This window comes from Micromonospora sp. NBS 11-29 (assembly GCF_002140155.1).
GTDB lineage: Bacteria > Actinomycetota > Actinomycetes > Mycobacteriales > Micromonosporaceae > Micromonospora.
This window is the reverse complement of record NZ_NAPR01000012.1, coordinates 29,625-144,967: the sequence shown is the minus strand read 5'-3', so window position 1 is coordinate 144,967 and position 115,343 is coordinate 29,625. Positions and strand designations below refer to the sequence as shown.

Annotated in this window: 77 protein-coding genes and 3 pseudogenes (1 of these 80 only partly in view); 59 read left to right on the top strand and 21 right to left on the bottom strand. The window is 73.5% G+C overall.

The window, feature by feature from the left end; all coding sequences use genetic code 11:
• The 9 genes from B1205_RS15350 to B1205_RS15310 all read left to right on the top strand — a co-directional run.
• A protein-coding gene (locus tag B1205_RS15350; protein ID WP_140158059.1) for a non-ribosomal peptide synthetase crosses the window boundary here: on the top strand, window positions 1–7,172 show its 3' portion. The gene continues 163 nt to the left of window position 1, outside the view; only the last 7,172 of its 7,335 coding nucleotides appear in the window; the start codon falls outside the window, past its left edge; it ends in the stop codon at window positions 7,170–7,172.
• On the top strand, window positions 7,154–14,437 hold the full coding sequence (locus B1205_RS15345; protein WP_089156238.1) for an amino acid adenylation domain-containing protein: 7,284 nt from the start codon (window positions 7,154–7,156) through the stop codon (window positions 14,435–14,437). The genes B1205_RS15350 and B1205_RS15345 overlap by 19 nt, the downstream gene beginning before the upstream one ends.
• A gap of 27 nt (window positions 14,438–14,464) precedes the next feature.
• Window positions 14,465–15,856 (top strand): enoyl-CoA hydratase/isomerase family protein, encoded by a 1,392-nt coding sequence (locus B1205_RS15340; RefSeq protein ID WP_217809803.1) that lies wholly within the window; start codon window positions 14,465–14,467, stop codon window positions 15,854–15,856.
• Window positions 15,857–15,887: 31 nt separating this feature from the next.
• Window positions 15,888–16,673, top strand: a complete 786-nt coding sequence (locus B1205_RS15335) for a thioesterase II family protein (protein ID WP_089156237.1) — start codon at window positions 15,888–15,890, stop codon at window positions 16,671–16,673.
• 63 nt (window positions 16,674–16,736) lie between these two features.
• Window positions 16,737–16,955: an MbtH family protein gene (locus B1205_RS15330; protein ID WP_089156236.1), complete on the top strand. Its 219-nt coding sequence runs from the start codon at window positions 16,737–16,739 to the stop codon at window positions 16,953–16,955.
• The gene (locus B1205_RS15325; RefSeq protein WP_089156235.1) at window positions 16,952–18,292 is read left to right on the top strand and encodes an aminotransferase-like domain-containing protein; all 1,341 of its coding nucleotides are present in this window, start codon (window positions 16,952–16,954) and stop codon (window positions 18,290–18,292) included. The genes B1205_RS15330 and B1205_RS15325 overlap by 4 nt, the downstream gene beginning before the upstream one ends.
• 45 nt (window positions 18,293–18,337) lie before the next feature.
• The gene (locus B1205_RS15320; RefSeq protein ID WP_089156234.1) at window positions 18,338–25,459 is read left to right on the top strand and encodes a non-ribosomal peptide synthetase; all 7,122 of its coding nucleotides are present in this window, start codon (window positions 18,338–18,340) and stop codon (window positions 25,457–25,459) included.
• 21 nt (window positions 25,460–25,480) lie between these two features.
• A complete protein-coding gene (locus B1205_RS15315) occupies window positions 25,481–26,776 on the top strand; it encodes an LLM class flavin-dependent oxidoreductase (protein WP_089156233.1) in 1,296 nt (431 codons plus the stop codon).
• Window positions 26,773–27,687, top strand: coding sequence for an LLM class flavin-dependent oxidoreductase (locus tag B1205_RS15310; RefSeq protein WP_089156232.1), 915 nt, complete (start codon window positions 26,773–26,775; stop codon window positions 27,685–27,687). The genes B1205_RS15315 and B1205_RS15310 overlap by 4 nt, the downstream gene beginning before the upstream one ends.
• Window positions 27,688–27,702: 15 nt before the next feature.
• Here B1205_RS15310 and B1205_RS15305 read toward each other — a convergent pair whose 3' ends face one another.
• Window positions 27,703–28,677 (bottom strand): ornithine cyclodeaminase family protein, encoded by a 975-nt coding sequence (locus B1205_RS15305; protein WP_089156231.1) that lies wholly within the window; start codon window positions 28,675–28,677, stop codon window positions 27,703–27,705.
• Between the two features lie 299 nt (window positions 28,678–28,976).
• On the opposite strand from B1205_RS15305, the gene B1205_RS32975 reads away from it, so the two are divergent.
• The 4 genes from B1205_RS32975 (at window position 28,977) to B1205_RS15290 (ending at window position 34,014) form a co-directional block, all read left to right on the top strand.
• On the top strand, window positions 28,977–29,987 hold the full coding sequence (locus B1205_RS32975; RefSeq protein ID WP_441338501.1) for an ATP-binding cassette domain-containing protein: 1,011 nt from the start codon (window positions 28,977–28,979) through the stop codon (window positions 29,985–29,987).
• Entirely contained in the window at window positions 29,930–30,628 is a 699-nt protein-coding gene (locus B1205_RS32970) for an ATP-binding cassette domain-containing protein (RefSeq protein ID WP_369597290.1), read from the top strand. Before B1205_RS32975 ends, B1205_RS32970 begins: the two co-directional genes overlap by 58 nt.
• Before the next feature lie 89 nt (window positions 30,629–30,717).
• Window positions 30,718–32,379: an ABC-F family ATP-binding cassette domain-containing protein gene (locus B1205_RS15295; protein WP_089156230.1), complete on the top strand. Its 1,662-nt coding sequence runs from the start codon at window positions 30,718–30,720 to the stop codon at window positions 32,377–32,379.
• Between the two features lie 84 nt (window positions 32,380–32,463).
• Window positions 32,464–34,014: an MFS transporter gene (locus tag B1205_RS15290; RefSeq protein WP_089156229.1), complete on the top strand. Its 1,551-nt coding sequence runs from the start codon at window positions 32,464–32,466 to the stop codon at window positions 34,012–34,014.
• Window positions 34,015–34,078: 64 nt separating this feature from the next.
• Here the strand turns inward: B1205_RS15290 and B1205_RS15285 are convergent, their stop codons facing one another.
• From B1205_RS15285 to B1205_RS15275, 3 genes are read right to left on the bottom strand one after another with little or no spacing between them, the layout of a single operon-like run.
• Complete coding sequence (locus tag B1205_RS15285; protein ID WP_089156228.1) at window positions 34,079–34,261, bottom strand: tautomerase family protein; 183 nt, start codon at window positions 34,259–34,261, stop codon at window positions 34,079–34,081.
• Between the two features lie 42 nt (window positions 34,262–34,303).
• The gene (locus B1205_RS15280) at window positions 34,304–35,566 is read right to left on the bottom strand and encodes a DegT/DnrJ/EryC1/StrS family aminotransferase (protein WP_089156227.1); all 1,263 of its coding nucleotides are present in this window, start codon (window positions 35,564–35,566) and stop codon (window positions 34,304–34,306) included.
• 13 nt (window positions 35,567–35,579) lie between these two features.
• Window positions 35,580–37,238 carry a (2,3-dihydroxybenzoyl)adenylate synthase gene (locus tag B1205_RS15275; protein ID WP_089156226.1) on the bottom strand — a complete coding sequence of 553 codons (1,659 nt, stop codon included), beginning with the start codon at window positions 37,236–37,238 and terminating at the stop codon, window positions 35,580–35,582.
• A 582-nt stretch (window positions 37,239–37,820) separates the two neighbouring features.
• Between B1205_RS15275 and B1205_RS15270 the strand changes: the two genes are divergently transcribed.
• From B1205_RS15270 to B1205_RS15245, 6 genes are all read left to right on the top strand, one after another.
• Entirely contained in the window at window positions 37,821–38,546 is a 726-nt protein-coding gene (locus B1205_RS15270; protein ID WP_089156225.1) for a hypothetical protein, read from the top strand.
• 271 nt (window positions 38,547–38,817) lie between these two features.
• Window positions 38,818–39,888 carry a cysteine synthase family protein gene (locus B1205_RS15265; protein ID WP_089156224.1) on the top strand — a complete coding sequence of 357 codons (1,071 nt, stop codon included), beginning with the start codon at window positions 38,818–38,820 and terminating at the stop codon, window positions 39,886–39,888.
• The gene (argH, locus tag B1205_RS15260) at window positions 39,885–41,339 is read left to right on the top strand and encodes an argininosuccinate lyase (RefSeq protein ID WP_089156223.1); all 1,455 of its coding nucleotides are present in this window, start codon (window positions 39,885–39,887) and stop codon (window positions 41,337–41,339) included. The genes B1205_RS15265 and argH overlap by 4 nt, the downstream gene beginning before the upstream one ends.
• Window positions 41,336–42,574 carry an ATP-grasp domain-containing protein gene (locus B1205_RS15255; protein WP_089156222.1) on the top strand — a complete coding sequence of 413 codons (1,239 nt, stop codon included), beginning with the start codon at window positions 41,336–41,338 and terminating at the stop codon, window positions 42,572–42,574. Before argH ends, B1205_RS15255 begins: the two co-directional genes overlap by 4 nt.
• Window positions 42,571–45,765: a non-ribosomal peptide synthetase gene (locus B1205_RS15250; RefSeq protein ID WP_089156221.1), complete on the top strand. Its 3,195-nt coding sequence runs from the start codon at window positions 42,571–42,573 to the stop codon at window positions 45,763–45,765. Before B1205_RS15255 ends, B1205_RS15250 begins: the two co-directional genes overlap by 4 nt.
• Complete coding sequence (locus tag B1205_RS15245; protein WP_254909969.1) at window positions 45,762–46,664, top strand: GHMP family kinase ATP-binding protein; 903 nt, start codon at window positions 45,762–45,764, stop codon at window positions 46,662–46,664. Before B1205_RS15250 ends, B1205_RS15245 begins: the two co-directional genes overlap by 4 nt.
• A gap of 22 nt (window positions 46,665–46,686) precedes the next feature.
• Here B1205_RS15245 and B1205_RS15240 read toward each other — a convergent pair whose 3' ends face one another.
• Window positions 46,687–47,601, bottom strand: coding sequence for a TauD/TfdA family dioxygenase (locus tag B1205_RS15240; protein ID WP_089156220.1), 915 nt, complete (start codon window positions 47,599–47,601; stop codon window positions 46,687–46,689).
• A 212-nt stretch (window positions 47,602–47,813) separates the two neighbouring features.
• Window positions 47,814–48,398: a TetR/AcrR family transcriptional regulator gene (locus tag B1205_RS15235; protein ID WP_217809802.1), complete on the bottom strand. Its 585-nt coding sequence runs from the start codon at window positions 48,396–48,398 to the stop codon at window positions 47,814–47,816.
• A 63-nt stretch (window positions 48,399–48,461) separates the two neighbouring features.
• On the opposite strand from B1205_RS15235, the gene B1205_RS15230 reads away from it, so the two are divergent.
• Window positions 48,462–49,370: an oxidoreductase gene (locus B1205_RS15230; RefSeq protein WP_089156218.1), complete on the top strand. Its 909-nt coding sequence runs from the start codon at window positions 48,462–48,464 to the stop codon at window positions 49,368–49,370.
• A gap of 15 nt (window positions 49,371–49,385) precedes the next feature.
• Here the strand turns inward: B1205_RS15230 and B1205_RS15225 are convergent, their stop codons facing one another.
• The 4 genes from B1205_RS15225 to B1205_RS15210 form a co-directional block, all read right to left on the bottom strand.
• Window positions 49,386–50,417, bottom strand: a complete 1,032-nt coding sequence (locus tag B1205_RS15225) for a methyltransferase (RefSeq protein WP_089156217.1) — start codon at window positions 50,415–50,417, stop codon at window positions 49,386–49,388.
• Window positions 50,414–51,583: an aminotransferase class V-fold PLP-dependent enzyme gene (locus B1205_RS15220; RefSeq protein ID WP_089156216.1), complete on the bottom strand. Its 1,170-nt coding sequence runs from the start codon at window positions 51,581–51,583 to the stop codon at window positions 50,414–50,416. The genes B1205_RS15225 and B1205_RS15220 overlap by 4 nt, the downstream gene beginning before the upstream one ends.
• Window positions 51,580–52,845, bottom strand: coding sequence for a hypothetical protein (locus B1205_RS15215; protein WP_089156395.1), 1,266 nt, complete (start codon window positions 52,843–52,845; stop codon window positions 51,580–51,582). Before B1205_RS15215 ends, B1205_RS15220 begins: the two co-directional genes overlap by 4 nt.
• A 73-nt stretch (window positions 52,846–52,918) precedes the next feature.
• Window positions 52,919–53,623 carry a tryptophan 2,3-dioxygenase family protein gene (locus tag B1205_RS15210; protein WP_089156215.1) on the bottom strand — a complete coding sequence of 235 codons (705 nt, stop codon included), beginning with the start codon at window positions 53,621–53,623 and terminating at the stop codon, window positions 52,919–52,921.
• Window positions 53,624–53,864: 241 nt separating this feature from the next.
• Here B1205_RS15210 and B1205_RS15205 point away from each other — a divergent pair, with 241 nt between their 5' ends.
• Window positions 53,865–55,055, top strand: coding sequence for a cellulose binding domain-containing protein (locus tag B1205_RS15205; protein WP_089156214.1), 1,191 nt, complete (start codon window positions 53,865–53,867; stop codon window positions 55,053–55,055).
• Between the two features lie 47 nt (window positions 55,056–55,102).
• The gene (locus B1205_RS15200) at window positions 55,103–56,239 is read left to right on the top strand and encodes a glycoside hydrolase family 53 protein (RefSeq protein ID WP_254909968.1); all 1,137 of its coding nucleotides are present in this window, start codon (window positions 55,103–55,105) and stop codon (window positions 56,237–56,239) included.
• Window positions 56,240–56,264: 25 nt separating this feature from the next.
• On the opposite strand, the gene B1205_RS15195 is transcribed toward B1205_RS15200, so the two are convergent.
• The gene (locus tag B1205_RS15195; RefSeq protein WP_089156213.1) at window positions 56,265–57,782 is read right to left on the bottom strand and encodes a ricin-type beta-trefoil lectin domain protein; all 1,518 of its coding nucleotides are present in this window, start codon (window positions 57,780–57,782) and stop codon (window positions 56,265–56,267) included.
• On the opposite strand from B1205_RS15195, the gene B1205_RS15190 reads away from it, so the two are divergent.
• Complete coding sequence (locus B1205_RS15190) at window positions 57,771–59,414, top strand: cytochrome P450 (protein WP_441338500.1); 1,644 nt, start codon at window positions 57,771–57,773, stop codon at window positions 59,412–59,414. The genes B1205_RS15195 and B1205_RS15190 overlap by 12 nt on opposite strands.
• Window positions 59,415–59,442: 28 nt before the next feature.
• Here B1205_RS15190 and B1205_RS15180 read toward each other — a convergent pair whose 3' ends face one another.
• Complete coding sequence (locus B1205_RS15180) at window positions 59,443–60,123, bottom strand: DUF7019 family protein (RefSeq protein WP_089156212.1); 681 nt, start codon at window positions 60,121–60,123, stop codon at window positions 59,443–59,445.
• A gap of 116 nt (window positions 60,124–60,239) precedes the next feature.
• Here B1205_RS15180 and B1205_RS15175 point away from each other — a divergent pair, with 116 nt between their 5' ends.
• The 12 genes from B1205_RS15175 to B1205_RS15120 all read left to right on the top strand — a co-directional run bounded on the left by B1205_RS15175 (window position 60,240) and on the right by B1205_RS15120 (window position 73,399).
• Window positions 60,240–60,908, top strand: a complete 669-nt coding sequence (locus B1205_RS15175; RefSeq protein WP_089156211.1) for a hypothetical protein — start codon at window positions 60,240–60,242, stop codon at window positions 60,906–60,908.
• A gap of 98 nt (window positions 60,909–61,006) precedes the next feature.
• A complete protein-coding gene (locus B1205_RS15170) occupies window positions 61,007–61,972 on the top strand; it encodes an RNA polymerase subunit sigma-70 (RefSeq protein ID WP_089156210.1) in 966 nt (321 codons plus the stop codon).
• A gap of 65 nt (window positions 61,973–62,037) precedes the next feature.
• The gene (locus B1205_RS15165; protein WP_089156209.1) at window positions 62,038–62,460 is read left to right on the top strand and encodes a DUF6069 family protein; all 423 of its coding nucleotides are present in this window, start codon (window positions 62,038–62,040) and stop codon (window positions 62,458–62,460) included.
• A gap of 142 nt (window positions 62,461–62,602) precedes the next feature.
• Window positions 62,603–62,980 carry a UBP-type zinc finger domain-containing protein gene (locus B1205_RS15160; protein WP_254909967.1) on the top strand — a complete coding sequence of 126 codons (378 nt, stop codon included), beginning with the start codon at window positions 62,603–62,605 and terminating at the stop codon, window positions 62,978–62,980.
• Window positions 62,981–63,406: 426 nt separating this feature from the next.
• A complete protein-coding gene (locus tag B1205_RS15155; RefSeq protein ID WP_089156208.1) occupies window positions 63,407–64,366 on the top strand; it encodes an ABC transporter substrate-binding protein in 960 nt (319 codons plus the stop codon).
• Window positions 64,363–65,259: an ABC transporter ATP-binding protein gene (locus B1205_RS15150; RefSeq protein ID WP_254909966.1), complete on the top strand. Its 897-nt coding sequence runs from the start codon at window positions 64,363–64,365 to the stop codon at window positions 65,257–65,259. The genes B1205_RS15155 and B1205_RS15150 overlap by 4 nt, the downstream gene beginning before the upstream one ends.
• The gene (locus tag B1205_RS33425; protein ID WP_441338499.1) at window positions 65,234–66,031 is read left to right on the top strand and encodes an ABC transporter permease; all 798 of its coding nucleotides are present in this window, start codon (window positions 65,234–65,236) and stop codon (window positions 66,029–66,031) included. The genes B1205_RS15150 and B1205_RS33425 overlap by 26 nt, the downstream gene beginning before the upstream one ends.
• 71 nt (window positions 66,032–66,102) lie before the next feature.
• Window positions 66,103–68,112 (top strand): hydantoinase/oxoprolinase family protein, encoded by a 2,010-nt coding sequence (locus B1205_RS15140; RefSeq protein WP_089156207.1) that lies wholly within the window; start codon window positions 66,103–66,105, stop codon window positions 68,110–68,112.
• Between the two features lie 4 nt (window positions 68,113–68,116).
• Complete coding sequence (locus B1205_RS15135) at window positions 68,117–69,679, top strand: class I adenylate-forming enzyme family protein (RefSeq protein ID WP_089156206.1); 1,563 nt, start codon at window positions 68,117–68,119, stop codon at window positions 69,677–69,679.
• Window positions 69,679–71,037: an adenylosuccinate lyase gene (gene purB, locus B1205_RS15130; protein WP_089156205.1), complete on the top strand. Its 1,359-nt coding sequence runs from the start codon at window positions 69,679–69,681 to the stop codon at window positions 71,035–71,037. Before B1205_RS15135 ends, purB begins: the two co-directional genes overlap by 1 nt.
• Complete coding sequence (locus tag B1205_RS15125; protein WP_254909964.1) at window positions 71,034–71,783, top strand: enoyl-CoA hydratase/isomerase family protein; 750 nt, start codon at window positions 71,034–71,036, stop codon at window positions 71,781–71,783. Before purB ends, B1205_RS15125 begins: the two co-directional genes overlap by 4 nt.
• A complete protein-coding gene (locus tag B1205_RS15120) occupies window positions 71,780–73,399 on the top strand; it encodes a thiamine pyrophosphate-binding protein (protein ID WP_089156203.1) in 1,620 nt (539 codons plus the stop codon). Before B1205_RS15125 ends, B1205_RS15120 begins: the two co-directional genes overlap by 4 nt.
• 5 nt (window positions 73,400–73,404) lie before the next feature.
• Here B1205_RS15120 and B1205_RS15115 read toward each other — a convergent pair whose 3' ends face one another.
• The gene (locus B1205_RS15115; protein WP_254909963.1) at window positions 73,405–74,229 is read right to left on the bottom strand and encodes an IclR family transcriptional regulator; all 825 of its coding nucleotides are present in this window, start codon (window positions 74,227–74,229) and stop codon (window positions 73,405–73,407) included.
• Window positions 74,230–74,350: 121 nt separating this feature from the next.
• Between B1205_RS15115 and B1205_RS15110 the strand changes: the two genes are divergently transcribed.
• The 13 genes and pseudogenes from B1205_RS15110 (at window position 74,351) to B1205_RS15050 (ending at window position 85,762) form a co-directional block, all read left to right on the top strand.
• Window positions 74,351–76,369: a hydantoinase B/oxoprolinase family protein gene (locus B1205_RS15110; protein ID WP_089156201.1), complete on the top strand. Its 2,019-nt coding sequence runs from the start codon at window positions 74,351–74,353 to the stop codon at window positions 76,367–76,369.
• Window positions 76,366–77,295: a tRNA U-34 5-methylaminomethyl-2-thiouridine biosynthesis protein gene (locus B1205_RS15105; RefSeq protein WP_089156200.1), complete on the top strand. Its 930-nt coding sequence runs from the start codon at window positions 76,366–76,368 to the stop codon at window positions 77,293–77,295. Before B1205_RS15110 ends, B1205_RS15105 begins: the two co-directional genes overlap by 4 nt.
• Window positions 77,288–78,127: a 2-amino-5-chlorophenol 1,6-dioxygenase subunit alpha gene (locus B1205_RS15100; RefSeq protein WP_089156199.1), complete on the top strand. Its 840-nt coding sequence runs from the start codon at window positions 77,288–77,290 to the stop codon at window positions 78,125–78,127. The genes B1205_RS15105 and B1205_RS15100 overlap by 8 nt, the downstream gene beginning before the upstream one ends.
• 10 nt (window positions 78,128–78,137) lie before the next feature.
• Entirely contained in the window at window positions 78,138–78,428 is a 291-nt protein-coding gene (locus B1205_RS15095; RefSeq protein ID WP_018783793.1) for a BMC domain-containing protein, read from the top strand.
• A gap of 22 nt (window positions 78,429–78,450) precedes the next feature.
• Window positions 78,451–78,777, top strand: a complete 327-nt coding sequence (locus tag B1205_RS15090; protein WP_089156198.1) for a BMC domain-containing protein — start codon at window positions 78,451–78,453, stop codon at window positions 78,775–78,777.
• Window positions 78,777–79,046 (top strand): EutN/CcmL family microcompartment protein, encoded by a 270-nt coding sequence (locus B1205_RS15085; protein ID WP_089156197.1) that lies wholly within the window; start codon window positions 78,777–78,779, stop codon window positions 79,044–79,046. The genes B1205_RS15090 and B1205_RS15085 overlap by 1 nt, the downstream gene beginning before the upstream one ends.
• A 16-nt stretch (window positions 79,047–79,062) precedes the next feature.
• Window positions 79,063–80,464: pseudogene (locus B1205_RS15080) on the top strand (aldehyde dehydrogenase family protein).
• The gene (locus B1205_RS15075; protein WP_089156196.1) at window positions 80,461–81,255 is read left to right on the top strand and encodes a 2-keto-4-pentenoate hydratase; all 795 of its coding nucleotides are present in this window, start codon (window positions 80,461–80,463) and stop codon (window positions 81,253–81,255) included. The pseudogene B1205_RS15080 and the gene B1205_RS15075 overlap by 4 nt, the downstream one beginning before the upstream one ends.
• Window positions 81,252–82,187, top strand: a complete 936-nt coding sequence (locus B1205_RS15070; protein WP_089156195.1) for an acetaldehyde dehydrogenase (acetylating) — start codon at window positions 81,252–81,254, stop codon at window positions 82,185–82,187. Before B1205_RS15075 ends, B1205_RS15070 begins: the two co-directional genes overlap by 4 nt.
• A pseudogene (gene dmpG, locus B1205_RS15065) lies at window positions 82,184–83,175 on the top strand (4-hydroxy-2-oxovalerate aldolase). The gene B1205_RS15070 and the pseudogene dmpG overlap by 4 nt, the downstream one beginning before the upstream one ends.
• The gene (locus B1205_RS15060; protein ID WP_089156194.1) at window positions 83,172–83,897 is read left to right on the top strand and encodes a 2-keto-4-pentenoate hydratase; all 726 of its coding nucleotides are present in this window, start codon (window positions 83,172–83,174) and stop codon (window positions 83,895–83,897) included. Before dmpG ends, B1205_RS15060 begins: the two are co-directional and overlap by 4 nt.
• Window positions 83,894–84,331 (top strand): RidA family protein, encoded by a 438-nt coding sequence (locus tag B1205_RS15055; protein ID WP_089156193.1) that lies wholly within the window; start codon window positions 83,894–83,896, stop codon window positions 84,329–84,331. The genes B1205_RS15060 and B1205_RS15055 overlap by 4 nt, the downstream gene beginning before the upstream one ends.
• 138 nt (window positions 84,332–84,469) lie before the next feature.
• Window positions 84,470–85,762 (top strand): GAF domain-containing protein, encoded by a 1,293-nt coding sequence (locus tag B1205_RS15050; protein ID WP_089156192.1) that lies wholly within the window; start codon window positions 84,470–84,472, stop codon window positions 85,760–85,762.
• A 28-nt stretch (window positions 85,763–85,790) separates the two neighbouring features.
• On the opposite strand, the gene B1205_RS15045 is transcribed toward B1205_RS15050, so the two are convergent.
• Entirely contained in the window at window positions 85,791–87,899 is a 2,109-nt protein-coding gene (locus B1205_RS15045; RefSeq protein WP_089156191.1) for a cellulase family glycosylhydrolase, read from the bottom strand.
• Between the two features lie 477 nt (window positions 87,900–88,376).
• Here B1205_RS15045 and B1205_RS15040 point away from each other — a divergent pair, with 477 nt between their 5' ends.
• Both B1205_RS15040 and B1205_RS15035 read left to right on the top strand, forming a co-directional pair.
• A complete protein-coding gene (locus tag B1205_RS15040) occupies window positions 88,377–89,429 on the top strand; it encodes a LacI family DNA-binding transcriptional regulator (protein WP_254909962.1) in 1,053 nt (350 codons plus the stop codon).
• 427 nt (window positions 89,430–89,856) lie between these two features.
• On the top strand, window positions 89,857–90,756 hold the full coding sequence (locus B1205_RS15035) for an AfsR/SARP family transcriptional regulator (protein ID WP_176308619.1): 900 nt from the start codon (window positions 89,857–89,859) through the stop codon (window positions 90,754–90,756).
• A gap of 38 nt (window positions 90,757–90,794) precedes the next feature.
• Here B1205_RS15035 and B1205_RS15030 read toward each other — a convergent pair whose 3' ends face one another.
• From B1205_RS15030 to B1205_RS15015, 4 genes are all read right to left on the bottom strand, one after another.
• Window positions 90,795–92,381, bottom strand: coding sequence for an amino acid adenylation domain-containing protein (locus B1205_RS15030; RefSeq protein WP_176308618.1), 1,587 nt, complete (start codon window positions 92,379–92,381; stop codon window positions 90,795–90,797).
• Between the two features lie 62 nt (window positions 92,382–92,443).
• A complete protein-coding gene (locus tag B1205_RS15025; protein WP_176308617.1) occupies window positions 92,444–93,241 on the bottom strand; it encodes a phytanoyl-CoA dioxygenase family protein in 798 nt (265 codons plus the stop codon).
• Window positions 93,228–93,416 (bottom strand): hypothetical protein, encoded by a 189-nt coding sequence (locus B1205_RS15020; RefSeq protein ID WP_140158058.1) that lies wholly within the window; start codon window positions 93,414–93,416, stop codon window positions 93,228–93,230. The genes B1205_RS15025 and B1205_RS15020 overlap by 14 nt, the downstream gene beginning before the upstream one ends.
• Before the next feature lie 61 nt (window positions 93,417–93,477).
• Window positions 93,478–94,737, bottom strand: coding sequence for a condensation domain-containing protein (locus B1205_RS15015; protein WP_176308616.1), 1,260 nt, complete (start codon window positions 94,735–94,737; stop codon window positions 93,478–93,480).
• A gap of 206 nt (window positions 94,738–94,943) precedes the next feature.
• On the opposite strand from B1205_RS15015, the gene B1205_RS15010 reads away from it, so the two are divergent.
• Genes B1205_RS15010 through B1205_RS14985 form a run of 6 tightly spaced genes read left to right on the top strand, consistent with a single transcriptional unit; the run spans window position 94,944 to window position 104,964 of the window.
• On the top strand, window positions 94,944–95,897 hold the full coding sequence (locus B1205_RS15010) for a phytanoyl-CoA dioxygenase family protein (protein ID WP_089156184.1): 954 nt from the start codon (window positions 94,944–94,946) through the stop codon (window positions 95,895–95,897).
• Window positions 95,894–97,540, top strand: coding sequence for a condensation domain-containing protein (locus B1205_RS15005; RefSeq protein ID WP_176308615.1), 1,647 nt, complete (start codon window positions 95,894–95,896; stop codon window positions 97,538–97,540). The genes B1205_RS15010 and B1205_RS15005 overlap by 4 nt, the downstream gene beginning before the upstream one ends.
• Entirely contained in the window at window positions 97,537–99,369 is a 1,833-nt protein-coding gene (locus tag B1205_RS15000) for an ABC transporter ATP-binding protein (RefSeq protein ID WP_140158057.1), read from the top strand. The genes B1205_RS15005 and B1205_RS15000 overlap by 4 nt, the downstream gene beginning before the upstream one ends.
• On the top strand, window positions 99,366–101,168 hold the full coding sequence (locus B1205_RS14995; RefSeq protein ID WP_089156181.1) for an ABC transporter ATP-binding protein: 1,803 nt from the start codon (window positions 99,366–99,368) through the stop codon (window positions 101,166–101,168). Before B1205_RS15000 ends, B1205_RS14995 begins: the two co-directional genes overlap by 4 nt.
• A gap of 56 nt (window positions 101,169–101,224) precedes the next feature.
• Window positions 101,225–102,829 (top strand): condensation domain-containing protein, encoded by a 1,605-nt coding sequence (locus tag B1205_RS14990; RefSeq protein WP_176308614.1) that lies wholly within the window; start codon window positions 101,225–101,227, stop codon window positions 102,827–102,829.
• Complete coding sequence (locus B1205_RS14985) at window positions 102,826–104,964, top strand: penicillin acylase family protein (protein WP_140158056.1); 2,139 nt, start codon at window positions 102,826–102,828, stop codon at window positions 104,962–104,964. Before B1205_RS14990 ends, B1205_RS14985 begins: the two co-directional genes overlap by 4 nt.
• 42 nt (window positions 104,965–105,006) lie before the next feature.
• Here B1205_RS14985 and B1205_RS14980 read toward each other — a convergent pair whose 3' ends face one another.
• Window positions 105,007–105,768 carry an SDR family NAD(P)-dependent oxidoreductase gene (locus B1205_RS14980; RefSeq protein ID WP_089156391.1) on the bottom strand — a complete coding sequence of 254 codons (762 nt, stop codon included), beginning with the start codon at window positions 105,766–105,768 and terminating at the stop codon, window positions 105,007–105,009.
• Window positions 105,769–105,870: 102 nt separating this feature from the next.
• Here B1205_RS14980 and B1205_RS14975 point away from each other — a divergent pair, with 102 nt between their 5' ends.
• Window positions 105,871–106,728, top strand: a complete 858-nt coding sequence (locus B1205_RS14975) for a helix-turn-helix transcriptional regulator (RefSeq protein ID WP_089156178.1) — start codon at window positions 105,871–105,873, stop codon at window positions 106,726–106,728.
• Window positions 106,729–106,821: 93 nt separating this feature from the next.
• Here the strand turns inward: B1205_RS14975 and B1205_RS14970 are convergent, their stop codons facing one another.
• Complete coding sequence (locus B1205_RS14970) at window positions 106,822–107,361, bottom strand: dihydrofolate reductase family protein (RefSeq protein ID WP_089156177.1); 540 nt, start codon at window positions 107,359–107,361, stop codon at window positions 106,822–106,824.
• Window positions 107,362–107,387: 26 nt separating this feature from the next.
• Window positions 107,388–108,935, bottom strand: a complete 1,548-nt coding sequence (locus tag B1205_RS14965) for an amino acid adenylation domain-containing protein (protein WP_176308613.1) — start codon at window positions 108,933–108,935, stop codon at window positions 107,388–107,390.
• Window positions 108,936–109,215: 280 nt separating this feature from the next.
• Between B1205_RS14965 and B1205_RS14960 the strand changes: the two are divergent.
• Together B1205_RS14960 and B1205_RS31575 are read left to right on the top strand one after the other, a co-directional pair.
• Window positions 109,216–114,096, top strand: a pseudogene (locus tag B1205_RS14960) (amino acid adenylation domain-containing protein); the annotation flags it as partial.
• Between the two features lie 137 nt (window positions 114,097–114,233).
• The coding region (locus tag B1205_RS31575; RefSeq protein ID WP_254909961.1) for a condensation domain-containing protein at window positions 114,234–115,343 on the top strand (1,110 nt) is incomplete at its 3' end.

Genomic DNA, 115,343 nt, shown 5'->3' with positions numbered 1-115,343 from the left:
GCGCGCTCCTGCGCCGACACCCCAACCTGCGGGTCGGCTTCTGGCAGCAGGACCTCGACCAACCGGTGCAGTTCGTGCCGAGGGAGGTCGAGCTGCCGTACCGCGAGGTGGACCTCACCGGGCTGCCGCCCACCGAGCGGGCCGAGCGACTGCGCGGGTTCGTCGCGGCGGACCGCGCGCTGAGGTTCGACCCCGGCGTCCCGCCGCTGCTGCGCATGGCGCTGGTCGCGCTCGACGCCGACCACCACACGCTGGTGCTGACCACCCACCACCTGTTGCTCGACGGCTGGTCGATGCCGTTGCTGATCGGTGAGCTGTTCACCCTCTACAAGCAGCGCGGTGACGACGCCGGGCTGCCGGTCGCCCCGTCCTACCGTAGCTACCTGGTGTGGCTGGCCGGCCGCGACCAGGCGGCCGCCCGCGGCGCGTGGTCCGACCACCTGAGCGGCCTGGACGGGCCGAGTCTGGTCGCCCCGGTACGCCGGGGCGGCGAGGACGCCGGCCAGCTCCCCGCGCAGCGCTGGTACGAGCTGACGGAGGACCTGTCGACGGCGGTGACCGCCACGGCCCGCGCCCGTGGCCTCACGCTGAACACGGTCGTGCAGGGGGCCTGGGCCCTGCTGCTCGGCCACACGCTGGGCCGGGACGACGTGGTGTTCGGTGCGACCGCGGCGAACCGGCCGCCGGAGATCCCCGGCATCGAGTCCAGCATCGGCATGTTCATCAACACGCTGCCGGTCCGCGTCCGGATGCGCCCGGCGGAGTCCCTGACCGACCTGCTGCACCGGATCCAGCGGCAGCAGTCCGGCCTCATCGAGCACCGGCACCTGTCGTTGGCCGAGGTCCAGCGCATCGCCGGCCACGGGGACCTCTTCGACACCACCGTGGTCTTCGAGAACTATCCGCTCGATCCCGCGGTGCTGGAGGCCGAGGCCCGCGGGCTGCGACTGGAGCGGTTGGACGTCGGCGACGCCATGCACTACCCGCTGGGGCTGCTGGCCATCCCCGGACGGCGGATCCAGTTCCGCCTCGACCACCGCGTCGACGTGCTCACCGACGAGGCCGCCGCCGCCCTGCTCGACCGCCTGCGCGGGGTGCTGGAAACCTTCGCCGAGGACCCGGACCGGCCGGTGGCCCGCACCCCGGTCACGCTGGCGGCGCATCGGCACCGGGTCCTGACCCAGTGGAACGGCACGGACCGGGAACTGCCCGACCGGACGCTCCCGGAGCTGTTCGAGGCGCAGGTCGAGCGCACCCCGGACGCCACCGCGCTCGTCCTCGGGCCGGACCGCCTCTCCTACGCCGAGCTGAACGCCCGCGCGAACCGTCTGGCCCGGCTGCTCATCGCGCGCGGTGCCGGGCCTGAGCGGGTTGTGGCGCTGCGGCTGCCCCGCTCGCTCGACCTGTACGCCGCCGTGCTGGCGGTGCTGAAGTCCGGGGCCGCCTACCTCCCGATCGACCCGGACTACCCGGCCGAGCGGATCACCCACATGCTCGACGACGCCGGGCCCACCCTCGTGCTCACCGAGCGGGAACTGGCCGAGGACCTGTCGGGCCACTCCGACCGCGACGTCACCGACGACGAGCGGTGTGCGCCGCTCACCTCGCGCCACCCGGCCTACGTGATCTACACCTCGGGCTCCACCGGTCGGCCGAAGGCCATCGCCATGCCCGGGGCGGCGCTGGTCAACCTGCTGGCCTGGCACCAGCGTGAGATCCCTGGGGGAACCGGCACCACGGTGGCGCAGTTCGCCGCGCTCAGCTTCGACGTGGCGACCCAGGAGATCCTGTCCGCGTTCCTGCACGGACGGACCCTGGCGGTGCCCACCGACGAGGTGCGGCGCAGCGCAGCCGACCTGGCCGCCTGGCTGGCCGAGCACCGGGTCAACGAGCTGTACGCGCCGAACCTGGTCATCGAGGCGCTGGCGGAGACCGCCGTCGAGCGGGGGATGACCCTGCCCGACCTGCGGCACCTCGTGCAGGCCGGTGAGGCGCTGGCGCTCGGCCGGCGGGTACGCGACTTCTGCGCGGCTGTTCCCGGCCGCCTGCTGCACAACCACTACGGTCCGGCCGAGACCCATGTGGTGACCGGCACGGTGCTGCCCACGGACCCGGCCGACTGGCCGGCGTCCGCGCCGATCGGCCGGCCGATCGACAACGTCCGCGCCTACGTGCTGGACGGCTTCCTGCGGCCGGCCGCGCCCGGCGTGACCGGGGAGTTGTACCTGGCCGGCGCGGGACTCGCCCGGGGCTATCCGCGCCGTCCCGCGCTGACCGCCGAGCGGTTCGTCGCCGACCCGTACGGCGGTCCCGGCGCCCGGATGTACCGCACCGGGGACCTCGCCCGGTGGACAACGGACGGGGAACTCGAGTTCGCCGGCCGCGCCGACCGCCAGGTCAAGATACGCGGCATCCGGGTCGAACCGGCCGAGATCGAACAGGCCATCGCGGACCGGCCGGAGGTCGCCCAGGTCGCGGTGGTCCCCCGCGAGGAACGGCCGGGCGCCCCGCGCCTGGTCGCCTACCTGGTGGCGGACGCCGGCCGGACGGTGGACACCGAGGCGGTGCGCGGCGGACTGACCCGTACCCTCCCCGCCCACCTGGTGCCGTCGGCCTTCGTGGTTCTGGACACGCTGCCGCTTACGCCCAACGGCAAGCTGGACCACGCCGCGTTGCCGGACCCGGTCACCGCCACCGGACCGTCCGGCACCCCCCGGTCACCGCAGGAGGAGATCCTGTGTTCCCTCTTCGCCGAGGTGCTCGGCGTCACCCGGGTCGGCGTCCACGACAGCTTCTTCGACCTCGGCGGCCACTCGCTGCTCGCCACCCGGCTGATCAGCCGGATCCGTACCGTGCTCGGCACCGAGGTGGCCATCCGCGACCTGTTCGAGTCGCCGACGGTCGCCGGTCTGGCGCGGCTGCCCCTGCGCACCGAGGGGGCCCGTCCCGCGCTCGGTCCGCAGCCGCGTCCGGACCGCGTTCCCCTCTCCTTCGCCCAACGTCGACTGTGGTTCCTGAACCGGCTCGCCGGGCCGAACCACGTCTACAACATCCCGACCGCCATCCGCCTGGTCGGTGAGCTGGACGTGGAGGCGTTGCGGGCCGCCGTCGCCGACCTGGTGCGGCGGCACGACGTGCTGCGCACGGTCTATCCGGGGCTGGACGGCGAAGCCTGTCAGCAGGTCGTCGCCCCCGAGACGGCGACGTGCGTGTTCACGGTGGTGTCCTCGTCGGAGGAGCGGATCTCCGCGGAGTTGACCGACGCCGCCCGCTACGAGTTCGACGTCACCCGTGACCTTCCGCTGCGCACCACCCTGTTCCGGCTCGGACCCGACACCCATGTGCTGCTCCTGCTGCTGCACCACATCGCCGGTGACGGCTGGTCGCTCGCGCCCCTGACCCGTGACCTGGCCACGGCCTACGCGGCGCGGCGGGCGGGGCGCCGCCCCGACTGGGCCCCACTGCCGGTCCAGTACGCCGACTACACGCTGTGGCAGCGCGACCTGCTCGGTGCCGAGGAGGACCCGGACAGCCGCTACGGCCGGCAGTTGGCGTACTGGACNCGGCTCGACCTGCCGGTCGACCACGCCCACCCGCCGGTGGCCCGGCACCAGGGACGCACCGTGGCGTTCCAGCTCGCCCCGGAGCTGGTCGAACGTCTGGCCGCGGTGGCCAGGGCCGGCGACAGCAGCCTGTTCATGGTGCTGCACGCCGCCTTCGCGGTGCTGCTGACCCGGATGGGCGCGGGCACCGATCTCCCCATCGGCAGTCCGATCGCGGGCCGCACCGACGAGGCCCTCGACGACGCCATCGGCTTCTTCGTCAACACCCTGGTGCTGCGGGTCGACACCTCCGGCGACCCGACCTTCCGGGACCTCCTCGCGCGCGTGCGCGCCGTCGACCTGGCCGCGTACGCGCACCAGGAGATGCCGTTCGAGAAGTTGGTCGAGACGTTGAACCCGCAGCGGTCGCTGGCCCGCAACCCGCTCTTCCAGGTCCTGCTGGCGTTCCAGAGCATGCCCGAGGCGCAACCCGCTCTCGCCGGTCTGACGGCGTCCGTCGAACCGGTGGCGGTCGGGTTCGCCAAGTTCGACCTGGCGTTGGCCGTCGCGCAACGCCGCGACGCCGACGGGACCCGGTGGATCGACGGCGACTGGGAGTTCAACAGCGACCTGTTCGAGCGGGAGACGGTCGAGGCGCTCGGCGCGCGGCTCACCCGGGTGCTGGAGACGGTCACCGCCGACCCCGACCGGCGGATCAGCGAGGTGCCCGTCCTCACCGGCGCCGAGCACGACCGGTTGGTGCGGCAGTGGAACGACACCCGCCGGGACGTGCCGGACGGGACCTGGCCGGACGTGTTTGAGCAGCGGGTCAGGGCGACGCCGGACGCCACCGCGCTGGTGTACGAGGGCGTGGAGACGAGCTACGCGGCGTTGAACGCCCGGGCCAACCGGCTGGCCCGGGTGCTGATCCGGCGGGGCGTCGGCCCGGAGCAGGTGGTGGCGCTGTTCCTGCCCCGGGGCCCGGACCTGGTCGTCGCGGTGCTGGCCGTGCTCAAGGCCGGCGGCGCGTACCTGCCGGTCGACCCGGACTATCCGGCCGAACGGATCGCCTACCTGCTCGGGGACGCGCATCCCGCGGTGGTGCTGTCCGTCGGTCCGCTGGCCCACCTGCTCCCGCCGTCGCCGGGGCACCTGCTGGTCGACCGGGAGCCGGGCGACGGTCTCCCGGACACGGACGTGACCGACGCCGAACGGACCGCCGCGCTGCATCCGCTGCACCTGGCCTACGTCATCTACACCTCGGGCTCGACCGGCCGGCCCAAGGGCGTGCCGGTGTCGCACCGCAACGTGGTCGCCAACCTCATGCCGTTGACCGTCGAGTTCGGCCTGCGGCCGGGCCGACGGGTGCTCCAGTTCGCCTCGATCAGTTTCGACGCCGCGCTCTGGGAGCTCACGCTCGCCCTGCTCTCCGGGGCGGCCCTGGTGGTGGCGCCCGTCGAGCGGCTCCAGCCGGGCCCCGCGCTCGCCGACCTGCTGTCGCGCGCCGGGGTCACCTTCGTCACCCTGCCGCCGGCCGTGCTCCCGGTCCTGCCCGACGATGCCCTGCCCGCCGGGACGGACCTGGTCGTCGCCGGCGAGGCCACCCCGCCCGACCAGGTCGAACGCTGGTCCCGAGGCAGGCGCATGATCAATGCGTACGGTCCCACCGAGGCGACGGTCTGCGCCACCATGAGCGCGCCGCTGTCGGGTGCGGTCGCCCCGCCGATCGGCCGCCCGATCCCCAACGCCCGGGTCTACGTCCTCGACGCCACGCTGGCCCCGACGCCGCCCGGGGTGGTCGGTGAGCTGTACCTCGCCGGTGACGGTGTCGCCCGCGGCTACCGGGACCGTCCCGCCCTCACCGCCGAGCGGTTCGTCGCCGATCCGTACGGTGCGGCCGGCACCCGGATGTACCGCACGGGCGACCTGGCCCGGTGGCGGACGGACGGCCAGTTGGAGTTCGCCGGCCGCTCCGACCACCAGGTCAAGGTGCGTGGCTTCCGGGTCGAGCCCGGCGAGGTGGAGGCGGCGCTCGCCACCCACCCGTCGGTCGGCCGGGTCGCCGTCGTCGCCGACAGCCGCGACGGGGACAGGCGGTTGGTCGCCTACGTGGTCCCGGTCCGCGCCGACGAGGACCGGGACGCGGAGCGGGAGCAGGCCCAGTTGCACCGGTGGCGGGAGACCTACGACCGCCACTACGAAACCGTCTCCGGTCGGTTCGGCGCCGACTTCACCGGCTGGAACAGCAGCTACACCGGCACGGCCGTGCCGGTCGAGGAGATGGAGGAGTGGCGCCGGGGAACCGTGGAGCGGATCCGGGCGCTGCGCCCGCGGCGGGTGCTGGAGATCGGCTGCGGCACCGGTCTGATCATGGCGGCGCTCGTCGACGACTGCGAGGCCTACTGGGGTACGGACATCTCGCCGGCGGTGATCGACCGGCTGCGGGCCCAACTGGCGGACCGGCCGGAGCTGGCGGACCGGGTCGAGTTGCGGGCGCAGACCGCGGACGTGGTGGAGGGTCTGCCCACCGGCTACTTCGACACCGTCGTGCTGAACTCGGTGGTCCAGTACTTCCCGAGCGCCGACTACCTTGCCGAGGTGCTCGGTAAGGCGGTGGACCTGCTCGCGCCGGGCGGCGTCGTGTTCGTGGGCGACGTCCGCGACCACCGGCTGCTGCGCACCTTCCGCACGGCGGTCGAACTGCGTCGCGGCGGCGGCTTCGGGAACGCGGCGACGGTGCGCCGGGCGGTCGAGCAGAGCCTCACCGCCGAGCCGGAGCTCCTGCTGGAGCCGGACTTCTTCGCCGCCCTCGGCGGCCGGGTGCCGGCCGTCGCCGGGGTCGACGTCGAGGTCCGCCGGGGCCGGCACCACAACGAGATGAGCCGCTACCGGTACGACGTGGTCCTGCGTACCGGCGCCGCCGGGGAGCAACCCCGGGAACCCGCCGAGGAGACGCTGCGGTGGGGCGGCGATGCCGCCGACGTGACGACGCTCGCCGACCTGCTCGCCCGACGCCGGCCGGTGCGCCTACGCGTGGTCGGTGTGCCCAACGCGCGCGTGGCCGCCGAGTCGGCGGCACGCCGGGCGCTGGAGCGCGGTGACGTCGTCGCCGCCGTGGCGCACCTGGAGGCCCCACCCCCCGACCCGGCCGTCGACCCGGAGGAGTTCTGGTCACTCGGCGACCGCCTCGGTTACCGGACGGCCGTGACCTGGGCGGGCGGCCGGGAGGACGGCGGGCTGGAGGTGGTGTTCGTCCTCGGCGGGTCCGGGCCGGTGACCGGGGCGTACCACCCGGCGGGGGACCTGGACGGGCCGTTGGGCCGCTTCGCCAACGACCCCGCCCGCGCCCACGACACGTCCGGGCTGCCGGCGACGTTGCGGGCGCACGCCGGACGCCTGCTCCCGTCGTACCTGGTGCCGGCCGCCGTGGTCGTGCTCGACGACCTGCCGGTGACCGCCAACGGCAAACTCGACCGCGCCGCGCTGCCCGCCCCCGACTGGGACGCCCAGGCCGCCTCGCAGGGGCCGCGCAACCAGCGGGAGGAGATTCTCGGCACGCTGTTCGGAGAGGTCCTCGGCCTGCCGAGGGTGGGCGTNGCCGGATCCGCGCCGTGCTCGGTGTCGAGCTGACCGTCCGCGACCTGTTCGAGGCGCCGTCCGTCGCCGAACTCGCGGTGGCCCTCGACGGCGCCCAGGGCACCCGTCCGGCGCTCACCCCGCAGCCCCGGCCCGACCGGCCACCGCTGTCCTTCGGGCAGTACCGGCTCTGGTTCCTGTACCGCATGGAGGGCCCCCGCCCGACCTACAACATCCCGCTGAGCATCCGGCTGACCGGAGACCTCGACCGGGCCGCGCTGCACGCCGCGCTCCGGGACGTCACCGCGCGGCACGAGGCGCTGCGCACCCGCTTCCCGGAGATCGACGGCGTACCGCACCAGGACATCGTTTCCGCGGCGGCGGCCCGGCCGGTCCTGGACCTGGTGGAGACGACCGCCGCCGAGGTGGACGAACAGGTCGGCGTCGCCGCCCGGCACGGGTTCGACCTGGCCGCCGAACTCCCGCTGCGCGCCACCCTGTTCACCGTGGCGCCGCAGGAGTACGTGCTGCTGCTGCTCCTGCACCACATCGCCGGGGACGGCTGGTCCTGGCAGCCGTTGGCCCGCGACCTGTCCACCGCGTACGCGGCGCGTCGCGCGGGTCGCGCCCCCGACTGGCGACCGCTGCCCGTGCAGTACGCCGACTACGCCATCTGGCAGCGTGACCTGCTCGGCGCCGAGGACGACCCGGACAGTCGCTTCAGCCACCAGCTCAGGCACTGGACCGCGGCCCTGGACGGTATTCCCGAGGTGCTGTCGCTGCCGGTGGACCGGCCGCGTCCCGCCGTCGTCAGCCACCTCGGTGACGCCGTGCCGTGCCGGCTCGACGCCGACCTGCACCGGACGGTCCTGGGCCTGGCGACACAGACCCGGGCCAGCGTCTTCATGGTGTTGCAGGCCGCCTTCGCCGTGCTGCTCACCAAGCACGGGGCGGGCACCGACATCCCCGTCGGCAGCCCGATCGCCGGGCGGGCCGACAACGCCCTCGACGACCTGGTCGGGTTCTTCGTCAACACGCTCGTCCTGCGCACCGACACCTCGGGCGACCCGACCTTCCGGACGCTGGTCGGGCGGGTGCGCGAATCCGACCTGGCCGCGTACGCCCATCAGGACCTGCCGTTCGAGAAGCTCGTCGAACGACTGGCCCCGGAGCGGTCCCTGGCCCGGCATCCGCTCTTCCAGGTCATGCTGTCCTTCCTCAGCGACGGCCAGACCCACCTGGACCTGCCCGGCCTGCGCGCCGCCGCGACCCCGGTCGGGGTCGGTATCGCCAAGTTCGACCTGCACCTGAGCATGGTGGAGCGCCGGGGGGCCGACGGCGCGCCGGCCGGCGTCGACGGTGCGCTGGAGTTCAGCGCCGACCTGTTCGACCGGACGACCGCCGAGGCCCTGGCGTCCCGGTTCGTGCGTCTGCTGGCGGCCGTCACCGCCGACGCGGACGTCCCGCTCGGCGCGATCGAACTCCTCGACCCGGCCGAGCGACGCCGGCTGCTGATCGACTGGAACACCACCGGGCGGCCACCGGGCGCAGACGAGCGCGTGCACCGACTGTTCGAGCGGCAGGCCGCACGGACACCGGACGCGGTGGCGCTGGTGCACGACGCGGCGGAGGTGACCTACGCCGACCTCAACGCCCGCGCCAACCGGCTGGCCCGGCGTCTCGTCGGCCACGGCGCGGGGCCGGAACGGATCGTGGCGCTGGCCCTGCCGCGCTGCGTCGAGCTGGTCGTGGCGCTGCTCGCCATCCTCAAGACGGGCGCCGCCTACCTGCCGGTGGACACCGAGTACCCGGCCGAGCGGATCGGCGGGATGCTCGACGACGCCGAGCCGGTCTGCGTGGTCACCGTGCCGGGGGCGTGCGCGGGCATCCCCGCCCGTCTCGACCGGGTCCGGCCGGAAGCCGACGGGACCGTCGCCGGCACCGACCTCGACGACGCGGAGCGCCGCACCCCGCCGGCGGCGGGCAACCCCGCGTACGTCATCTACACCTCCGGTTCGACCGGTCGGCCCAAGGCGGTCATGATGCCCGGGGCGGGCCTGTCCAACCTGCTGGCCTGGCACGCCCGGCGGTTCCCCGGCGGGCCGGGCGTGCGGACCGCGCAGTTCACCGCGATCGGTTTCGACTTCTCGGTGCAGGAGATCCTCGCGCCGCTGGTCACCGGCCGCACGCTCGTGGTGCCCACCGACGGCGTGCGCAGCGACCCCGACGCCCTGGTCGGCTGGCTGGAGCGGCACCGGGTCAACGAGTTCTTCGCGCCCAACCTCGTCATCGAGGCGCTCGCCGAGGCGGCCGAACGGCGGGGGACCGCGCTGCCCGATCTCACCGACGTGTTCCAGGGCGGCGAGGCGCTCGTGCCGAGCGAGCGGATGCGGACCTTCCACGACCGGCTGCCCGGCCGGCGGCTGCACAACGTCTACGGTCCCGCCGAGACCCACGCGGTCACCACGCACACGCTGCCCGTCGCCTCGGCCACCTGGCCCGCGTCGGCGCCGATCGGCCGCCCGGTCGACCGGGACCGGGTCTACCTGCTGGACGAGACGCTGCGCCCGGTGGTGCCGGGCATGGTCGGCGAGCTGTACCTGGCCGGCGCCGGGGTCGCCCGGGGCTACCTGAACCGGCCGGCGCTGACCGGGCAACGCTTCGTCGCCGACCCGTTCGCGGCGCTGTTCGACGACGCCGGGAGCCGGATGTACCGCACCGGCGACCTGGCGCGGTGGACCACGGCCGGCGAGCTGGAGTTCGTCGGCCGGGCGGACCACCAGCTCAAGATCCGGGGCTTCCGGATCGAAGCGGGCGAGATCGAGGCCGCCCTCACCGCGTGTCCGGGCGTGGGCGCCGCGGCCGTCGTGGCCCGTGAGGACCGCCCGGGGGACCGGCGGCTGGTCGCCTACCTGGTTCCGGCGAAGGACGCGACGGTGGACGTGCAGCGGCTGCGCGAGGAGCTGACCCGCACGCTGCCCGGGTTCATGGTGCCGTCGGCGTTCGTCCGCCTCGACGCGCTGCCGTTGACCCGCAACGGCAAGCTCGACCGGGCGGCCCTGCCCGCGCCGGTGGTCGCCGACGCGGGCCGCGCGCCCCGCTCGCCCCAGGAGGAACTGCTCGTCGCGCTCTTCGCGGAGGTCCTGGGCCTGCCGCGGGTCGGTGTCGAGGACAACTTCTTCAACCTGGGCGGCCACTCCCTGCTCGCCACCCGCCTGGTCAGCCGGATCCGTACCGTGCTGGACGTGGAACTGGCGATCCGCGACCTGTTCGAGGCGCCCACCGTCGCGCGGCTCGCCGAGGTGCTCCAGCGGTCGGTGCGGGACCGGCGTCCCGCGCTGCGGCCGGCCCCCCGCCCGGAACGGGTGCCGCTGTCGTTCGCGCAGAGCCGGTTGTGGTTCCTGGGCCGCCTCGGCGGCCCCGACCCCAGCTACCACCTACCGGTGGCGCTGCGGCTCACCGGGGCGCTCGACCGGCGCGCACTGCGCCTCGCGCTCGGCGACGTGACCGACCGGCACGAGAGCCTGCGGACCGTCTTCCGGGACGTCGACGGCGTCCCTCACCAACACGTCCTGCGTCCCGAGGAGGCCAGGCCGGCGCTGCCGGTCCACCGGACGACGCCGGCCGCGCTGCCCGACGCGCTCGCCGCGGCGGCGCGGGAGGGCTTCGACCTGGCCGCCGACCCGATGGTGCGGGCCACGCTCTTCGAGGTCGCCCCGGAGGAGCACGTGCTCCTGCTGCTGCTGCACCACATCGCCGCCGACGGGTGGTCGCTGGCGCCGCTGACCCGCGACCTGGGCACCGCCTACACGGCGCGCGCCGGGGGAGAGGCCCCCCGCTGGTCCGCGCTGCCGGTGCAGTACGCGGACTACACGCTCTGGCAGCGCACCCTGCTCGGCACCGACGACGCGCCGAGCGACCTGCTGCGCGAGCAGTACGACTTCTGGCGCCGGACCCTGGCCGGGGCGCCGGAGGAACTCGACCTGCCGACCGACCGTCCCCGGCCGGCGGTGGCCGGGCGGCGGGGCGACGCGATCCTGCGCCGGCTCCCCGCCGAGCTGCACCGGGACGTGTCGGTGCTGGCACGGGAGGGCGGCGCGACCCTGTTCATGGTGGTGCAGGCCGCGCTGGCCGCGCTGCTCACCCGGGTGGGGGCCGGCACGGACATCCCCATCGGCACCCCGGTGGCCGGCCGCACCGACGACGCCCTCGACGACCTCGTGGGACTGCTCATCAACACCCTGGTGCTGCGCACCGACACCTCGGGCGACCCGACCTTCCGCGAGTTGGTGGCCCGGGTCCGGGAGACCGACCTGGCCGCCTACGCCCACCAGGACGTGCCGTTCGAGAAGCTGGTGGAGGACCTCCGCCCGGAGCGGTCCCTCGCCCGGCACCCCCTGTTCCAGGTCTTCCTGGCGTTGCAGAACGCGCCCTCGGCCGACCTGCGGCTGCCCGGGGTGGAGGTCCGCCCGGAGATGGTCGGGCTCGGCGTCGCCAAGTTCGACCTCACGGTCAACGCGGTGGAGCGCCGCGACGCCGACGGCGCCCCCGCCGGCCTGGACGTGATGGTGGAGTACCGCACCGACCTGTTCGACCGCCGTACGGTCGACGCCCTGGCCGACCGGTTCGTCCGCGTGCTCGGGCACGCCGTCGCCGACCCCGACCAGCCGATCGGCCGGCTCCCGCTCCTCGACGAGGCGGAGCGTGAACGCATCCTCGTCGAGTGGAACGACACCCGGTACGCGCCGCAGCGTTCCGCGGCGTCGCTGCCCGGGCGGTTCGCCCAGCAGGTCGCCCGTACCCCGGACGCGATCGCGGTGCGCGCGGGCCGCACCCGGCTGACCTACCGGGAGCTGGACGTGCGCGCCAACCGCCTGGCCCACCGGCTGATCGAGGCGGGCGTCCGCGCGGAGGACCGGGTCGCCGTCCTGGCGGAACGCTCGGTGGACCTGGTCGTGGCCACCCTGGCCGTGCTCAAGGCCGGCGGCGTCTACCTGCCCCTGCACACCGGGCACCCGGCGCAGCGGATGCGGCGGGTGATGGTGGACGCCGACGCGCGGCTGCTGCTGGTCGACCCGGCCCTGCGCGACCGGCTGCCCGCGCCCGGCGTGCCGACCCTGGTCGTGGAGGGCGATCCGGACCCGGTCGCCGGGCCGGACCACGACCCGGCGCTGCCGGTCACGCCGGACCGGCTCGCCTACGTGATGTTCACCTCCGGCTCGACCGGGGTGCCCAAGGGCATCGGCATCACCCACCGCGACGCCATCGACCTGGCGCTGGACCGGTGCTGGGAGGGCGGCCCGGACGGGCGGGTCCTGATGCACTCGCCGTACGCGTTCGACATCTCCACCTACGAACTGTGGAGTCCGTTGCTGACCGGCGGCAGCATCGTCGTCGCTCCGCCCGGTGACCTGGACGCCGAGATGCTCCGCCGGGTCGTCGCCACCGAGGGGGTCACCTCGTTGCTGGCCACGGCCGGGCTCTTCGGGGTCATCGCCGACGAGGCGCCGGACGCGTTCGCCGGCATGACGCAGGTCTGGACCGGCGGTGACGTGGTGTCGCCCACGGCGGTCCGTCGGGTGCTCGGCCACTGCCCGGGCATCGTCGTGAAGGTGCTGTACGGGCCGACGGAGACCACCCTCGGCCGCACCTGGCACCGTTTCACCGACCCGGACGAGGTGCCGGCGAGCGTCCCGATCGGCCGTCCGTTGGACAACACCCGCACCTACGTCCTGGACGAGCGGCTGCGGCCGGTGCCGCCCGGCGTGCCGGGGGAGCTGTACCTGGCGGGCGCCGGGCTGGCCCGGGGCTACTGGGACCAGCCCACGCTGACCGCCGAACGGTTCGTGGCGGACCCGTTCGCCGAACTGTTCGACCAGCCCGGCGCCCGGATGTACCGGACCGGTGACCTCACCCGGTGGAGCGCCGACGGGGTGCTGGAGTTCCTCGGCCGCACCGACGACCAGGTCAAGATCCGCGGTTTCCGGATCGAGCCCGGCGAGGTGGAGACGGCACTCGCCGCGTACCCGTCGGTGACCCGGGCGGCGGTGGTGGTGCGCACCCGCGCGTCGGGGGAGAAGGCGTTGGTCGCCTACCTGGTGCCGGCCGACGGCACCCGCCCCGACCCGGCCGAACTCCACTCGGAGCTGGCCCAGCGGTTGCCCGACTACCTGATCCCGGCGGCGTTCGTCGTGGTGGACGCGCTGCCGCTCACCCCCAACGGCAAGCTCGACCGGGACGCCCTGCCCGAACCCGGGTGGGCCGTCACCGGCGCCGGCCGGCTGCCCCGTGACCCGCGCGAGGAGGTGCTGTGCCAGCTCTTCGCCGAGGTGCTCGGGGTGCCCCGGGTCGGCATCGACGACGGCTTCTTCGACGCGGGCGGCCATTCGATGCTGGCGACCCGGCTGGTCGGCCGGATCAGGGCGGTGCTCGGTGTCGAGGTCGCGGTCCGCGACCTGTTCGAGGCGCCCACGGTCGCCGCCCTGACCGCGCGCCTCGACGGAGCCGGCGCCGGGCCGGACTCGTTGGGGGTGGTGCTGCCGCTGCGGACCACGGGCGACCGGCCGCCGCTGTTCTGCCTGCACCCGGCCGGTGGCTTCGGCTGGATCTACACCGGACTGCTGCGCCACCTGCACCGGGACCAGCCCGTGTACGCGCTGCAGGCGCGCGGCCTGCGTCGGGGCGACCCACTCGCCGCCGACGTGGACGAGATGGCGCGGGACTACGCCGACCAGATCCGCGCGGTCGCCCCCGAGGGGCCGTACCAGCTGCTCGGCTGGTCCTTCGGCGGCCTGGTCGCGCACGCGGTCGCCGCCCGGTTGCAGGCCGAGGGGGGTGACGTGCGGCTCCTCGCGGTCCTCGACGCCTATCCCGACGTGGCCGACTCCGACGACCGGGAGGTCGGCGAGCAGGAGGTGCTGGCGATCCTGCTGAACGCGGCCCACGTCGACCGCGCGGAGCTGGCCGAGGGGCCGCTGCGACGGGCCGAGGTGACCGCCCGGCTGCGGGAGTCCGGCAGCGCCGTGGCGAACCTCGACACGGACGACATCGACCGGATGATCGCCGTCTTCGCCAACAACGTCCGTCTCGTGCAGGGGCTCACCCTCGGCCGGTTCCGGGGCGACCTGGAGTTCTTCGGAGCCGCCGCGGGCCGCACCGACCCGCGGCTGACCCCGCAGCGTTGGCGACCGTACGTCGACGGTCGCATCGAAGAGCACTGGGTGGACACCGACCACGTCGGCATGGCCCGGCCGTCAGCACTGGCGGAGGTCGCGCGACTCGTCTCCCAGGCGACCCACCACCCGGCCGGAGCTCACTGAGCGCCCACGACCGATCGGATGACCGTTATGCAATCCACTGAGATACTGACCCCCGCCGCCGCTGGTCGCGGTGCCACCTGGACCGGCGACCCACCCGCGCTCACCGGCGACTTCGCGGTCGACCGGCGGTCGACCACCGACTGGCTGGCGGCGATGGTCAACGACGTGGACGTGCTGCCGCCGCGCGCCGAGCGCGGCGAGGACCAGCAGCGCGCCGTGGACGCCCTCCACCGGCGGGCCCGCCTCCTGCGCCGCCGCTTCCTGGCCCGGCACGTCGAGGCGCTCTACGACGATCTCACCGACGGCCTGACCGGCCATCTGCGCGTCGACCAGCTCACCTACCTGGCCGCCGAGCGGTATCCCGCACTGGTGCCCGACCGTCAGCGGATCGCGGCCGAGGCGCGGCTGGCGCAGCGGCACAAGGAGGGCTGGGAGATCGACCAGGGGCTGTTCCTGCACGCCCTGCTCGACTCCCCCCGGGCCGGGTCGCACCTGCTGCGTTCGATGCTCCTGCCGACCGCGCGGGCGTCGGCGGCGGCACCCGAGTTCCGCCGGACCGGCCGGGCGGACCTGGAGCTGACGACGGTCACCCGGCGGGACGGCATCGCCTACCTGGAACTGTGCAACGACGCCTACCTCAACGCCGAGGACGACGCGGCGGTCGAGGCGCTGGAGACGGCGACCGACCTGGTGCTGCTCGACGACGCCAGCCACGTCGGCGTGCTGCGCGGCGCGGCCATGTCCCATCCGGCGTACCGGGGGCGTCGGGTGTTCAGTGCCGGAATCAACCTGACCCACCTCTACAACGGGTGCATCTCGTTGCTCGGCTTCCTGATCCGTCGCGAGGTCGGCTACATCGCCAAGTTCGCCCGTGGCCTCTACCAGGACGACGGTATGGGCGACCGGTGGTGGCCGACGACGGACAAGCCGTGGGTGGGCGCCGTCGACTCCTTCGCGATCGGCGGTGGCCTGCAGATCCTGCCCGTCCTCGATCGGGTGGTGGCGGCCGAGGACGCCTGGTTCAGTCTGCCGGCGATGACGGAGGGCCTGGTGCCCGGGGTGGCGAACCTGAGGTTGACCGGGCTCATGGGCGGCCGGCTCAGCCGACAGATGATCTTCTGGGGCCGCCGGCTGCACGTCGGCGAACCGGAGGCGGCCCTGCTCTGCGACGAGACGGCACCCGTCGACGCGATGGACGACGCGGTCCGGCGGGCCGCCGAACACCTGGACAATCCGGCGGTCGCCGCCAACCGGCGGGTGCTAACCCTCGGCGTGGAGCCGGTCGAGGTGTTCCGCCAGTACATGGCCAAGTACGCCCTGGAGCAGTCGTACCGCCTCTACAGCCCGGACCTGATCGCCAACCTCGAACGGACCTGGACCGGCCGCAACCGGGAACGGCAGGACGGCCGACGCGACTGAGCCCCGCCCCCGGACCCCGGAGGTCGCCCCCATGACCCACCCGACGGCAGCCCGTCCGGCGGACACCCGGGCCTGGTGGCGGTGCCCGGACCCGCGCCCCACCGCCCGGGTGCGGCTGCTGTGCTTCCCGTACGGCGGCGGGCCGGCCACCGCCTACCGGCCCTGGCACGCCCTCCTGCCACCGGAGGTCGAGCTGTGCACGGCGCAGTATCCCGGCCATGCCGATCGGATGACCGAGCCGCTCGCCGACGACCTGGAACGGTTGGCCGTGGCCGCCGCCCGCGCGGCACTGCCCCTGCTGGACCGGCCGTTCGCGCTCTACGGGCACAGCATGGGGGCGCTGGTGGCCTTCGAGGCCGCGCTGTGGTGGGAGCGGCTCGGGCGTCGGCCGCTACGGCTGACCGCGTCCGGGATGCCGGCACCCCACCTCGTACGGCCGACCGGGTTCCACCGCGGCGACGACGCGGCGCTCCTGGCGGAGATGCGCAGGCTCGGTGGGATACCGCAGCCGGTCCTCGACGACGACAGCCTCCGCGCCCTGCTGCTGCGGGTGGCGCGCGCCGACTACCGCCTCACCGAGACGTACCGGCCGCGGGCCGGGGCGTCCCTGCGCGCCCCGGTGACGGTCCACCGTGGTCACGACGATCCGGAGCTGACGGCCGCCGAAGCCGCCGGTTGGGCTCTCGTCACCACCGGCGCCACGGTCCACCGCGTCTTCCCGGGCGACCACTTCCACCCGGTGTCCGATCCCGCGCCGGTGGTGGCCGAACTCCTGTCCGCGCTCGGCCCGGCCGTCAGCCCGGCGTCAGGACGCTGACAGCACCCGATCCGAGGCTGGTCGTGGGCACTGGCAGTTCCGCCGATGGTGAGGAGCACGAGCATGACGAATCCGTTCGAGGACGCCGACGGCACCTTTCTCGTCCTGGTCAACGACGAGGGCCAGTACTCGCTGTGGCCCTCCTTCGCCGAGGTGCCGGCCGGTTGGACGGTCCGCGTGCCGGCCACCGATCGGCAGAGCGCGCTCGACCGGATCGCCGAGATGTGGACCGACATGCGGCCGCGGAGCCTGGTGGAGGCCATGGACGGTGCCGGGTCATGAGCCTGGTGCCGGACCGGCCCACCCGGCTGCTCGACGCCGCCGCGCCGGCGCCGGCGGCCGGGAACCGCCTGCGCCTGCCGGACCTGCACGCCTCGCTCACCGACCCGGTGCTGATGTCGATGACCCTGCTCAACGAGATCACCGGCCGTTACCCGGACGCGGTCTCGTTCGCCGCCGGGCGGCCGTACGAGGGTCACTACCAGCTCGACCTGCTGCACCACTACCTGGACACCTTCGCCCGGTACCTGGTCGAGCGCCGTCGGTTCACCCCCGAACAGGTCAACCGCACGTTCTTCCAGTACGGCGACACGAACGGCACGATCACCGAGCTGGTGGCGCAGCACCTGCGGGTCGACGAGGGCCTGACCGTGGACCCGGCCACCGTGGTCGTCACCACCGGCTGCCAGGAGGCCATGGTGCTGGTGCTGCGGGCGCTGCGCCGCGACGCCCGCGACGTGGTGTTCGCCGGCCGCCCGACGTACGTCGGCTTCAGCGGGGCGGCCCGTCTGGTGGAGATGGAGGTGCGTCCGGTCCGCGAGGGACCCGACGGCCTCGACGTGGACGACCTGGTGGTCCAGGTGCGGCGGGCCAGGGCGGAGGGACGACGACCGCGGGCCTGCTACGTGGTCCCGGACTTCGCGAACCCGGGTGGGGCCACGATTCCGGTCCCCGCCCGGCGCCGCCTGCTGCGGGTCGCCGAGCGGGAGGGCCTGCTGCTGATCGAGGACAACCCGTACTCGATGTTCCACGACGGTCGTCGCCGCCCGCCGACCCTGCGGTCGTTGGACCGGCACGGCAACGTGGTGTACGTCGGGTCCTTCGCGAAGACCGCGTTCGCCGGCGCCCGGATCGGCTACGTCGTGGCCGACCAGCCGGTCGCCGGCGCGGGCACCCTCGCCGACGAACTGGCCAAGCTCAAGAGCATGTTGACGCTCAACACGTCGTCGATCGCGCAGGCGGTGATCGGCGGGCTGCTCGTGGAGCACGGGTGCAGCATGGAGCGGGCCAGCGCGCGGACCGCCGAGGTCTACCGCACCAATCTCCGTACCCTGCTCGACGGGCTCGCGCACCGATTTCCGGCCGGGTCGACGCCGGTGAGCTGGAACACCCCGGCCGGCGGCATGTTCGCCGTGATCACCGTGCCCTTCCGGGCCGACGAGGCGGCCCTGGAGCACTCGGCCCGCCGCTTCGGCGTGCTCTGGACCCCGATGCACCACTTCTACGCGGGTGCCGGCGGGCTCCACCAGCTTCGCCTCTCCTACAGCCTGCTCACGCCCGACCAGATCGTCCTCGGCCTGGATCGTCTCGCCGCCTTCGTCGCCGACCGGACCGGCTGACCGCCGATCCGCCGCCCCTCCGCCCGGATCGATCCAGGAGACTCGATGAACCGCCACCTCTCCTCGGCGCTGCGCACCGCGGTCGCCGACAGGGCCGAGCCCACCCGCCGGACAGCTCTCACCCCGGAGCAGGTGGGACTGCTGCTCCAGCACCGTGCCGACCCCGGGGCGTCGCCGTACCAGATCCCGCTCGTGCTCGACCTGGACGGCCCGCTGGACCCGGTGGCCCTGCAACGGGCGCTGTTCCTGCTGGTGGCGCGGCATCCGGTGCTCTCCGCCCGGGTCGTGGACGACGGGGACCTGCCGGAGCTGGAGCTGAGGCCGGGCCGGGCGCCGGCGCTGGCGCACCGGACCGCGCCCGCCGCCGACCACGCCGCGCTGCGCGAGGAGGCCCGCCGCGAGCTGGACCTGGAACGGGACGGGGTGCTGCGCGCCGTGCTGTACCGGCACGGTCCCACGCACCACACCCTGCTGGTCGTCGTGCACCATCTCGTGGTGGACGGGGAGTCCACCGCGCTCCTCCTCGCCGACCTGGTCGCCGCCTACCAGCACGGGGACATCCCGGGCGAGGCCCCCGCCGACTTCACCGAGTACGTCGCGGAGCGCGCCGCCACGGACCCGGCCCGGGACGTCGCGGCGCTGGAAGCGTACTGGCGTGAGCGACTCGACGGAGCCGACACCACCATCGACTTCCCACTGGACACGCCCGGTGGCGGCGGGCCCCCCGGTGCCCGGCAGGGCAGCGTCGCGGTGGACCTCGACGCCGGGTTGTCCGAGGAGATCCGCCGCTTCTCCCGTACCCATCGGGTCGGGACCTCCGCGGTCCTGCTCGCCGCCTATCTCAAGGCCCTCGCGACCTACTCGCGGCAGTCCGCGCCCACCGTGGGTGTCCCCGTGGGCCATCGCGGCGACCCACGGTTCGCGGGCACGGTGGGGTACTTCGTCCGTACCCTGCTGGTCCGCTCGCCCGAGCAGGCGGACCGCAGCGCCGCCCAGTTCGCGACCGCCGTGCAGACCGAGCTGGCCCGCGCCGTGGATCACTCGCGGTTGCCGTTTCCGCGCATCGCCCGACTGATGCCCGACGCGGGTCCGGCCGCGGCGGCGCCGTTCACCTGCACCTTCGTCATGCAGAGCTGGGCGGACCGGTCGGCCGCCGCCGACGAGGGGGTGGCGCTGCCCGACGGCCTGCGCGTGCGTTGGCGTCAGGACGTGGTCGCCCCGGGCCTGGGACTGCTGACCCTGGAGCTGCACGAGAGCCGGGGACGGGTGCGGGGATGGCTGAAGTACGACGCCGACCGGATCGAGGCGGCCAGCGCCGAGGCGTTCGGCGAGCATGTGCTCACGCTCGCCGGCCAACTGGTGCGGACCCCGGACCGCCCGGTCGCCGACCTCGACGGGATCGGACCCGGCGCCCGGGCCGCCCTCGACCGGCTCAACGCCACCGACCACACCATCCCCGACACCGACATTGACACCCTGCTGCGGCAGCGGACCGCCGAGCAGCCCGACCGGGTCGCCGTCGAGTTCGGCCGGCGGCGCTGGACCTACCGGCAACTCGGCGAACGCGTCGACGCGCTGGTCGACGGCCTGGCCCGCCACGGCGTGCGCGCGGGGGACCGGGTCGGCATGATGCTGGCGCGCAGCGACGACGCGGTCGCCGCGATCCTCGCGGTGATCCGGGCCGGAGCCGCGTACGTGCCGCTCGACCCCACCCATCCCGAGGCACGCCGTCGGCACATCGTGACCAACAGCGCGATCACGACGGTCCTGGTCGACGACGACGGGGCCGCCGCCGACCTGCCGATGCTCGTGCCGCTGCGCCTCGACGAGCTGTCCGGGTCCGGGTCGTCGACGACCGAGCCGACGGGGCCGGACGCGGACAGCGCGCTGCACGTCCTCTACACCTCGGGCTCCACCGGGCTGCCCAAGGGCACCCAACTGAGCCACCGGGCGCTGGTCGCCGACGTGCTCGCGGCGATCCGTCACTTCGGTGTCGGCCCCGACGACGCGATGCTGCTCAAGGCGCCGTTCACCTTCGACGTCAGCGCGCACGAGATGCTGGTGGCCCTGGTCGCCGGCGCCCGGCTCGTGGTCGCGCCACCGGACGCGGAGCGCGACCCGGACCTGCTCGCCGAGACGCTCGACCGGCACGGGGTGACCCTGCTGCACGTCGTGCCGTCGCAGTTGCGGCTGCTGCTCGAATCGGCGGCCTTTCCCGCGAACCGGACCGTCCACACCGTCGTCAGCACCGGCGAGTCGCTGCCGAACGATCTGCGCCTGGCGTTCGAGGCGACGCACCCGGCGCGCCTGCACAACGCCTACGGCCCCACCGAGACCTCCTACTCGACGGTCTTCTCCTGGGCACGGGGCGACACCACGTTCTGGACCCGGCGGGCCGAGGTGCCGATCGGCGTCCCGTTCGACAACGTCCGCTGCCACGTGCTCGACGACGCGCACCGGCTCCTGCCGCCGGGCGCGCCCGGCGAGTTGTGGATCGGCGGCAGCACCGTCTCCGACGGCTACGTCGGGGATCCCGAGCGCACCGCCGAACGCTACCGGGTGCTCGATCTGGGTGACGGACGGCCGGGCCGGGTGTACCGCACCGGCGACCTGGTGCGGCTGCTGCCCAACGGCGCCCTCACCCACCTCGGCCGCCTCGACGACCAGGTGAAGGTGAACGGGAACCGGGTGGAGCTGGGCGAGGTACGCGCGGCGCTGCTCTCCCTGGACGACGTTCGGGACGCCAGCGTGCAGGTCGTCCGGCACGCCCACGGCAGCGTGCAGATCGTCGCCCATGTCGTGCCGGCGACGCTGGACCCGGTCGAGGTACGACGCCGGGTGGCCGACCTGCTGCCGAGCTACATGGTGCCGGTCCGGATCAGCCCGGCCGCCCGGATCCCGCTGCTGCCCAACGGCAAGACGGACCGCCGGACGTTGGCCCGGCTGGCGGCGGACCCGCCGGGGGAGCCCGAGGAGGTCCACGCGCCCCGACCGCCGTCGGTGCCGCCGGGCCGGGCGGGGGCGGCGCTGCCGGTGCTCCGGGCGATCTGGGTCGACCTGCTCGGCCAGGACGGCCACGACACGCAGTTCTTCGAGAGCGGCGGGGACTCCATCCTGGCGATGCAACTCGTGTCGCGGCTGCGTCGGGCCGGATACACCCTGTCCACCCGGGACCTCTACCGGCATCCGGTGCTCGCCGACCTGGCGGCGCACCTCGACCGGACCGCCGCGCCCCCCGTCGACGAGGGACCGGCCCCGGTGCGCGCCGCCGGGGGGCCGGCCCGGTCCGGTTCTCCGCTGGCCCCGGTCCAGGCCTGGTTCTTCCGCCACATCCGGACCGACCGGCACCAGTGGAACCAGTCCGTGCTGCTGGAGCTGCACCGCCCGGTCGACGCGGCGGTGCTCCGGCTCGCGTTGCAGTCCGTCGTCATGGCCCACCCGGCGATGTCCGCCCGGTTCGAGGACCCCGACGGCCGGGGCCGGATGCTCCCGGGCGCTCCGTTCGCGGCGTACCCGCCCCGGGAGGTGCTCCGGGAGGTGACGTTCGGTAGCGAGGGGGAACTCGACGACGCCCTGGAGTCGGTCGAGGGCAGCCTCGACCCGCTCGCCGGCGTGCATGTGCGGGCGTTGCTGGCGCACGACCGCCACGGCGGCGGTGACCTGCTGCTGATCGCCGTGCACCACCTGGTGGTGGACGGCGTCTCCTGGCGGGTGCTGCTGGAGGACCTGGAACACGCCCTCGACGCGCTGGCCGACGGCGCCCTGCCGAACCTGCCGGGCGAGGTGTGCCCGTACGACGAGTGGGTCGCCGGCCTGCCCGCGGTGGCGGCCCGTCCCGGTGAGGCCGACCACTGGCGGGCGGTGGCCGCGGACCGGACCGCCGCACCGACCCTGCTGCTGACCACCCCGGCCCCGGACGAGCAGCAGATCCGTCGGGTCGAGTTCGTCCTCGACGAGACCGCCACGCACCGGCTGATCGGGCTGCTGCCGCAGCGGCTGGGTCTGCCGGTGCACGCGCTGATGGCCGGCGCGTTCGCGCAGGCCCTGGCGAGATGGCGGGGCACCTCGACGGTCACCTTCGACGTGGAGACACACGGCCGGCACGGCCGCGAGGACCTGTTCCGCACCGTCGGCTGGTTCACCTCGATCCATCCGGTGGTGATCACCGCCGACCGGGCGCAGTCCCCCGAACGCTATCTCGCGCAGGCGGGCCCGGTGATGGCCGCCGTGCCGGACGGCGGCGTCGGCTTCGGCGCCTGCCGGGAGTACGCCGCCGACGACGCGCTGCGCGCCGCCCTGCGCGACCTGCCACCCGCGCTGGCCTGCTTCAACTACTACGGTCAGGCCGACCAGCTCAGCCCCTCGGGCCGCTACCGGATGTCGCGGCGGCCCATCCCGCGCGAGCACTCGGCCCGCTGCGAGCGGGTGTACGGCGTGGAGGCCTACGGCATCATCCACGACGGATGCCTCCGGGCCGGCCTCACCTGGGTGCCGAGCCCGGCCGACGGGTTGGACGCCGACGCCGTTGACGCGCTGGTGACCCAGCTCCGCTGGACGCTGACCACCCTGGCGGGCGTCAGCCCGGACGCGGTCGCCGCCGCCGAGGTGTCCGCACCCGGCCGGACGACCGTCGCGGTACCGGGACCGGACCGGTCGGACGACGGGGGACGGGAGAGCTTCCCGGTCACCCCGCAGCAGCACGGCCTGCTCCTGGACGCGTTGGGGCACCAGGCGGACGGTCGCTACGTCGAACAACTCTTCTGGCGTTGGCACGGCCCGCTGGACACCGACCGCTTCACCGCCGCCTGGCGGTCGGTGTTCCGTCGGGAGGCGGTGCTGCGGGCCGCGTTCGACTGGCGTGACGGTCCCCGACTCGTCCTGCACGACCACGGTCTGCCCGAGATCGTCCGGTTGCCGGCCGGCGCGACCGGCTGGGACGACCTGCTCGACCGCGACCGGCGGCGGGGATTCGACCTCCGCCGGCCCGGTCTGCTGCGGGTCACCCTGCTCGACGACGACCGGGTGGGACCGACCGAGGCCACCGGCTCGACGCGGGTCCTGCTGACGTTCCACCATGCCCTGCTGGACGGCTGGAGTGTCTCCCTGCTCATCCAGGAGTTCTATCGGGCCTACCTCGCCGACGGCGCGTTGCCGGCCGGGGAACGGCGACCGGACCTGCGCGACTACGCCCGCTGGTTGCACGGCCAGGACACCACCGCCGCGCGGGGGTACTGGTCGGGAGCGCTGCCGTCGGCGTCGCTGGCCGTGCGGCCGGCGCTGCCGGGTGACCCCACCGGGCAGCGCGGCTCGGGCCGGGTCCAGACGCGACTAACCCCCACCGAGGCGGACCGGCTGCGCGGCTGGGCGGCGGCCCGGGCCGCCACGGAGAGCAGTGCGGTGCACGCCGCGTGGGCGCTCCTGCTGCGCCGCGCCGCCGGGGGCAGCGCGGCGGTGCCCGTCAGTTTCGGGATCACCGTCTCCGGCCGCGCGATCGCGCTGGACGGTGTCGAGTCGATCCCGGGCCTGCTGATGAACGCGCTCCCGGTGATCCTGGAGGTCGCTCCGACGACCACCCTGCCGCAGCTGCTCGCCGGCGTGCGCGACCGGGTCCTGGACCTGGCGTCGTACGAGTGGGTCTCGACCGCCCAGATCCACGAGTGGAGCGGCCGGCCGGCCGGTGAGCCGCTGATCGAGAGCCTGGTCGTCTTCGAGAACTACCCGCGCTCCCGGGCCGGGCTGGAGGCCGACCTGGCGGCCCGGGACGTACGGGTGGAACTGCCGGACTCGGCGGGTTCGGAGACCGCCTTCCCGATCAGCCTGCTCGCCTACCGCGACGGCGACGGCGGGCTGGTGCTGGCCGTCGTCCACGACCGGGCGCGGTTGGCCGACGCCGAGGCGGTGAAGCTGGTCGAGCAGTGCGCGCGGCTGCTGCGGGACCTCCCGGAGCGCGGCGACGAGCGGACGACGGTGGCCGACGTGCTCGACCCGGTGCCCGACGCGGCGCTGGCCCGGATGGCGCCGCGGCCCCGCCCGCCGGCCGACGAACAGCAGCGCTGGCCCGAGGGCCCCGCGGCCGAGCAGGTGCGGCACGCCTGGCGGGCGGTCCTCGGCCCGGTGGAGGTGGCGCCCGCCGACAACTTCTTCGACGCCGGCGGTCACTCGTTGCTGGCCATGAAGCTGCTGCGTGAACTCGCCGAGCACACCGGCCGTACGCTGCGCCTCGACGACCTGCTGGCCCACCCCACCGCCGGCGGGTTGGCCCAGTTGATCTCCGTCGGTCCGGTCCGGGACACCGAGGACTCCGTGCTGGTCCCACTGCGGCCGGCCGGACATCCCGGCGCGGGGCGAATCTTCCTGGTCCATCCGCCGGGTGGCCAGGTCGCCTGCTACGCCCCACTCGCCCGGCACTACGACGGACCCGAGGAGATCATCGGCATCCGGGATCCGCGCGTCGACGACGCCGAGCCACGCCGGATGTCGACCGAGCAGCTCGCCGAGGTCTACGTGGCGGCGCTGCGCCCGGTCCTCGACGCCGGAGAGCGGCTGGTCCTCGGCGGCTTCTCCGGCGGGGGAGTGATCGCCTACGAGATGGCGCAACGTGTCGCCGCGGCCGGTGCGGTCCCGCCGCTGGTGGTCATGGTGGACGCGGGAGCCCCGACGGGGGAGTTGACGGACGCCGACGCCGAGGGATCGTTCGCCAACCGGCTGCGGGCGGTGTTCGAGGACCGGACCGCCGCGGCGGACCACGCCGGCCGGCCCGGGGGATCGGGTACGCCGGAGCCGGTGCCTCTGCCGGCGCCGACGACCGCCGAACCGGTGGACGCCGACGCGTACCTCGCCGAACTGACGCAGATCGCCGACTGGCTGCGCGGCGACGGCGGGGGCGACCCGGTGGCACTGATGCGCGACTGCGTCGAGGCCGTCCAGCGCTACCGCCCGAGGCCCTACGCCGGCCCGGTCGCCGTGCTCCGGGCCGGGGACGCCGGCTTCGGCCGGGGAACGGCCTACGACGAGTCGGACCGGTTCCACGGTCGGCCGGGGCTCGGCTGGGAGGACCACTGTGCGGATCTGTCCATCCGCCTCGTGCCCGGCAACCACGTCACGATGCTGACCGGCGAGAACGTCCGCAGGCTCGCCCGGATCCTGCGCTCCGCCCTGCGGCACTGATCACGAGAAGGGAGCACCGCGATGCCTCGACCCCGCAGGCGGATCACCCTCGCCGGCATCATCGACGGGCCGGGTGGCCACGTCGCCGCCTGGCGTCATCCCACCACCAAGGCGGACGCCCAGCTCGACCTGGACTTCCACCTGCGCAACGCCCGGACGCTCGAACGCGGGCTGTTCGACGCCCTCTTCATCGCCGACATCGTCGCGGTGTGGGGCACGCACCTCGACTCCCTGTGCCACACCTCCCGCACCGAGCACTTCGAGCCGCTCACGCTGCTGGCCGCGTACGCGGCGGCCACCGAGCACATCGGACTGGCGGCCACCGCGACCACCACGTACAACGAGCCGCAGCAGGTCGCCCGCCGCTTCGCCTCGCTCGACCGCCTCAGCGGCGGACGTGCGGGCTGGAACGTCGTGACGTCCGCGGCGCCCTGGGAGTCCGTCAACTTCGGTCGGCCCACGCACATGGAACACGACGAGCGCTATCGGCGTGCCGAGGAGTTCATCGACGCGGTCACGTCGCTGTGGGACGGGGCCGCGGATCCGGCCGGCGGGTCGCCCGCGGCGCCGGTCGACCACACCGGCGAGTACTTCCGGGTGACGGAGGCGCTCGACGTCTGCCGGCCACCCCAGGGTCGACCGGTCATCATCCAGGCCGGCTCCTCGCCGGTCGGTCGGGCGTTCGCGGCCCGCCACGCCGAAGTGATCTTCACCCGGCACAACCAGCTCACCGACGCCCAGGCCTTCTACGCCGACCTCAAGCAGCGGGTCGCCGGGGCCGGGCGGGATCCCGACCGGGTCCTGATCTGGCCCACCCTGGCGCCGATCGTGGCCGCCACCGAGGCCGACGCCCGACGGCGACTGGCGGAACTGCAGGAACTCGTCCCCGACCACGTCGCCCTCCAGACCCTCCAGGACTTCCTCGGGGTGGATCTGAGTGGCCACCCGATCGACGGGCCGGTGCCGGACATCACGCACACCAACCAGTCCCAGAGCACCACCGAGCGCCTGGTCGGTCTGGCCCGGCGGGAGGACCTCTCGATCCGTGGTCTCGCCCTGCGCCTGATGGGCGACGTCGTCGCGGGCACGCCGGAGCAGCTCGCCGACCACATGGAGAGCTGGTTCACCCAACGCGGCGCCGACGGCTTCAACATCGACTTCCCCTACCTGCCGGAGTCCGCCGACCGGTTCGTCGATCACGTCGTGCCCGAACTGCAACGGCGGGGCCTGTACCGCACCGAGTACGAGGGCACGACCCTGCGCGAGAACCTCGGACTGCTCCCGGTCGGCCGGGGCCAGAAGGTGGGTGCCGCGTGAACGCCGACCGACGGACCGCCGAGGGCCCGCTGCTGTTCGCGGCCGTGACACCCGGTGACGGCGCCGGGGACCTCGCGCGCGTGCGGGGCCTGGTGCAGGCGTGCGAGCGGACCGGCTTCCACGCCGCCGTGCTCCGGGAGGGCACGGCGCGCAACCCGGGACCGTTCGAGTCGACCACGCTCGCCGCCGCCCTGGCCGTCGTCACCACCCACATCGGACTCGTCGCCGGCGTCCGGGCCGGCGGTCTCGCGCCGTACCACCTGGCGCGCATCGCGGCGTCGCTCGACCACCTGACCGCCGGTCGTTGCGGCCTCGAACTGCACACCGGTGACGGACCCGACGCGGGCGTCGCGGAGACGACGGAATGCCTCGACGTGGTCCGGGGGTTGTGGGACAGCTTCGACGACGACGCCTTCGTCCACGACCGGGCGCAGGGGTTGTACTGGCGTCTTGAGCGGATGCACCGGCTCGACCACACCGGCCGGCACCATCGGGTCGCCGGCCCGCTCAACGTCGCGCGACCGCCACAGGGTCATCCGGTGGTCGTCGTCACCGACCCCCGACTCGCCGCGAGCGCGGACGTGGTGTTCCTCGACCCGGTGGACCTGCCCGAGGCGCGGTCGCGTCGGGAGGAGCTGCGCCGGGAGGCCGCCGCGGCCGGTCGGGATCCGGACCAGCTCAAGGTCTGCGCGCCGTTGCCCGCCGGGGCCGGCGTCGACCAGGTGACCGAGTGGACCCAGCGGCAGGCGACGGACGGCTTCCTGGTGCCGGTGACCCGCGCCGACGACCCGTTCCTGGTCACGGTCGGCCCCGAACTGGTACGGCGGGGCCTGGCCGGTGGGGGCGGGACGCTGCGCGGACGTCTGGGTCTCGCGCGTCCGGGCAGTCGATTCGCCACGGCGCGGCGGTGAGGACGGAGCCGACGGTCACGCCGACCGCTCGACCGACGGCTCCTGGGCGTGCGTCCCCAGCCATCGCCGGTGGACCGCCGCTGCGGTGACGAGGTCCTGCCAGGCCATGCCGGTGCTCTTGAACAGACGGGGTCGGGTGGGCGGCACCGTGACCGCTCCCCGGACCAGTTCCGCCAGGGTGTGCAACCCGTCGGGCGTGCAGCGGCCGGCGCGCAGGGCGTGGACGATCTCGCCGGCTTCGCGCAGGGCCGTCGACCGGGTCTCGACGACGGTCACCGCCCGGGCCACGAGGTTCTCGTCGACCTCGCGGACGTCGGGTTCGTGTGAGCCGACCGCGACGACCGTGGCGGACGGCCCGACCAGCGACCCGTCGAACAGCGGGTGCCGGGCCGTGGTGCAGCAGCAGATGATGTCCGCCTGCCCGACCGGATCGGCGCCCGCGGCCTCGGCGTGGAGCCCCAGGGCCCGCCAGCGGGCCACGAACGCCTCGACCGACGCGGGTCGCCGGCCGACGACGCTCAGGCGCTCGATCGGCCGGACCTGGCGGATCGCCTCGACGTGGCCGTGCGCCTGGGGCCCGGTGCCGAACACCAGCAACCGGCGCGCGTCCGGCGCGGCCAGGTGGTCGACGGCGACCGCGGACACCGCGGGGGTCCGGATCGCGGTGAGCGTCGGCGCGTCGAGCAACGCCACCGGGGCCAGGGTCGCGGCGTCCATGAGGAGGTAGACGCCCTGGATCCGGGGCAGCCCGCGGTCGGAGTTCGCCGGTGCGACGCTGACGAGTTTGACGCCGGCGTACCGGTCGATGGCCGAGGGCATGAAGAGGATCTGACCGGCGGGGAGCGCCACGCTCGTGCGCAGCGGCTCGGTCTCCGGGTCGAACCCGCCCGCCACCGCCTCCCGGATCGTGTCGATGACCGCGGCCGTGGGCAGCACGCGGGAGATCGTTGCCCCGTCGAGGAAGGGCGGGCGTCCGGGGTCGACCGTCATCGCGGCACCGCCTCCCGCGCCGATCGCCGGCCGTTGGGTGGCCCGGACCGGGCCGACGCGAGGTGGATCCCGGATGACAGGTACGACAGCACCAGCGAAGGTTACCGTTGCGCGCCGAGAGGGCGCTGACGTCGTGCGTCCCGCCCGGGTCGCGTGGTGCGCCCGTACCGTCGGCTCGCGAATCGCCTGGTGGGGGCCGCGGCAGCGGCCGAACCGCCGCGTTTGCGCCGGTTCGGTTGACGGTCAGTAGGAGCGACGGTACGATCAGTTTCATGATCTACTGACACCGCGCCCCGCTCGTGCCTGTGGCGACCCTGCTCGATCAGGGGACGCCCGCACGGGCATCCGGATACGAATCGCCTTTCAGGTTCGATCTCTTCTGGGCAGGTGTCCAAGTGTCAAACAGTGTCTTTCTGCATGCCCGTGATGTGGCGAAATCCTACGGTGACCGGCAGGTCTTCGACGGTGTGTCGTTGTCCGCCTCACCGGGCCAGCGCATCGGTCTGGTGGGGGAGAACGGCGTCGGCAAGTCGACGTTGCTTCGGCTGCTGGCCGGGGTGGAGGAGCCCGACGCCGGCGAGGTGCAGCGCCCGGCCGACTGCGGTTTCCTGTGGCAGGAGTTGCCGTTCGCGCCGGATGCGACGGTGCAGGACGTCATCGACGACTCGCTCGCCGAGCTGCGGGCCGCCCGGACCAGGTTGGAGCAGCTCACCGGGGAGCTGGAACGGCGGCCGGACGACGGCGACGTGCTCACCGCCTACGGCGACCTGCTGGAGTGGGCGCAGGACCACGACCTCTGGGACGCCGACCGGCGTGCCGAACTCGTGCTGGCCGGGCTCGGGCTGGCCGACACGGAGCGGTCACGACCGCTCGCCACGCTCTCCGGTGGCCAGCGCTCCCGACTGGGCCTGGCCGCCCTGCTGATCCGGCAGCCGCAGGCGATGCTGCTCGACGAGCCGACGAACCACCTCGACGACGAGGCGGTCGGCTTCCTGGAAGAGCGGTTGCGAGGGCTGCCCGGCGTGGTCGTCGTCGCCTCGCACGACCGGATGTTCCTGGACGGGGTCTGCACCGACATCGTCGACCTGGACCCGACCCGCGGCACGGTGACCCGCTACGGCGGCGCGTACACCGAATACCTGGCGGCCAAGCGTCGGGAGCGGATCNCGTGCGGACCACGGCGCGGGCGGTCAACCACGCGCGGACCATCAAGGACAACAACAAGATCGGGTACGACCGGCACGGCGGCCGGGTGCAGCGGCAGATCTCCCGACGGGTGCGCAACGCCCAGCAACGCCTGGACGAGTTGACCCAGAACCAGGTGCGCAAGCCCCCGACGCCGCTGGCCTTCGCGGCGAAGCTCACCGGTCGGCCGGCGGGCGAGCGGATCGCGGTGTCGCTGTCCGGGGTGACGGTGGGCGGGCGGCTCAGCGTCGACCGGCTCGACGTGTCCACCTCGGAGCGCCTGATGGTCACCGGCCCGAACGGCGCCGGCAAGTCCACCCTGTTGCAGGTGATCGCCGGCCGCCTCACTCCCGACGGCGGGGAGGTGCGGCGGGCCGGCGGCGTGAAGGTCGGCCTGCTGGAGCAGGAGGTGGAGTTCCCCGACGACGAGCAGACCGCGCGGCAGGTGTACGACGCGGCGGCCGGGGCCGACGCGGTGTCGCTGGCCCAGCTCGGCCTGCTGGCTCCGCGCGACGTCGACCGCCCGCTCGGTCACCTCTCCGTCGGGCAGCGGCGGCGGCTGGCGCTCGCGCTGCTGGTGGCCACCCCACCGGACGTGCTGTTGCTGGACGAACCGACCAACCATCTCTCCCTGAGCCTGGTCGAGGAGCTGGAGGACGCGCTACGGACGGCGCCCGGTGCGGTGGTCGTGGCCTCGCACGACCGCTGGCTGCGGCGCGGCTGGGAAGGCTCCGAGCTCTCCCTGGTCAGCGGCAAGATCGTCTGAATCGACAACTCTCGGGCGCGGATCACGCCCCGGTTCGACTCCTGAACGCGGGATGTTCCGTCCTCCGCGCCCGGCGATCGGAGGTTTCCATGTCAGATCAGCTCACACTCCGCGGCGTCAGCAAGTCCTTCGCCCACCGTCGCGTGTTCGACGCCGTCTCCCTCACCATCGCGCCCGGCGAGCGGGTCGGCATCGTGGGGGAGAACGGCTCCGGCAAGTCCACGCTCCTGCGGTTGATCGCGGGCCGGGACCATCCGGACGACGGGGAGGTCATCGTGATGGCGGACGGCGGGGTGGGGCACCTGGGACAGGTGGTCGACCTGCCGGACGACGCGACCGTCGGCGACGCGATCGACGCCGCGCTCGGCGAGATCCGCGATCTGGAACGGCGGATCGCCGTCGCCGAGCGCGAACTCGGGTCCGCCTCGACCGAGCGGATGGCCGACTACAGCGAACTGCGCACGGCCTTCGAGCTGCGCGACGGATATCGTGCCGACGCCAAGGTCGAGGCGGCCATGTCCAAACTCGGCATCGGCGAACTCGACCGGGACCGTCGGCTCGGCACGCTCTCCGGTGGTCAGCTCGCCCGGCTCGCGCTGGCCGGGGTGCTCTCCGCCGAACCGGAACTGCTGCTGCTCGACGAGCCGACGAACGACCTCGACCAGCAGGCGGTGTCCTGGTTGGAGCACCGGTTGCGCGGTCACCACGGCACGGTCGTGGTCGTCACCCACGACCGGCTGCTGCTGGAGCGGGTCGCCACCGCGATCATCGAGGTCGACGGCGATCAGCGGACGGTGCACCGGTACGGCAACGGCTACGCCAGCTATCTCGCCGAGAAGCGTGCCGCCCGGCAGCGCTGGGAGCAGGCGTACGCGGAGTGGGTCGGCGAGATCGAACACTGGACGGAGTGGGGCGAGACCACCGCCTACCAGGTGGCGCCCGGCCGGGCGATCAAGGACCACAACAAGTGCAAGTACAACGGCGACGGCCGGCGGGTGCAGTTTTCCATCGCCACCCGGGTCCGGAGCGCGGCCGAGCGGCTCGAACGGCTGCGGGCCGAGCCGGTGCCCGAGCCGCCCGAACCGTTGCACCTGCACGCGCCCCTGGACGCCGACGACCGCGACGGGCCGGTGCTGGAACTGCACGACGTACGGGTCGACGGGCGGCTCGACGTCGACGAACTGGTGCTGTACGCCGGCCAGCGACTGCTGGTGTCGGGCCCCAACGGGGCGGGGAAGTCGACCCTGCTCGAGGTGGCATCGGGTCGACTGCACCCGGACCGGGGCACGATCGACCGGCACGGTCGGATCGGATACCTGCCCCAGGACGTGCCGTCGCCCCGTGCGGACGTCAGTCTCCTGGTCGCCTTCGGCCAGGGGCGGGTGGGCACCATGGAGGAGCACGGGGAACGCCTGCGGGCACTCGGGCTGTTCCGACCGGCCGACTTCCGTACCCCGGTCGGTGCGTTGTCGGTGGGGCAACGGCGTCGGCTCGCGCTGGCCCGCCTGCTGGACCACGACGCCGATCTCCTGCTGCTCGACGAGCCGACGAACCATCTGTCCCTGGCGCTGGTCGAGGAGTTCGAGGCCGCCCTCGAGGTCTACACCGGAGCGATCGTCGTGGTCTCGCACGACCGGATGCTGCGTGAGCGGTGGCGGGGCGGCGAGCTCGCCCTGGAGGCCGGGCGGGTCGTGCGCCTCGACGCCGACGAACGGGTCGACGTCGACGCCGGGACACCGGTCCGGCATTGACCGGCTCCCGCTGCACACGCTGACCACACCGTCTGCCGAAGTGGACTTCGGCGCTGAAGAAAATCATCTTGGTAAGGGGATCTCATGCAAGCCGCACAAGCCGCCGCTGCGAAACTCACCCGGGATCCGCGGCGCTGGGTGATCCTCGGGGTCATCTGTCTCGCGCAATTCGTGGTGCTGCTCGACAACACGGTGCTCAACGTCGCCATTCCGTCGATCAACGAGGAACTGGGTGCGACGATCGCCGACACCCAGTGGATGATCAACGCGTACGCCCTGCTCCAGTCCGGGCTGTTGCTCACCGCCGGGAGCCTCAGCGACCGCTACGGTCGCAAGCGGGCGCTGGTCGTCGGCCTGCTGCTCTTCGGTCTCGGGTCGCTCGTCGCGGCCTACAGCCAGTCCGCCCCCCAGCTCATCGCCGCTCGCGCGGGCATGGGCATCGGTGGGGCCCTGCTGATGACCACCACGTTGGCCGTGATCATGCAGATCTTCGACGACGAGGAGCGACCCCGGGCCATCGGGATCTGGGCGGCGGTCAGCTCGATCGGGTTCGCCGCGGGACCGGTGATCGGCGGGGTGTTCCTGGCGCACTTCTGGTGGGGCTCGATCTTCCTGATCAACGTGCCGATCGCGTTGCTCAGCGTCGTGACGGTCGTGCTGCTCGTGCCGGAGTCCAAGTCCCCGATGGGTAAGCGACCGGACCTGGTCGGCGCGGTGCTCTCCACGATCGGCATGGTCGGGATCGTCTACGCGATCATCTCCATCCCCGAGCACGGCTGGACCTCGAACCGGGTGCTGGTCCCGGGCCTGGTGGGCGCCGTCGCCCTGACGGCGTTCGTCCGCTGGGAGGCCCGGAACCCCTTCCCCATGCTCGACATGGGACTGTTCCGTAACCAGCGGTTCACCGGAGCCATCACCGGTGGCCTGCTGGTCGCGTTCGGCATGGCGGGATCGCTGTTCCTGCTGACCCAGCACCTCCAGTTCGTCCTGGGGTACAGCCCGCTCGCCGCCGGCCTGCGGACCGCGCCGCTCGCCCTGACCATCGTGGCGCTCAACCTCTGGGGAGCCGGGGCGAAACTGCTGCCCAAGGTGGGTACCTCCGGGACCATCGCGCTCGGGATGATCCTGCTCGCGGCCGGCCTGTGCGGCGTGGCGCTGCTGGGCAGACCGGAGTACGGCTACGGGGGCATGCTCGCCGGCCTGCTGGTGATGGGCTGTGGCATCGCGCTGGCCATTCCGGCGATGGCGAACGCCATCATGAGCGCCATCCCGCCGGAGAAGGCCGGGGCCGGGGCGGGCGTCCAGAGCACGGTCACCGAGTTCGGTGGCGGGCTCGGCGTGGCGGTCCTCGGGGCGGCGCTCAACGCCCGGTTCGTCGCGCTCCTGCCGGCGGTGGTCGGGGTCGGCGCGGTCGGATCCCTCCAGGAGGCCCTGTCCGAGACCCTGTCGCCGCAGGCGCGGACGCAGGTGCTGGACGCCTTCGCCGACAGCGTCAGGTTGAGCCAGCTGATCGGGGCCGCCGCCGTCCTCGTCGGGGGTCTGCTCGCCGCTCTGTTGCTGCAGCGTGCGGAGCGGGCCGAGGCGACCCCGGCGGGTACGCCGTCGACCACCGTCGAGTCACCGACGAGCGCGTGACGGCGCCTGGCCGGGTGGGCCGCGATCGGCCCACCCGGCCAGGCAGTTTCGGCCCGGGCCCGCGTCAGCCCTGCTCACCGCCGACACCCCAGCGGCTGCGGGGCACCCCGGTCAGGGTCACCCAGGTCTGGGCACGGATCGACTCGCCGAAGACGCCCACGACCGCGGCGGTGAGGCGCTCGACGAGCTCGCGCTCGGTCTTCTCGTCCAGGCGGTTCTCATAGATCTTGACATCGATGTACGGCATCGCGTGGCGTCCTTCCGTCGGTGGTCGAGCGAGATGGCCGGTTCAGGGTGCGACCAGCCGGCCGCGTCCGTCGGCGGACGCACCGTACGCCTGTTCCAGCGCGTCGGTGACCGCGGTGACGAGGTAGTCCACCTGATCGTCGGTGAGCCCGGGGTGACAGGGCAGGTTCACGTGCTCCTCGAACCAGATCCGCTCGGCCACCGGGCACTCACCCGGCCGGTGCCCCCGTAACCGCCACTCGGGGACCAGATGCAGCGGGAAGTAGCGCAGTTGCACCTCGACGCCCAGCCGGTCCAGCGATCGGACGAAGCGTTCCCGGATGGCCGCCCCGGCGGTGATGAAGACGGTGTACAGGTGGTAGGCGTGCCGGCTCTGCTCGGGGGTGCGCTGGAGACGGACGCCGGGGAAGGCGGACATGGCCTGATCCAGCCGTTGGGCGATCCACCGGCGGCGCTCGGTGAAGCCGTTGAGGGCCTCCAACTGGACCAGACCGACGGCGGCGGCCGGTTCCGACATGGTGGCGTTGGTGCCCGCCCCGCGGATGTCGGCGACGGCGTGGCGATAGACGTCGGCGGAGAACTTCATCCAGGGCAGCAGCGGCGGTTCGGCCCCCACGCCGGGACCGGTCGGCACGTACACGGCGTCCACCTCGTTGCCACGCAGCCGGTCGACGCGATCCGCCCAGTCGGAGCGGTTCAGGGTGATCATGCCGCCCTCGCCGAGGGTCGTGATGTTCTTCGTCGAGTGGAAGCTGAAGCAGCCGATGTCGCCCAGGGCGCCCGGACTGACGCCGTGGTAGTGACTGCCGAGCGCGTGGGCGCAGTCCTCGATCACCACGATGCCGTTGCGGCGGGCGTGCTCCATGATCCTGCCCATCTCCGCCGGGCAGCCACCGTAGTGCACCAGGATGATGGCCCGGGTCCGCTCGGTGATCAGGGACTCCAGCACGTCCGGATCCATGTTCAAGGTGTTCATGTCGACGTCGCAGAAGCGCACCGTGACGTCGTGGTTCAGCAGCGGCTGTATCGTCGCCTGGAAGGTCTGCGGGGTGGCGATAACTTCGTCGCCGGGGCCCAGGTCGAGCAGGCGCACCGCCAGTTCCAGCGCCACGGTGCCGCTGGTCACGGTGAGGGCGTGGCGGGCACCGATGAGTTCCTTGAAGCGGTGCTCGAAACGTTCCCGCCACAGCCCTGCCGACAGCGGCTCCCCGGAGTTCACGACGCTGGCGAGCGCCGCGAGGTCCGCCTCACCGACGACACTGCCGCGTCGCTGGAAGGGCACGCGGTAGCCGTGTGCGATGTTCATTACGGCCTCCGTCTCAGCTCACGTCCGCCGTCAAGGTCCTGACGGCGCCGGCGGCCCGGGCCGCGGCCCGGGCGGCGAGTGCCTTCTTGTCCACCTTGTTCAGACCCGTCAGCGGGAACGAGTCGACCGCCTCGACCCGGTCGGGCAGTTTGTGGTCGGCCAGGCCGCGTTGCCGCAGCAGTCGGCGCAGCGCGGGAAGGGTGGGCGCCGCCGTCGGGTCGGTCGGGATGATGAACGCGTAGGTGACCTCACCCAGCAGCCGGTCCGGCATCGGCACCACCGCGGCCTGCTGCACCCCCGGGTGGGTGCAGAGATGACTCTCCACCTCGGTCGCCGAGATCTTGTCACCACCCCGGATGATCACGTCCTTGCTCCGCCCCGCCACGATGATCTCGCCGGTCTCGGTGAGTCGCACCAGATCACCGGTGCGGTAGAAGCCGTCCTCGGTGAAGGCCGTGGCGTTGTGCTCGGGCGCCCGGTAGTAGCCCCGCAGCGTGTACGGGCCACGGGTCAGCAACTCGCCGATCGTGCCCACCGGCACCTGCCGGTCGTCGACGTCCACCACCCGGATCTCGTCGGCCGGCGAGACCGGCCGGCCCTGGGTGGTCAGCACGATCTCCTCGGGGTCGTCGTAGCGGGTGAAGGTCAGCAGTCCCTCGGCCATCCCGAACACCTGTTGCAGGCGTACCCCGAGGGCCGGCTCGATCCGCGCGGCGACCTCGTCGTGGAGCTTGGCGCTGCCCACCTGCACCACCCGTAGGCTCGACAGGTCGTGGTCGGCGCGCTTCACGGCGTCCAGCCAGAGGTGCACGATGGTCGGGATCACCGAGGTGAGGGTGACCCGGTGCGCCTGGATCAGCGGAAAGCAGACCTCGGGGGAGGGATTGCCGGCGAGCACCACCCGGCCGCCGGTCCGCAGCACCCCGATGATGCCGGGGCAGCCCCAGGGAAAGTTGAACTCGACCGGAAGCACCGCCAGGTAGACGGTGTCCTGGTCGAGCTCGCAGATCTCGCCGGTGATCCGGATCTGGTAGGCGTAGTCGTCGTGGGTGCGTGGGATGAGCTTCGGCAGCGCCGTCGTGCCACCGGAGAGGAGGAAGAAGGCCACGTCGGAGGCGTCCGGATCGGGCAGGTCGACCGGGTCGCGGGCGATGTCGGCCAGCGCGGTGAAGGAGTCGGCCGCGGCGCCGGGGTCGCCCACCACGAACACCTGGGCGAGCTGGGGCAGCTCCGCCTGGATCTCGCGGGCCAGTACCCGGTGGTCGAACCCGTTGAACTCGTCCGGGATGACGTAGGCCTCCGCGCCGGAGAGTGTGACCAGGTGCCGGATCTCGTTGCCGCGGTAGGAGGGCAGCGCGAAGACCGGTATCGCGCCGAGGCGGAACAGCGCGAAGCACACGGCGACGAATTCGCAGATGTTGGGCAGTTGCACCAGGATCCGGCTTCGGGGTGCGATGCCCCGGTCGGCGAAACCGGCCGCCAGGCGATCACACCAGAGGTCGAGTTCCTGATAGGTCACCTGTGTGCCGTCGTCGGCGACGAGCGCGACCCGGTCCCGGTGGTCGGCGGCCCATTCCCGCAGCAGGCTGCCGAGCGTTTCGCCCCGCCAGTATCCCGCGTTGCGGTAGTGCTCGGCCAGCTGTGGAGGCCATGGGACGCATCCGTCCAGCATCGCGTCTCCTTCCATCGACTCGAAGGTCCCGGAACCCCGAGCGCGGGGGAGACGGGATGGCCCTCAGCCTGGGCGAGCCGGTTGACACGGGGCTGACCCGGGCCTGACCATGGCCGAGGAGCAGCCTTGTCGGCGAGGTGTTCACAATCGATCAACGTCCATGCAATGATTTGGCCGGCGGGTGGGTTCGGGTTTGCCGGGGAACAGGTCCCCGAAACGTGCCGGACGCCGATGTCCGTTGCTATGTAATGACGATGGTGAAACTAGCGAACCTTGACTCGGTTTTTGTGTCTGGTTAGAATGATCCGCATTCGGTGCGTGTTGCCGGGCGTCATTGACACGGGGTTCCCTTTGGCAGTTGTCGGATCTCGATCGGCCCTTCGGGCGTCGAGCGAGATCCTTCACGCATTCTCGCGTGCGCTGCCGTCAACGGTCGCGACCGGTCTGCCAAGTGTGACCTTCTCGCCGTGATCCAGCCTAGCTTGAGGGGAAGCTTTGACGAGAACTGTCGATGAGACCCAGGTAGCCGGAGGCGATACCCCGGCGGTCGCGCCGGCCACCTCCGACAACGACATCGAAGGCATGCTGCTGCAGGCCCGGGCCCTCGTCGAGGACGTGATGGGCAGGCACCGCAGTCTGCGCGACGAACAGTCGGTGGCGCTCGTGGAGTCCGCGGGCCACCGCGTCGCCGACGCCGCTCGTGACCTGGCAGCCGGTGCCCGCGACTTCATCGGTGTAGTGCTTCCCGGCCACGGCGCCACCGACTTCATGCCCGCGCCGCACATTCTCACCCGTGCCGCCGTGGCCGGGGTCGAGGTCAAGATCCTCGCTGCGGCGGACGTCCTGGACGACCCGGACGCCCTCGCCCGGCTCGACGATGTCGTCCGCCGGTGCGAGGTTCGGCTGGTCCCGGTCGCGTTGGAGGAGGCGTTGCTGGTCGACGACGTCTCCGCGCTGATCCGCCATCAGCACGGCGACGAGGGTGGGGCATGCCTCGTCCGTGCTCCCGCCCTGCTGGGCAGTCTGCGGTGCCTCTTCCGCGCGTCGTGGCAGGGGGGCGCCGCCCTGGCCGGTCATCCTCGGGCCGACGGTCGCTCCCACACCGCGCTCGGGCGTCGCGTCCTGCGCGCACTCGGTTCCGGGGTCACCGACGAGGCGGCGGCGCGTACCCTGGGCATGTCGGTGCGGACCTACCGACGCAACGTGGCGGACATCGCGCACGAACTCGGCGCCCGCTCCCGTTTCCAGATCGGACTGCGCGCGGCCGAGTTGGGCCTGTTGCGGCAATCCGACATCATTGCGGACTGACCTGCGAAAGCGTCGACCAGGCGGTGACTAGTGGACAATTCGACCGATCGCAAGGTGTTCATCCCCGCCCCGATGGCAGGTAGTTGCCCGAGCATTGCCGCCCCCTGACGGGGTGCAGTAGAAATGCTTTCGCCCGATCTGCCGCTCACGGCTCGAGCCACCCGGAATGGCGCACGTCGCAACGCCCGGGCGGTCGGCCCCGACGGTCGTCCGATCCAGCCTGGGTGACATTCACCAGTACCGCGTCCGTCCATTTTCGGGGGATGACGACATGACGGTCAGCACCACCTTCGACGAGATCACCGAGGCGCAGATGATGCCGCGGCTGGTCCGGCTGGGCGCGAATCTCTACGGCGCCGTCTTCACCCTGATGAAGCTGCTGCCGGCCCGCTACATCCTGCGTCGCGCCCTGGCCCGGGGCGAGTTGGAGCCCGGCACCGTGATCGTCGAAACCACGTCGGGCACGTTCGGACTCGGGCTCGCCATGCAGGCCGCCCTGCTCGGCCGGAAGCTGATCCTGGTGGGTGATCCCGCCGTCGACGTGCACCTGCGTCGGCGCCTCAACGACCTCGGCGCCACCGTGGAGATCTGCCGTGACCCCGCCCGCGTCGGTGGATACCAACGCACGCGACTCGACCGCCTGGCCCGCATCCGCGCCGAGCACCCCCGCACCTTCTGCCCCGAGCAGTACCGCAACCCCGACAATCCGCGCTCGTACGCCGTGGTCGCCGAACAGTTGGTGCACGGCCTGGGCCAGGTCGACTGCGTGATCGGCCCGGTCGGCTCGGGCGGATCGATGTGCGGCACGGTCCGGGCGCTGCGTACGGCCACCCCCCACACCCGCGCCGTGGGAGTCGACACCCAGCACAGCGTGCTCTTCGGGCAGCCGGACGGTCACCGCCCACTGCGCGGGCTGGGCAACAGCCTCTGGCCCGAGAACCTCGACCACACCGTCTTCGACGACGTGCACTGGTGCACCGCCGGCCAGGCGTACGCCGCGACGCGCCGCCTGCACAGCCGGCACGTCATCTACGCGGGGCCGACCAGCGGCGCGGCCTATCTGGTCGCCGAGTGGCACGCCCGCGCCCACCCCGACGAGCTCTGCGTGGTCCTGCTGCCGGACGAGGGCTACCGCTACCAGTCGACGGTGTACGACGACGAGTGGTTGGCCGCCCGGGGCTACCGGCTCGACGACCACCCGCCGGCACCGGTCGAGCGCACGTCCGTCGAGCCTCCCGCGGACGCCTGGATCCGGCTGCGCTGGAACCGCCGGTCCTACGAGGACGTGCCCGGCACCGTGCCGCGCGCCGGGTCGCCGGTGCGTCTCGGAGCCACCGCGTGACCGGCGCCGGACGGCTGACCTCGACCGTCGGGCCGCGCACGCGGCGCATCCTCTACGGAGACCCGGGCCCCGCCCAGATCCGCGCCGAACTCGGCCCGATCAGCACCGTCGACCTGGCCCACGTGGTCATGCTCGCCGAGCAGGACCTGCTGCCCGGTCCCGTGGCGGCCCGGCTGCTGGAGCGCATCGTCCGGATGCGTGCGGACGGGTTCGCCGACCTCTGCGAGGTCGCCGCGCCGCGCGGGCTCTACCTCGCCTACGAGCAGGAACTGGTCCGGCAGCTCGGCGCCGACGTCGGCGGGCGGCTCCACACCGGCCGGTCGCGAAACGACCTGAAGGCCACCACGACCGCCCTTCGGCTGCGGTCGGACGTCAACGCGCTCGCCGCCGAACTGCTTCGGCTCCAGGCGGTGCTGCTCAACCGGGCCCGCCGACACCACGACACGGTGATGCCGGTCTACACCCACTTCCAGCCCGCCATGCCGGTGACGTACGCCTACCACCTGGTCGGTACCGCGCTCGCCGTCGGCCGCGACGTCCTGGGCCTGCGTCAGGCGGTGGCGGGGCTCGACCGGTGTCCGCTCGGGGCGGGCGCGGTCGCCGGCACCGACCTGCCCATCGACCCGGCCCGCACCGCGGCGCTGCTCGGTTTCGCCGCCGGGCCGGTGCACGCGACCGATGCGGTGGCCAGCCGGGACGGCGTGCTCCGCGTGCTCGCCGCCGCCGCCACCGCGGCGGTGACCCTGAGCCGGCTCGGCACCGACATGCAGCTCTGGAGCACCCAGGAGTTCGGGTTCCTGACCTTCCCCGACCGGCTGGTGGGCGGCAGTTCGGCGATGCCGCAGAAGCGCAACGCGTTCCTCCTCGAACATGTGAAGGCCGCGGCCGGTCCGGCGATCGGCGCCTGGACCGCCGCCGCGGCCACCATGAAGTCCACCCCGTTCACCAACACCATCGAGGTCGGCACCGAGGCGGTCGGCGGCGCGGGGGAGACACTGCGCCGGGTGGGCGACGCCGCGCGGCTCACGCAGGCGCTCGTCAGCGGGGCCCGGCCGGTCGTCGAGCGGATGCGGCAGCGCGCGGACGAGGGGTTCGTCACCGCCACCTCGTTGGCCAACCGGCTGGTGCGCGACGGCGTGCCGTTCCGGACCGCGCACGACCTGGTCGGCGCGGCGGTCCGGACGGCGATGGAGGCCGGCGGGACGACCCTGCCGCCGGTCGGCGACGGTGACGGCGGCACGGCGCGGACGCCGCCACCGATGGCCGACCTGATCGCCCGGACGGACCGCGGGGGCGGCCCCGGCGCGGTCGGTGCCGCCTTCGACGTCGCGCTGACCGACCTCGCCGACCACGCCGCCTGGTTCCGGGCCCGCCATGCCGCCGAGCAGGCGGCCGATCGGGAGTTGCGGGACGCGGTCCGCCATGTCGTCGCCGGCGGAGCCTCCTCGTGACCGGCGCCTGGCTCGCGTTGGTCGAGAGCAACACCACCGGCACCGGACGCCAGTTCGCCGCGGCGGCCCGCGCCCGCCACCTCCGGCCCGTCCTGCTCACCCGCGACCCTGGCCGCTATCCGTACGTCGCCGAGGACGGCCTGGACGTCCGGACGCTGGACACCGACGACCTCGACCAGGTCGTCAGCGCCTGCGCGGAGCTGGCGGCCGGAGGCCGACTCGCCGGCATCACCTCCAGCTCCGAGTACTACATCGCCACCGCGGCCCGGGTCGCCGTCGGCCTGGGCCTGCCCGCCCCTGATCCGGAGGCGGTCGCCCGGTGCCGCGACAAGGGCCGGCAGCGGCGGGCACTCGCCGACGCGGGCGTGCCGGTTCCCGGCTTCCGCACCGTCGAGTCCGTGGCCGGTGCCGTGGCCGCCGCCGAGGAACTGGGGCCGCCGGTGGTGCTCAAGCCCGCCACGGGTTCCGGGTCGGTCGGCGTGCGGCTCTGCGTCGACGTCGTCGAGGCCGCCCGGTGGGCCGCGCTGCTGCTGGGCCGGCGGCCCCGGCTCGACCTCCCGATCCTGGTCGAGCAGGCGGTCCGGGGACCGGAGTTCTCCGTCGAGACGTTCGACGGCGAGACGCGGGCGGTGGTCGCCAAACGGCTGGGCCTCGAACCGTGGTTCGTCGAGGTCGGGCACGACGTTCCGGCGCAGGTGCCGGACGCGACCCGCGAGGAGTTGAGCCGAGTCGCGCGGCGTGCGCTGCACGCCCTCGGCCTGGGATGGGGCGCCGCGCACACCGAGCTGCGTCTGGCCGCGGCCGGGCCGGTGGTGATCGAGGTGAATCCCCGGCTCGCCGGCGGCATGATCCCCGCCGCCGTCCGCGCGGCGATCGGGCTCGACCTGGTCGACGCCGTCGTGGCCCGGGCCACCGGGGGCGCGCTGCCGGCGCCGGCGCCGGCCGCCGGGCACGCCGCGATCCGGTTCCAGATGCTCACGCGGGAAGGGCTCGTCACGGCGGTACGGGGTGGGTTGCGGGCAGCGGCGAGCCCCGGCGTCGTGGCGGCGACCGCGCTGACCGCGCCCGGAATGGTGGTGACCAGGACCAATTCCTTCCGGGACCGGCTCGCCTGCGTGGTCGCCCAGGGGCACGACGCGGTCTCCGCCCAGCGCCACGCCGACCGGGCCGCTCCGCTCTTCACCATCGACATCCAGGCACACGAGGACGTGCACGAAGGGAAACGGGGACGATGACGAACACCGGCGAACAGGTGACGGCAACGGCCGCGCCGCGGTGGACGGCGGCGGGCGACACGGCGACGGGCCGGGGTTCGGTGGGCGTACGGCTGCCCGACGACCTCCTCGACGCCCTCCGTGCGGCGGGACCCGAGATGCCCGCCCTGCTGTCGGCCGCGTACGCCCGGGTGCTCGCCACGGTCGCGGCCGAACGGGAGATCTGCTACGGGTACGTCGCGCCGGGCGGGACGGACGTCTCCGCCCACCGGCTGGAGGTGGGCAACGGTAGTTGGGCCGAGCTGGTCACGGCCGGTCGCGGTGAGCCGGTGACGGCGCTCTGCCAGGTGGTGCTCGATCTGTCCGCGCTCGACGGCGCCGCGGCCGCCCCGCCCGGCCCGGACCTGCTGCGGGTCGCCTACCGGGGTGGCGACGGGCTGCGCCTGGAGGTGTGGCACGACCGGGCCGTGCTGAACGACGAGTACGCGCGGCGCTTCGCCGGCTACCAGGTCGCGGCGCTGCGGGCCCTGACCGCCGATCCCACGGCGGCTCACCACCGGTGCGGCCTGCTTTCCGACGCCGAGATCAGGACCCAGCTCTACCGGCTCGCGGGTCCGCGCGTCGACCTGCCGCGGACCACCTTCCACGAGCTCGTCGAGGAGCGGGTACGGCTGCACCCGGAGCGGGTCGCGGCCACGTCCGGCCGCGCCGCCCTGTCGTACGGTGAACTCAACGCGCGTGCCAACCGGATCGCGCACGCCCTGCTGGCCGCGGGCCTGACCCCCGAGTCGCCCGTGGCCGTGGTGCTCGACCGCACCCTGGACTGGCTCGCGGCCGCGCTGGGGGTGTTCAAGGCGGGCGGGGTCTATCTGCCCGTGCGCCCGGACTTTCCCGCCGACCGGGTCGCCACCCAGATGCGCCGCAGCCAGTGCCGGTACGTGCTCGCCGAGCCGGGCAGCCTGGGCCTCGCTCGCGCGGCCACCGAGGCGTCCGGGGGCGACGCGCGGATCCTGCTCGTCCCGGAGATCGTCTCCGGCCCGGGGGACACCGCCGACCCGCGCGTGCCGGTGACGCCGGAACAGGCCGCCTACATCTACTTCACCTCGGGCTCCACCGGCACGCCCAAGGGTGCCCTCTGCGAGCACTCGGGCATGCTCAACCACCTGCTCATGAAGATCGACGACATGGGCCTCGCCGCCGGGGAGGACGAGGTCGTCACCCAGACCGCGTCGCAGTGCTTCGACATCTCGCTGTGGCAGTTCGCCGCCGTCCTGATGGTCGGCGGGAGGGTCCGCATCGTCGACACGGACACCCAGTTGAGCGTCACCGGATTCGTCGACGAGCTGGTGGAGCACGGCGTCACGGTGGCCCAGGTCGTCCCCTCGTACCTGGAGGTGCTGCTGACCCACCTGGAGCGGCAGCCGTGCCCGCTGGGTCGGCTGCGGGTCCTGTCGGTCACCGGGGAGGCGCTGAAGCTCGACCTGGTGCGGCGTTGGTTCGCCGTGTGTCCGCAGGTCACGTTGGTCAACGCCTACGGCGCCACCGAGGTCTCGGACGACACGATGCACGAGATCCTGTCGGGCCCGCCGCCGCGGGACTTCGTGACCGTCGGCGACTCGCGGCGCAACGTCAACACCTACGTCCTCGACGAGAACCTGGCGCTCGTCCCGCTCGGTTCGCCCGGCGAGATCGCGTTCTCCGGGGTCTGCGTCGGCCGGGGTTACATCAACGACGAGGAGCGGACCCGGCAGGCGTTCGTCGCCGACCCGTACCGGTCCGGTACCCGGATGTACCGCACCGGCGACTTCGGTCGCTGGCTCCCCGAGGGCAGGATCGAGTTTCTGGGCCGGCGGGACGAACAGGTGAAGATCCGGGGTTTCCGCATCGAGATCGGGGAGATCGAGAACAAGCTGCTCCGGTTCCACGGGGTGCGGGAGTCCGCCGTCGTGATCGACGACGACGCACGGGGCATCCGCAACCTGGCCGCCTTCTACACCGGCGCGGGCGTGGCACCGGAGCACCTGCGTGACTTCCTCGCCGGTCTGCTGCCGCCCTACATGGTGCCGACCTACTTCCACGAGCTGGACCAGCTCCCGCTGACCGAGAACGGCAAGGTCGACAAGAACGTGCTCAAGCGCCTGGCCGGCACCCTCGGCCACGGCGGCGCACCCTACGTCGCACCCGCCACGCCGACCGAGCGACGGCTGGCGACGCTGTGGGCAGAGGTGCTCGGCGTGCCGTTGGAGCGGCTCGGCCGCGACGCCGACTTCTTCGAGCTCGGCGGCACCTCGCTGGCCGCCGTCCGCATGTTGATCAGCATGAACGGCGGATTGTCGCTCGCGCAACTCGTCGGCAACCCGCGGCTCGGGGCGCTCGCCGCCGTGCTCGACGGGAGCGAGCACGGCGCCCGCGCGTCGGCCGATCTCGTCCAGCCGCTGTCGAACGTGCAGAACGCCAACCACGCCTTGGTCTGCTTCCCGTACGCCGGCGGAAACGCGGTCAACTTCCGGGCTCTCGCGCACGAGCTGCGCCACGACGGCGTCGCGGTCTACGGGGTGGAGCTGCCCGGGCACGACCTGGCGACCGCGGGGGAGCCGATGGGTGACGTCCGACAGGTGGCCGCGCGGGTGGCCGCCGAGATCCGCCAGCGCCTCACGGTGCCGGTGCTGCTCTGGGGGCACTGCGCCGGTGCCGCCGCGGCCCTGGAGACCGCACGCCTGCTGCGCGACGCGGGGGCGCCGGTCGAGCGGGTGTTCGTCGGCGCCCTGCTGCTGGCCACGGCGGACGAGCTGCGCCGGGAGATGGCCGAGGTACGGGATGCCGACAACGCGACGTTGTTGGCGCGGCTGCGGGCCGAGAGCGCGTACGTCGAGCTGGACGGGCTGCAACCGGAACGACTCGACATCGTGGGAGCGTCGTACCGGCACGACGTGGTGACCGCGAACCGCTACCAGTTGGACATGCTGGCGCAGCCGCGGCGGCACCGCGTCGACGTGCCGCTGCACGTCGTCGTCGCCACCGACGACCCGGGCACCCGCGGCTACGACCACCGGTACGCCGACTGGCGGCTGGTCGCCGACCGGGTCGAGCTGCACGAGGTCGCCGACGGCGGCCACTACTTCGTGGGGTCCAGGCCGGGGGTCACCGCCGCGTTGGTGCGGGCGTGGTGCGTCGAACCGCTGCGCTCGGCCTCCTCGGGGGGAACGCGGTGACCACCGCGGGTACGCTGCCCCATCCGCGGATCGGCGCGGTCGGGGTCAGTTCGTCGTTCGGGACCTTCGGCGAGCTGTTGCAGGGGGTGTTGCCCGAGGAGGACGGCGACTTCCTGGTCACCCTGCCGGTGGCCCGCTGGACGATGGCCAGGTTCCAGGAGACGCCGGGCACCCGCGCGCTCACCGTCCGGCCCGCGCACAAGACCAAGGCCCGGCGCCTCGTCGAGATGATCGTCGCCGACCTGCCGGAGCCGGTGGGTGGCCTGCTGACACTCGACAGCACACTCCCGGAGGGAAAGGGTCTCGCCAGCTCGTCGGCCGATCTCGTGGCGACCGCGCGGGCGGTGGGCAACGCGCTCGGCATGGCCATGCCGCCGACCCGGATCGAGGCCTATCTGGCGCGCATCGAGCCGACCGACGGCGTGCTGTATCCGGGCATCGTCGCGTTCCACCACCGCAGCGTGCGGTTGCGGGCCCGGCTGGGCTCCCTGCCGTCGATGGCCGTGGTCAGCATCGACGAGGGGGGAACGGTGGACACCGTACGCTTCAACCGCGTCCCGAAGCCCTTCACCGGTGCCGACAAGCGTGAGTACACCCGCCTGCTGGCCGGACTCGCGGACGCGGTGGCCGCGGGCGACCTTCCGGAGGTCGGCCGGATCGCCACCCGCAGCGCGGAGCTGAACCAGGTGCTGCGGCGCAAGCGCGAGTTGTCCAGCATGATCGAGATCTGCGGCGCGGTCGGTGGTCTCGGCGTCGTGGTCGGGCACAGCGGCACCACTCTCGGCATCCTGCTGGACCTCGCCGACCCGTCCTGCACCGGTCGGCTCGCCGCGGCGGCCCGGGCCTGCGGGCAACTGGCCGGCAACGTGACCGTCTTCCACACCCTCAGCTTCCGGTGAGCGCCCCCACGCGGACGACGCCTCAGGTGCCGACGACCCGCACGGGCGCGAGCAGGCCCACCACGACCTCCCGGGCGCCCCGGTACGTCTCGCGGCTGTGCGCGGTCAGGATGTTGTCGAGCACGAGGACGTCGCCGCGCTGCCAGGGCTCCCGTACGGTGTGCTTCTCGTAGACGTCGTTGATCTGGTCGACGGTCGCCCGGTCCAGCGGCGCCCCGTCACCGTCGGTGGTGGTGAACGGCAGCCCGTCCGGCCCGAACTGGCCGATCAGGAACTCCCGCACCTCGGGAGCCATCGTCCACTCGCTGAGGAACGCGATCTGGTTGAACCAGCACCGTTCGCCGGTCACCGGGTGACGGACCACGGACGGGCGCCGCTGCTCGGTCCGCAACGTGCCGTCGGCGTCCCACCGGGCGGCGATGCCGTGGGCCCGGCAGTAGTCGTCCACGGCCGCGCGGTCGTCGGTGCCGAAGGCGTCCTGCCAGCGGACACCCACCAACGCGCCGTAGGTGCGCCGCAGCCGCCAACCGGACCGCTCGAAGCGTCGCCGCACCTCGGCCGGAAGGTCGGCGAGCACGGCCCGGGTGTCGGCCACCGCGGTGACTCCGCCGGACGCTGGCGGGGTGAGGCACACGAACGCCAGCCGCCCGGGGACCACGTCCCGGTAGCTGAGTTCGTTGTGCATGCACATCGGCTCGTCCGGTGGCCACTCACTGGAGGAGTAGAGGCCGGCGCCGTGCTCCGCCCGGGGGGCGAAGCCCTCCCGTTCGACCATCGGCTCGTCGCCGAGCGCCCGGACCACCGCCGCCGCGTCATCCCGGTCGTCGACGTCCAGGCCGCGGATCAGCACCCGACCGTCGGTGACGAGGCGGTGGTGGATCTCGGCCCGGTGCTCGGCCAGCCAGTGGGGCCCACCGTCGGCTCGCATCAGGGACATGGCACCCACCTTCCGCCCGGTTGAGACGTGGGATCCCGCACCCGACTCTACTTTTCTCCCGGGTCCGCCGGCCGTGCCGGCGATGGCCGCTTCCGGTCGGTCCCGCACACCGGGCCCGACCGATCTGACCCTTTCGGACGATTGGTCGCGTCGCCGGGCCGCTCGGACGGCAACGTGCTGCCACCGTCGAGATCCGGGCGTCGGGCGCCGGGTCAACGGCGCCGGGATCCGCGGATGAACTGGTCGACGGCGGTCTCGGTGATCCCGTCGAGCAGTTCCGGTGCCACCAGGTTGCCGTTGACCAGGGTGGCGATGCCCTGCAGGGTCGCGAACAGCACGATGCCGGCGCGTGGTGAGTCGCCGGGTTCGAGCACGCCCTGTGCCTGTCCCTGCCGGATCAGGGAGTCCAGCAGTCCGAACGGCGCGGCGGCGGCCGCGACGAGCCGTTCGGCGCCCTCGCGGTGTTTGCCGGTGAACATGAGTTCCAGCAGCGCGGCGTCCTCGGTGGCGAACCTCAGGTAGGCCGCCGCGGCGGCGTGCAGGCGCGGTCCGAACTGCGTGCCGGCGGCGTCCAGTGCCGCGCGCAGCTCCGCGTCCAACCGGGCGAACCCGGCCTCGGCGAGCGCGTCCAGCAGCGCCTGGCGGTCCGGGAAGTGGCGGCGGGGGGCGGCGTGGCTGACACCGGCCTCGCGGGCCAGCTCGCGCAGCGAGAGCTGATCCGCGCCGTGCTGGCGCAGGCTGCGCTCGGCGGCGGCGAGCAGCGTCGTCCGGAGGTTTCCGTGATGGTACGCGGGCACGCCGCACATCGTAGCCGAATGTTGTCGTTGACATCATTGTTGCTGCTGGCTACATTGTTGCTCATGACAACATTCAGCACCGCGCAGATCCCGCCGATGACCGGCCGCACGGTCGTCGTGACCGGGGCGAACAGTGGCATCGGCCGCGCCGCCGCCCACGCGCTCGCCGGCGCGGGCGCCCGCGTCGTGCTCGCCGTCCGCGACCTGGAAAAGGGGCGGGCTGCCGCCGCGGCCATGGCCGGTGACGTCGGCGTACGGCGGCTCGACCTCGCCGACCTCGCCTCGGTCCGGGCGTTCGCCGAGGACGTCACCGAACCGATCGACGTGCTGGTCAACAACGCGGGCGTGATGGTCCCCCCGCTCGGCCGCACCCGGGACGGCTTCGAACTGCAGATCGGCGTCAACCACCTCGGGCACTTCGCGCTCACCAACCTGCTGCTGCCGCGGATCCGGGAGCGGGTGGTCACCGTCTCCTCGAACGCGCACCGGGCCGGCACCATCGACCTCGACGACCTCAACTGGGAGCGTCGGCCCTACCGGGCGTTCCCGGCGTACGCCCAGTCGAAGCTGGCGAACCTGCTGTTCACCGCGGAACTCCAGCGTCGCCTCACCGAGGCCGGCGCGCCGGTGCTCGCCACCGCCGCGCACCCCGGGCTGGCCGCCACCAACCTCCTCGCGCATCTCGACGACGGGCGGTCCCCGCTCCGGCGGTTGCGCGCGGCCGTCATCGACCGCTTCTCGCAGAGCGAGGAGGACGGCGCGTTGCCCACGCTCTACGCCGCGGTGGCGGAGGTGCCCGGCGACAGCTACGCCGGCCCGAGTGGTTTCCTCCAGGGACGCGGGGCTCCCACGCTGGTCGGTCGGTCGAGAACCGCCCGGGACGGCGCGCTCGCCCGCCGCCTGTGGGCCCGGTCGGAGGAGTTGACCGGCGTCACGTTCCCACTGACCGCGCCGAACACCCCCGGCAGGTGACGCCGCCCGCTCCGGTCAGCCGGCCACGGGCGGCTTGTACGCGGTGACCAGTTCCCAGGTGCCGGCCAGCACCGCCACCCGTTCGAAGCCGGTCTCGGCGAGCAGCTTGGTGTAGAACTCGGTCTCGCGCAGCCGGCTGACGCAGGTGTCCACGCCGATCAGGAAGTAGCTCCAGAAGAACTGCATGGCGAGGCGGTCCGGGGTGCGGAACTCCTCGCTGATGACGAGCAGCCCGCCCGGCTCCAACGCCGCGTACGCCTGCTCCAGCAGGTGACGGGCGACGTCGTTGGGCCAGTCGTGCAGGACGCGCACGAAGCACAGCGCGTCGTAGCCGGTCGGCAGCGCTTCGGCGAGGAAGTCGCCGCCGACGAACCCGAGCCGGTCCGGGTGTCCCCGCGCGACGCGGGTGGCCGCGACGAGCGGCGCCACGGCGGGGAGGTTGTAGACGTCGGCGTGCAGGTGCGGCGCGGTGTCCAGGATGTGCGCGGCGAGCGTGCCGTCGCCGCCGCCGACGTCGAGCAGCCGGCGTCGGTCGGCCCAGAGCGAGCCGGCGTGCCGCCGTACGGTCTCGACCACCGGGCCGAGCCCGACGGCCATGCTGCGTTCGAAGTCGGCGGTCTGGGCGTCGGTGCGGGGCGGCCAGGCGAAGTCCTCGTCACCGATGCCGACCTCGCCGCGCAGGCTCTCGGCGAGCCGGCCGTGCAGCAGCCGCCACGGGTAGCGGTCCCGGTCCCGCTCGACCGCGCCCGGACCCACCACCGCGGCGACCGTGTCCCGCAACCCGGGCAGGGCGCGGTAGCTGGTCGCGCCGATGTCGTCGCCGGGCTCGTCGCGGGTCAGCAGACCGAGGCTCTCCAGGCAGTCGAGGAACTTGTACAACCGCAGCGGGCGCATCCCGAACCGGTCGGCCAGCGCGTCGAGGCGGACCGGGCCGGGCTCCAGCGCGTCGAGCAGGCCGGTGTCGAACGCGGTCCGGAGCACGTCCATGGCCTTCGGGCCGTTGGCGAGCAGGCTCATCAGCGCCCGGGGGGAGAGGGCGACGGTCATCGGTGCAGCTCCTTCGTCAGTGCGTCCATGAACGCGTCGACCTCGTCGAGGGTGTTGTAGACGTGCGGGCCGATCCGCAGGTAGCCGCGCCAACTGCCGATCAGCCCCTGGGCGGCCAGCCGGTGCTTGACCGTCTCGCCGTCGGGGACGTCCAGGCAGACCACCCCGCCGCGACGCCGCGGCGAGGTGGGGCTGACCACGTCGATCCCGGCCGCCGCGGCCCGGTCCAGGATCCGCTGGGTGAGGGCCAGGGAGTGCGCCCGGACGGCGTCGAGGCCGACCTCCGCGAGCAGGTCCAGGCCGACCTGCGACAGCAGGGAGGTGAGGGGGTACGGCGTGCCGCCGGCGAACCGCTGGGCGCCGGCTGCCCAGCCGTTGGACGGCTGGAACGTCAACGCCCGGTCGCCGGCCTGCCAGCCGGTGGCCGCCGGTTCCAGCGTCGACGCCAGGTCCGGTCGGACGTAGAGGAAGGCGGTGCCGACGCCGCAGAGCCACTTGTGCGCTCCACCGAGGACGATGTCGACGTCGAGGGCGGTGACGTCCAGCGGCACCACGCCGACGGTCTGGAAGGCGTCCACGACGACCAGCGCGCCGACGTCGTGGGCGCGGGCGACGAGGCGGGGCAGGTCGACCGTGGCACCGGAGGTGAAGCTGGCGTGCGACACGCAGACCAGGAGCGTCCGCTCGTCGATCCGTGCTTCCAGGGCGTCCTGGTCGAGGTGGGGGCCGCCGGTGCCGACCACGTCGAGCCGGGCGCCGTAGCGGCCGAACGCGCGGAAGATGAACGGTACGGTGGGGTACTCCAGATCGGTGGTCACCACGCGGTCGCGGGGCGGGCGGTAGTCGAAACAGGACGCCACGCGGGCGAGCAGGGTGCTCATGTTCCCGTCGGTGATCACGCTGCCCGGCGGCGCGCCGAGGAGACCGGCCACGGAGTCCGCGTACCGGTCGAGGCCGACGTGCCAGTCCTGCCACACGTCGTCGCGCCAGGTGCGCAGCGTCTCCCAGTAGTCGCGCAACACCCGCTCGGCGCGGGCCGGCACCGCGCCGGTGGAGTTGTTGTTGAGGTAGACGCAGGTGCCCAGCACCGGGAACTCCGCGCGCAGCGCGGCGTGCGCGGCGTCGTCGAGCAGGCGCGGCGTGGCCGTCGGGTCGGTGCGGCTCATGCGTGCTGGCCCCCTACCGGGTCGAGCGGATCGGACTGCCGGGTGACGGCGGTGAACACCGGCAGGTCACGGACGGCCGCCAGGTACGGCGTGCCCTCGGTGTAGCCGGTGCCGGAGCGGGCACCGAGCATCCGGGTGGCGAGCCGGTGGTGGGTGCGTCGCCACCGCAGCAGGGCCGCGGCGAATTCCTCCATCCGCCGCGCCACCAGGCGTCGGTCCGGGCCGTCGAGCCGGCCGTCGCGCACGGCCGAGCGGTACGCCTCGTCGACCGTCGGCTCGCCGGCCCGGATCCGGATCCGCACCTCCGGCACCGACCGGTAGGCCACCGAGTCCAGTCGACCTCGGGACGGGGCCCGGCAGAGCGACTCCACCCGCTTGTAGGAGCGCGACTGGATGGCGCTGGCCCCCTCGGTGTACTGCCGGAACGTCCGGAACGAATCCGGCTGCATCGTGGCCAGCAGGGAGAACAGCGGGCTGGCGCCGTCGACCAGGTCCCGGGCGTACGCCAGCCGGTCGGCCGCCGGCCCGGGGCGGTCGCCGGCCAGCGTGGCGACGGCGGCGCCGAGTTCGCCGGCCACCCCGGCGAAGAGGCATTCGTACGCCTGGAGCACCCGGATGAACAGGTACTCGTCGTGGGTGACGTGGACGGGCAGCATGCTCAGCCGCAGCGGCAGCTCCGCGGCGGGATCGAGGTCGACGGCGACGGCGTGCAGCGCGGCGGCGGCATCGGTCGGTCCGGCGTCCCCGGCCGCCGGGCACCGACCGAGGCGGACCAGTGCGGGAGCGGCGGCCCGGACGCCGAGCCGGCAGCGCTTGGCCACCAGCGCCGGCGCGGGACGTTGTCGCGGGAGCAGATCGGTGTCCTGCCCCAGCGCGGCGCGTTCGAAGGCCAGCGCGTCGGCGACCAGGCGGACGAACAACCGGTCGCCGGCCCGCCGGGCGGTGGCGGCGCCCCCGGCCGGGCCCGGGTCGTCGGCTGCGCCGGGCAGGCGGAGCAGCGGAAGGGCCAGATAACTCCGGTAGTCGTAACGTCCGTCCCACTTGTCGAGTGCCACGTCGAGGAAGTCGCGCAGGAGGCGCGTCGCTTCGGCGTCCCCCATTCCGGTCGCGGCCGGGAGCCGCCTGCGCGCCGCGTCGAGCAGTTCGAGCAGTTCCTTCCCGACGAAGTGTTTGCCGACCCGGTGGAATTCACCCAGCACGGCCGGATAGGGGAACGCGCGGGGGTCGGCCGCGCCGGCCGACCAACTCGTGAGTTCGTGCACCACAGAGCCCTTCGACGATTCTGAGAACGACACGGACGCGGAGGGATACGTCACCCCCGTCGAGCGCGGGTCGTCAGAGTGGGGCGGCGCCGGGGTCGTCGCCGCCGGCGTCGAGTCGGGCCTGCCACAGTTCCGGGAAGAACCGGTGCTCGACGAGCCGGGCGAGCATCGTCGCCGGACTGCCCGGGGTGCCGGCCGGCGCGTGCCCGCCGATCCGCAGCGCCACCTGGTAGTGCCGGAACCGCCAGTGCGCCACCCGCTCGTCCCACTCGATCATCGCCTCGGCGAGCCGGCACGCCGGGTCGGTCGGGTCCGCCGGGTCGAGTGCCGCCGCCGCGATTCCCCTGTTCGCGAGCTGGTCGGCGAAGGAGCGTCCGAGCTTGCGGCTGGCCGTTTGGACCTTCCGCCACCCCGGTGACTCGGCGCCGGAGCCGTTGCCCAGGGCTGGCTGCATGGCCTGGAAGTCCGCGGGGGACAGGTGCCGGAACATCTCCAGCTGATCGGTGACCAGCCGGACGGCGAGGGTCGAGCGCGCCAGCAACGCCTCGGCCGCCGCCAGTTCCCCGGCGTCCACCCGCGCGGTCGCCTCGGCCACCTCGGCGGCCGCCAGCTTGAGCCACAGCTCGCTCGACTGATGCACCACCTGAAACAGCAACTCGTCGCGGTGAATGACCTCGTCGGGGTGCCGTTGCAGTCCGAGCAGCACGTCCGTACGCATGTAACGCGCGTAGTCGGTGGCGCCGGCCCCGGGTAAAACGGGCGACTTGTCGCGCTTCAAGGATGACCCTCCGCTCGGCGTCGGCACGCCAGAGTCGGCGGCGCGGCACGGCCATTATTCAATGACGAACGACGATGCGCCAGGGGCGTGACCGGCTCCCTTTCCGTCGTCTCTTCCGAGGGCGGAAATTCACCCGCCGAAGGTGACGAAATCGTTTCATGGCGATGAATTCCCCTACCGGTCGCCGACCGAGGCGTGAGATACGTTGGCGATCATCGATGCATGGCGGCATCGTCGTCGTATGACCGGCGTCTCCTCATCCCCGCTGATCCGCCGGCTGCGACCGGGTCTGGTGGCCGCAGCCGTCCTGTCGACGGCGGTGCTCGCCACCGCACTGAGCGCCGTACCGGCCGCCGACGCCGGCACCGCGGCGCCCGCCGCGTACCCCGGGGTCGCCCTGGCGCCCGACGGCCCGGCGGTGGCCGCCGCGGAGCCGACCCCGACCGTGCCGTCGGCGCCGGCCACGGCGCCCAGCACGCCGAACACGTCGCCCTTCCCGCCGAGTGCGCCCACGAACCTGACCGCCACCCAGGTCCGGACCCGCTCGGTCACCCTCACCTGGACGGCCGCCACGCCCGGCTGCTGTCCGGTCACCGGTTACGACATCACGTACTACCAGGCCTTCGACGACGTCATCTACAGCGCCAGCGTCGGGGCCGTCACCACCGCCACGATCACCAACTACCTCCAGCCGGGCCGGCAGTTCTCGTTCCGGGTGGCCGCCAAGGACAGCCTCGGGCACCGTTCCGCCTCGTCGGACACGCTGACCGTGGTCACCCCCGTGACGGACACCGGCCCGGACACCACCCCGCCGAGCGCCCCGCAGAACCTCAGCGTCGGCGCGGTGACCGCCTCGACCGCCACGCTGTCCTGGTCGCCGTCGACCGACGACGTCGGCGTGCTCGGCTACAACGTCTACCGGTTCGACGGCTGGTTCACCTCGACCCTGGTCGCCACCGTGCCAGGTACGACGTACACGGCGTCGCTGCCCCCGGCGACGCCGCTGCGGAACCTGTACTACGTCCGGGCCCGGGACGCGGTGGGCAACGTGTCGATCGCCTCCAACACGGTCACCCTGCCCACGGCGTCGGACCCGCCGACGCCGCCGCCCTCGACCTGCCGGGTGAGCTACCGGAACCAGTCCGAGTGGCCGGGCGGCTTCGTGGCCACGGTGACGGTCCAGAACACCGGCACGGCGCCGGTCGACGGCTGGATCGTCACCTTCGGCTACCCCGGGGACCAGCAGGTCACCTCGGCCTGGAACGCCACGGTCGGCCAGACCGGCGCCACCGTGACCGCCCGTGACGCCGGCTGGAACCGCCTCCTCGCGCCGAACGGCTCCGCGTCGTTCGGCGTCCAGGGACGGTGGGGTGCCAGCGACGCCCCGCCGACCGGCTTCACGCTGAACGGCGCCCCATGCGCGGTGGGCTGACCGCGCCCCGTAGCCCGGTGTCCCGTAGTCCGGTGGGAGGCAGTCTCGTGCGTACGCATCCGGTCGTCACCCCCCGCCGTCGGCCCCTGCTCGGGGCCGTCACGGCCGGCATCCTCGCCGTCGCCACCACGCTCGGCGTTCCGTCCGCGCCCGCCGTCGCCGCGAACACGCTCACCATGCGCGGCGCCGACATCTCCTCGTTGCAGCGCAGCCTGGACCTGGGCGCGCGGTACTACGACGCCGGCGGGGTCGCCCGGGACCCCCTGGACATCCTGAGGTCCGTCGGCGTGAACTACGTCCGGCTGCGCGTCTGGAACAACCCGGCCAGCGGTTACAACAACAAGAGCCGGGTGCTGACCCAGGCGAGGGCGGCGAGGGCGAAGGGCCTGAAGGTGCTCGTCGACTTCCACTACTCCGACACCTGGGCCGATCCCGGCAAGCAGTACAAGCCGGCCGCCTGGGTCGGGCACAGCCTGAGCCAACTGCGCACCGACGTGTACGCCTTCACCTACGACGTCTGCGCGAGCCTCAGCGGTCAGGGCACCCCGCCGGACAGCGTGCAGATCGGCAACGAGATCAACGTGGGGATGCTGTGGAACGAGGGCAAGGTCGTCAACAACGACTTCGCCCCGCTTGCCGGCCTGCTCAAGCAGGGCTACAACGCGGTCAAGGCCTGTGGCGGCGGCATCCCGGTCATGATCCACACCGCCGACGCCGACAGCAACGCCAACGCCCGGTGGTTCTACGACGGCATCCGCGCCCAAGGCGTGCAGTGGGATGTCACAGCCCTGTCGTACTACTGCATGTGGCACGGCTCCCTGGCGAACCTCTACGACAACATCGTCGACCTGCGGGGCCGCTACGGCAGGCCGGTGGTGATCGTGGAGACCGCGTACCCCTTCACCCGCAACAACGCGGACAGCGAGCCGAACGCCATCGGCGACGCGACCTGTGACGGCATCGCCGCGACCTGGGCCGGGCAGGCCCAGGAGTTCGACTGGGTCCAGAACACGGCCCGCAACGCCGGGGCGATCGGTGTCTTCTACTGGGAACCGACCTGGTACGCCGTCCGCGGCAACGGCTGGGACCCGGCCGACATCAACGGCACCGGGAACCAGTGGGACAACATGGCCGTCTTCGACTGGTCCGGGCGGGTGAACCCGGGCGTGCGCTGGACGCCCTGATCCGCCGCCGGCCGCCGGGGACGACTCACACCGCCGTCCGCGACCACTGCTGGTTGGTGCCGGTGTTGCACGCGTACTGCTTGAGGACCACGCCGTCCGCGGTCGACGCGGCCGGTACGTCCACGCACTTGCCGCTGTGCCGGGCCCGGAGCTGGAACCAGGTGCCGTTGGCGACCATCTGGAACTGCTGGTTCGTGCCGGTGCCGCAGGTGTACTGGATGAGTTCGGCGCCGTCGGCGGTGGACGCGCCCACCACGTCGAGGCACTTCCCGCTGTTGCGGCTGACGATGCGCCACCAGCCGCTGCCGGCGTCGGCGAACTGCCACTGCTGCCACGCGTTGCCGTTGTACGTGTACTGGCCGACGCGGGCACCGTTGTCGGTGTTCGGCGACTGGACGTCCATCGCCTTGCCGCTGTGGCGCGCGGTGATCCGGTAGAACGTCGAAGTGGGCGGCGGTGTCGTGGGGCCGCCGCCGACGGTGTCGCCCCACCCGTAGCGGATCCGGTCCGCGCCGGAGGTGTTGCGGACGGTCAGATTGAGGTCGGTGCCGGTGCCGCTCAGCGAGAACATCGAGTACCAGTCGTAGCCGATGGTGCCGGGCTTGCCGCCGAGGGCGGGCCAGTAGGTGCCACCCATCTGGTTGTCGCGCATGACCTGGGCCATGGCACGGATGTGCCGGACGAAGTTGTCGGTGCTGTTCGCGTCGGCGTAGTTGCGGCCGTCGTTCATGGGCGCGCCGAACTCGGTCGCCACCGCGCGGGAGGCGCAGTTGCCCAGGCGGGTCTGGATGTGGCTGCGGAACGCGTCGTAGGTCATCGCCTCGTAGAAGAAGGCGTAGTGGTGGAAGGAGAACAACGTCGCGTTGAAACGGCTGTCGTTGCAGAGGTCCCGCAGGTCCTGGCTGAAGCCGGTGCCGCCGATGAGCACCCGGCCGGGCACCGCCGAGTAGTGGTAGCTGAGCCAGTTCGCCGCGACGTCGCGCCACTCCGCCGAGCTGTAACCGTGCGGTTCGTTCATCGGCTCGAAGTAGACATTCGGGTTCGAGCCGTAGGTGTTGGTCACCGTGGACCACATCGCGTTCCACGCGGCGAGGTTCGTGATCCGGCCGCCGGAGGCGGCGCCGTCCTCCCAGTAGGCCAGGATGACCTTGAAGCCGCGGGCGGTGGCGGCGTCGATGGCGCCCCGGTAGGCCTCCCACCACGCGGTGCCGACCGTGTGCGTGTTGACGGGCAGCCGGACGGTGTTGACCCCCATGGTGGAGGCCATGTCGTCGTAGAGGGCGTTGGCCTTGGCCCGCACCGTCGCGTTGCTGTCGGACTGGCTCAGGCCCTGCACGACGAGGGGCCCGGTGCTGAAGTTGTCGCCCAGCACGGCCCAGTTCATGCCGCGGAACGTTCCGGTGGCGGCGGTGGCCGGCGACGACGCGACGAGGACACCGCCGACCATCGCGGTCAGCGCGGCGATCAGCGCGATCAGGATCGGACGGGGTCGGGGTGCGCGGCCGTCCGGCGACGTGCTCCGGGTCCAGAAGTGGTCGATCACGCGATCCCACCTTCCCGTGTTAGCGCTAACACAAAATCGTCGAATGTGCTTATTGTTACCAACGCGTTACGGCCCAGTGTTGGCGATCCGTCCGGTCGCGTCAAGGCATCGAAGCTGCTCATCCCCTTGTGTCGACCTTCGTCGGTGAGTAACGTAGCGCATCGATGTGACTACTCGGCGTTGTTGCAGGAGGTGGTCCGCGTGACGCGAGCCGTGGAGACGGAGCTACCCCCCTGGCCGCCGGTCGACCCCGATCGAGGTCCGTTCACCCTGCTGAACGAGGCCGACCGGGACCGCTACACCGGCCCGGTGCGACGGGTGCGGCTGCCCACCGGGGCCTCGGCCTGGCTGGTCACCCGGCACGCCGACGTCCGCCACATGCTGCGCCAGCCCGGCTTCAGCTCCGATTTCGCCCGTCCCGGCTTTCCGGTCCTGCGCCCGTTGCCGCCGCAGTCGAACGAGAACAGCGAGGGCTCGTTCATCCGGATGGACGGCGCCGAGCACTCCCGGCTGCGGCGGATGCTCACCGCCGAATTCATGATCAAAAATGTCCGCCGGATCGAGCCGCTGATCCAGCGCACGATCGAGGAGACGCTCGACGTCATGGCCGCCGCCGGGCCCCCGGCCGACCTGGTGTCGGCCTTCGCCCTGCCGCTGCCGTCCATGGTGATCTGCCACCTGCTCGGCGTCCCCTACGCCGACCACGACTTCTTCCAGACCCGCAGCCGCACCCTGCTCGACCGGGACATGCCGCCGGAGCGGGTCCAGCACGACTTCGAGGAGCTGCGGGACTACCTCCGGGCGCTGATCGACACCAAGCGGGCCCGGCCCGACGAGTCGGACGACCTGCTCGGCCGGCTCATCCGGGAACGGGTCGAGCCGGGCGAACTCGGCGTGAACGAGCTGGTCGGGATGGCGCTCCTGCTGCTCATCGCCGGTCACGAGACCACCGCCAACATGATCGGGCTGAGCGTCCTGCTGCTGACCCGGGAACCCGCGCGGTACGGCATCCTCCGCACCGAGCCCGACCGGGCGGCGGGCCTGGTGGAGGAGCTGCTGCGCTACCTGAGCATCGTGCGGACCGGACTGTTCCGGGTGGCCACCGAGGACGTCGAGGTCGGCGGTCGGACGATCCGGGCCGGTGAGGGCGCGATCGCCCTGATCTCGCTGGCCAACCGGGACGCCGAGGTCTTCGACGACCCCGACGGGTTCGACCCGTACCGGCAGGCGCACCAGCAGGTGGCCTTCGGATTCGGGGTGCACCAGTGCATCGGGCAGCCGNCTCGCGCTCGTGGCGCTGGCCCGCCACTTTCCCGACCTGCGGGTGACGGCGGCCCCCGAGGAGCTGCACACCCGCGACAACTCGATCGTCTTCGGTCTCGACGCCCTGCCGGTGACCTGGTGACCGCCGCGGGCCGGCCGGTCGACGAGGAGGCGACGGTGCGGGTGGAGGTCGACCGGGACGCCTGCTGTGGGTCGGGGAACTGCGTGCTCACCGCGCCGGAGGTCTTCACGCAGGACGACGCCGACGGCCTGGTGCTGCTGCGGGCCGCCGTGCCGCCGGACGGCAGTGCCGAGCGGGTGCGTCGCGCCGCCGACCTCTGCCCGGCCGGGGCGATCCGGGTCACCTGAGCGGGCGCGGTCGGCCGGCGCCACCCGGTCAGGCGAGCGCCACGTAGAGCGGCGTGCCGAGGAGGGCGAGCGACGCGTCGACCACTTCGTATCCGGCGTCGGTCCGCCAGAAGGCGGGCCGGGGCAGCGGCCCCACCGCGAGCCGGCGGGCGACGAAGTGCATCGGTTCCCACGGCCCGCCCATCTGGCAGGTCGCCAGCTCGACACAGTTCAGCGCGGTGGAGGGGGAGCCGATCCTCGCACTCAGTGCGCCCCACGGACTGTCGGCGAGGTGCCGCCGGAGAGCGCGGGTGAGCTCCGGGGTGCCGGAGTGGGAGTGCGGGTGGGCGGAGCCGGTCTGACCGAGCACGTGCCGGCGGGACCCGCCGAGACCGAGGATGGTCGTGTCGGTGCGGCCACCGAAGTAGACGAACTCCGGCTCCTCGTTCCAGGACGCGCCGCCGTACGGCCCCCAGCTCAGGTCCAGCGGACCCCGGAAGTAGCCGCGCGGCTCGTCCACCGAGCCGATCTCGCCTTCCTGGTCCAGGAACTCCTCGACGATCCGCAGCCGGGTGTACAGGTCCGCGCCGGTCGACGGGTCGGTGGCGTCGCCGGTCCTCGGATCGACATCGAGGTCAAGCTTGGCGGCGATGTTGTGCCGGTGCTGGGCCGGCACCTGTGCGAAGAGCTGGTCCACCTTCGTCCTGGAGATGTAGACGTAGTACCGCACCCGGCTCTCCCGCCATCCGGTCGGCCGCAGCCCGACGGCCGAGGCAGTGTCGCGCGAGACAGTAGGGCAGAGTGCTGTACCCCGCAAACACGTCGCCGACACCAAGGTCCTGACCGATGAATCGACACTCCCGCCGCCTCACCCCGTTCCTGATCGGCGCCGGCTTCCTCGGCGTCGTCGCCGTCGTCGCCTACCTCCTCCAGCGATACGGCAGCACGCGGACGACGGTCACCCAGACCGGCACGGTGACCCGGACGACGGCCGAGAGCAACGCGCTGGCTCTCGCCGTCGTCACCGGCCTGATCGCGCTGGCGTCGGCCGCGCTCACCGCGTTCGTCGGTCACTGGTTCACGACCACCGCCGAGACCAGCCGGCGCGCGGCCGCGTACCGGGCCGCTCGGGCCACCCGGATCCGCGAGCAGATCGCCACGGTCGCGTCCGACATCGCCGCGATGCTGGAGGACGTCCGCCCGGTGGAGGAGGCGGCGTCCCGGGCGCTCGGCCACCAGCAGGCCGTGCTGTGGGGCCAGGCGAGGCTCGCCGTACGCAAGGCGACCAACGCCGCCCTGCCCCACGTCGGAGTGTTGCCCGACGCGTTGCTGCGGGACGCGGCGCAGGCGGTGTTCGACGTCCACGCGGGTTGGTACGAGCGGGCGGAGGAAGCCCTTCGCGCGGGTGGCGTCGAGCCGGACCGGACCGCCGTGGCGGCGTCCCTCGACACGTTCTTCACCCGCGCCCGGGTCGTGATCGAGGAGGTCGAGCAGGACGAGTCGGAGCCGTCCTAGGCGTCGCGCCCGGCGTGCCGGGCTGGCCGGGCGATGAGTTGTCGGGCCCGTCGCCGTCATACCTACGACGGGACACGACGGGACGGAAGGACGACGTGATGAGTGCGGACACGCTACTGGAGGAGTCGACGTTCACGGGGCTGGCCGAGCGGCACCGGCGGGAGCTGCACGTGCACTGCTACCGCATGCTCGGCTCGTTCGAGGACGCCGAGGACACCGTGCAGGAGACGTACCTGCGTGCCTGGCGGCGGCGGGAGACGTTCCAGGGGCGGTCGACGGTGCGCGCCTGGCTGTACCGCATCGCCACCAACGCCTGCCTGGACCTGCTCGCCCGGTGCCGCCCGGAGCCCGCGACCGGCGGTGAGGTGCGGTGGCTCCAGCCCTACCCCGACCGGCTGCTCGACGAGTTGCCCGCGGGCGACGCGGACGCGCCGGAGACGCTGGCCGTCGCGCGGGAGACGATCGAGTTGGCGTACCTGATCGCGGTGCAGCACCTGGCCCCGCGTCCGCGGGCCGTGCTGATCCTGCGCGACGTGCTCGGCTGGCCGGCGAAGGACGTCGCGGAAACGCTCGGTGACTCCGTCAACTCGGTGAACAGCGCGTTGCAGCGGGCCCGTGCCGGCATGCGCAGGCACCTGCCCGCCGAGCGGCAGGACTGGACCGGCGGCGAGGAGGACGCCGGCACCCGCGAGTTGGTCCGCCGCTTCACCGACGCCAGCGTGGCCACGGACATCCCCCGGCTCGCCGCGCTGCTGCGTGACGACGTCCGGTTCGCGATGCCGCCCACGCCGGGCCGGTACGTCGGCCGCGACGCGGTGGTGGGCAACTGGACCGACGAGGGCTTCGGGGAGATGACGGGGCTGCGGGCCGTGCCCACCGCGGTGAACCGGCAGCCCGCCGTCGCCTTCTACCACTGGCGGAAGGAGGAGGGCGCGTACCTGCCGCTGACCATCGACGTCCTGCGCGTCAGCGGCGGGGCGATCAGCGAGGTCATCATCTTCCACGACGACCAGTTCCCGCGGCTCGGGCTGCCCGAGCGCCTGCCGGCGGACGGCACGCGGTGATGCCGGCGCGCATCCGCTCACCCCACACCCGCTCACCCGGCACGACCGAATCCTGGAGGATCGACATGAGCAGCACGCACGGCACCGCCCGTTCCCGCCCGTTCCGCCGGCTCGTCGGCGTCGGTCTCCTCGCCACGCTCGCGGCGGTGGTGGCCACCACCCTCGGTGCCGCGCTGGCCCGGGCCCTGGGCGTCGACTTCGAGGTCCCCGACGGCGGCGAGACCATCCCGTTGCCCGGTTTCGCGGTGGTGACCGGCCTCTTCTCGATCGTGGGCGTCGTCATCGCCGCCGCGCTTCTCCGGTGGAGCGCACGCCCCGCCGAGCGGTTCAGGTGGACGGCGGTGTCGCTGACCGCCGTCTCGCTGGTCCCGCCCTTCCTGGTCGGGGCCGCCGCCGCCACCGTCGTCGCCCTGCTGGTGCTGCACCTCGTCCCGGCGGCGGTGATGATCCCCGCTCTCACGCGGAGCCTCCGCGCCCGGACCGACTGACGGTCCCGCGACGGTCGACGACGTCGGTCGTCACCGTCGCGGTGCGTCGGCGGCACCGAGGTGTCAGACTCGGACCGAACCGCTCGGCAGGAACCGGGTGGATCGGTCCGGCCGCCGGGCCGCGACTCGGGAGGAGCGCATCGTGGACGAGCAGTCCCCGACGGAAACGCCGGCCGTGACCGCGGCGATCGACCCCGCCGTGCCGCCGAGCGGTCCGGGCTGCGTCGAGTGCGAGTCCTCCGGCGGGTGGTGGTTCCACCTGCGTCGCTGCGCGGCCTGCGGCCACGTCGGCTGCTGCGACTCCTCGCCGAGCCAGCACGCCACCGCGCACGCGGCCACCACGGGTCACCCGGTCGTGCAGAGCTTCGAGCCCGGCGAGTCGTGGTTCTGGGACTACTCCGACGAGCGGCTCTACGCCGACGGGCCGGAGCTGGCCGAGCCGCACGCGCACCCGCTCGACCAGCCCGCCCCCGGTCCCCGGGGCCGGGTGCCGGCGGACTGGAAGACGCGGCTGCACTGACAGTTGCGGCCCCTGAGCTCGCCTACGTGACGCCGCGTGGCGGCGAGGGCGTCACGGTCCCCCTCTCAGCCACCACTTCCCGGTAGCCGGTTACCGGGAAGTGGTGGCATTCGGCGTGCGTCGCCGAACGCCGTCGTAACGGTCGGGTCACGACCACGCCTCCACCACTTTCCGTAATCGCCTCGTTCGAGGGGCGCTCGTGGTGGAGATTTCGGACTCGCCCGACCAAGTGTGTTGTCCAGGTCGTATGTCGCTGCTGTCGGTCCGGCTGACGGTCTGCGAGGCGAGGGATTCGGGCTGGCTCTGCCTACCGTCTGTGGTGAGAGGCTGTTGGTTGAAGGTCTTGACGTTGTAAACCACCTCACAGTAGCGTCCCATATTAAGCAACCGAGACCACAATATGAGCCGCTGAAGTGTGGGGTAGCCATGAGAATGCGAGTGCGGGCCGCAGCCGCAGCCCTGCTGATGACCGCCGCCGTCGCGGGGTGTTCCGAGAACCAGTCCGCCGGGGAGCCCGGCGGTGACAGCGGCGCACCCTCGGTCGCCGTCAACTTCGGGGTCGGTGTCGACCCGGCCTACTCGCCGATCTACCTGGCGAACCAGGAGAAGCTCTTCGAATCCGCCGGTCTCGACGTGACCGTCACCCAGTACCAGGAGGGGACGGGCGGGCTCGACGCGATCCTGGCGAAGCAGGGCCAGGTCACCGCCAGCACCGAGTCGAGCCTGCTCAACCGGGCGACCCGGGGTGACATCAAGGGGCTGGCGGTCTTCTCGCAGTCGCCCAGCTTCATCAAGCTCGTCGCCCGCTCCGGCATCGCCGACGTGGCCGGCATCAAGAAGTACGGCGTCGTGCCGGGCACCGTGAACGAGTACGCCACGAACAAGGTGCTGGACAGCCGGAAGATCAGCCGCGACGCGGTCGAGTTCGTCAAGGCCTCGCCCGCCGAGATGCCGGCGCTGTTGCAGCGCGGCGACATCGACGGCTACATCATGTGGGAGCCGTGGCCGTCGCGGGGCGTCGCCAACGGCGGCAAGGTGCTGCTGACCAGCGGCGAGATCGGGTACGTCTACAACCTGGTGATCGGCGTCGACGGCGCCTGGTACGAGGCCAACAAGGAGACGGCGAAGAAGGTCGTCGACACCGTGGCCAAGGCGTGTGAGCAGCTCACCACCGATCCGGCCAAGGCCGGCACGGTCACCGAGACCGCGATCAAGGTGCCGGCGGCCGAGGCGCAGAAGCTCCTTGAGGGCGTGCAGTGCAAGGTCCGCGACTTCACCGACGAGGACATCACGCGCTACCAGGAGATCGCCCAGTTCCAGCAGGACAGCAAGATCGTGACCCAGAAGGCCGACCCGGCGACCGTCATGGTCAGGGGAGTGGCGTGAACCGGTCCGGCTCCCCGGTGTCCGTGCGGGACGTCGACATCCGGTTCGGCGACTTCGTGGCGGTCCGCGAGGCGAACCTGGACATCGCCGGTGGGGAGTTCGTCTGCCTGCTGGGACCCAGCGGCTGCGGCAAGTCGACCCTGCTCAACGCCATCGCCGGCTTCGTCACACCGGTCGGCGGTGAGGTGACCTGCGGGAACGCGCGGGTGACCGGCCCCGACGTGTCGCGCGGTGTGGTGTTCCAGAGCGCCGAAGCGCTCTTCCCGTGGCTGACGGTGCGGCAGAACGTCGACTTCGGCCCGCGGATGCGGGGCGTCGGGAAGGCGCAGCGGGCCACCGCGGTCGACCGCTACCTGGCCATGGTCGGGCTCAACCACAGCGCCGACCGGTTTCCCGGCCAGCTCTCCGGTGGCATGCGCCAGCGCGCCCAGCTGGCCCGGGTGCTGGCCAACGAGCCGTCGGTGGTGCTGATGGACGAGCCGTTCGGCGCGCTGGACGCGCAGACCCGGCTGGTGATGCAGGTCGAACTCGACCGGATCTGGCGGGAGACCGGCGCCACCATCGTCTTCGTCACCCACGACATCGGCGAGGCGATCCTGCTCGGCGACCGGATCGTCACGATGACCGCCGGCCCGTCGGCGGCGATCAAGAACGTCTACCCGTGCGACCTGCCCCGCCCCCGCGACCTGACCGACCCGGCGAGCGCCGCGCTCTTCCGCCGGCTGCGCGAGGACATCGGGGCCGAGGTGGCCCGGACCCTGCGGGCCCAGGGCCTCGACGACGGGCACGACGGCCGGGAGGAAGAGCACGCCGGGCACGACGGCCGGGACGACGGGTCGGCCGGCGTCGACGCTGGCCAACCGGTCGGTGGCGACAGGAGGGCGCGACGATGAGCGTGGACGTCCGTACCGTGCCGGAGAAGATCGGACGGGCCGAGCCCGGACCCACCCGCCGGCGTCGCAGCCGCCCGGGGCTGACCCGGGTCGGGCTGTCGGTCCTGTCGGTGGTGCTCGGCATCGTGATCTGGGACCTGGTCAGTCGCAACTACACCGCGTTCTTCCTGCCCTCGCCGTTGCTCACCTGGCGTGGCGCGGTCGAGTTGATCCAGGACGGCACGCTGTGGAGTTCGGTCAGCGCCTCGTCGACCCGGATCCTGACCGGGTGGGCGCTCGGTGTGGTGATCGGCGTACCGGTCGGGCTGCTGATGGGTTGCGTGCCGTGGCTGCGGCTGATGGTGGACCCGNCTGGCTCGGGCCGGGGGAGGCGTCGAAGGTCGCGCTGATCTTCTACACCACCGTCTTCATCGTCGCGCTCAACACGTTGGCCGGGGTCCTGTCGGTCGACGAGCTGCGGCTGCGGGCCGCCCGGGCGCTCGGCGCCAACCCGGCCCGTACGCTGGTCTCGGTGGTGTTGCCGTCGACCGTGCCGCACGTCGTGACCGGCGCCCGACTGGCCATGGGCAACTCGTTCCTGACCATCGTCTCCGCCGAGATCGTGGCGGCGCAGAGCGGCCTCGGCTCGCTCATCTGGACCGCCCGTAACTACGCCAAGACGGAGTGGGTCTTCGTCGGCATCATCGCCCTCGGGCTGCTCGGCTACCTCTTCGACTGGGTCCTGCGCGTGGTCACCAGCAGGTCCCTGCGCCGCTACGGCGTCACCTTCTAGCCCGGCCGCGCGCGACGGCGGCCGGCGACCGGCCGCCCGGGTCCGCGCCCACCACTATCGAAAGGCTCGCCATGCTGTGCATCGGCGTCGACATCGGTGGCACCTTCACCGACGTCATCGTGTACGAGCCGGACACCGCCCGGCTCGCCGAGGCCAAGACCCTGTCCACGCCGGACGACCCGGCCGCGGCCATCTTCGAGGGTCTGGCCAAGCTCGGCGTACGCCTCGACGCGGTCGACCGGTTCGTCCACGGCACCACCCGGGTGACCAACGCGCTGCTGGAGGGCTCCGGCGAGCCGGTCAGCGTGGTGGCCACCGAGGGCTTCCGCGACGTGTTGGAGATGGGGCTGGGGCACCGGCCGCAGCTCTACAGCGTCAAGGAGGCGGGACGTCCGCCGCTGGCCCCGCGCCGGCTACGGCATGTGCTGCGGGAGCGGATCGGCGCCGACGGCAGCGTCGTGCGGCCGCTGGACGCCGCCGACCTCGACGCGGTGCTGGACCGGGTGGCCGCCGCCGGCCCGAAGGCGGTGGCGGTCTGCCTGCTGCACTCCTACCGCAACCCGGCGCACGAACGGGCGGCGGCCGCCCGGCTCGCCGAGCGACACCCCGGCCTGGTCTGCACGATCTCCTCGGACGTGGTGCCGGAGCAGGGCGAGTACGAGCGGTTCGCGACCACCGTGCTCAACGCCAGCGTCCGCTCGACGGTCGCCGACTACCTGCGCGGGCTCGGTGAAGCGCTCGCCGCCGGCGGCTACGCCCACCCGCTGTCCATCATGACCAGCAGCGGCGGGGTGGTCTCCACCGACGAGGCCGGCCGGCTGCCGATCAACCTGGCCCTGTCCGGTCCGGCCGGCGGGGTCGCCGCCAGCGTGCACGTCGCCGGGCTGGCCGGCTACCCGAACGTGATCACCTGTGACATCGGTGGGACCAGCACCGACGTCTGCCTGATCAAGAACGGCACCCCGTTGATGACCAACGACGGGAAGATCGCCGGATATCCGAACCGCACCTTCCAGGTCGAGATCAACACGATCGGCGCCGGCGGCGGCTCGATCGCCTGGCGGGACCTCGGCGGCGAGCTGCGCATCGGCCCGCGTAGCGCCGGCTCCACCCCCGGCCCGGCCGCGTACGGGCGCGGCGGCACCGAGCCGACGACGACCGACGCGCACCTGGTCGTCGGCCACCTGGACCCGCAGGAGAGCCTCGGCGGCGAGGTGCGCCTCGACGTCGACGCGGCCCGGGCGGCGATCGGCCGGCTCGCCGCCGACTTCGGCCTGGACGACCTGGAGCTGGCGCACGGCATCCTCACCATCGCCACGGTCAAGATGACCAGCGCGATCAAGGAGATCTCCGTCGCCTGCGGGCACGACCCCCGCGACTTCGTGCTGATGCCGTTCGGCGGCGCCGGCCCGATGCACGCCACCGTGCTCGCCGACGAGCTGGGCATCCGCCGGGTGCTGGTGCCGCCGGTGCCGGGCAACTTCTCCGCGCTCGGCTTCGTCACCGCGCAGGCCCGGCACGACTACGTGCGTACCGTGCTGGTGCCGGCCGACGAGGCCGGGCTGGGCGCCGTCCGCGCGGTCGTGGCGGAGCTGCGCGACGCGGCCCGGGCCCAGCTCAAGGCGGAGGACGGCGTCGAGGCCCACGAGGTCACGTTCGGCCTGTCGGTCGGGATGCGGTTCCGGGGCCAGTCCTTCGACCTGGCCGTGCCGGTCGAGGACGTGCCGGCGACCGCCGAGGACCTGGTGGCGGCGTTCCACGCCGCCTACGCCGAGCGGTACGCGTACGCCCGGTCGGGTCATCCCGCCGAGATCGTCAACTGCCGGCTGACCGCGTTCGGCCCCCGACCCGCCGTCCGGTTCGTACCCCCGGCGGGCGCGTCGCCGCAGCCGGGTCGGACCCGGATCTACGGCGCGGACGGCTGGGTCGACGCCACCGTCTGGCGCCGCACCGAGCTGGCCCCCGGCCGCGCGGTGCCCGGCCCGGCGGTGGTGCGGGAGAACGGCAGCACGACCGTGGTCGGCGCCGGCTGGACCGCGACCGTCGACGACCACGGAAACCTGCTGCTGGTCCGGGAGTGAGCCGGTGACCCCGCCCGCCTTCGACGCCATCGTCCTGGACCGCGCCGCCCGGGAGCCGGACCGTCCGTTGTACGCCTTCGACGAGCTGGACCGGCCGGTGTCGGCCGGCGAGTTCGCCGACCTCGCCGGCCGGGGGGCGGGGATGCTGGCCGCGCTCGGCGTCGGTCGCGGCGACCGGATCGCGGTGTGGGCCGAGAACGGTCTCGGCTGGCTGGTCCTGCTGGCCGCCGCGGCGTGGCGGGGCGCCGCCCTGGTGACCCTGCATCCCGGGCTGACCGCCGCGGAACTCACCACGGCGCTGGCCCGCAGCCGCCCGCGTCGGCTGTTCGTGGCCGAGCGGGTGCGGGACCGCGACGGCCGGGCCACCGCCGAGCAGGCGGTCGCCGGGCTGCCGCCGGACGCCCGCCCGGACGGCTGGCACACGTTCGACGACGACCTGGCCGGGCTGCGCGACCGGACCGGAGCGGCGCCGACCCCGGCCGGACATCCGGACGCCGTCCTGAACATCCAGTTCACCTCGGGCTCGACCGGCCCGGCGAAGATGGTCGCGCTCAGCGCCCGCAACCTGATCACCAACGCGCGGTGGACGGCCGACGCCGCCCGGCTGGGCGCCGACGACCGGATCGCCTCGCCGCTGCCCCTGGCGCACGCGGCCGGTCTCGGCAGCGGCGCCGTGCTGGCGCTGGTCACCGGCGCGCTGTGGGTGTCGGTCCGGCGGTTCCGCTCCGCGCCGGTGCTGGCCCAGATCGCCCGGCACCGGTGCACCGTGCTCCAGGCCGTGCCGACGATGGCCACCATGCTCGCCGACACCGTCGAGGCGGAACCGGAGCGTTTCGACCTGTCCTCGCTGCGGGTCGGGTTCCTCGGCGGTGCTCCGTGCGCGCCCGCGCTGCTGGCCCGCACCCGGCGGGTGCTCGGGCTGGACCGCGTCGCCGTGATCTACGGGCAGACCGAGGCCGGGCCGACGATCAGCGTCGACCCCGGCGACGGGAGCTGTGGTCCGCCCGGCGCCACGGTCGGCCGGGTCGCTCCGGATCTGCGCGCCGTCGTCGTCACCCCCGGCACCCGCACCGAACTGCCCGCCGGAACGCCCGGTGAGCTGCTGGTACGCGGCGAGTCGGTGACCGCCGGCTACGTCGACGACCCGGCGGCCACCCGGGCCGCGCTCACCACCGACGGCTGGCTGCGCACCGGTGACCTGGGCGCACTCGACGCCGAGGGGGTCCTCACCCTCACCGGCCGGGTCAAGGAACTGATCATCCGGGGCGGCGAGAACGTCAGCCCGGCCGAGGTGGAGGCGGCGTTGCTCGACGACCCGGACGTCGCCCAGGTGTGTGTGCTCGGCGTGCCGTCGCCGCGCTGGGGCGAGGAGGTCGGCGCGCTCGTCGTCGCCGCCTCGGGCGCCGCGGCCGACCCGGAACGGCTGACCACGGTGGCCGCCGCCCGGCTGGCCCGGCACAAGGTGCCGACGCTGATCCGTACGGTGCCGGCCCTGCCGCTGCTGCCGTCCGGCAAGGTCGACCGGCGTGCTGCGCTCGGCCTGCTCACCGGTGGGGAGGAACGCTGATGCAGCTCGGTTCGTGCTTCCTGGACTCGTTGACCGTCACCAGCTTCTTCGGCAACGCCGAGATGCGTGGGGTCTTCAACGACCGCCAGCTCATGCAGTCCTGGCTCGACGTGGAGGCGGCCCTGGCCCGGGGGCAGGCGAGCCTCGGCATCATCCCGTCGACGGCGGCCCGGGCGATCACCGAGGCGGCCCGGCTCGACCGGCTCGACACGGCGGTGCTCGCCGCCGACGCCGCCGACACCGTGCACCCGTTGGTGCCGCTGGTCCGGGCGCTGACCGCGGCCTGCGCCGGCGACGCCGGACGCTACGTCCACCTCGGCGCGACCACCCAGGACGTGATGGACACCGGGTTCGTGCTCCGGGCCCGGGCCGGCCTGGACATCGTCGCCCGCCAGGTCGACGAGCTGGTCCGCATCCTGCGCCGGCTGGCCCTGCGGCACCGCGCCACCCCGATGCCGGCCCGTACGCACGGCCAGCAGGCGCTGCCGACCACGTTCGGCCTGCGCTGCGCGGTGTGGCAGAGCGAGCTGCAACGGCACCGGGCCCGGCTGGCCCAGATGCGCGAACGGCTGCTGGTCACCAGCATGGGTGGGGCCGCCGGCACGATGGCCGGCTACGGCCCGCAGGCGTTCGCCCTGGAACGCGCGGTGGCCGACGAACTCGGCCTCGGCGTCGCGGACACCCCGTGGCACGCCACCCCGGACCGGTTCGCCGAGTGCCTGATGGTCCTCGGGCTGGTCGCCGCCAGCGCGGAGAAGCTGGCCCGGGAGATCTACTTCCTCGGGCGTACCGAGGTCGGCGAGGCGTTCGAGCCGCAACGCGCCACCCAGGTCGGCAGCAGCACCATGCCGCACAAGCGCAACCCGATCCGGTGCGAGGCGGTGATCGCCGCCGCCGGCACGCTGCGCGCCCAGGTGCCGCTGGGGTTGCAGACCATGGTCGCGCAGGACGACCGCGACATGGGCGTCGGCATGACGCTGTGGAAGCTGCTGCCGGAGTGCTTCATCCTCATCGGCGGCGCCCTGGAACGGCTGGTCGAGGTCTTCGGCGACCTCGGCGTCGTTCCGGACCGGATGCGCGCCAACCTGGACCTCACCGGCGGGCTGGTGCTCTCCGAGGCGGTCATGCTGCGTCTCGCCGAGCCGCTCGGCCGGGAGCAGGCCCACCACCTGGTGATGCGGATCGTGCGCGACAGCCTGGAGCAGAACCGGCCGTTCGCCGAGATGCTGCGCGCCGACCCGCAGGTGGCCGCCGCCCTGCCCGGCGCCGACCTGGCCGGGCTGCTCGACCCGCTGTCGTACGTCGGCCACGCCGCCGCGCTCGTCGACCGGGCCCTTCTCACCTCGGAGTCACCGTGACCACTGACCAATCCGTGCTGCTGGACCGCTCCGGGCGGCTGGCCCGGGTGACCCTGCGCCGGCCGTCCCGGCGCAACAGCTTCGACCTCGACATGCTCGCCCGCTTCGAGGACGTGCTGCACGAGCTCGGCCGGGACCGCACCGTCGAGGTGGTGGTGCTCACCGGCGAGGGTACGGCGTTCTGCGCCGGCACCGACCTGCGTGAGCTGGCCGGCCTGGACGCCGAGACCACCATGCACGTGCAGCGGCGCACCGCCGAACTCGTGGAACGGTGGTACCGGCTGGACCAGACCACGGTGACGGCCTTCAACGGGCCGGCGATCGGCTCGGGCGCCGTGCTCGGGCTCGCCAGCGACCTGCGGGTGGCCGCCGACCGCGCGTTCTTCACGTTTCCCGAGGTGACCTTCGGCATCCCGCTGACCTGGAGCGGCATGGCGATCCTCGCCGACCTGGTCGGCGCCGACCTGGCCAAGCGCTGGCTGCTGCTCGGCGAGCGGGTCGAACCCGCCGACATGCTGGCGCTGCGCCTGGTCACCGGTGTGGTCGACGCCGACGGGCTGCCGGCCGCCGTCGACGCCGTCACCGACCGGCTGCTCGCCACCCCGGCGGTGGGCCGGTCGATGACCAAACGCGCCGCCCGGCTGGCCGGGCCGCGGTTCGACGCGGTGGCCACCGACTCCTACCTCGGCGCGCTGAGCGTGGCGCTGCGCCCGCCGGGCGACTATCTCGACGGGGGCGCCCGGTGAAGGTCTTCGAGGCGATCGCCGACGCCGTCGTCGCGCACGGCGTCGACACCGTGTTCGGCCTGCTCGGCGACGCGAACATGTTCCTGGTCGCCGACCTGGTGAACCGGCACGGCGTGCGGTTCGTCGCGGCCCGCAACGAGAACGCCGCGGTGATGATGGCCGACGGGTACGCCCGGGTCACCGGCCGGTGCGCGGTCGCCACCGTCACCCAGGGGCCCGGGCTGGCGGTGGCCGGGGCGGCGTTGACCATCGCCCGGCAGGCCCGTACCCCGCTGGTCCTGATCGCCGGTGACACCCCGCCCGGCGACCCGCTGCACGTGCAGCACTTCGAGCAGCAGCCGTACGCGCTGGCGACCGCGGGCCGGTTCGTGCCGGTGACCGCCGCCGCGACCGCCGTACGCGAGGTGGGGTTGGCGTTCCGGGCGGCCCGCGAGCTGCCCGGTCCGGTGGTGCTGAACGTGCCGATCGACCTCGCGGACGCGTCGGTGCCGGCCGGGCCGGTGGCGCCGGTGCCGGCGGCGCTCCACCCGCCGCGCCCGCTCGTGCCGGATCCCGCCGACGTGGCGGCGCTGGCGGAACGGCTGCGTGCGGCGCACCGCCCGGTGCTGCTCGCCGGCCGGGGCGCCGAGCCGGCCGCCGCCGCGATCCGGGACCTGGCCGACCGGGGCGGGGCCCTGCTCGCCACCACGCTGATGGCCGCCGGCCTGTTCGCCGGCCACCCGTACGACCTCGGGGTGGCCGGTGGGCTGTCCCGGCCGCTGACCCGGCGGACGCTGGCCGGCGCGGACCTGGTGGTCACGTTCGGCGCCGGTCTGAACCGGTGGACCGCCGACCATGGCACCCTCTTTCCGGACGCTGCGGTGGTCGGCGTGGACGTCGACCCGGCGGCGATCGGGGCCCGCTGGCCGGTGACCGCCGGGGTGGTCGGCGACGCGGGGGAGACGGCGCGGGCGGTGTCGGCGGCGTTGGCGCCGGTGAGCCGGCCGCACTGGCGCTCGCCGGAGCTGGCCGCCGAGCTGGCGGTCGCCGACCCGTTCGCCGACCTGGCGGTCGAGTCCGGCGCGGACCGGATCGACCCCCGGGCGTTCATCCGGGTCTGCGCCGAGCGCCTGCCGCGCGAGCGGACCACGGTCGTCGGCGTCGGTCACTTCGGCGGCTGGCCCAACCTGCTGCTCGACTCGGCCGCCACCGACCGGTCGTTCGTCGCGCCGTGGGAGTTCGGCAGCATCGGTGTCGGGCTGCCGTTCGCGGTGGGCGCCGGGGTGGGCCGTCCGGACCGGCCGGTGGTCGCCTTCGAGGGCGACGGCAGCCTGCTCACCGGGCTCGGCGAGCTGGACACCCTGGCCCGGGTCGGCGCACCGGTGCTGCTGGTGCTCCTGGACGACGCGGCGTACGGCGCGGAGGTGCGCAAGCTCGCCCCGCGCGGGGTCGACCCGGAGCTGGCCCGCTTCCCGCAACGGGACCTCGCGGCCGTGGCCCGCGCGCTCGGGCTGCCGGCGTGGACCGTCACCGACGAGGTGGGCGCGCGGGCGGCCTTCGACGAGGTGCTGCCGCTGACCGGGCCGGCCGTGCTGCACGTACGGGTACGCCCGGACGTGGTGCAGGAGAAGTTTTGACCGGCTCAGTCGCCCCAGACGTCGCCGAAGCCGTACCCGAGCTGCCGGGACAGCTCGTCGGCGGTGCGGCGGGCCGCCGCGGCCAGTTCCGCCACCCGGGTCCCGTCGAGCCGGAAGATCGGGCCGGAGACGCTGATCGCGCCGGTGACCCGGCCGTGACGGTCGCGGACCGGCGCGGCCACGACCCGCAGGCCCTCCTCGCTCTCCTGGTCGTTGAGCGCCCAGCCCTGCTGCCGGACGGTCGCCATCCGGGCCACGAACGTGTCCAGATCGGTGATGGTGTTGCCGGTCAGGGCGGTGAACGGCGCGGTGGCCAGCATGGCCCGCAGCGCCGCGTCGTCGGAGTCGATCAGCAGGGCCTTGCCGGCGGCGCTGCACCACAGCGGGATGCGCCGGCCGAGCCGGGAGACGAGTTGGAGGTTGCGGGTGCCCTGCACGACGTGGATGGAGATCGCGTCGAGGTCCTCGCGGACCGACAGGTTGACGCTCTCGCCCTCCTCCTCGGCCAGCCGGTGCACCAGGGGGCGGGCGAGGGTGTGCAGGTCGAGGCCGGCGAGGTAACGCGCGCCGAGTTCGAAGACGGTGACGCCGAGCCGGTAGTTGCCGTTCTCCTCGTTGCGTTGGAGGAAGCCGGCGTCGGCCAGCGCGCGGAACAGCCGGCTGGCGGTCGACTTGTGCAGGCCGAGTTCCCGGCTGACGTCGCTGACCTTTCGCTCGGCGTCCGGGCCGCGGAAGGCGAGCAGCACGCTGAGCGCGCGGTCCAGCGCCTGCGTGCCGGACTCGCGGGGCGCCGCCGCGTCGTCCCGGCTGAGGTCAGTGGCGTTCGACATCTTGCTTCCCACCTTCTCGGTTGCTAGGTTTCATAATATAACTCTAGGACCACATTATGGTCCAGCCATACCGTGGTCCAGCCCGCCACCGGCATCGAACCGGAACCAGTGAGGCATCCGCATGACTGTGAACCCGATCGACCTGGAAGTCGTCACCGAAGGTCTCATCTCGATCGTCCGGGAGATGCGACAGACGATCTTCCGTACGGCGCACTCGCCGGTGATCGCCGACGCGCAGGACTTCTCCTGCGCGCTGTTCGACCCGCAGGGACAGATGGTCGCCCAGGGCCGGGACATGCCCGGTCACGTCATCGCCATGCCGGCCTCGGTCGCCGAGATCTTCGCCGACTTCGCCGACGAGATGCGCCCCGGCGACCTCTACATCGTCAACGATCCCTACCGCGGCGGCAGCCACCTCAACGACGTGACCCTGATCAGCCCGGTCTTCGTCGACGGGAAGCTCTTCCTCTTCCCCTGCGTGCGCATGCACTGGGCGGACATCGGCGGGATGACCCCGGGCAGCGTCTCCGGCCAGGCCACCGAGATCCTCCAGGAGGGGCTGCGCATTCCGCCGATCAAGCTGATCGAGCAGGGCCGGCCCAACCGCGCCGCGTTCGACATCGTCTTCGCCAACGTGCGGATGGCCGAGGAACGCCGCGGCGACCTGGAGTCCAGCATCGCCGCCTGCCACACCGCCGAACGCCGGCTGCGCGAACTCGTCGCCCGGCACGGCGCCGAGCTGATCGCCGAATCCGTGGCCGCCAACATGGACCGCACCGAGCAGCGGCTGCGCGACATGATCCGGGCCCTGCCCGACGGCACCTACCGCTACGAGGACTACCTCGACCTCTACACCGACGGCCACTACGACGCCGCCATCGTGCGCTGCCAGCTCACCGTCGACGGCGACGAGATCGAGGCCGACTTCCGGGGCTCGTCGAGCCAGGTGGCGGCCGTGGTCAACTCGTCGCGGGCGATGACCGTCGCCGGTGTCTTCATCGCGGTCAAGTCCGCGCTGGACCCCGGCGGCCTGGTCAACCACGGCGCGTTCCGACCGCTGCGGGTCCGCACCGAACCCGGCACCGTCACCCACGTCAGCTACCCGGCCCCGGCCAACGCGCACAGCGAGGTCCGCAAACGGGTCATCTCCGCCGTGATGGCCGCCCTCAGCCAGGTGGCGCCCGACCTCATCGCCGCGGACCAGTTCGGCACCACCTTCCAGAACCTCATCGGCGGCGTCGACGAGCACACCGGACGGCCATACCTCTACTACGACTACCCGGCCGGTGGCAACGGCGGATTCCTCGAATCCGACGGACCCAGCGCGATGAACCCCGTCGACCTGGGCGACATCTCCACCATCCAGTCCGTCGAACGGCTGGAAACCGAGATCCCGATCCTCGTCGAGGCCTGCGAGCTGCGCGCCGGTTCCTGCGGCGACGGGGTACGCCGGGGCGGGCTCGGTAGCCGCCGGGAGACCCGCCTGCTGGCCAGCGGCGGCGCGTACTCGGTGCAGACCGACCGGACCACCGTCCCGCCGTACGGGCTGCGACACGGCGGGCCCGGCGCGCCCACGGTGACCCACATCCGGCGCGGCGACGGCGAGCGCGTCGACTTCGCCACCCCCGGCAAGGTCGCCGGCTTCCCGATGCGCACCGGTGACGTGCTGGTGATGGAGTCGGCCGGCGGCGGTGGCTGGGGCGACCCGCTGGACCGGCTGCCCGAGGACGTCGCCGAGGACGTGGCCCAGGAATACCTGACCGCCGACGAGGCGCGGGGACGCTACGGGGTCGCCCTCGACCCCACCGGACGCGTCGACGCGACCGCCACCGCCGCCGACCGGCGACGGCTGCGCGACGAGCGACGCTGGCTGCGGACCGTCGTCACCGCCCACCCGGCCTACACCGGCCGGCGCGGGCAGCGGCGACTGGCCTACGTCGCCCCCGGCAGCGGCCTCGCCGAGGACACCCTGGTGGAACTCCACGGTGGACATCCGGCGCCGCTGCGGGCCTGGATCCGACACGACGCGGCCCTGGCCGCGGACGAACTCGCCCTCGACGACGACGGGCTGCAAATTCTGGGCGCCGCCCCGCACGACCGTTCCTACGTGCGGGTGCTCGCCGGGGAGGGACGCTCATGAGCAAGGTCTTCCGGGTGCCGCTGGCGCCGGCCCGGGGCGGCGCCACCACCGCCCCCCGGGCCCCGCAGCCGGCCTCCGCCGCGCCGCGTCGGTGCGGCATCGTCGCTGGCTGCCTCAGCCCGCACCCACCACACNAGACGCTGCGCTGGGCGTACGAGCGACTGCGGGCCCGCATCCGCGAGGTGCACAATCCCGACGTGCTGATCGTGCACGCCCCGCACTGGATCACCATGGTCGGCCACCACGTCAACTGCGTGCCGAACCCGCGCGGCATCTCCGTCGAGCCGATCTTCCCGCACCTGTTCCGCTACCGGTACGACTTCCGCACCGACGTGGAACTCGGCGAGGCGATCGCCGAGGAGGCCGGCGGGCTCGGCCTGGTCACCCGCACGATGCGCGATCCCCGGGTACGCGTCGACTACGCCACCATCGGCGCCCTGCACCTGGCGAACCCGGCCTGGGACATCCCGGTGGTCTCGCTGTCGGCCAACAACAACCCGTACTTCTACTCCGACGCGTCGCTGGAGGAGATGGAGGTGCTCGGCGAGGCGACCCGGCGGGCCGTCGAGGCCACCGGCCGGCGGGCCGTGCTGCTCGCCTCCAACTCGCTGTCGCACCTGCACTGGCACGAGGAGCCCGAACTGCCCGAGGACATGGAACGGGAACACCCGTACAACAACCACCAGTACCGGTGGGACATGAAGCTGCTGGAGGCGATCCGGCGCGGGCCCACCGCGCCGCTGCGCGAGCTCATCCCCGAGCACATCGAGGCGACCGCCTCGGAGACCAAGGCCGGCAGCCTCACCTGGATGCTCGCCGCGATGGGCTGGCCCAAGGTCGCCGGCGACGTGCTCGGCTACGGCACGATCATCGGCACCGGCAACGCGGTGGTGGAGTGGCTGCCCGAGGGGAGCCACCATGGCTGACCGGACCGGGATCGTCGCCGGGGCGCTGCTGCCCGGCATGCCGCACCTGCTCGCCGACGACCCGGCGCCGAGCTGGTCGGCGCTGGCCGACGCGGCCCGCGACGTCGGCGCCCGGCTGCGCCGCCTCGAACCCGACGTGGTGCTGCTGCTGTCGACGCAGTGGTTCACCGTCCTCGGCCACCAGTTCCAGTGCGACCCCAACCCGCGCGGGCAGCACGTCGACGAGAACTGGTACGCCTACGACTACGGCCTGCTCGACTACGACCTCCGCTTCGACGTCGACTTCACCGAACGCTGGGCGGACCGGGTCCAGGCCGGCGGGTTGCAGGCGCGGCGGACCCGCTACGAGGGGTTCCCGATCGACGCCGGCACCATCGTCACGTCCGCGCTGCTCGACCCGGACCGGAAACTGCGCTGGGCGCAGGTGTCCTGCAACCTCTACGCCGACGCCGGCACCCTCGCCGACGTCGGTCGGGCCGGCGCAGCGGCGGCTCGGGACGCCGGCCTGCGTGCCGCCGTCGTGGTGGTGACCGGGATGTCCTCCGGGCTCCTGCAGGAGTGGATCGAGCCCGGCCAGGACCGCATCGGCGCACCCGGCCACGAGCAGTGGAACACCCGCGTCCTCGACCTGCTCACCGCCGGCAAGGTCGACGAGGCCCTCGCCGTACGCGAGGACTTCGCCCGGCAGGCGCAGGCCGACAGCCAGTTCCGGGCGTTGGCCTTCGCCGCGGGGGCCGGCGCGGCCGCCGGTCCGGCGCACCTGCACGCGTACGGCCCGATCTGGGGCACCGGCGGCGCCGTCCTGTCCTGGAACCTGAGCGACCACCACTAGAGGAGAAACCATGCGGAACATGGCCGTGGGCTTCGTCGAAGCCGAAGGCTTCACCCCCGTCTTCGACGCCGTCGACGCGATGGTCAAGGCCACCGAGGTCGAGGTGACCAAGGTCGTCCGGCTCGGCGGCGGCATCGTCGCCGTCGCGGTACGCGGTGACCTGGCGACCGTCGAGGAGGCCGTCGACATCGGCGAGGAGACCGCGCGGGCCAAGAGCCGGTCGGTGCGTTCGATCGTCTTCGCCAGCCCCTGCGACGCCGTCAGCGCGCTGGCGGCCGACCCTCAACTCGTCGGCAACTGACGCCCGGTAAGGAGAACCAGACATGTCATCCGACATCGCGATCGGAATCATCGAGACCCGCGGCGTCGTCGCCCTCTCGGCGGGCATCGAAGCCATGATCAAGACCGCCGACGTACGCTGCGTCGGCGTCGAACGGGTCACCAGCGGCTACCTCGCCGTCGCCGTACGCGGCACCCTCGCCGCCGTCCGGCAGGCCGTCTCGGCCGGCGAGGCCGCGGTGCGCGCCCACGGCGAACTGCGCAGCTCGCAGGTCTACCCGAAGCCGCACCCGACCACCGCGGCGCTGCTCGACAACCCGGAGACCGCCCGGATCCGCGAGGTCATGGCCGGCCTGCGCGGAGAAGACTGATGGTGCTCGGCGAGGTCGTCGGCAAGGTGTGGGCGGACCGCATCCTCGCCCCGTTGCAGGGCCGGCGGCTGGTCCTGGTCCGGGTCCGGCCGGACGGCCCCGACCTGGTCGCCGTCGACCCGCTGAACGTCGGCGTCGGCACCACCGTGCTGGTGGTCACCGACGAGGCGGCCGCCGCCGTGGCCGGTGAGCCCACCGTCGACGCCGCCGTGGTCGCCCTGGTCGCCGACCCGGCCGACACCTCCGGCTCCGCGCCCACCACCGCCTGACCGAAAGGTACGCCTGATGACCGACGGGCTCTGGTCCCCTAGCCTGCTCGCCGGCCGGCCGGCCGGCGAGCCGACCGTGCTGCCGAACTTCGTCGACGGTCGGTTCGACACGTCCGGCCCGCGCTTCGCCAAGGTCTCCCCGGTCACCGGCGAGACCATCCGCTACGTCGCCGAGGCCGACGAGTCCACCGTGGACGCCGCCGTCGCCGCCGCCCGGGCGGCGGTGCGCGGGCCGTGGGGCCGGATGGGGGAGCGGGAACGGGCCGCGGTCCTGTACCGGGTCGCCGACGAGTTGGAGCGCCGGTTCGCCGACCTGGTGGCCGCCGAGGTCGGCGACACCGGCAAGTCGATCTCGCAGGCCCGGACGCTGGACATCCCGCGCGGAGCGGCGAACTTCCGGGCCTTCGCCGAGATCGTCTCGACGGCGCCGACGGAGTCGTTCACGACGNGGTGGCGGTGATCGTGCCGTGGAACCTGCCGCTGCTGCTGCTGACGTGGAAGGTCGCCCCGGCGCTCGCCTGCGGCAACGCGGTGGTGGTGAAGCCGTCGGAGGAGACGCCGTCGTCGGCCACGCTGCTGGCCGAGGTGATGGCGGCGGCCGGGGTGCCGGACGGCGTGTTCAACGTGGTGCACGGCTTCGGGCCGGGCTCGGCCGGGGAGTTCCTCACCCGGCACCCGGGGGTGGACGCGATCACGTTCACCGGTGAGTCGGCCACCGGCGGGGCGATCATGCGGGCGGCGGCCGACGGGGTGAAGGCCGTCTCGTTCGAGCTGGGCGGCAAGAACGCCGGTCTGGTCTTCGCGGACGCGGACCTGGACGCCGCCGTCGAGGGCTCGGTGCGGTCGTCGTTCACCAACGGCGGTCAGGTCTGCCTCTGCACCGAGCGGTTGTTCGTGCAGCGGCCGGTGTTCGACGAGTTCGTCACCCGGCTGGCGAAGCGGGCCGACGAGCTGGCGTACGGCTGGCCGGCGGACGAGTCGACGGTGAACATGCCGCTGATCTCGCACAAGCACCGGGAGAAGGTGCTCGGCTACCACGACCTGGCCCGCGCCGAGGGCGCGACCGTGCTCGCCGGCGGCGGCGTACCGGAGTTCGGCGACGCCCGCGACGGCGGCGCGTACGTCNGTTCGGCCCGGTCTGCACCGTGACGCCGTTCGACGACGAGGACGAGGCGTTCGCCCTGGCCAACGACAGCGAGTACGGGCTGGCCGGCACCGTGTGGACGCGCGACGTGGGGCGGGCGCACCGGGCCGGCGCCCGCCTGGACGCGGGGATCGTCTGGGTGAACACCTGGTTCCTGCGGGACCTGCGGACCCCGTTCGGTGGGGTGAAGGCGTCCGGCGTCGGCCGTGAGGGCGGCGTGCACTCCTTGAACTTCTACTCGGAGCTGACGAATGTCTGCGTGGACCTGTCATGAGTGACGTCACGCGGGCGGCGGGCCTGCTCCGGGCCGCCTACGAGACCCGCACGCCGGTCGCGCCGCTGCGCGGCGACCTGCTGCCGGTCGGGGACGTCGACGCGGCGTACCAGGTGCAGCGGGCGCAGGTCGCCGAGTGGGAGGCGGCGGGCCGGCGGCGGGTCGGCGCGAAGATCGGTCTGACCTCGCCGGCCGTGCAGGCGGCGTTCGGCGTTCACCAACCCGACTTCGGGGTGCTGTTCGCGGACATGGCGGTCCCGGACGGCGACGAGATCGACCTCGGCCGGCTGGTGCAGCCCCGGGTGGAGGCCGAGGTCGCGTTCGTGCTCGGCGCGGACCTGCCGTACGCGCAGGTGACGGCCGTCGACGTGATCCGGGCGACGGACCACGTCCTGCCGGCGATCGAGATCGTCGACTCGCGGATCGCCGACTGGGACATCTCGATCGTGGACACGGTGGCGGACAACGCCTCATCCGGCCTGTTCGTGCTCGGCAACCGGCCCCGCCGGCTGTCCGACGTGGACCTGCGGCTGGCCGGGATGGTGCTGGAACACGCGGGCGAACCGGTGTCGGTCGGCGCCGGCGCCGCCTGCCTGGGCAATCCGGTGCACGCGGTCGCCTGGCTGGCGCGCCGGCTGGCCGCCGCCGGCAGCCCGCTGGCCGCCGGTGACGTGGTGCTGTCCGGGGCGCTCGGCCCGATGGTGCCGGTCACCCCCGGCGCCGCGTACGAGGCGCGAATCTCCGGTCTGGGTTCGGTTCGGGTCTGTTTCAGTGGGGAGGTGCACCGGTGAGTACGGGTGTGGCGGTGATCGGGTCGGGCAACATCGGCACCGATCTCATGATCAAGGTGTTGCGGTTGTCGGAGTCGCTGCGGATGGTGGCGATGGTCGGGGTCGACCCGAACTCCGACGGCCTCGCTCGGGCCCGCCGGCTCGGCGTGGCCACCACCGCCGACGGCATCGACGGGCTGCTCGCCATGCCCGAGTTCGCCGACGTGGGGGTGGTGTTCGACGCGACGTCGGCCGGCGCGCACCGTCGGCACGCCGCGCTGATGCGCGAACACGGCCGGTTGGTGGTGGACCTGACCCCGGCCGCGGTCGGCCCGTACGTGGTGCCGCCGGTGAACCTGGACGAGCACCTGGACGAGCCGAACGTCAACATGGTGACCTGCGGCGGTCAGGCGACCGTCCCCGTGGTCGCCGCCGTCGGCCGGGTGACGCCGGTGCGGTACGCCGAGATCGTGGCGTCGATCGCGTCCCGGTCGGCCGGCCCCGGAACGCGGGCGAACATCGACGAGTTCACCGAGACGACGGCGCGGGCGATCGAGGTGGTCGGCGGCGCCGGACGCGGCAAGGCGATCATCGTGTTGAACCCGGCGGAACCGCCGTTGATGATGCGGGACACCGTCTACTGCCTGTGCCCGGACGCCGACGTCGACCGGGCGGCGGTCGCCGCGTCGGTCGAGGCGATGGTCGCTGACGTCGCCGGGTACGTGCCCGGCTACCGGTTGAAGCAGCGGGTGCAGTTCGACGACGTCGACGCGTACGTGCCCGCGGTGGGTGAGCGGTTCACCGGGGTGCAGGTGTCGGTGTTCCTGGAGGTGTCCGGGGCCGGGCACTACCTGCCGGCGTACGCCGGCAACCTCGACATCATGACGTCGGCCGCGCTGCGCACGGCGGAGCGGATGGTCGCACGACGCGCCGAGCGGAAGGTGCCGGCATGACCGGGCTGTACATCCAGGACGTCACGTTGCGCGACGGCATGCACGCCGTGCGGCACCAGTTCACCGTCGACGAGGTCCGGTCGATCGCCGCCGCGCTCGACGCGGCCGGGGTCGCGGCGATCGAGGTCGCGCACGGCGACGGCCTGGCCGGGTCGAGCGTGAACTACGGGCACGGCGCCGCCTCCGACGCGGACTGGATCGCGGCGGCGGCGGAGGCGGTCACCACCGCCCGGCTGACCACGCTGCTGCTGCCCGGCATCGGCACCATCGCCGACCTGAGGGCGGCGAAGGCGCTCGGCGTGACCAGCGTANCGCCTGGGCCCGGGAGAACGACATGGACGTCTCCGGGTTCCTGATGATGTCGCACATGTCCGAGCCGACGGCCCTCGCGGAGCAGGCGAAGCTGATGGAGTCCTACGGCGCGCACTGCGTCTACGTCACCGACTCCGGTGGCCGGCTGCTGACCCGGGACGTCGCCGAGCGCGTCGACGCGTACCGGCAGGTTCTCGACCCGGGCACGCAGATCGGCATCCACGCGCACCACAACCTGTCCCTCGGCGTGGCCAACAGCGTCGCCGCGGTCGAGCACGGCACCACCCGGGTCGACGCGTCCCTGGCCGGGCACGGCGCCGGGGCCGGGAACGCGCCCCTGGAGGTGTTCGTCGCCGTCGCCGAACTGCACGGCTGGGCGCACGGCTGCGACGTGTTCGCGCTGATGGACGCCGCCGACGACCTGGTCCGGCCGATGCAGGACCGGCCGGTGCGGGTCGACCGGGAGACGCTCACCCTCGGCTACGCCGGGGTCTACTCCAGCTTCCTGCGCCACGCCGAACGGGCGTCGGAGCGGTACGGGGTCGACGTGCGGTCGATCCTGGTGGAACTGGGCCGCCGCCGGATGGTCGGCGGGCAGGAGGACATGATCGTCGACGTCGCCCTCGACCTGGTCGCCGCCGACGCCCGGACCGCGCCGACCGGAGGGAACCGATGAAGACCGTCGACCAGCTCGCCGCACACCTCGACGCCGCGGCGACCAGCCGGGCCGCGGTCCCGCAGCTCGGCGCCGGGCTGGACGTGCCCACCGCGTACCGGGTGCAGGAGGCCGTGGTCGCCCACCGGGTGGCCCGCGGGGAACGTCTGATCGGGGTGAAGCTGGGGCTGACCAGCCGGGCCAAGATGGCGCAGATGGGCGTCGACGAGGTCATCTGGGGTCGGCTCACCGACGCCATGCGCGTTCCCGACGGCGGCACGATCCGGCTCGGCGACCACATCCACCCGAAGGCCGAACCGGAGGTCGCCTTCCTGGTCCGGGGCGGCGCCGTCGCGGCGGTCGCGCCGGCGATCGAGGTCATCGACTCCCGGTACGTCGACTTCCGTTTCACACTGCCCGAGGTCGTCGCCGACAACACCTCGGCGAGCGGCTTCGTGCTCGGGGCCTGGCAGCCGGTGCCGGACGGCATCGACAACCTGGGCGTGCTGCTGGAGGTCGACGGGCGCGTCGTCCAGGTCGGGTCGACGGCCGCCATTCTCGGCGATCCCCGGCGGGCGCTGCCGGACGCGGTCCGGCTCGTCGGCGCCGACGGCGGGGAGCTGGCCGACGACTCGATCCTGCTCGCCGGCGCGGCCACCGCCGCCGTGCCGCTGCGCGACGGTGCGCACGTCCGGGTCACCGTCGAGGGACTCGGCACGGCGTCGCTGCGGGTCGCATCGTGACCGGGCGGAGCGAGGCGTCCACCGACCGCGGCGGCGTCGTGCCCGGCCTGGCCACGCCGCGCGGCCGGTTCCCGCACGTCACGGTCGCCGGTGACCTGATCTTCGTCTCGGGCACGTCCAGCCGTCGGCCGGACAACACCATCGCCGGCGCCGCGGTGGACGCGATGGGCGTCACCGACCTGGACATCCGGGTGCAGACCCGGGCCGTCATCGAGAACATCCGCGCCATCCTGCGCTCCGTCGGCGCCGACCTGGCCGATCTGGTCCAGCTCACCAGCTACCTAGTGAACATGAACGACTTCGGTGGCTACAACGAGGTCTACGCCGAGTACTTCGACGAGACCGGCCCCACCCGCACCACCGTCGCCGTGCACCAGTTGCCGCACCCGCACCTGCTCGTCGAGATCCAGGCGGTCGCCCGACGCCGGTCGTGACCGGGTGCCGCCATCGTCCGACGGACGTTCGATACCCTCTCCGGCGTGGCCGGTGTCCCGATCGGACGCCAGTCGTCGCACCGACGCGTCGGATCGTCGAGCCGGTCACCACGTACCGGTAGAGAGGCGGACCACGACATGACGGCGGTGCCAGGCCAGCGGAACGCCGCTGCGGAACCGGCGGCTGCCCGGCCCTCGGCGGACGAGGACCTGCGGACGCTGTTCGGGCCGTCCACCGTCGTGTTCGCCCTGCTGAGCGGGGCGACGCACCTGGTGGAGGCGGCGAACCCCGCCTTCTTCGCCGCGATCGGCGAGGACCGCGCGCGGACCGGGGTGCCGCTGGGCGACCTGATGCCCGAGCTGGCCGGTCAGGGCTTCCTCGACCTGCTGGACGAGGTCCGTCGCACGGGCGAGCCCTACACCGGCCGGGACGTCCGGGTGGTGCTGGGCACCGGACCGGACGCGCGGGAGACGTTCTTCGACTTCACGTACGAACCCCGGCGGGACGCCCACGGCGCGGTGACCGGGATCCGGGTGATCGGTGTGGAGACCACCCAGGTCAAGCAGGCGCAACGGCTGATGGCCGAACACCGGGCCCTGGTGGAGCAGATCGCCCGGCAGGCGCCGCTGGCCGAGGTGCTCGACGGGATGGCCCGGTGCATCGAGCGCCTGGCGCCGCAGGAGGTCCTGGTCTCCGTCCTGCTCGCCGACCCCGACGGCCGGCACCTGCGCCACGGCGCGGCACCCAGCCTGCCCGACTTCTACAACGAGGCCATCGACGGGATCGCCACCGGTGAGGGCGTCGGCTCCTGCGGCACCGCCGCACATCGGCGGGAACCGGTGATCGTCACCGACGTCGCCACCGACCCGTTCTGGGTCGACTTCCGTGACCTGGCGCGGCGGGCCGGGCTGGGCGCGTGCTGGTCCACGCCGATCCTGGGCCGGGACGGCAGCCTGCTGGGCACGTTCGCCATGTACCACCGGGTGCCTCGGGTTCCGCAGGAGACGGACCTCGCCCTCGCCCGGGTCTTCGCCGACACCGCCGCGCTGGCCGTCGAACGCCACCACATCGAGCAGGCGAAGGCGGCCGCCGACGCCCGGGCCCGGGCCGCCCACGACGAGCTGGCCCGGGTGGTGCGGGCGGAACGGGAACTGCGCGCCGAGGCCGAGCAGCGCGCCGCCGTCGCCGCGGAACTCACCGCCCGGGTACGCGCCGCCGCCGCCGCGCAGGCCGCCAGCCCGCGCCCCGAGCGGTGCCAGCTCGGCGGCAGCGGCGGGTGCACCGCCCGTGCCGAGATCAAGGTCGCCGACTCGTGGGGCGACTCGGCGTGGGGCTGCTCCATCCACGTCGAGGAAGCCGTCATCAACGTCCGCTCGGTCTTCATCGCCAGCGAGGAACTCGGCGGCCTGGCCGCCTACCTCAGCCGGTGACCGNTACGGACTGCGGCGCCGCCGCGCGTCAGCCGGTCGTGCCGGTCACCGAGGTGCCGGCCCTGGTGATGCGGTACGTGATCTTCGTGCCGCTCCAGAAGTGGAAGGTGAGGGTGACGGTGCCGTCGTTGACCTCGGCGAAGAACTCCGGTTTCAGGATGATGGTGCCGGCGGTGTAGTCGGGTTGGAAGGTGCTCCAGAACTCCTTGTACGGCGTCCAGTTGGCCGGGCCGGCGGGGCTGCCGTCGGCGTAGGTGGCCTCCATGGTGGCGAGCTGGTCGCCGCGGAACCGGGTGGGGATGATGAAGGAACTGGTCGTGCCGGTGGCGGCCGACTGGGTGGGCGGGTCGGAGCTGATGACGTCGATCCGCCAGGGCACGCCCTGGGAGAAGCGGGCCTCGATGGTGGCGTTGACGCCGTACGCCCGGTTGCCGACCAGGCGGGTCAGCGCCGCCGGGGTGAGCGTGAGGGTGGTGCCGGACACGGTGTAGTCGGTGCCGCTGGCCAACTGGGTGCCGCCCTGCCAGAGGCCGCGGAACGTCAGGCCGTTGAGGTTGAGCGTCAGCGACTTCGCGGTGATCGCGCCGGTGCGCGGCACGTAGACCTGGTCGGTGGAGGCGGTGCCGGAGCGGGTGGTCCAGCTCGCCTTGAGCATGTCGTACACGCCTTGGTCACGCCAGCGCAGCTCGGTGCGTTCGAGGAACTGGCCGGCGTCCCACAGCATGGTGGTGAGGTTGCGGATGCGGGCGTGGTAGCCGACCGCTTCGAGGTATTTCAGGAACTCGCCCCGTTCGATAATGCCGGGCCGGGTGTGGTCCCAGGCGAGCAGCGCCCACTCGCCGATGATGACCGGGATGCCGCGGGCGACGAAGGTGTCGTGGACCCGGTCGAAGGTGCTGATGAGGTCCTGCTCGACGTTGGCGTCGTAGCGGGTGCCGCCGGCGATGTTGACGCTGAACGGCCACCACCCGTAGAAGTGCACGGTGGCGGCCAGGTTCGGGTCGTGGAGTTGGTCGATGCCGGCGGCCAGCGCGTCCAGCCGGGCCTGCTCGCCGCTGGTGTGCAGGGTGGGCAGGACCAGCAGCCGGGTGGTGTTGATCCCGCCGGTCGCGCGGACCAGCCGGACGAACTCGGTGTTGAGTTCCCGGGTGGCGGTGTCACCCTGCGCGTCGGTGGTGTCGGCGAACTGCGGCTCGTTGATGCTCTCGAAGACCAGCTTCGGTGAGTGCCCGCGGAACGTGGTGGCGAGCTGCGTCCACAGTGCTCGGTAACGGCTCGTGACGGCGGTCCGGTCGGCGGGATAGGTGTTCAGCCACTGCCAGGAGTCGTGATGGAGGTTGATCATCACGTAGAGGTCCTCGGCGAGGGCCCAGTCGACGATCTGGCGGACGCGGTTCATCCACGTCGCGTCGATGGTGTAGTCGGGCGCCGGGCCGTGGTGGTTGCTCCAGGTGATGGGGAGCCGGATGCTGCGGTAGCCCTGGGACCGGACGTGACGTAGCAGCGCCTGGGTGGTCAGCGGGTTGCCCCAGGCGGTCTCGTCCGGAATGGCGTCGAGCGTGTTGCCCAGGTTCCATCCGGGCTGCATCGCGGCCACCGTGGCCATCGGGTTGCCGGTCGGGGGCGGCGGAGTCGACGGCGACGCGGTGGGCGTCGGGGTGGGGGAGGGGGTCGACGACGGGCTCGCGGTCGGCGACGGTGTGCCGCCGACATCACCCGTGCAGGTGACGCCGTTGAGGGTGAAGCCGGCCGGCGCGGTGTTGCTGCCCGACCACGACCCGTTGAAACCGAAGGACGCGGTGCCGTTGGTCGGGACGGCGGCGTTGTAGCTGACGTTGGTCGCGGTGACCTGGCTGCCCGACGAGGTGACCGTGGCGTTCCACGCCTGGGTGACGCGCTGCCCCGAGGGGAACGTCCACGCCAACCGCCACCCGTCGACCGGGTCGCCGAGGTTGGTCACGGTCACCGAGGCGGTGAACCCGCCGGGCCACTGCGACGGCACCGCGTACGCCACCCGGCAGCCCGCGGCCGCCTGCGCGCCCACGGCCGTCATCACGGACGCCACCAGCAGCGCCGCCAGGCTGCCGGCGATCGCGCCGACCCTTCGACGAAACTTTCGTGTGCTCTGCGAACTCATCGCGCTCTCTCTGGCCGTGGGGATCGACCGCTGCGGACGGTGGGCCGTCGGCACCTGCGGCGGCCCGCCGTCGATCACGGTCGAGGGGTGAGGGATCGGTGCCGTCCGGACGACGGTCAGCCGGGTGCGCCGTGGTGGGCGCGGGGATGGGTCTGGTGCGGACGCTGCCCTCTGCCTCCGCCGGCGCTGCCTGGCTCCCGCAGCGATCAAGCCTTCCGCTTTCGCAGAAAGTTTCGCTTGGAAGACTACTCATTTCGTTGACGCCTGTCTATGAATTCACCGCGAGTGCCCGTGAAGGAGCCTCTTGCCTGCGGTAACGCTGGAAAAGATCCGGTCGATCGCCTGGAAAGTTTCCGGGCGGGTCGTCGCGAGCCGTTCGCGGCCGGCGGGACGGCTATCCTTGCGGCGTGCGGGCGCCTCCCGCGCGGCCACCGGCCGGGCGCGAAGGGTCCGGGGCTGGCGTCAGAAGGAGTCAGGTTGTCACACGCCGAGCCGGACGAGAAGGTCGCCGTGCCGGCCGAGGCGGGCGATGCCCCGGGTCGACCCGTGACGATCTCCTACATCGCGGAGACCGCCGGGGTGTCGATTCCGACGGTGTCGAAGGTCATCAACGGTCGCTCCGGCGTGGCCTCGGAGACGCGCGCCCGGGTCGAGGCGCTGATCAACCGGTACGGATACCGCAGACCCGCCTCGTCCACCCGCAGCAACCTGGTGGAACTCGTCTTCGACCAGCTCGAACACATGTGGGGGATCGAGGTCATCCGCGGGGTGGAGCGGGTGGCCCGGCAGAACCGGGTGGGCGTGGTGGTGACCGAGTTCGGTCCGGAGCGCAACGCGGTGCGGTACTGGATCGACGACACGCTCGCCCGCCGTCCGGACTGCGTCATCTCGGTCGCCCAGTTGTCCGGCGAGCAGCGCGACCAGTTGCGCGCCCGAGGCATCCCCTTCGTGGTCCTCGACCCCACCAGCGAGCTGCCCGACGGCGTTCCCTTCGTCGGGGCGACCAACTGGGCAGGTGGTCGATCCGCCACCCGGCACCTCATCCGACTGGGACATCGCCGGATCGCCATGATCGCCGGCCACGACCGGATCCTGTGCTGCCGCGCCCGACTCGACGGCTTCCGCTCCGCGATGGAGGTGGCCGACCTGCCGGTCGGCGACCTGGTGGCTCGTGCCGGCCTGACCACCGAGGGCGGCCACGGCGCGGCACTGCGCCTGCTCGGCCGCGCGGAACGCCCGACCGCGATCTTCGCCAGCAACGATCTCCAGGCGGTCGGCGTCTACCAGGCCGCGCGCGAACTCGGCCTCCGTGTCCCGACCGACCTGAGCGTGGTCGGCTTCGACGACCTGCCCATCGCCGCACTGGTCGACCCGCCGTTGACCACCGTGCACCAGCCGCTCGCGCAGATGGCCGTGGCCGCGACCGAGTTGGCACTCGCTCTCGGGCGCGGCGAGAAGACCCAGCGAACCGGGCTGGAACTCGCCACCACCCTGACGGTACGCGGCAGCACCGACGCGCCGCCGCCGTGAACGGGCCCGCATGCGCCCGGACTTCGACCCGCTGTCACAAGTCGCGGCCTTCTTCGCTCCTCTTGAGAAACGAATTCCTCCGGTAGTCGTCGCGGTATAGAGAATTTACCGTCGTCCACATGTGAAAGCGGCGGGTGCCGGTCGTGTCACCGGTGCGTGGCTTCGGTGGACCCTTACCTTCGGTGCTGTCGGCGCGGCACTGGGTCACGACGTTGTTCGGGAGGCCACCGGGCATGTTGACCTTCGCCGCCACCCGGTTCACCGACCGTGCCCGGTGTCAATGTCCTGAGTTACGTCGCCGTTCGAGTAGGGGTGTCGTAGGGGTGCCGAGGGGTTTCTCCCGTTCCCATTTCGAGTGATCTACTTGCCACCGGCAAGGCCGCTGCCGAGTAGCGAAAGGGGCATCGGGAAAATGAGCCGGAATTGTGTGCGCAGTTCATCCGTCGCACTGGACGAATACGTGGACGGTGTCCCGCCGGAGTCGTCCGTCGTCGTGCGTACGCTCGGCGGTTTCGAGTTCAGTGCCGGCGGGCACGAGATCGACCGGTGGCGGGCCGGCAAGGCGCGCGTCCTGTTCCAGTTCATGCTGCTCAACCGGGGTCGGGTCCTGTCGCGCGAGACGTTGTACGAGGCGTTGTGGCCGGACACCGGCTGGTCGGGCAACTCCAGCTCACTCAAGGTCGCCGTGCACATGCTGCGGGCCGCGCTGGTCAGTCAGCTTCAGCACGCCTGCGAGCACCCCGACGCGGACGGCGGTCGGCCGTCCCTGCAACTGGTCACCCACCAGCTCGGTTACGTCCTGAAGACCGAGGGCGTCTGGGTGGACTTCGAGGTCTTCGACGATCTGATCGACCGGGGCCGCGCCGCGGACGCCCGGGGTGACGGCGTGGAGGCGGCCCGGCTCTTCGCGGCCGCGATGGACGTCCACCGGGGCGACTTCCTGCCCGGTGTGGACCTCGACTGGGCCGAGGTGCACCGGATGTGGCTGCGCAGCCGTGCCCTGCTCGCACTGGAACGTCTGGTCAAGACGCACCTGGCCGCCGGCGACCACCTCGCGGTGCTCGACCGCTGCCGCGAGATGCTCGCCATCGAGCCGCTCCGGGAGGAGACCTACCGGATCTTGATGGCCGTGCACGGCCACCTCGGGCACCTGTCGCAGGTGCAACGGTGGTACGGGATCTGCTCGACGCGGCTGCGCCGGGAACTCAAGGTCGGTCTCGACGAGTCGACCGTCCGCCTGCACGGACGGGCCATCCGCGGCGAACTCGTCGAGGCGGGGTTCGACCTCGCCACGGTCCTGCCCCGCCGCGTGCCGGTCGGCATCTGAGCGCACCACCCGCGTACGGCCCGCTGAGACCGCACGGCTCAGCGGGCCGGTCCGTCGGTGGGCGTCTCCCGGGCGGCCAGCGCCCGCCGGTCGATCTTCCCGTTCGGCGTCTGCGGCAGCTCGGCGAGGACGACGATCTCGGCCGGCACCATGAACGGCGGCAACTGCCGGGCCAGCTCCTCCCGTAGCCGCGTCGGGTCCGGCGTAAGGCCGTCGGCCGCGGTGACGTGGCCGACGAGCCGCCCGCCGCCCGCACCGGGCCGGAGCACCACCGCGGCCCGGGCGACGGTTTCCTGCCCGGTCAGCGCCGCCTCGACCTCGCCGATCTCGACGCGGTAGCCGTTCACCTTGACCTGTTCGTCGACCCGTCCGGCGTAGACGAGCTGGCCCTCCGGCGTCCACCGGGCCAGGTCGCCGGTGCGGTACATCCGTTCCCCGGGGGGACCGAAGGGGCACGGCACGAAGCGTTCCGCGGTCAGGCCCGGCCGTCGGACGTACCCCCGGGCCAGGCCGGCGCCGGCGACGTAGAGCTCGCCGAGCTCGCCGGGGGCGACCGGCGCGAGGTCACGGTCCAGGACGTGTACGCGCGTGTTGGCGATGGGCCGACCGATCGGCACCGGGCCGGCGAGGTCCGCGTCGCCCGGCTCGATCCGGTACTCCATGCACCCGACCGTGGCCTCGGTCGGGCCGTACTCGTTCACCACGGTCGCCCCGGGGTGTTGCCGACGCCACTGCGCGAGCGTGTCGCCGAGCAGCTCCTCGCCGCCGAGGACCAGGTCGCCGCTCGGTGAGAACTCCGGCGGCAGGGCGGCCAGCATCGGCACGAACCCGGGCGTGGCCTTGAGGAACGCGCAGGGCGACCGGCGCAGCGCGGCCCGCGCCGCCGGCCCGCCCCGGGTGCCGGTCGCGTGGATCCGCCCGCCGGCCAGCAGCGGCGCGAAGAGGGTGGTGACGGTGAGGTCGAAGGTGACCGGCGAGTGCAGGACGCTGGTCTCGGCGCAGGACGGGTAGGCCCGGGTCGCCCAGGTCAGGTAGTTGACGGCCGAGCGGTGGCTGATCGCCACCCCCTTCGGCCGCCCGGTCGAGCCCGAGGTGTGGATGACGTAGGCCGGGTGCAGCGGCGAGAGCGCCGCGACCCGCTCGTCGTCGCCGACCGGGCCGTCGGCCAGCCCGGCCAGCTCGGCGGCGAACTCCGGCCGGTCCAGCACGATGGTGGGCGCACCGAGCGGACGCAGGCCGTCGGCGTACGCGGCGACGGTGAGCAGCGCGGGAGCGCGTACGTCGTCGAGCATGAACCGGATCCGCTCGGCCGGGTAGCCGGGGTCGACGGGGAGGTAGGCCGCTCCGGACGTCAGTACGGCGAGCGCCGCGACCAGGAACGGCACCGACCCGGGCAGGGCCACGGCCACCACGTCCTCGGGGCCGATGCCCCGCCCGATCAGGTGGCGGGCGAGCCGGTTGACGCGCGCGTCCAGCTCCCGGTAGGTCAGCTCCTCCGCGCCGGCGACCAGCGCCACCGCGGCCGGCGTGCGGGCGGCCTGCGCCGCGAGCAGGGTCGGCAGCGGCACCTGCGGGAACGGCTCGGCGGTCGCGTTCCAGGCGGACGGCTGCGCCACCGTGGTCACGGGCTTCTCCTCGGATCTGGTGCGCGGTGCGGCGGTCGCCCGGTGCCTCGTGGTCGGGCGGGTCAGACCGGCGCGAGGGCGTCGGCGGGCGTCAGCGGCACCGGCCGACGGCTGGCCAGGAACTCCGGACGCGGCTCGGGGACGTCGGCCAGCGCGTTCGACACGCTGTTGTACGTGGTGAGCACGATGGTCCGGTTACGCGGTGACATGTTCGGCGCCGAGCCGTGCAGGATCTTGCTGTGGAACAGCAGCACCGAGCCCGCCGGCCCCTTCGGCGCGACGATGGTGCCGTCGCCGATGGTCCGGGCCAGCGTCTCGGCCCCCACCTGGTACTTCAGCGAGGAGGTCAGCGTGCTCGCCCACCCCTCCGCGCCCGGCTGGCGGGTCACCTCGGCCAGTTCGCCGTGGTGCGAGCCGGGCACCAGCATGAGCGGGCCGTTGAACTCGTCCACCTCGTCGAGGAAGAGCCCGAAGGTGAGCGCCCGGGGCTCGGGCATCCCGTCCTCGGAGTGCCAGAACCGGAAGTCCTGGTGCCACTCCCAGACGTCGCCGATCAGCGCGAGCTTGGCGTTGATCTTGAACTGGTGCACGTAGACCTCGTCGTCGAGCAGCTGCCGGGCCGGCTCGACCAGCCGCGCCTGCCGCACCAGCGCGCCGAAGACCGGGTTGGTCTCGTGCACCCCGTGCACTCCGCGGACCACGCCGCTGCCCGCCTCGCGGATCAGCGCGGGGGAGTCGATGCCGAAGACGGTGGGCAGCTCCGAGCGCAGGAGCGCGACCTCGTCCGCCGAGAAGTACCCGGGCAGGAGGAGGAAGCCGTCCCGCTCGTACTCGCTGAGCTGCTGGTCAGTGAGTCTCACCGGAATCGGCCTTCTCTCGGCTCGTCGCGTCCGGGCCACCGGTGGCGGCGACGTTCGACGCCGGCTCCACCTCGTCGTCCTCGTCGTCGTCCAGCGCGTCGAGCGACTCCAGGTACAACTCCCGGACCTTGGCCAGTTCCGCCTCGTCGAGGAAACGGGAAAACGAACTCGGCATGACTGCCACCTCCGCGGGCACGCTAGCCCGCGCCGGTTATGCCGGGGTTATGGGCGGTCGGTCAGACCTCGGCGACCAGTTCGGCGAACTCCTCGGCCAGCGCGGCGACCGTGCCGGGGCGCCAGCGGCCCGCCGGCACCAGCAGCTCCGGCGGCTGCGACAACCCCGCCGGCACGCTCAGCGAGAGGTCGTGCCGGGTCCGCAGCCCGACCCGGGGCAACGCCTCGATCTCCAGGCCGGCGAAGCGGTGGGTGCCCATCGGCGCGTTGAACTCCTCCAGGGACAGGTTGGTCAACGGGTCCGCGTCGCCCGGCGGCACCCGCAGCGCGCGGCTGATCTCGCGATAGGGGACGTCCAGGTGCCGCAGCGCCGCCACCGTGGCGGCCCGGCCGGCGACCACCGCGTCGCGGACCGGCCCGGCCGGGTCGACCTCGACGCGTACCGGCACCACGTCGATCATGCAGCCCATCAGGGGCGCGGTGCGCGGATCGGCCCGGTGGGCCACCGGTGCGGCCACGACCACCTCGCCGGTGCCGGTGCGGCGGGCCAGCAACAGCGCGAAGAGCCCGGCCAGCGCCATGTACGGCGTGGTGTGCAACGCCCGGCAGGACTGCCGGAAGTCCGCGATCCGTGGTGCCGGCAGCGGCACCGGCAGCAGCGTCGCCCGGCGCCCGGCCACACCGTCGGTCAGCCCGGCCGGCGCCCAGCGGCGAGGCGCGTCGACCAGCCGGGCGGCGGCCTCGCGTACCCGCTCGGGGTGTCGCGCGTCGCGCTCACGCCGCAGCTTGTCGACGATCCAGTCGTGGTAGCTCAGCGCCGGGGCCGGCAGCGCCGGCCCGACCTGCTGCGTCCGGGCCAGGTAGCAGGCGAGCAGCGTACGCAGGAACACCCCGTGCGACCAGCCGTCGGTGACGAGGTGGTGGGTGACCACGATCAGGACGTGTTCGGCCGGACCGGTCCGGATCAGCCGGACCCGCCACAGCGGACCCTCCGCCAGGTCGAACGGCTCGCTGCTGTCCAGGCCGACCAGCCGCTCCACCGGCGTGCCGGGTGCGGCCTCCCGGTAGGACCAGTCGACCGCGTCGACGTCGAAGACCTGCGTGGGCACGCCGTCGTCGGTGGTGACCAGCCGGCAGCGCAGCGCCTCGTGGTGGCGCTGGACGTCGGACAACGCGGCGCGCAACGCGTCCGGATCCAGCTCGCCGACCACCCGGGAGACCGCGGTGTCGTGATAGCCGGACTCGCCCGGTTCGAGCAGCTCGGCCAGCCAGATGCCCTCCTGGGTGGCGGTCAGCGGAAGCGCCGCCGGCACGGGGGACACCGGGGAAACGGGGACGGACGCAGCGCTGGACACAGCCGTTCACCTCGATGTCGGGGACTGGGTGGGCGCCACCATACCCCCGCCCGGGAACCGCGTGCGGGCACGCCGGAACGGCATAACCGGCAGATAACCCGGCCGCCCTAGCATCCGTCCGCCAGCAGCGGCACGCCCGTTCGGGTGCGCGTCGACCGGAGGGGGCGGACACGGTGGAGCGGTTCTTCACGCCGGGCGAGACCGGCATCGCGGAGACGCTGAAACGGGAAGGCGTCGTCTTCATCGATCGTCTGCTCGACGAGGAGCGGATGCGGGAGCTGCGGGCGGCGTTGGAACGCTACGAGCGCGACATCCTGCCGACCGTGCCGCCGGCGTCCAACGAGCGGTTCGCCGACGGCACCGTGCGCTGCATGCGCGACCTGCACGAGTACGAGCCGTGGTTCGCGGAGCTGGCCAACGGCCCGATCTTCATGGACCTGGTGCGCTCGGCCGTGCCGTGGGAGCCGCAGCTGTTCTACCTGGAGACGTTCCCCAAGCCGGACGGCGCCGCCGCGCTCCCCGCCCACCAGGAGCTGTACACCTCCCCGGTCGACCCGCCGGACTTCATCCACATGTGGATCGCGCTGACGGACGTGACCGCCGAGAACGGCGGCCTGGCGTTCTACCGCCGCAGCCACCGCCTCGGCCTCGCCCCGCACAGCTCCCAGGTGGCCGAGAGCGTGGGCGGCAAGTTCTACGGCGTCGAGCCGGACATCCTGGAGCGGCTGGCCCGCTTCCGGGTGGAGCCGGACTACCCGGCCGGCTCGGCCGCGCTCTTCGACTGCCGCACGATCCACCTGAGCGGACCCAACACCAGCGGCAAGCCCCGCCCGGTGCTGGTGATCGGGTTCCGGGGCACGCACACCTCGGTGCCCAGCGAGACCGAGCTGGTGACCAGCGTCGTCGCCCGCTACCTGCGGGAGGAGCTGCGGCTCGACCGGCAGCCCGACGACGAGAGCCACGACCAGCTCGGCGGCGACGCGGCGAGCCTCGACCGGGTACGGCGGCGGATCCTCGACGAGTACGACGTCGAACCGACGACCGCGGAGATCGGCGGCCTGCCGCCGGCCGCCCTGGCCGCCCGCATCGTCGCGTTGCTGGACCAGCGGCCGCACCAGCCCCGGTGACGGCACCCGCGCAGGCCCGGCCGGGCGCCACCCCGGCCGCCGCCGACCTGGCCGAACTCTTCCGCGACACGATTGGCGCGGCGGAGTTCGGGCCGGACGACTCCTTCTTCCGCGCGGGCGGCTCGTCGCTGGACGCCATGCGCCTGGTGGCCCGCCTGCACCAGCGGTACGGCGTCCCGGTCACCCTCGCCGACCTCTTCGCGCAGAGCACCCCGCGTGGGCTCGCCGAGCGGCTGGCGACCCTGGCCACGACGACCGCGCCGACCCGGCGGCGTTCCATCAGCGTCACCGCGCGTCGCCGCCGCCGGGGCAGTCCGCTCTCGGCCAGCCAACGGCTCTTCCACGACATGGACCGGGCCAGCGGCGGCCTGGCCTTCTTCAACGCCGTGGACGTGTTCCGCTTCACCGGCGAGGTCGATCCGGACGCGGTGGTGGCCGCGGTCGACGGCCTGGTCGCCCGGCAGTGGGCGCTGCGGACCGTCGTCGCGGAACTCGACGGGGAGCCGGTGCAGCGGGTGGTGGAGCGGGCCGCCCCGATCCGCCACGTCGACCTGCGCGGCGCCCCGCCGGCCCGGCTGCGCAAGCTGGTCCGCCGCGAGAACCTCACCGGCTTCGACCTGCACGCCGACGTGCCCGCCCGGTTCACCCTGGTCCGGGTCGCCGACGACGAGTGGCAGCTCGTCTCCTGCGTGCACCACATCGCCTACGACGGCGTCTCCCGGGGGCTGATCCTCGACGAGCTGGCGCAGGGGTACGCCGCGCGGACCGGCGGCGGCCCGGAGCCCACCCCGCCGACGGTGCAGTACGTCGACTTCGCCGAGTGGCAGCACGACACCCTCACCGGCGAGCGTCTCGCCGACCACCTGACCGGGCTGGCCGGGATGCTCGACCGACCGGCGCCCCGGCTCACCGGCGACCGGGAACCGGCCCGCGGGCACATCGTGCGGACCGGTCACTTCGCGCTGCCGGAAGGGAGCGAGGCCGGGCTGCGGGCCGCCGCCGCCGCGGCGGGGGTGAGCTACGTCGCGGTGCTCGCCGCCGGGCTGGCCCGCTTCGGCGCCCGGCACACCGGGCAGCGGCGGCAGGTGTTCGGCATGCAGGTGGCGAACCGGGGTTGGCCGGGCAGCGACCGCGTCGTCGGCTGCTTCTCGAACCTGTTGCCGGTCGCCGTGGACCTCGATCCGGCGGCGTCCGCGACCGACCACGTCACCGCCGTGCACGAGGCGACCGGGCGGGCGCTGCGGCACGAGGAGATGCCGTTCGAGCACGCCCTGGGACTGCTGGCCGCCCAGGGGCGGGATCTGGCGGCCGCCGGTCACCTGCCCAGCGTCGGCCTGGCGTTCCATCCGATCTCCCGGTCGGTCCGCGAGCTGCCCGGGTGCCTGCTGGAGGTCCGGCCCGCGCTGGAGATCGGCGACGAGGTCGACCCGACCTCGTTCGGGCTGGTGCTCGAACTCTGGTCCGACGGCGGGCTGCGCGGCATCACCCGGCACCTGGTGGACTCGTGGCCGGGCGACTCGTTCGCCGCCGCCGAGCACGGGCTGCGGGCCGCCTTCAGCGACCTGACCGCGCCCACCGTCGGCCCGGACACCGCCGCCGATCCGGTCGGTGCCGGCGGACGAGGGGAGACGACGCCGGCATGAGCGCGACGAGGACCCACGCCGCCCCGCGCCGGCCGACGCCCCCGGTGCTGCTCCTGGTCACCGAGGCGCTGCGCGTCGACCGCGCCGCCACGGTGGCGCTGCTCGGCACGCTGGCCGCCTTCGCCTGCCTCCCCGCCGGTCTCGCCGTCGCCTCCGGCGTACTGGTCGGCGGCCTGGACCGGCTGCACACCCTGGGCTGGCCGGCGGCGAACCGTCAGGTGCTGCTCGCGGCGGCCGGACTCGGCCTGGTCTTCCTGGCCCAGCTCGTCCTGCCGATGATCGCCCGCGCGGTCGCCGAACGGGTGGGACGGGCCCTCGACCGCGCGGTCTCCGACCGGGTCGTCGCCGCCCTGGCCGCGCCCACCGGCCTGGAACGGCTGGAGCGCCCGGACACCCGGGAACTGATCTCCGGGGTACGGGGCGGGCTGATCGCCACGAACCTGCGCGACGCGGTCACCGGCCTGGCCAACATCGGCCTGGTCCGGGCGGCGGCCACGCTCTCCGCGCTGGTGCTGCTCGGCTACCGCTGGTGGGTGGCGGTCGGCCTGCTGGCCGCGTACCTCGTCGCCATGGTCGTGGTCTCCCGGCTCTACCAACGGCAGTTGGTCTCGGCCGACGGCACCCCCGCCGGCCTGGCCCGGGCGCTGTACCTGAAGTCGCTGCTCACCACGGCGCCGGCGGCCAAGGAGGTCCGCGTCTTCGGCCTGGCCGACTGGCTGCTGGCGGGCTACCGCAACGAGTGGTCCCGGGCCCTGGCCCGGGTGCGCACGGAACGGTCCGGCGCGTTGCGGGTCAGCGTGGTGAGCACGCTGGCCGTCGCGGCCGGGCAGGCGCTGGTCTTCGTGCCGCTCGCCATGGACCTGACCGCCGGCACGCTCACGCCGGGCCGGTTCACCGCGTTCGCCGTGGCCGCCGTCGGATGCGGCAGCTTCCTGGTGGCCTCGCCCGACCTGCTGCACATCGCGGTCGGCGGCGAGACCGTACGCGCCGCCCGTGAGCTGGCGCGGTCGAGCCGCCCGGCCGTCCCCGCGACACCGGCCCGACCGGTGCCCCGCGACGGCGCGATCGTCTTCGACGGGGTCGGCTTCCGGTATCCCGGATCGGCGGCCTGGGTGCTGCGCGGGCTGGACCTGACCATCGAGCCCGGCACGTCGACCGCCGTCGTCGGTGTCAACGGCGCCGGCAAGACCACCCTGGTGAAACTGCTCTGCGGGTTCTACCAGCCGACCGAGGGACGGATCACCGTCGGCGGCGTCGACCTGCGCGACCTCGACCCCCTCCGGTGGCAGCGGCACTGCGCCGCGCTGTTCCAGGACTGGATCCGCTGGGGCCTGCCGCTGCGCGACAACGTGCTGCTCGGTGCGCCGGAGCACCCCGCGCAGCGGCACGACCTCGACGAGGTGGCCAAGACCAGCGGGCTGGACGAGGTGATCGGCGAGCTGCCCGCCGGCTGGGACACCGTGCTCAGCCGGGAGTTCGACGGGGTCGACCTCTCCGGCGGGCAGTGGCAGCGGGTCGGGCTGGCGCGGGCACTGTGGGCCACCCGCGCCGGAGCCGGCGTGCTGCTGCTCGACGAACCCACCTCGGCGCTCGACGTGCGGGGCGAGACCGAACTCTACGACCTGCTGCTGGCCGCCGCGCCCGGCCGGACGGTGGTGCTGATCTCCCACCGCTTCGCCACGGTGCGCCGCGCCGACCAGATCCTCGTGCTGGCCGACGGGCGGGTGGTCGAGCGCGGCGACCACCGGTCGCTGATGGACGCCGGGGGCGAGTACGCCGCGATGTTCACCGCCCAGGCACGGCGGTTCCGCGAGGAGGACCAGGCGTGAGCACCAGCACCGGAGGCCGGGGAGCGTTCCGCGCCGCGATCGGCCTGTCGCTGCGCGCCGACCGCCGGGCCACCGTGCTGACCCTGCTCATGTTCGGGCTGCGCCCCACCCTGGTCACCCTGCTGATGTACCTGGTCAAGCTGATCATCGACGGGTCGGTGGCCGGCGACACCACGGCGGTGACGGCCGCGGTGGTCGCGCTGGTGCTGACCGCCGCGCTCTGGTCGGGGACCATCGCCTCCTCGATCGAACTCTCCGTACGGATGATCGAGGCCACCGCCGCGGCGGTGGACCGCCAGGTGATGACCCTGGTCAGCCGCCTGCCCGGGGTGGCCCACCTGGACGACCCGGAGGTCCGCGACAACCTGGAGATCCTGGAGCAGGAACGGGTCTACCTCTCCGAGGGCGCCGACGCGTTCTCGCTGGTGCTCGGCGCGTCGATCCGGGCCGCCGTCACCGCGGTGCTGCTCTCCCTGGTGGACCCGTGGATGCTGGCGATCGCGGTGCTCGCGATCCCGGCGCTGCTGACCTCACGCTGGGCGCAGCGGCGCCGCATCGCCGCGGTCGCGGCCGGCGCCGCCGACGCCCGCCTGGGCCGGCACCTGTACGCCATCGGCACCGCACCCTCGGCCGGCAAGGAACTGCGCCTGTTCGGCGTGGTGCCCGAGCTGCGCCGGCGGCTGGCCGACGCGGCCGGGGCGGCCGACCGCCGGGTGGTCCGGGCGATGGCCGGCAACCTGCTGCTCACCGGACTCGGCGCGCTGGTCTTCGCCGCCGGGTACGCGGCCGGCCTGGTGCTGGTGATGTGGCGGTTCGTCGACGGTTCGGTCTCGCTCGGCGACGTCGTGCTGGCCCTCGGCCTGGTCACGTCGATCAGCATGCAGGTCAACGACCTGGTGCAGTCGCTGGGCTTCCTCCAGCAGACGGTCGCCTCCGCGCGCCGGCTGCGCTGGCTGGAGGACTACGTGCGCGCGGCGGTGGCGGACGTGCCGACCGGCGGCCCCGCCGCCCCGGAGCGGCTCGACGCCGGCATCACGCTGAGCGGGGTCGGGTTCCGCTACCCCGGGGCCGACCGCTGGGCGCTGCGCCATGTGGACCTGCGGCTGCCGGCCGGCAGCACGGTGGCCGTGGTGGGCGGCAACGGCGCCGGCAAGTCGACCCTGATCAAGTTGCTCGCCGGGCTGTACCGGCCCGCCGAGGGACGGATCACGGTGGACGGCACCGACCTGGCCGCCATCGCGCCGCAGGCGTGGCGGGCCCGGGTGAGCGCCGCGTTCCAGGACTTCTTCCGGTTGGAGTTCACCGTCGGCGTGGGCGTCGGCGTGGGTGACCTGGATCGGATGGCGGACCCCTCGGCGGTCGCCGGCGCGGTCGACCGTGGCGGGGCGACCGAGGTGGTCGCGGGGCTGCCCGAGGGGCTGGCGACCCGGTTGGGCCGCTCGTACCCCGACGGGGTGGACCTCTCCGGCGGGCAGTGGCAGCGGCTCGCGCTGGCCCGGTCCGGGATGCGCCCGGCGCCGTGCCTGCTCGTCCTCGACGAGCCGACCGCCTCGATCGACCCGATCGCCGAGGAGGCGGTCCTGCGCCGCTACCTGGCCGCCGCGCGGCTCGCCGCCGAACAGGCCAACGGGATCACGCTGTTCGCGTCGCACCGCCTCTCCACCGCCCGCACCGCCGACGTCGTGGTCGTGGTGGAGGACGGGGCGATCGTGGAGATCGGCCACCACGACACCCTGCTGGCGCGACCGGGCGGCCGGTACGCCGAGATGTACCGCCGGCAGCACCGCGCGTACGCCTGAGCGAAGCGACGACGGCGCGTGCGGGACGGCGGCGCCGGGAAGAGGAAGGTGGAGGCGTGGACGAGCACCTGACGGCCCGGGTACGGGAGCTGTGGCAGGCCGTGCTCGGGGTGCCGGACATCGGCGCGGAGAGCAACTTCTTCGAGCTGGGCGGGCACTCGATGCTCGCCACCCGGCTGATGGCGCGGACCCGCAAGCGGCTCGACGTCGAGCTGCCGGCCAACCTGATCTTCGAGTTCCCGGTCTTCGCGGAGTTCGTGGCCCGGGTCGCCGCGGCCGCGCCCGGCGACGCGCCCGCCGGCCCGGTGCCGACCGGCGCCGAGCACGGCCCGCTCAGCCTGCAACAACAGCAGCTCATGCGGGTCGAGTCGGCGCTCGGGCCGTCCCCGGCGAACAAGGTCGCGCTGGTGCTGGAGGTCGAAGCCGCCGACGGCGCGCGCATCGACGCGCAGCGGCTGCGGCAGGCGTTGCGCGCGGTGATCGACCGGCACGCCGTGCTGCGTACCGTGTTCCGGCCGGACGGCACGGCGGCGGTCCGGGCCACCGGCGGGGACGACGACCCGCTCGACGAGTACGACCTGCGGGAGCGCGCCCCGGACGACGCGTCGCGCCGGATCCTCCGCCGGGTCCGGCAGGCCCACCTGCGCCCGTTCGACCTCGCCGCGGGCGGGCTGCTGCGCGCCCAGCTCTTCCGCCGGGGCGGCGGCGTGGACCTGCTGGCGCTGCACCTGCACCACATCGCCTGTGACGGCCGGTCGCAGCAGGTGCTGGTGGACGACCTGGCCGCCGCCTACGCCGCGCCGGACGGCGGCGGGCCGGAGGGCGTGGCCTACCTGGACTACGCAGTCTGGCAGGAGCGGCACGCGGCGGCCACGCTGCGTCGCAGCCGCCCGCACTGGCGCGGCGTGATCCGGGAGCTGACCGGCGACCCGACCCGCGCCCCCGGCGGGCGACCCGGCACCTTCGCGACGGCCCGCAGCGCCGCCGTGGTGCCACCGCGGACCGTGGCGGCCCTGCGGCGATGGTCGGCGGCCGAGGGTACGACCAGCTTCGTCGTGCTGGCCGCCGCGACGGCCACGGCGGTGGCCCGGCTGACCGGGAGCGCCTCGGTCGGGCTCGGCACGCTGCTGGAGAACCGCCCGCTGGCCGAGGTGGAGCGGACCGTCGGCCCGTTCGCCAACAGCACGCTGCTGGCGGTCCCGGCGCCCGCCGGGGTCACACCGCGCGAGCTGGTCCGCCGCACCGGCGAGCGCCTCGACGCGGCCCGGCAGTGGTCGGACCTGCCACTGGAGACGCTGCTCGCCGAGCCGGCCGCCGACGCGGCGGTCGACCCGGGGGAACTGGTCGACGTGGTGCTCTCCGTCGAGATGACCGGCGCCACGCCGCCCGGGGACGGGCTGCGGCTGCGTCCGGTGGCCGACGACGGCCCGCCGCTGCTGCCGGTGAGCGTCGGCGCCCACCGGACCGTCCACGCCCGCCTCGACGACGGCGACGGGATGCGCCTGGCGGTGGAGCACGCCGACGACCCGACCGAGGCGGCCCGGGCGCGGGCCCTGCTGGACGCCGTGGCGGCGCTGCTGTCCGCCTTCGTCGCCGCGCCGGAGGCGGCGCTGCCCGACGGCATCCCGGACGCCGCGCTGCCCGAGGTCGGCCCGAGGTGATCGGGTCGCGGGTGGTCCGCCGGGGCGGCGCGGAGATCAGGTTCGACCGCTCCGGGCGGCCCCGGATCACCGCCGCCACGATCGAGGACGCCACCTTCGGCCTGGGCTGGAGCGTGGCCCACCACCGCCGGGAGCAGATGGAGCTGACCTGCCGGCGCATCCACGGCCGGCTGGCCGAGGTGGCCGGCCCGGCCGCGCTGCCCGGCGACCGGTGGCAGCGCCGGCTGAACCTGGCCGCCGTGGCGCGCGACTGCTGGGAGCTGCTGCCGACCGGGCAGCGCCGGCTGGTGGAGGCGTTCACGGCGGGCGTCGACGACGCCACCGGCGCGAACGCCGGGCACCGGCCGTGGTCGCCGGTCGACTCGATCGCGGTCGCCCAGATGCTCTTCCAGGAGTTGGCCTCGGACGGCACCGAGCTGCGGATGGTCGAGGTCATGCGGCGTACGCTGCCGCCGGCCGTGGTGGACTTCCTGCTGCCGCGACGCGACGAGTTCGAGACCGGGCTCGACGGCACGGTGCCGGCCGGCGAGCCGGAGCCGGTGCCGCTGGCCGCCCTGCGTGAGCTGATCGGGCGGGCCACCCCCACGCCGGATCGACCGCTGGTGGTGACGGACCGGCGGCCGGTGGGCAGCAACGCCTGGGCCGCGTCGCGCGCCGGCACGGCGATCCTCGCCAGCGACACGCACCTGACGCTGACCAACCCCTCCCTCTGGTACGCCGCCACCGTCGAGTACCCGGGCACCACCGTCACCGGGGTCACCATCCCGGGCCTGCCGGTGCTGGTCTCCGGCACGAACCAGCACGTCGCCTGGGGCTTCACCCGGCTGCCCGGGGACGTGGTCGACCTCAGCGTCCCGGCCGCCGACGACGGCGTCACCCGCCGGGAGACGATCGCGGTGGCCGGCGCCCCGGACGAGGTGCTCACCGTCCGGGACACCCCGAGCGGCCCGGTCGTCGGCGAGCTGGCCGGCGAGCCGGTGGCCTTCCGGTCCACCCTCACCGACCCCCGGGCGATCGACTTCGGCCTGGTCGGCATGTACGACGCGCGTACCGTGGCCGACGGGGTGGCCGTGCTCACCGGCAGCGGGCTGCCGCCGGTCAACGCGGTGCTCGCCGACCGGGCCGGCGGCGTCGCCTGGACGGTGGGCGGGCGCTTCCCCGACCGCGCCGAGCGCGGCCCGCGCGGCTTCTCCGCGCCCGGCGGGGCGGCCCGCTGGCTGCCGGCCGAGCGCCTGCCCTGGCTGGTCGACCCCGCCGGTGGCCTCGTGGTGAACTGCAACAACGGCAACGACGCGGCCCGCGACGCCGGGGTGGCCTGGAACTTCTTCGGCGGCTACCGGGCCCGCCGGGTCGCCGAGACGCTGGGCGGCCCGCACCCGGCCGGCGTGGACGAGTCGGTGATGACCCGGCTCCAGCTCGACGTCCGCGCCGGCCTGTACACCTACTACCGGGACCTGGCGTTGCGCCACCTCCCCACCGGCGACGCGCCCGAGCCGCTGCCCACGCTGCGGGCCGAGATCACCCGCTGGGATGGCACCGCCGACCGCGACGAGGTCGGTCTCGCCGTGCTCGTTGTCTTCCGGGACCTGCTCCGCGAGGAGCTGATCGCCGCGCTGACCGCCGACTGCCGCGACCACGACCCCGAGTTCACCTACTGCTACCACGGTCACGAGCCGGTGCTGCGGCGGCTGCTCGACGCGCTGCCCGACGGGCTGGTGCCGCCGCCGTGGCGTACCCCGCGCCGGTTCGTGGTGGGGCAGCTCCTGCTGGCCCGGGCGGTGGTGGCCGGCCGGGTCGGGCACGAGCGGCCGGCCCGGTGGGGCGAGGTGAACCTGCTCGCCCGCGTACCGCTGACCGCCGCGCCGCGGCCCGACCCGGCGGTGGAACTCTCCGGCTGCGCGGAGACGGTCTGCGTGGCCCAGCCCGACTTCGGCGCGGCGATGCGGCTGGTCGTCGACCCGGCCCGCCCCGGACGCGGTCTGCTCTCCGTGCCTGGCAGCCCCGGCGGCGACGGCCGGGCGGAGGCGGAGAGCGTCCTGCGCTGGGCGGCGGGGACGGCCGACCCGCTGCTCGGCGGCTTCTCCCCGCCGATCGCCCGCCGGCTCCGCGCGGCGCTGCGGCGTCAGCGCGGGTAGCACCCGCCGGGTCGGCCCGGCGCTGCCATTCTCCGGCCGGGCTCAACCGGACCGGGTCGCCGTGATGCCTCCGTCGACGGCGATCTCCGCGCCGTGCACGTAGCCCGCATGATCCGAGAGCAGCCACGCCACCGCGTCGGCGATCTCGTCGGGGGCCCCGGGTCGTCCGGCGGGGGTGCCGGCGGTCATCCGGGCGATGACGTCGCCGTCGCCCGCGTTGATCGGGGTACGCGTCGCCCCGGGGGAGACGGTGTTGACCCGCACACCGTGGGGGCCGAACTCCGCGGCCCAACTGCGGGCGAGTTGGATCTCGGCGGCCTTGGTCGCGGAGTACAGCCCGACGAAGGGATGCCCGACGTGGGCCATCCACGAGCCGATGACGACGATCGCGCCGTGGCCGCGTGCGGCCATCACCGGGGCCAGCGCGGCGGTCAGGACGTGCGGGGCGCGGACGTTGACTGCGAGCGTGGCCTCCAGGTCGGCGTCGGTGAGGTTCACCGTGTCGACGGCCGGGCACAGGGCGGCGTTGTGGACCAGCGCGTCCAGTCGCCCGCCGGCGGCCTCGGTGGCGGCGCGGGCGAACTCCCGCAGCACCTCGGGCGGGCCGGTCAGGTCGGAGGCGACGAACACGGCGTGCCCGCCGCTGCCCTCGATGTCGGCGACGGTGGCGGCACCGCGGGTGCGGTCGCGGCCGGTGACGACGACGCGCCATCCCCGCGCCGCCAGGGTCCGGGCGGTGGCGGCGCCGATGCCACTGGTGGAGCCGGTGATCAGCACGGTGCGTAGTTGCTCGGGGTGGGTCATGGTCACCACTCTCACCGCCGGCACGCGGCCCGCACCAGGGTACGTCGTGCCTGGTCACGTCACGACCAGGCTCGTGTCGGGGCCCGCTCGTACACTCGGTGCATGCCTGCCGACCGTGCCGCCCTGGGGGCGTTCCTGCGGTCCCGGCGCGACCGCCTGACCCCCGCCCAGGCCGGGATCGACGCCTTTCCCGGGCCGCGGCGGGTGCCGGGCCTGCGCAAGGAGGAACTCGCCGTGCTCGCCGGGTTGAGCCCGGATCACTACAGTCGCCTGGAGCAGGGGCGCCAGCACACCGTCACCGACGAGGTGGTGCAGGCGTTGTCGCGGGCGCTGCAGCTCGACGAGATCGAACGCGCCCACCTGCGGGACCTGGCCGCCCCGACCTCGCGCCGGCGGTGGGCGCCGCCGGAGGCCGCCCAACGGCCCGACCCGGGGATGCTGCGCCTGATGGGGGTGCTCGACCACGTCCCGGTGCTGCTGCTGGGGCGTCGGATGCAGGTGCTGGCGCGCAACGGGCTGGTGAGCGCGGTGCTGGGGACCGCGCTGGAGCCGGGGTCGTCGTTCGCGCGGTGGCTGTTCCTGGACCCCGACGCGCGCGTGCGGATCGTGAACTGGGCGGACTTCGCCGCCGCCGCGGTCGGCGCACTGCGCTACGAGGTGGGACGCCACCCCGACGACCGGCGGCTCGTCGAGCTGGTGCGGGAGCTGCGCCGCGGCGATCCCGACGTCGCGCGGTGGTGGGACGACCAGCTCGTCACCTTCCGCACCTCGGTGACCAAGCACCTGGCCCACCCGACGGCCGGGCCGCTCAGCTTCGGCATCGAGTCCGTCGTCGGGCCGCACGATCCCGAGCAGCGCCTGGTCGTCTACACGGTCGAACCCGACTCACCCACGGCACGGGTGCTGCCCATGCTGGCCAGCTGGACGATGGCTCACAGCGTGGACGCAACGACCACCTGAACGAGCCGCCAGGCCGGATCGCCGCGTCACCCGCGACACCGCCCGGGCCTCACCATCGGCCCTGGTCGCCCCGGAGCCCGGCGGCCGCAGGCCCTAACCGCGCGGCTCGTAGCGCAGCGCCACCGCCCCCGAGTCGAGCTCCTGCCGGCCCACCAGCCGCAGGTCGACGTGCCGGGACAGCCCCGCGAACGGCGTCGGCCCGTGCCCGGCGATGCGGGGATGCACCACGAACTCGTACTCGTCGATGAGCCCCAGCTCCGCCAGCGCGAGCGGGAGGCGCACGCCGCCCACCGACAACCCCCGGCCCGGCTCCCGCTTGAGCCGCCGGACGGCCTCGCCCAGGTCGCCGCGCACCAGCTCCGCGTTCCAGTCGACCCGGTCCAGGGTGCGCGACACGACGTACTTCTTCGCCGCGTCGATCGTGCGGGCGAAGGGATCCGCCACGTCCGCGCCCCCGCCGGCCGGACGGAACGCCGACTCCATCATCTCGTACGTGACCCGGCCGAAGAGCAGGGCGTCGGCCCGGTCGAGGTTCTCCGCCGCGTGCCGGTGCAGGCCCTCGTCGGCGGGGATCGCCCGGTGGTCGCAGCAGCCGTCCAGGGTGACGTTGATGGAGTACCGGAGGGGACGCATCCGGCGAGGTTACCCCGGCCCTCCGGTCAGCCGCCCAGTTCGGCGGCGAGCGCCCGCCGGTTGGTCTTGCCGTTGGCGTTGAGCGGCAGGACCGGCACCGCGACGACCCGGTTGGGCAGCATGTGCGCCGGCAGCCGGGCGGCCAGCTCGGCGCGGAGCCCGGCGAGCATCCGCTCCGGCGGGAGCGCTCCCGCGTCGGCCGACACCACGAACGCGGTGAGCATCGGTTCGCCGAGCGCGGAGGTGTGCACCACGCACGCGGCGTCGCGGACCCAGCCGACCGAGCGCATCGCGAAGTCGATCTCCCCGAGTTCGATCCGGAAGCCACGGATCTTGACCTGCTCGTCCATCCGCCCGACGTAGCGCAGCCCGCCGCCGGGATCCAGCCGGCCCAGGTCACCGGTGCGGTACCAGGTGCCCGGCCGGTCCGGCAGGGTGACGAACCGCTCCGCGGTCAGCTCGGGCCGGCCCAGGTAACCGGGGCTGACCTGCCGGCCACCGATGTAGATCTCGCCGACCTCGCCGTCGGCCGCCGGACCCGCCCCGGTGCGGACCTCGACCGGGCTGGTCCGGTAGCCCACGCCGATCGGGGTGGCCGGGTCGGCGCGCGCGACGTCGTCGGCGGTCAGTTCGGCCAGCGTGTTGTAGACCGTCGTCTCGGTGATGCCGTACGAGTTGAACCACTGCGGGGCCGCTCCGGGCTGGCTGGCCGCCCACGTCGCCATCGCCTGGTAGTTCACCGCCTCACCGCAGAACGTGACGTTGCGCAGCGGCACGACCAGCTCGTCCTCGGCCACCACCTCGGCGAGGTGCCGGAACACGCTGGGCACGATGTGCAGCCGCGTCGGGCGGTGCCGCAGCAGCAGCTCCGCGAGCTGCTCGACGTCCTCGGCGGCGGCGCCGGCGACCGCCACCAGGGTGGCGCCGACGGCGACGCCCGCCCACATCTCCCACACGCTGATGTCGAAGCCGTGGCCGTGCTGCAACGGCCACACCTCGTCCGTGCCCAGCCCGAACAGCGGCAGTGCGTCCTCCAGCAGCGCCAGCACGTTGGTGTGGGTGACCGCCACGCCCTTCGGACGGCCCGTCGAGCCGGAGGTGTACATCACGTACGCGGCCAGGTCGGGCGCGACGTCGGGTTCGTCGTCCGGGTCGGCGTCGGCGCGGCGGTGCAGGTCGTCGCCGTCGACCGTCAGCCGGCTCACCTGGGGGCCGAACCCGTCCGGGTCGGCCGCGCCGTCGCAGACCACCAGCCGCAGGCCCGCGTCCTCGGCGATGTAGCGCAGCCGGGCCGCCGGTTGGGCGATGTCCAGCGGCACGTACGCCGCTCCGGCGCGCATCAGCGCGGCCGAGCCGACCAGGGCCAGCGGCCCCCGGGCCACGTGCAGGCCGACCCGGTCGCCCGGCCGTACGCCCGCCGCGCGGAACCGGCCGGCGAGCGCGTCCACGGCGCCGTCGAGGTCCCGGTAGGTCAGCCGGACGCCGGGACCGACGAGCGCGGTCCGGTCGGCGTACCGGCGGGCCGAGTCGCGCAGCAGGTCGCCGAGCGAACGGGGTCGCGGCTGAGTCGTCACAGGTCTCCTCCCACACCGGCGGCACCGGCGGGCCGCCCGGACGTCGCGGTGGGCGCCCCGCACTCGGGTGCCGCCCGCGCCCGCGCGCATCGTGGCAGCCGCCGGTTGGCGCTCGGTTACGCCGGTGCCGGGGCGGGCGTCCGGGCCGGGGCGGGCGTAACCCCCCGCTAACCCGTCCCGCCTAGCGTCACCTGCTTGCGGGACCAGCCGCGCCCGACCCCGACGGGAGGTCCGACGCGGGTGGACCGCGCCGGAGCAGACCGCGAAGGGGTAGTCGCCCATGCACGAGGCACCGCCGCTGTCGTACAGCCAGGAGGCGCTCTGGCTGTCCCAGCAGCTCGTACCGGACATCTCCGCCTACCGTACGGTGATCGTCCACGTCCTGGACGGTCCGCTGGACCGGGCCGCGCTGGACCGGGCCGTGCGGGACCTCTTCGACCGCCACGAACTGCTGCGGTGCGCGCTCACGCTGGTCGGCGACACGCCCCGGCAGGTGTTCGACGACGCGGCCGACACCGCGCTCGGCTACGCCGACCTGTCCGGCCTGCCGGCCGTCGCCCGTGACGGCGCCGTACGGTCGCTCGTGCTGCGCTGGTACGAGCAGCCGTTCGACGTCACCCGCGCGCCGCTGCTGCGCGGCGAGCTGATCCGGCTCGACGCGGAGCGCCACCTGCTGGTCTTCGCCTCGCACCACCTGGTCTTCGACCAGACCTCGCAGGGCGTCCTCCGCCGCGACCTGTCCGAGCTGTACGCCGCACACGTCGCCGGCCGTGCCCCCGAGCTGCCCGAGCTGGCCGCCCAGTACGGCGACTTCGCGGTCTGGCAGCGCGCGGAGGTCGAGCCGGAACTGGCCGCCGGCCTGGACTACTGGCAGCGGCGGCTGGCCGGACTGCCCACGATGCCGCTGCCGCTCGACCGCGAGCGTCCCGCGGTCCGGCGGTTCCGCTGGGCCAACCACCGGGCCGCACTCGACGCCCCGCTGCTCGACCGGGTCGGCGCGCTCGCCCGCACCCACGACACCACGCCGTTCGTGGTCCTGCTGGCCGCGTTCACGGTGCTGCTGTCCCGCTGGTCGGGGCAGGCCGAGGTGGTCGTCGGCACCCCGGTCGCCGGGCGCGACGAGCCCGAACTGACCGACCTCATCGGGCTGCTCGCCGACAGCGTCGTGCTGCGGCTGCGCTGCGACGAGGACGAACCGTGGACCGACCTGCTCGACCGGGTACGGGCCGACGTGGCCGCCGACCTCAGCCACGCCTCGGTGCCGTTCCACCGGGTGGTGGAGCGGGTCAACCCGCCCCGGGACCGCAGCCGCCAACCGCTGTACCAGGTGGTCTTCCAGGTCGTGCCGGACGACGAGCCGATGCGGCTGACCGGGCTGGAGGTCACCGACCTCTCCGAGGAGTACCTGGCGGCGGCCGAGATCAGCACCGAGTTCGACCTCGTGGTCGACGTGGTGCTCGGTGCCGACGGAGCGTACGTCGACTTCCGCTACGCGGCGGAGCTGTTCGGGCCGGACACCGTCGCGCAGGTCGCGCGCGGCTACCTGGAGCTGCTCGCCGACGTCGCCGCCGCACCGTCGCGTCCCGTCGCCGACCTGCGCGTGGCGCTTCCCGTGCGGGCGGCCCGGCCGGCGCTCGCGCCGACGCCGGAGCCGACGCCCGCGCCGGCCCGGCCGGTCCCGGCGGCCGCCGTGGACGGGGAGGCCGAGGAGACCGCCGCCCGGGTGGGGCGGCTCTGGGCCGAGGCGGTGGGGCAGGACCCGGTCGACGCGGCCGAGGACTTCTTCGCCCTCGGCGGCACCTCGATGGCCGGTACCCGGCTGGTGCTGCGGCTGCGCGACGAGTTGGGGCTGGACGTCTGGCTGACCGATGTGTTCGAGGCCGGGTCGCTGGCCAACCTGCTGGACCTGCTCGGCCTGCCCGCCCTGCCGCCGCCCGCGCCCGCCCTGCCGGCCGCCGGGGGAGAGGCGTTAAAAGGGGGCCCCGCCTATGCGGAATCCGTTAAGAAGGGGCCCCGCCTTGCACGGGTTGCACGGCCGGAGGTGGTGCCGCTGTCCTACGCGCAGCGGCGGCTGTGGTTCCTCAGCCGGCTGGTCGGCGACGCCGCGCCGATCTACCACAGCCCGCTGGTGCTGCACCTGACCGGCCCGCTCGACCGGGCCGCGCTGGACGCCGCGCTCCGCGACGTGGCGCACCGGCACGAGACGCTGCGCACCCGCTTCGCCGAGCACGCCGGCGAACCCCACCAGATGGTGGTCGACGTGCCGCCGGTGGTGCTCGGCGAGCCGGTCGCCGTGCCGGCGGCCGAGCTGCCCGACGCGCTCACCCGGGCCGTGTCGCGGACCTTCGACCTCACCACCGAGCTGCCGTGGCGGGCCGAACTGTTCACCACCGGCCCGGACCGGTGGACGCTCCTGCTCGTCCTGCACCACATCGCCAGCGACGGCTGGTCGGTCACCCCGCTGCTGCGCGACCTCTCCGAGGCGTACGCCGCCCGGCGCGCCGGCGCCGCGCCGGCCTGGCCGGAGCTGCCGGTGCAGTACGCGGACTACGCCCTGTGGCAGCGGGACCTGCTCGCCGGCCGGGACGACCCAAACAGCCCGATGGCCCGGCAGCTCGCCTACTGGACGCGGGAACTCGACGGGTTGCCCGAGGAACTGCCGCTGCCCGTCGACCGGGTGCGCGGCGGCGAACTGGACTTCCGGGGCGGCAGCGTCGAGTTCACCGTCGACGCTTCGGTGCACGCCGCGCTCGCCGCGCTGGCTCGGCGGCACCGGTGCAGCCTGTTCATGGTGCTCCAGGCCGGCGTGGCCGCGCTGCTGACCCGCTTCGGCAGCGGCACCGACATCGCCTTCGGCACCCCGGTCGCCGGGCGCGGCGACGCCGTGCTGAACGACCTGGTCGGGTTCTTCGTCAACACGCTGGTGCTGCGCACCGACACCGCCGGCGATCCGCGCTTCGTCGAGCTGCTGGACCGGGTGCGGACCAAGAACCTGGGCGCGTACGCGAACCAGGACCTGCCGTTCGAGTCCCTGGTGGAGGCGCTCAACCCGGCGCGTACGCCGACCCGGAACCCGCTGTTCCAGGTGCTGCTGAACATGCTCGACTCCCCCGGTGAGCCGGCGCCGATGGCCGGCCTCGACGTCCGCCTCGGCGCCACCGGCGCCGGGGTGTCCATCGTCGACCTGGTGATCGAGTTCGTGCCCCGGGGCGCGGGCGAGGACGGCCTGTCCGGGGTTGTCGACTACAGCGCCGCGCTGTTCGACCGGGACACCGTGCGGCGGTTGACCGACGCGCTGGTGCGGCTGCTCACCGCCGTGGCCGCCGACCCCGACCTGCGGCTCACCGAGATCCCGACGATGGCGGCGGAGGAACGGAACCGGCTGCTGGTCGAGCGCAACCGTACGGCGCCGGTGCAGGTGCCGGAGCCGCTGCTGCACCGCTGGGTGCAGCGGCAGGTGCGACGCACGCCGGACGCGGTGGCGGCGGTGGCCGGCGACCAGGAGATCACCTACGCGGAGCTGGACCGCCGGGCCGATCAGGTCGCGGCGGAGCTGCGGCGACGCGGCGTCGGCGTGGGCGCGTACGTCGGGGTGGCGGTCCGGCGCTCGTTCGCGATGCTGGCCGCCGTCCTGGGCACCCTCAAGGCCGGTGCGGCGTACGTGCCGCTGGACCCGAAGCACCCGGCCGAGCGGATCCGGCTGATCCTCGACGACATCGACGCCCCGGTGATCCTGACCGACACCGTGCTGTCCGGCCGGCTCCCGACGGTGGACGTGCCGCTGGTCGACGTGGACGCGCTGCCGCCCGCCGACGGGCCCACGACGGCGGCGACCAGCCCGGACGCGGTCGCCTACGTCACCTACACCTCCGGCTCGACCGGCCGCCCCAAGGGCATCTGCATGCCGCACCGGGCGGTGGCGAACCTGGTCGCCTGGCAGCTCGCCAGCTATCCGGCCCGCCCGGCCGGCTACCGGACGCTCCAGTTCGCGTCGCTGAGCTTCGACGTCTCCTTCCAGGAGATCTTCTCCACCCTGGTCGACGGCGGCACGCTGGTCCTCGTCACCGAGGACGAACGGCAGGACCTGCCCGGTCTGCTGACGCTGCTGGCGCGGCGGCGGGTGCAGCGGATGTTCCTGCCCGCCCCCGCGCTGCTCCAGGTCGCGGAGGGCTTCCGGCCCGGCGGGGCCGTTCCGCTCAGCCTCGACACGGTGATTGCCGGGTCGGAGCAACTGCTCGTCAACGACGAGCTGATCCGGCTTTTCACCGCCCTGCCCGACTGCCGGCTGCACAACGAGTACGGCCCGTCGGAGACCCACGTCACCACCGCCTACGCGTTGTCCGGCCCGCCCCGGGAGTGGCCGAGCTGGGTGCCGATCGGGCGACCGATCTCGAACACCCGGATCTACCTCCTCGACGAGCAGGGTCAGCTCGCCCCGGAGGGCGTGCGGGGCGAGCTGTACGTCGGCGGCGTCGGGCTGGCCGACGGCTACCTCGGCCGGGCCGCGCTGACCGCCGAACGGTTCGTCGCCGACCCGTTCGCCGGCACCCCCGGCGCGCGCATGTACCGCACCGGGGACCTCGCCCGCTACCTGCCCGACGGGCAGCTCGAATTCCTCGGCCGCGCCGACAACCAGGTCAAGATCCGGGGCTTCCGGGTGGAGTTGGGTGAGGTCGAGGTCGCCGTCGCCGCCTGCCCCGGCGTCCGTGCCGTGGTGGCCCGGGTGGTCGAGGCCGCCGACCGGGACCGGCGGCTGGTCGCGTACGTGCAGCCCGACGCCGGCCCGCTGGACGCCCCGGCGTTGCGCGAGCACCTGCGTCGCTCCCTGCCGGAGTACATGGTCCCGTCCGTGTTCGTGCCCGTCGACCAGTTCCCGCTGACCGTCAACGGCAAGGTCGACCAGCGCCGGCTGCCCGCGCCCGACTTCGGGGCGCGCGCGGGCGACGGGGAGTACGTGGCGGCGCGCGACGACGTCGAGGCGGCCCTGGTGGACGACTTCCGGGGTGTGCTGGGCGTCGAGCGGGTGGGGGTACGCGACGACTTCTTCGCCCTCGGCGGGCACTCGCTGCTGGCCACCCGGCTGGTCTGGGCGGTGCGCAACCGTACCGGTGTGGAGATCCCGCTGGCCGGTTTCCTCCTCGACTCGACCGTGGCGGGACTGGCCGCGTACCTGCGGCGGGCGGCGCAGCCGGCGACCGACACCGCCGGCCGGAACGTCGTACCGGCGCGCGACGCGGGCGGGCCGGTNCGTTGTCGTACGCGCAGCGGCGGTTGTGGTTCCTGGAGCAACTGGACGCGGTGGGTGTCGCCTACAGCCTGCCGGCGCTGTTCCGGGTGCCCGGCCCGCTGGACGTGGCGGCGTTGCAGATGGCGCTGGCCCGGGTGTGCCTGCGGCACGAGGCGTTGCGGGCGCGGTTCGTGGACGTCGACGGCGAGCCGGCGCAGGTGATCTCGGACGAGCTGCCCCGGGTCGAGGTGAGCATGCTGGCGGGGGTGCCGGCCGGGCGACGCGACGAGGCGGTCGCGGCGTGGGCCCGGGACCGGATCGGCCGTCGGTTCGACCTGGCCGGTCCGTTGCTGCGGTGCGCGGTGGCGGTGCTCGCCGACGACGACCACGTCCTGCTGCTGAACATGCACCACATCGTCTCCGACGGGTGGTCCCTCGGCGTGCTCCTCGACGAGCTGGCGATGTTCTACCGGGAGGCGCTCGGCGGGCCGCCCGCCACGGCCCCGGCGCTGCCGTTGCGGTACACCGACTTCGCCGCGTGGCAGCGTGACGTCCTGTCCGGGGAGACGCTGGCCGGCGAGCTGGCCTTCTGGGAGCAGTATCTGGCGGGCAGCCCGGACCTGGTCGACCTGCCGACCGACCGGCCCCGCCCGCCGCAGCCCAGCTACCGGGGCGACACCGCCACGGTCGCGATCCCGGCGGACGCCGCTGACCGGCTGCGGGAGTGGGGCCGGGCGCGGGGCGCGACGCCGTTCATGGTGTTCCTCGCCGGGTACGCGCTGCTGTTGTCGACCTGGAGCGGCTCGGACGACGTGGTGGTGGGCACCCCGGTGTCGGGCCGCAGCCATCCGCAGAGCCAGGACCTGATCGGGCTGTTCGTCAACACGATCGTGTTGCGGGCGGACGTGTCGGGCGATCCGCCGTTCGCGGACCTGCTGGAGCGGGTGCGTCAGGCGTGCGTGGCCGCGTACGCGCATCAGGACGTGCCGTTCGACCTGGTGGTGGAGCGGTTGCGCCCGGACCGGGACCCGAGCCGTAACCCGTTGTTCCAGACGTTCTTCGCCTACGAGCCGGTGGCGGGGCAGCCGGAGTTCGGCGGCGTGACCGCCCGGCCGGTGGACCTGAGCGACGCGACGGCGAAGTTCGACCTGAGTTTGAGCATGATCGAGCAGTCGGACGGA

Bases quoted from the DNA above. Each gene is read 5' to 3' on its own strand.
- B1205_RS15340 (WP_217809803.1), top strand. From the start codon at position 14,465: ATGCAATCCACTGAGATACTGACCCCCGCCGCCGCTGGTCGCGGTGCC.
- B1205_RS15335 (WP_089156237.1), top strand. From the start codon at position 15,888: ATGACCCACCCGACGGCAGCCCGTCCGGCGGACACCCGGGCCTGGTGG.
- B1205_RS15330 (WP_089156236.1), top strand. From the start codon at position 16,737: ATGACGAATCCGTTCGAGGACGCCGACGGCACCTTTCTCGTCCTGGTC.
- B1205_RS15325 (WP_089156235.1), top strand. From the start codon at position 16,952: ATGAGCCTGGTGCCGGACCGGCCCACCCGGCTGCTCGACGCCGCCGCG.
- B1205_RS15320 (WP_089156234.1), top strand. From the start codon at position 18,338: ATGAACCGCCACCTCTCCTCGGCGCTGCGCACCGCGGTCGCCGACAGG.
- B1205_RS15315 (WP_089156233.1), top strand. From the start codon at position 25,481: ATGCCTCGACCCCGCAGGCGGATCACCCTCGCCGGCATCATCGACGGG.
- B1205_RS15305 (WP_089156231.1), bottom strand. From the start codon at position 28,677: ATGACGGTCGACCCCGGACGCCCGCCCTTCCTCGACGGGGCAACGATC.
- B1205_RS15295 (WP_089156230.1), top strand. From the start codon at position 30,718: ATGTCAGATCAGCTCACACTCCGCGGCGTCAGCAAGTCCTTCGCCCAC.
- B1205_RS15290 (WP_089156229.1), top strand. From the start codon at position 32,464: ATGCAAGCCGCACAAGCCGCCGCTGCGAAACTCACCCGGGATCCGCGG.
- B1205_RS15285 (WP_089156228.1), bottom strand. From the start codon at position 34,261: ATGCCGTACATCGATGTCAAGATCTATGAGAACCGCCTGGACGAGAAG.
- B1205_RS15280 (WP_089156227.1), bottom strand. From the start codon at position 35,566: ATGAACATCGCACACGGCTACCGCGTGCCCTTCCAGCGACGCGGCAGT.
- B1205_RS15275 (WP_089156226.1), bottom strand. From the start codon at position 37,238: ATGCTGGACGGATGCGTCCCATGGCCTCCACAGCTGGCCGAGCACTAC.
- B1205_RS15270 (WP_089156225.1), top strand. From the start codon at position 37,821: ATGCTGCTGCAGGCCCGGGCCCTCGTCGAGGACGTGATGGGCAGGCAC.
- B1205_RS15265 (WP_089156224.1), top strand. From the start codon at position 38,818: ATGACGGTCAGCACCACCTTCGACGAGATCACCGAGGCGCAGATGATG.
- B1205_RS15250 (WP_089156221.1), top strand. From the start codon at position 42,571: ATGACGAACACCGGCGAACAGGTGACGGCAACGGCCGCGCCGCGGTGG.
- B1205_RS15240 (WP_089156220.1), bottom strand. From the start codon at position 47,601: ATGTCCCTGATGCGAGCCGACGGTGGGCCCCACTGGCTGGCCGAGCAC.
- B1205_RS15230 (WP_089156218.1), top strand. From the start codon at position 48,462: ATGACAACATTCAGCACCGCGCAGATCCCGCCGATGACCGGCCGCACG.
- B1205_RS15225 (WP_089156217.1), bottom strand. From the start codon at position 50,417: ATGACCGTCGCCCTCTCCCCCCGGGCGCTGATGAGCCTGCTCGCCAAC.
- B1205_RS15220 (WP_089156216.1), bottom strand. From the start codon at position 51,583: ATGAGCCGCACCGACCCGACGGCCACGCCGCGCCTGCTCGACGACGCC.
- B1205_RS15205 (WP_089156214.1), top strand. From the start codon at position 53,865: ATGACCGGCGTCTCCTCATCCCCGCTGATCCGCCGGCTGCGACCGGGT.
- B1205_RS15175 (WP_089156211.1), top strand. From the start codon at position 60,240: ATGAATCGACACTCCCGCCGCCTCACCCCGTTCCTGATCGGCGCCGGC.
- B1205_RS15170 (WP_089156210.1), top strand. From the start codon at position 61,007: ATGAGTGCGGACACGCTACTGGAGGAGTCGACGTTCACGGGGCTGGCC.
- B1205_RS15165 (WP_089156209.1), top strand. From the start codon at position 62,038: ATGAGCAGCACGCACGGCACCGCCCGTTCCCGCCCGTTCCGCCGGCTC.
- B1205_RS15155 (WP_089156208.1), top strand. From the start codon at position 63,407: ATGAGAATGCGAGTGCGGGCCGCAGCCGCAGCCCTGCTGATGACCGCC.
- B1205_RS15140 (WP_089156207.1), top strand. From the start codon at position 66,103: ATGCTGTGCATCGGCGTCGACATCGGTGGCACCTTCACCGACGTCATC.
- purB (WP_089156205.1), top strand. From the start codon at position 69,679: ATGCAGCTCGGTTCGTGCTTCCTGGACTCGTTGACCGTCACCAGCTTC.
- B1205_RS15115 (WP_254909963.1), bottom strand. From the start codon at position 74,229: ATGTCGAACGCCACTGACCTCAGCCGGGACGACGCGGCGGCGCCCCGC.
- B1205_RS15110 (WP_089156201.1), top strand. From the start codon at position 74,351: ATGACTGTGAACCCGATCGACCTGGAAGTCGTCACCGAAGGTCTCATC.
- B1205_RS15100 (WP_089156199.1), top strand. From the start codon at position 77,288: ATGGCTGACCGGACCGGGATCGTCGCCGGGGCGCTGCTGCCCGGCATG.
- B1205_RS15095 (WP_018783793.1), top strand. From the start codon at position 78,138: ATGCGGAACATGGCCGTGGGCTTCGTCGAAGCCGAAGGCTTCACCCCC.
- B1205_RS15090 (WP_089156198.1), top strand. From the start codon at position 78,451: ATGTCATCCGACATCGCGATCGGAATCATCGAGACCCGCGGCGTCGTC.
- B1205_RS15085 (WP_089156197.1), top strand. From the start codon at position 78,777: ATGGTGCTCGGCGAGGTCGTCGGCAAGGTGTGGGCGGACCGCATCCTC.
- B1205_RS15075 (WP_089156196.1), top strand. From the start codon at position 80,461: ATGAGTGACGTCACGCGGGCGGCGGGCCTGCTCCGGGCCGCCTACGAG.
- B1205_RS15060 (WP_089156194.1), top strand. From the start codon at position 83,172: ATGAAGACCGTCGACCAGCTCGCCGCACACCTCGACGCCGCGGCGACC.
- B1205_RS15050 (WP_089156192.1), top strand. From the start codon at position 84,470: ATGACGGCGGTGCCAGGCCAGCGGAACGCCGCTGCGGAACCGGCGGCT.
- B1205_RS15045 (WP_089156191.1), bottom strand. From the start codon at position 87,899: ATGAGTTCGCAGAGCACACGAAAGTTTCGTCGAAGGGTCGGCGCGATC.
- B1205_RS15020 (WP_140158058.1), bottom strand. From the start codon at position 93,416: ATGCCGAGTTCGTTTTCCCGTTTCCTCGACGAGGCGGAACTGGCCAAG.
- B1205_RS15000 (WP_140158057.1), top strand. From the start codon at position 97,537: ATGAGCGCGACGAGGACCCACGCCGCCCCGCGCCGGCCGACGCCCCCG.
- B1205_RS14980 (WP_089156391.1), bottom strand. From the start codon at position 105,768: ATGACCCACCCCGAGCAACTACGCACCGTGCTGATCACCGGCTCCACC.
- B1205_RS14975 (WP_089156178.1), top strand. From the start codon at position 105,871: ATGCCTGCCGACCGTGCCGCCCTGGGGGCGTTCCTGCGGTCCCGGCGC.
- B1205_RS14970 (WP_089156177.1), bottom strand. From the start codon at position 107,361: ATGCGTCCCCTCCGGTACTCCATCAACGTCACCCTGGACGGCTGCTGC.